This window comes from Gordonia sesuvii, from assembly GCF_036350415.1.
Taxonomy (GTDB): domain Bacteria; phylum Actinomycetota; class Actinomycetes; order Mycobacteriales; family Mycobacteriaceae; genus Gordonia; species Gordonia sesuvii.
Map to the genome: position 1 here is coordinate 115344 of NZ_JAZDUF010000005.1, position 114423 is coordinate 229766.

Consider the following 114423-nt stretch of genomic DNA (forward strand, 5'->3'; position numbering starts at 1 on the left):
ATGGCGCCGCCGTCACCGACCTCGAGTTGTTCGCCGACTGCCTCGTCGCCGGTTTCGGTGAGGTGCTCGCCCTCGCCGAACCAGACGGGGTGGCGGGGGTGTTGCGGCGGGTGGTGTGACGCGCGCGGGCTCGAGCCCGGGCCGTCGCAACGCGCTGCAGTCGGTCGCACGCGATCCTCCGGTCGGTGCAGCAGAATGGGGGTATGGACGAGGTGGAGTTGCTCGAACAGGTGCGGGAACGCTGGCAGCGCGGTGACCCACCGAAGGGAATCGCACGCGCGCTGGGCGTGCGACCGTCGGTAGTGGCGCCGTTGGTGAAACGAATCGCCGCCGAAACCCAAGCCTCCCAGGGATTGGGAAAGGTGCTCGGATGCTGGGTCAATCGTGGCTGGAGTGTTGGTCTTGGACTCGAGCGGCATCCGGAGTGGGCGGAACTGGACGCCCCCGCAGGTGAGGTCGAAGGCATGGCTCAGGTGCTGGTGGCTCGAGAATCACGGCGTGGTCGGGCAACCCTGCGAGGCTACTTGGCAGACGTGCACTGCTTGGGGGTGAAGAACGCCCGTGACCTCGAAACCATGGACGCCGGTCATCTCCCCGGCGCGGTCCGCACATTCTACGCGGCGTTCGACCTTCCTCCGCTGGAGATACCGATCGAACTCGGCCGCGAACTGATTCTGGGGGCGGTGCACTATGCGCGGGAGCTTGGTTTCGAGCCGGCGAGCGCGTTCGATGGTGATGCAGCCGCGTTCCTGGGTGACTGGGACGGGCCGGGACAGATCGAGTTCGGTCGAGACGGTCAACCGTCGTACCTCAGTGGGCCCTACGACAATCCGGATGCCGTGCTGCGGACCCTCCCGCGGTCCGTGGGCGCGGGGAACTTTCAGTTCTCCGTGGCTGCGGGACCGATCTGATCGCACCGATCACACCCCCACCACCGCAGCATGATGTCTGCCTCGATCAAGCGGTAGACGGCGGAGCAGCAGGACGGGTGTTCGGGCGGACTGACATACGACGTGGACTGGTCGTCTCACCTGGGTGGCGAGCGACAGCTATATCTAACCCCGCGCCATATCCACGAACTTCGACAAGTGAAGCTGGTGTGCCACAGTGATTGTCGCGGTCGGACCGTTGCGGTGTTTACCCAAGATGATGTCGGCTTCACCGGCGCGCGGGTCGTCGCGCTCGAAGGCATCGGGGCGGTGGAGCAGGATGACCATGTCCGCATCCTGTTCCAGAGATCCGGATTCGCGCAGGTCAGAGACTTGCGGCTTCTTGTCCGTCCGCTGTTCCGGCCCGCGGTTGAGCTGACTGATCGCGACCACCGGAACCTCGAGTTCCTTTGCCAGCAGCTTCAATTGGCGGGAGAACTCAGAGACCTCCTGCTGACGGGACTCGACCTTCTTGCCCGAGGTCATCAGCTGCATGTAGTCCACGACGACGAGCCGCAGGTCGTGGCGCTGCTTGAGGCGACGTGCCTTGGCGCGAATCTCCATCATCGTCAGGTTCGGCGAATCGTCGATGAACAGCGGTGATTCGGAGATCTCGCCCATGCGGCGGGCCAGGCGGGTCCAGTCGTCGTCGCTCATCTTGCCGCCACGCATGTCGCCGAGTTTGACCTTCGCCTCCGCCGACAGCAGGCGCATGACGATCTCGGTCTTGCTCATCTCCAGCGAGAACATCGCACTGGTCAGCCCGTTGGAGATGGAGCACGACCGCAGGAAGTCCATCGCCAACGTCGAATTGTGCGTGGGCACCATGGCCTCGCCGGCCAGGTACATGTGGTCGTCATTGTCCACCTCGACGCACCGCACTGGCACGCTGTCGATGGCGCGCACCGCGATCAGCCGTCGCACGCCGGCGCGGCGACGGAGTTCCTTGTGCCGAATCGCCTTGTGGTGCACGGTGAACACGTCGTCGTCGGCGTCCACGCGCAACCATCCGGTGGCCGACCGCTTGTAGTTGTAACCGAGACCGGCGACCAGGTCGGCGACGACGGCGGTCATGTGCCGCGTGGCAGCAGGCACGGTGATCCAGCCGTCGTCGTCGACCGTGGCGCGAGCGTCGAGCAACCCCGCGAGTAGTGCCCGACGCTGCGCGATCGACCCCCGAAGATATTCGAACGGGATACGGCCGCCGAGGTCGGCCATCAACGTCATCACGTCGACCGGGCCCTCGGCGTCGATACGCATGCTGATCTCGGGATCGTCGAAGGCCATCCCGGCCAGCGCCGCGACCGTGTACGGGCCGTACGCGAAGCGTTTGCGCGGCAGGTCCAGCGGCTCGGTGTTGCGCACCACCGCACACCCGACATGGGCGCGCAGTGCGCCCGTGTTGACGGTCTGCCGCTTGCCGTCGATGTCGGCGACCCACTGATGCTGCTCGTCGGCGATCAGAACCGTGCCGTCGTTGAATTCGACCTCATAGCACGGTCGTTCGGTCATCACGTCGGTGGCCGCGACGACCCGGGTAGGCCGGCCGCGGGCATCGAGAAGCTGCTCACCGACGGTGACGTTGCCCATCGTGGTCCACCCGGTGGGCGTGGGCAGCGGGGTATCGAGGGCGAGTGCCTTGCCGACACCGGGTCGTGCGGCGACGATGATCATCTGCCCGGGATGCAGGCCGTTGGTGATCTGGTCGAGATCCACGAAGCCGGTGGGCACGCCCAGCGACAGTCCGCCACGCGACGCGATCGAGTCGATCTCGTCCATCGTCGGCTGGAGCAGTTCCTCCAGCGGCACGTAGTCCTCGGCGGTGCGGCGCTCGGTGACCTCATAGACCTCGGCCTGGGCACGGTCGACGACCTCGGCGACGTCCTGGCCGTCGGCACCGGCGTAGCCGAACTGCACGATGCGGGTCCCTGCGGCCACCAGGCGCCGCAGAATGGCCTTCTCCGCAACGATCTCGGCGTAGTAGCCGGCATTGGCCGCAGTGGGCACGGTGGAGATCAGCGTGTGCAGGTAGGGCGCCCCGCCGACCCGGCGGAGCTCCCCGGCACGTTCGAGCTCGGCGGACACGGTCACCGCGTCGGCCGGCTCACCTTTGCCGTACAGCTCCAGGATCGCGTCGTAGACCGCTTGATGCGCGGGTCGGTAGAAGTCGGCCGACCGGAGTTTCTCCACGACGTCGGCGATGGCGTCCTTGGACAGCAGCATGCCGCCGAGCACGGACTGCTCGGCCGCCATGTCCTGCGGCGGCTGGCGCCCGAAGTCCTCGGCAGGAACCCCGTCGTCACCGCGTCCCGACCGTCCGCCGGGCACCGGCTCCAATCGACCCGGGTCATGCCCGCGGTCATCGACTACTGCCACGCGTGTCAAACCTCTCGCAGTACTTGCACCACTCACACTTCGAGTGGGTCCGACTCTGTGGCGTCGGCGGCACACACCACCGACGTCGGTCGTGCTGCCTCCGTGGTACTCAGCAGCTCCGACAGATTGTCCAAGCCGGGCCCTGAGCGCTCACGCAGAAGCACTGACGGAGCACATTAGATCCCGCATCCGGCGGCACTCAAACGCAGATGTGCACAACCTTGTCAGCAAACTGTGGACCGTCTGTGGACCCACTCGGGAGCGTTGTGAACCCCCTGTGCACAACATGGGGAAATGTTTGCGCAGGGCGTAAGTTCCCGCAGGTCAACGTGTTGCGGGTTCATGCACAGGGACAGTCTGAATTCTCTTCGGCGTGTCATGCCGGAACGCGTGATCGGCGTGTTGCGTCCCAAGGTTCAACCACGGGTAGTAAACAACTCGGTAAACTTCCGATGTGACCTGGGTAACAGCTGGTCAGCGCGACTGCGCCGGCGCGACCCGACTGGGTCGGTTGTCCACAGTTCGAACGGTTCGGCGTCACGCGCGTTGATCCTGTGCTGCAATGGTCGGCGTGGGGAGGCAGCAGAGCGCGCGGCACGCGCACACGAGCGTCACTCGGCGGTCACGGTTGCGGACCCGCTACGTGACAGCCCTGATCGCATCGGCGCTCGCCGTCTGCGCGCTGGGGGCGAGTCCGTCCGCCGAGGTGGCAGCAGCGCCGCCCGGACCCACACTTCCGGTCGAGTTCGACCTCTCGCGCTACCAGCCCGTCGATCCCGAGCGGTACCGGTCCCTCGCCTACGCGGACAACGGCCGGGGATTCCTCCGCGTCGGCCGGTGGATGTGCCAGATCGGACCGGTCTACCGCTATGTCGGCTGTCAGGGTCACCCGGCCACCGCGCCTCCGCAGGTGCGTGGCGCCGCGATCTCCGGCGATCAGCAGGGACCCTGGTGGGTGCCGCCCGGCACCACCTACCGATTCGGCGCACCGACGGGTTTCCGCCCGCCGACGCTGTCGGTGGGCAGTCGGGTCACGCTCTACGGCGTCACCTGCACCGCACCCCGACGCGACACGGTGGCCTGCCGGACCGGTTCGCGCGCACTGATTTTCACGCCGGGCTGGCACAAGTTCTTCTTCCCCAGCGGGGACTCCGCGCATAGCCCCAACCCGGCACCGCGCTACCTGCCGCCCCGGCTGCAGTACTGGAATCAGCTACCGCTCAACCCACCTCCGCCGCGCTGATCCGCGCCGGTCGACGTCAGATGAACGACCGTAGCTGCGTCGCGAAGTCGAACACCCATGCGCGCGAACGAGGTTGCGCCTCGCGGGCGGTCCGCTGCGCCTCCTCGGCCGTCGCGGCCCGGGCAGTTGCCCTGGCCTGCTGACGCGCCAGTCGTCGTCGCGTCCGGTCACGCGTGGCGATTGCCTGACGCTGCTCGTAGCGGGCGAAGTCGATCGATGGTTGATACAGAAACGCCAGAACGGCGACGATGGCGCCGACGATGACGAAGGTGATGATGAGCATGGCGAACGTCTCCTGGATGTGACTGCGGTCGGTTGTGCACGAGTCCTGGACGTTCGCCTCGGTGCGTCCATCCGGTTCCCCCCGGAGTGACGAACTCGTATCGAGGACGCTACGGACGGACCGGCCAACCGGAACGGGTACCGGACTACCCGACTTCACCCGGGCAGGTCCCTGCGTGTGCGGCCACTACGCAGTCGACGGCTCTGAGGAGATCCGAGCATCTTCTGCGGCCGGCGCCGTGTCGCCGCAGCCGGCACGGCGGTCGACGCCGGAACAACGTGGGCGACACCAAGAGCGACGCTTCGAGGCAATGGGTAGAGTTCTGTTCACGTTGAACAAGCAGCGACCCGGCATTGCCGTGCGATCGCTTGCCGGGTCATGAGCCGGTGAGGGGTCCACACCTTTGAATTCCGACAGTGTCGACACTGCTCGACTCCAACTTCAGATCGCAGATCTGATGCAGCGGGTCCAGCGGTACGCCGACACCGACGTCCCGCTGGCGCTCGACGAGATCACCGCGGGCGCGGCCCGCCTGATTCCCGGTGCGCAGTACGCGGCGGTGACGGTGACGACCGACAAGGGCACGGTGGACACGGCCGCGTCGACCCATCGCTATCCCGCGATTCTCGACGACGTCCAGCACAACCTGCAGGAGGGTCCGTACTTCCAGACGGCAGCCGATCAGAATCCGATCCGGATCGACGCCCTCGGGCGTGAGTCCCGGTGGCCGCGCTACCGCGACGTCGCACTCCGGCGCACCCCGATCCGGGCCGTCATGACGTTCGGGTTGCTCAGTTCCACGCACTTCCTCGGAACGCTCAACGTGTACTCCGACACCCCGGACGCGTACGACGACGAGGCCTTCGACATCGCCCAGGCCTACGCCACACATGCCTCACTGGCGTGGGACGCGCTGCGCCGCAAGGAACAGTTCGCCACCGCACTGGCCACCCGCGACATCATCGGACAGGCCAAGGGCATCATCATGGAGCGCTACCGCTGCGGCGCCGACCACGCATTCGGGTTGCTCACCAAGCTCTCGCAGGAGACGAACAGGCCGTTGCGCGACATCGCCCGGCAGCTCGTGGATGCCGACCGTCCGATACCGGATGTCGACGACGCGGGCGCGAATGTGTGAGGAGCAGAGACAACGACGCCGGCCGAACCCCCGTGGGGATTCGGCCGGCGTCGTTTCTGGCTGGTGACTCGCGTCAGTTCGCGACAGCGTCAGTTCGCGACGACGGCGACGTCGACGGTGGCCCGCACGTCAGGGTGCAGGTTCACCACGACCGGGTAGCTGCCGGTGGCCTTGATGTGACCCTTCGGCAGTTCCACGGTGCGCTTGTCGACGGCGGGGCCGCCGGCCGACTTGATCGCACCCGCGACGTCGGCGGCGGTGACCGAGCCGAACAGCTTGCCCGAGTCGTGGGTCTTCACACCCAGCGACACGGCGCTGAGCGCCTCGAGTGCCTGCTTCAGCTCGTTCGCGTGCTCCAGGCCGCGGACCTCGCGAGCGGCCTGGACACGACGGATGTCCTCGACCTGCTTCTGCGCGCCACGGGTGGCCTTGATGGCCAGTCCGCGCGGCAGGAGGTAGTTGCGGCCGTAGCCGTCCTTGACCTCCACGGTGTCGCCGGCCTCGCCGAGGTTCTCCACGGCGGCGGTGAGGATGAGTTTCATATCAGATCCCTTCCCGCTCAGCGTCCGGTCGAGGTGAACGGCAGCAGCGCCACCTCACGCGAATTCTTCACGGCCACAGCGACATCGCGCTGATGCTGCACGCAGTTGCCGGTCACGCGACGCGACCGGATCTTGCCGCGATCGGACAGGAAACGGCGCAGCAGCGCGGTGTCCTTGTAGTCGATGTCGGCCTTCTTGTCCTTGCAGAAGCTGCACGCCTTGGTCTTGGTGACCTTCTCGACGCGAGGCTTCCGGCTGCTCTTTGCCTTTGCCATTGGTACTCCAGTGTGTTTCTAGAAAGGTGGTTCGTCGTCCCCGCCACCGAACGATCCGCTGCTCGCGGGCGCGCTGCCCCAGGGATCGTCGGCGACCTGCTGACCTCCCCCACCGCTGCGGCTACCGCCGCCGCCGGAGGAGAATCCGCCGCCGCCACCGCCACGCGAGGCCTTGTTGACCTTGGCGGTGGCGTACCGCAGCGAGGGACCGATCTCATCGACCTCGAGTTCCACCACTGTGCGCTTCTCGCCTTCGCGGGTCTCGAAAGACCGCTGCTTGAGGCGACCCTGCACAACGACGCGGGTTCCCTTGGACAGGCTCTCGGTCACGTTCTCCGCCGCGTCGCGCCAGATGTTGCAGCGGAGGAACAGCGCTTCGCCGTCCTTCCACTCATTGGTCTGACGGTCGAACGTGCGCGGCGTGGAGGCCACCGTGAAGTTGGCCACCGCGGCTCCCGACGGCGTGAACCGGAGTTCCGGATCTGCGGTCAGGTTGCCCACAACGGTGATGACCGTGTCGCCTGCCATGTGTCTCCCCTTAGGTCGTGGATGGGCACTCGTTGATCGACTGCACCGGGTTCGTCGGGTTCAACCCTAGAGCCCGGCACCGACTGCTTACGTGTCGATCAAGGAACTGTGGATTACTTCCGCAGAACCTTGGTGCGCAGAACCGACTCGTTCAGCTTCAGCTGACGGTCGAGTTCGGTGACCGTCTGGGGTTCCGCGTCGAGATCGATGACGGCGTAGATGCCCTCATTGTGCTTGGCGATCTCGTAGGCGAGGCGGCGCTTGCCCCAGATGTCGACACCATCCACCTTGCCGCCGTCGTTGCGGACAACGTTGAGGAAGGTATCCAGTGAGGGGGCGACGGTGCGCTCGTCCAGATTCGGATCGAGAATGACCATCAATTCGTAGTGACGCATAAGACCACATCACCTCCTATGGGCTAGTCGGCCACGGACTGTCCGTGGCAGGAGGGTCGCCTGCGTCGGCAACCGGTCCAAGATACATGACGAACCCCTGACCTGCGAAATCGTGGTCCACCGTCACGGCCTCCCGATTCCGAATTCTCGCTCGAGGCGCGACCACTTACGCTGTTGCCCATGTCCGACGCCCCCACTTTGCGAGCCGACCGGGCGTCGCGTCTGTCCTCCGCGTTCGCCGGCCGCGGCAACACGACGCTGGTCCTCATCGTGTCGTTGCTGGCCACCTGCGTGACGATGTGGTGGAGCTACCAGGCGAAACTCAAATGCGGCGGCCCGCCGTTCCTGGAAGAGGGCCGCAGCTCACACTGGCCCGTCGGCGATCCGGATGCCGTCATCCCCTGCTACTCGGACCTGATGTACCTGTGGATCGGCCGTGACATCAACAACCACGTGTTCCCGTTCATCAACGGGGGCATCACCCCGGACGGAACCCTGTTCGGCGGGGTCGTCGAGTATCCGGTGCTGTCGGGGATGCTGATGTGGCTGGGTGCGATCGGCGCCGACACCGACACCGAGTTCTTCCAGCATTCGGTGCTGCTGCTCATCCCGTTCGGGCTGGCCGTGACGGTGATGCTGGCGCTGATGACCCGCTGGTGGGTGCTGTTGTGGGCCGCCACACCGCCGATGGTGCTCTACGCCTTCCACAACTGGGAACTGCCGGTGGTCGCGACCACCGTCGGCGCCGTAGCCGTCATGGCCTGGGGATCGACCATCAATCCGCGCACCGGTGATCGTCGGCTCTCCGTCCGGACGGCCGCGATCCTGGCCGCGATCCTGCTCGCGGTCGGATTCTGCCTGAAGCTCTATCCCGGCTTCTTCGTGTTGCCGCTGGCCATCTACGTCTTCACCTACGGCACGTCGCCGGGCGCCGACGGCCGGACACCGGCGCGCCGCACGCTCGACTGGGTGGGCGCGGTGTGGGTTGCCGCAGCCGCGACGATCACCGTCCTCGCGATCCAGCTGCCGTTCATCCTGCTCGGCTTCGAAGGCTGGAAGGCCGCGCTCTCGTTCCAGGGCAAACGCAAGGCCGACGTCGACACCAACTCCATCTGGTACTGGGGTCTCCGGCATTTCACCGGCGGCCAGAACGACACCTACAACTCGCTGGTCGGGGTGCTCTCGCCGCTGCTGATCGTCGCCGCGTTCGCCGTGTCGGTCTACCTGGGCTGGCGGGTCTATCAACGCACCGGCCTGTATCCGTGGATCGGGGTCGCCGCGTCGATGCTGGCCGGGTTCATGTTGTTCCACAAGGTGCATTCGCCGCAGTACACGCTGTGGATTCTGCCGTTCTTCGTGCTGCTGCAGATCCGGTGGCCGGTCATCGTCGGCTATCTGGTCGCCGACTTCATCCTCGACACCACCATCTTCCGTCTGTTCGGGATCTACACGTCTGGCTCGCCGATGCAGTGGTGGGTGATCGGCGGAGTGAACCTGGGTGTGTGGGTGCACGCGGTGCTGCTGGCCTACCTGATCGTCGCGTTCGTCCGGGCTCCGCTGCGGGAACCGCTGGCGTCGTTCGGCCGTCGGCCCAGGCCGACCGAACCGGACCTCGTGCCGGCGCGGTCGTGAGCGGCTGGCTGGGCAGCGGCCCGCTCTCGCTCGGGCGGGTGACGCTGCGACCACTCGTCGCCGATGATGCCGAGGCGCTGTCGCGCGTCGTCGGCGAGCCCGAGCGATTCCGGTGGGTTCCGGGCGTCCCGTCGGACCTCGAGTCGAGTCTCCGGTGGATCGAGAACGCACGCACGACCACGGATCGCGTGGCTTTTGCGGTCATCGACAACTCCGACTCGCGGTTGATCGGGTCGACGAGCTACTACGAGATCGACCACGGAAACCGTGCTGCGGCAATCGGTTACACCTTCTACTCCGAGGGCGTGCAAGGCACCGCGATCAACCCCACCGCGAAGCTCCTGCTGATGCGGCACGCGTTCGAGGAGTGTGGCGCAGTGCGGCTGGTGTGGCATACACACGAGCACAATGCGCAGTCGCGGGCGGCGATTGCGAAGCTGGGCGCCACGTTCGAGGGACTGCTCCGCAAGCATCGCCGTTTCGGCGACGGCTGGCGCACCACCGCCCAGTACGCGATGACCGACGACGACTGGCCCGCTGCGAAGGCGGGGCTGCTGGAGCGGATCTCGACGTAGGCGGCGTTACGGCTTCTCCGTGTGATCGGGATGTCCGTGCGTGCGGCGCTGCTCCTTCATCCGCGCCTCGTGGAGATGCCGGACTCCGTCCATCAGCTCGTCGCGGGCGCGTTTCTCCGCCTCGCGGAACGGCGTCCAGTAGGTGTCGTCGAACTCCTCGACCACCTGGAAGGTCCACCGCCCGTCGATGACGTTGCGCCCGACGATCTCGGTGTCGAGCATGTCCGCGAGGTCGGTGTGGCCGTCGGCGCGGAGGGCGTCGACCGCCTCACCCAGGACCAGGTCGGCGTGACCGATCAGCTGATGAAAGCTGTAGAGATGCCCGCGGGCGCGTTCGACGTACTCGAGGGCCTCGGAGAGTTTCCCGACCGCATCGGCGGTGGCATCCGAGATGTGCTCGGCGCGATCTGCCATGAGTCCATCAGTACCCGGCTCAGGCCACGTCGAATCGGCCAATGCGCGAATCGCCGGTCACGAATCGGTCACCACTCGCCGGCGACGATCACCCGGGTCCGCCCGGTGACGCCGCCCGAGAGGATCGTCTTGATCGACGTCGGCAGGTCCGTCACCGACACGTCGGTGGTCACGTCGTCGAGGTGACGCGGCTTGAGTTCGCCTTCGAGTTTCGCCCACAGCGCGCGACGGTTGACGATGGGTAGCTGCACCGAGTCGATGCCGGCCAGGGTGACCCCGCGCAGGATGAACGGGTGCACCGTCGTCGGGAGGTCTGCGCTGCCGGCGAGCCCGGACGCGGCGACCACTCCGCCGTAGTTCTGCGTGCTCAACGCATACGCAAGGGTCGGACCGCCGACGCAGTCAACCGCCGCGGCCCACCGCGATTTGCCGAGCGCGCGGACCTTCTCGCCCTCCTCTGGCAGCCGGCCGATGACCTCGGTAGCGCCGAGGCTACGCAGCAGGTCAGCGGCCTCGGACTTACCCGTCGACGCGATGACCTCGTAGCCGGCGGCGGCGAGCAGGTCGACGCTGACGCTGCCCACGCCGCCAGTCGCACCCGTGACGAGCACCGGTCCATCCGACGGGGTGATGCCGTGCGTGATCAGTGCTTCGACGCTCATCGCCGCGGTGAAGCCGGCCGTGCCGATGGCCGCCGCTTCCTTCGCCGACAGTCCGGACAGCTTGACCACCATGTCGGCGGGCAGCCGTGCCGTGCCTGCGTAGCCGCCGTGGCGGCCGGTCCCGATGTCGTAGCCGTGTGCGACCACGACGTCGCCGACCGAGAACTCCGACGATGCGCTCGAGGTGACCGTGCCGGCCAGGTCGATCCCGGGGATCAACGGATACGACCGTGCCACACCGGCTTTCGGCGTGACAGCGAGCGCGTCCTTGAAATTGACGCCGGAGAACTCGACCGCGATCTCGACGTCGCCGTCGGGTAGGAAGCTCGTGTCGACGGTTTCGTGAACGAGGTCGATGTTGCCTTCGTCGTCCTGATGGGCCACCAGTGCCTGTACGTCAGCCATACCCGCACCCTACTGAAGTGCGTCCGACTCCTGTGGCGCGTCCGGGTTCTCCACGACGACGCGGGAGGCGCGGATACCGACCAGCCGCCGTAGGAACAGTTCCTCGTCCAAGCGTTTGCGCCGCATCCATGCGGTCACCTCGGTGTTGCACTTGCTGGCATTGCACGACCGACAGGCCGGCACGACGTTGAGCTCGGTGTAGCGACCGCCGATGGACAGCGGCTGGACGCAGTCGCGCTGCAGCGCGGTGTCCGTGCGACCGCAGTAGGCGCACCCACCCCACGCGGCCTTGATCTCGTCCCACTGTTCGCGACTCAGATCGTTGTCGGCCAGTCGCATCCGACGTTGCCGACGACGACCGGCCCGTGCGCGTCTCGAGTTCGGGGACCCCACCCGATGATCGTAGGCCGATGGGCACCGGAGGTCGCGGAAGGGCACCGCGGTGGCGCGGCCGAGATGCTGTCGGCGTAAACCCGGGTGCTGTCGGCGCGAAACCGGGTTCTGTCGGCGGTGATCAGGGTGCTGTCGGCGCGAGATCCGGTTCTGTCGGCGGGGGCTGCGTCGGGGCAGCCGCCGGGCGAGGACGCAAGGTGAGCCGATCGGGCGCACCGTCGAGGACTCCGCCGGCCGGGTCGTCGAGAAGTTGATCGGGGTCGGGTCCAGTGCCGCGGTCGTCGCGTCGTGGACGACGCATCAGATCGTCGTCGGGGTGCCAGATCTGCCAGATCACCACGGCGCACAGCGCGATCACCATCACCGCCCGCACGACGACGGCGGCGGTGAACCATTCCTCGGGTAACCAACGGCGGTCCGCGTCGAGGTACAGCGACATCCGCGGCACCCACACCAGTGCGTCGACGACCATCCACGCGAACAGCAGCCGGGTGTGCGGGATGGCCAGGACGGCGAGCGGCACGAGCCACAGTGAGTACTGCGGACTCCACACCTTGTTCACCAGCAGGAAGCCGGCCACCATCAGGAAGGCCAGTTGCGCCACCCGCGGCCGCTGCGGTGCGGTGAGGGCCACGACGCCGATGCCGACCGCGACGAGCACCAGCAATCCGAGTGAGAGTGCGTTGAGAACGGTGACGTCCCAATTGAATCCGGCGGCCCGGCTCACGACGCGATACAGGCTGTCACTCTCGGCCGCGCGTTCGGAGTTGAACCGGAAGAACTCCCACCAGCCCCGCGGATACATGACGAGGATCGGGAGGTTGACCGCGATCCACACCAACACCGCCGCCGCCGCGGTCTGGAGGAACTCCCGGAGTCGCCCGGCCCGCAGACACAGCACGAGCAGCACCCCGAGCAGCAGCACCGGATACAGTTTGGCGGCGGCGCCGAGACCGATGAAAACGCCTGCCAGCCAGGGCTTCCGACGCGCCCACGACAGCAGCGCCAACGCCACCATCGCCGTCGCGATCGTGTCGAAATTGGTGAATGCGTGCACCACCACCAGCGGCGAGAGCGCCGCCATCCACGCTGCCCAGATCCTTGCCCGGGCGGTGAGCGCCGTCGCCCAGATCGTCACCAGCCAGAACAGCGCGAGGCCGAGCGCGGCCAGATTGAAGAACAGCACCACGTCGAGCGCCGCGGGCACGCCCCAGTCCTCATGCGCCGACTCCCACGCCCGCGCGACGGTGGCGACGCCGTACATGTACATGCCGGTGATGACCGGATATTCCATGTACCGCTTGATCTGTTGCCCGTCGGGGCCGTCCTCGAACCAGAACGTGCGGTACGGGAATGCGCCTTCGTCAAGGCGTTCGGCACCGAACAGTCCGATGATGTCGGCGTAGCAGAGATTGGTGTACTGGCGCTGATCGTCCCAGTCGAGCCGCAGTTCGGTACCCGTCGGCGAGTTCGCGTCGGCCGGGGCCTGCTGCAGGCAGCTCGCCTTGCCGAACCAGCTCAGCGCGAGACCGCAGAGGGCGAGCAGGAACAACACCCGGATGGGCGTCCAGGCCCGGCTCCGCCCGATCGCCGCGTGCCGACCGACCGGACCGCCGATGACGCTCGACGCCTCCCGTGCGACGACATCCGTGCGGCTCGGGAGCACGCGGGTGTCGTCGACACGCGTGTCGTCGGAGAGGACCGCCGCGGATTCCCAGGCGGGGTCGGCCGCGCCGCCTACGCGTGCATCCGGACCCGCATCACCGGGGGAGCCCGGTGTCGTCGAGTTCTCCTCTGCCACGGTCTAGTGTCCCGCGCCGGAAATTCGTTTCATGAGTTTGGCGCTCCAGGTGGATGCATCGCGAGGCGGCGGAGGAGCAGGTACTGGATGTACCTGCGACGACGCCAACGAAGCGAGGCGCCGCCTGGACGTCGAAATCATCAACGAATTTCCGGTGCGGGACACTAGGACGGCTCAGTTGAATCCGGGTGGCTCCGGGACATCGCCCCCGAAGTCGCCCCCGCCACCGGTGTCGCCGCCGGTTCCGCCGTCGCCGGTTCCGCCGCCGCCGAAGTCGCCGCCACCCGTGTCACCACCGCCGGTGTCGCCACCGCCGCCGCCGGGGTTGCCGCCTCCGCCACCGGAGTTGCCGCCGCCGGAGTTGCCGCCGCCGCCCTGTTCGGCGTTGCCCGGCAGCGGGATCGTCACACCGGGTGCCAGGGTGAGGTTGCCGTCTCCGTTGCGGTCGCCCGGGAATCGGCCGTTCGGGCTCTGGTTCTGGCCACCGTTCGGGGACTGGGTTCCCGGCGAGTCGTAGTCGTCGTCATAGGTGACCGGCGGCTCGTAGGGCACGCCCGCCTGTCCGCCGACCGAGTCCGGCTCGGGGAACTGCTGGATGGGCCGGCCGTCCAACGCGTCGTTCATGGCTTCCTGCCAGATGTCGGAGGGCAGGCCGCTGCCGTAGATCGACGATCCGGCGTAGTTCGTGATGGCGCTGCCGCCGTCGGTACCGACCCACACCGCGGTCGAGAGCTGCGGCGTGTAGCCGACCATCCAGGCGTCCTTGTTCTGCCCGGTGTCGCCGAGCTGGGCCGTGCCGGTCTTGGACGCCGACGGGCGCGAGCCGAGCGACGGATCGGAGAGGCCATGTCCGTTCGAGTACGAGGCGATCGGTTCCAGTGCGGCGCTCACGTTGTCGGCGACCTTGGCCTCGAACCTGCGCTCCCCCTGGTTGGGCTGACGATCGAACAGCACCTCACCGTCGGAGGTCTCGACCTTCTGGACGAAGTACGGCTCGCGGTACACACCGGAAGCCGCGAGGGTCGCGTACGCGGAGGCCATGTCGAGCACCCGCGACGGGTACTGGCCGAGCACGACGCCGCCCTCGACGCCGCCGTTGGCCTCCTGCAGGGTGTGTTCGATGTTGCCGAAGCTCTCCGCGACACCGGCCTTGTGGGCGGCGTCGGCCACAGCCTGCGCCTGGCCGTCGAGGTCCATCATCAGGCGGTAGTAGACGGTGTTGAGCGACATCTTCATCGCGGTCGCGAGGTTGCAGGACCCGCAGCTCATGCCCTCGGAGTTCTCGACCGTGAGGCCACCGGGAGCCGAGTAGGGAGCGGAGCTGTAGACCTGCGACAGCGGGATGTCCTGCTCGAGGGCCGCGACGAGGGCGAACACCTTGAACGACGATCCGGTCTGCAGTCCGGCCTGCGCGTAGTCCCAGCCGTTGGCGTCGTTGCCGCCGAAGTAGCCCTTGATCCCGCCGGTACGCGGGTCCACGGCGACCGCGGAGGTCCGCAGCTTGTCCGGTTCGCCCTCGAGTTTGCCGTTGGCGGCCTGGACGACGGAACGCTGGACCTGCGGATCGATGGACGTGGTGATCTTCAGTCCCTCGGTGCGGACCTGTTGTTCGGAGATGTTGAGGCGACCGAGCTCGGCAAGAACCTGCCGCTTGATCAGGCCGTTCGCACCGGGCGTGTCGTCACCCTGTGGTCGGGCTTCGGGCACGTTCGGATACTGCATGTCGGCACGGTCACTGGCGGCCAGCGCGCCGGTGGCGACCATGCCGTCGAGGACGTAGTTCCAGCGGGCCTCGGACGCCTCCGGGTTGATCTCCGGGTCGTAGTACGAGGGCGACCGGATCGCCGCAGCGAGCACCGCGGCCTCCTCGGTGGTGATCTTGCTCAGGTCCTTGCGGAAGTAGGCCTGTGACGCCGCGGACACGCCGTAGGCGCCACGCCCGAAGTAGATGGTGTTGAGGTAGGCGGCCATGATGTCGTCCTTGGACCATTCATTCGACATCTTGGTCGCGATCGCGAGTTCCTTGAACTTGCGCTCGTAGCTGCGTTCGTCACCGACCAGCGCGTTCTTGACGTACTGCTGCGTGATCGTCGATCCGCCGCCGGCCTGTCCGCCGTTACCGGTGACCTGGCCGATTGCCGCGCGGGACAGACCGCGGATGGAGAAGCCGGAGTTGCTGCGGAACTGACGGTCCTCGGCGGCGATCACCGCTTCTTGCACCGAGACCGGGATGTCCTCGATCTGGACGTCGGTGCGGTTGCCCTCCTCGGGCACCACACGCGCGAGCGGGCTGCCGGTGGAGGTCACGATGGTGGCGACCTGGTTCTGTTTGATGTCACCGGGAGCCGGTACCGACGCCGTCGCATAGGTGACGACGAACGCGAGGATGCCCAGCAATGCGATGCCCGGGATGATGGCGCCGATGACGCCGAGACCGATGGCCAGCCGCTTCTGCTTCTTGCGGGCCGGGTCGTCGGCAGGCGTACGGCTCCTCCGGGGTGCCGACGACGTACCGCGGGGGCTACTCATCGTTCCACCATCCGATCCGTGCGCACGACCACGTCAGCGCTACTCACAATCCATCTCCGTCGTTCAGCTCGTTACCCCACTGTGACCTACGAAGGGGTGTCCGGGCAAAGTCTTGCGCCGGGAAGACGACGTGCACCCAGCCGTCGTCGGCGCCGAGCACCTCCCGCGCTCCGCACCTGGGTCTTACTTGGCGACCCGCCGAGAGCGCGTGGAACGTGGCGGCAAACCCGCAACGTATGACTGCACCAGATGGTTCCAACTGCAGGTCCGGCACACCTCGACGACGTGGACCGAGAACTCCTCGGCAGTGGTGGCCAGCCGCGAGATCTCGTCGTTGGTCCGAGCCGATCCCGACACCTGGCCGAGCTTCTCGCCGAACACCCAAGAAACCAGGGTGACCTGCTCTTTCCGGCAGATCGGGCACAGCGTCGACGATGGGCGTCCGTGGAACTTCGCGGCCCGCAGCAGATACGGACTCGCGTCGCAGACATCGGCCACGGCGGTCCGGCCCGAATGGACCTCGGACAGCCGCGACCTGCGCTGCAGGGCGTAGTCGACGATCTGGCGTTGCACGGGTTCAAGCGTACGTGGTCGCCACCCGCGCTGTCGGTGTGACCGTCATCCCGATCGGCACGTGTCGTGAGTCCCCCCGCCTGCGCGGCATCCCGCCGCAAGCTCTACCCCCCGCCGCCTGAGGAGCCTGCGAGGAACGAGCGGGCGTCGCGAAGGCGCCCTTCGTGACATCCCTCCACAAGCTCCGGGATTCCTCAGGGAACCAAGTGGGGACATTCCCCCGCTGTAGACCGCAGTTATATCGGTGCGATACATTGGTGAACACATCGCGGCGAGATGTCGGTGCGTCAGGTTGCCGACCAATTGTCACGCGGTGGCGAATGCCAGACGGGTCAGGTCATCAATCGGGAGGAGTGGGCACCATGTTGGAGCTCGCGGTTCTCGGATTGCTCCTGGAATCCCCGATGCACGGCTACGAGCTGCGCAAGCGACTGACCGGACTGCTCGGCGCATTCCGCGCCTTCTCCTACGGCTCTCTGTATCCGACGCTTCGCCGGATGCAGGCCGACGGATTGATCGACGAGGCCACCGCGCCGACCGCGGTCAAGGTGCGTCGCGGCCGCCGTGTGTACCAGCTCACGGACAAGGGCCGGGAACGGTTCAGCGAACTGGTCGCCGACACCGGGCCGCAGAACTACACCGACGACGGGTTCGGGGTGCACCTCGCGTTCTTCAGCCGGACACCGGCGGTCGCGAGAATGCGCATCCTGGAGGGTCGTCGCCGGCAGGTCGAGGAACGTCGCGAGGGCCTGCGCGAGATTGTCGGCCGCTCCAACCGGGCGGTTGACCGCTACACCCGTCAGCTGCACCAGCTCAGCCTCGAATCCAGTGAGCGTGAGGTGCGCTGGCTCAACGAACTGATCGCCGCCGAGGCCTCCGGCGATCACGACGACGAGGTCGACGACACGGATCTGCGACGCGATCCGCTGGTCGACACCGCCGACAGAGACTTCCGTGTCGCGAACTCAGAGGAGAGCCGCGACGCGGGGCGAGAAGAAACCGAAGAGAAAACACCGGTGGCGCAGCGATCTGCGATGCCCCGATCTGAAGGAGAACCCGACCATGGGTGAGCACAATAAGGTGCGCGTGGCCATTGTGGGCGTAGGAAACTGCGCTTCATCCTTGGTCCAAGGCGTGCAGTACTACAAGGACGCCGACGAGAACGCGACCGTTCCCGGCCTGATGCACGTGAAGTTCGGCGAGTACCACATCCGCGACGTCGAGTTCGTCGCCGCGTTCGACGTCGACGCCAAGAAGGTCGGCTTCGACCTGTCCGACGCGATCTTCGCGAGCGAGAACAACACCATCAAGATCGCAGACGTTCCGCCGACCGGCGTCACCGTCCAGCGCGGTCAGACCCTCGACGGTCTCGGCAAGTACTACCGCGAGACCATCACCGAGGCCGACGGCGACGGCGTCGACGTGGTCCAGGCACTGAAGGACGCCGAGGTCGACGTTCTCGTGTCCTACCTGCCCGTCGGTTCGGATCAGGCCGACAAGTTCTACGCCCAGTGCGCGATCGACGCGAACGTCGCGTTCGTCAACGCCCTGCCCGTGTTCATCGCTTCCGACCCGGTGTGGGCCCAGAAGTTCATCGACGCCGGTGTCCCGATCGTCGGCGACGACATCAAGAGCCAGGTCGGCGCGACCATCACCCACCGCGTGATGGCGAAGCTGTTCGAGGACCGCGGCGTCACCCTCGACCGCACCTACCAGCTCAATGTCGGCGGCAACATGGACTTCAAGAACATGCTCGAGCGTGAGCGTCTGGAGTCCAAGAAGGTCTCCAAGACCCAGGCCGTGACGTCGAACCTGACCGGTTCGCTGGCCGGCAAGGTCGAGGACAAGAACGTTCACATCGGCCCGTCCGACCACGTCGAGTGGCTCGATGACCGCAAGTGGGCCTACGTCCGCCTCGAGGGTCGCGCCTTCGGCGACGTGCCGCTGAACCTGGAGTACAAGCTCGAGGTCTGGGACTCCCCCAACTCGGCCGGCATCATCATCGACGCCGTGCGTGCCGCCAAGATCGCCAAGGACCGCGGCATCGGCGGCCCGATCCTGCCGGCATCGTCCTACCTGATGAAGTCCCCGCCGCAGCAGCTCGCCGACGACGTCGCGCGTGCGCAGCTCGAGGAGTTCATCGCCGGAGCCTGACTCACTGACCGGAGTCGATGACTGACATCGTCCCCGTGACGGACGACCGAGGGGCACATCCCCTCGGTGACACGTCACGGGGACGATTGTCGTCACCACCGAGTTCGTCGACGTTGTGTGCAAAGGTTGTGCTTCCGAGAACATCACGGAGAGGACAGGGTCCTGCACAACCCGGCGGAGTACACCGCGCCCACATCCCCACCGGACGAGGCGCAGCCACAACGCAACCCCCACACGATCATTCGCTGGCTGGTGATCTGCGTCGTCGCGGCGGCGGTCGGCGTGGCCGGCTACGTGCTGGCGGTGCGGACGGTGACCGGCCAACGAATCGAGAACGCTGCGCTGCGCGGAGCCGATCAGGCCGGACGGGCGATGACGGCCCCCGCCGACTCGGTGCTCGGCACCATCACGATCACATCGATGGTGATCGCCATGCTCGCACTTCTGGTCGTCGCGGTGCTGCGCCGCCAACCCTGGGTCGGTCTGGCCGCGCTCGTCATCATCGTCGGCGGGCAGGCGATCGTCCAGGTACTCAAGAGCTATGTCCTCCCTCGGCCCGAACTGATCGACGCATCGCCTCAGTACGTGCAGAACAGCCTGCCGAGCGGCCACACCGCCGCGGCGATGACGATCCTGCTGGCCGTCCTGCTGGTGACGCCGTTCCGGCTGCGCGGACTGACCGTGCTGGTGGTGCTGCCGTGGGTGATCGGAGTCGGCGCCTACACCATCACCGCCAAATGGCACCGCTTCTCCGACACCCTCACCGCCGACGCGATCGCATTGGTCGTCGCGTGCGTGGTCTGCGTCGTCGGCGTACGCACCAAGTATCTGACGATCACCGAAGCCGGGCCTCCGAGCCATATCATCGGTCGCCGCGTCATCGTCTGGTTCTGGGTCGTCCTGTTCGTGATCGCGACCGGTATCGGTCTCGCGCTCTGGGCGCTCACATGGCGAAACGGCCAGATGGACGACGCTGCCGAGTACAACTACTTCCTCGGCGCACAGCTCCTCTCCGCAGCAGGAGCGATCGCGTCGGGCCTGGTTTTCTGGTGGACCTTGCAGCGGGTCTCGATCGGCGACGGCCCTGCGGCTCGCGACGACAGTTCAGTGGGGTAGCTCTCCCAACACATCCGAATGCCCGTGTCGCCGACACCAGCTCACGATGTACCGGGCGTGCAGACCGCACCAGCGGTACACCGTGGCCTGCGTGAGCGGCAGCCGGTCGTCGTGCTCGCGACGCTGGGTGATGATCGGTCCGAGGTAGTGGCTGGTGAGTTTGTTCGCGGTGTTCGGGGACACCTTCGCGGCGGCTGCGAGCGACGCGCTGTCGGCCGCATTGCCGGAGGCGATCGCGCCCGCCAGCCGGGCCGCGGTATGGCCGCGACGCCCGACGAACAACTCGTAGAGCGGAGGGCGTCGCATGCTCAACTGCTCGGTCGCGGTCAGCCGCTGACCGAGCGCGACGGTGCGGATCGCGCTCATCAACGACATCATGCCGTCGGACTTGGCGATGACCCCGGACACCTCCGGCCGCAGCCGCGCCTCCTCGAGATGGTCACGCTCCATGCTGTGTCCCTGCGTTGCCAGCAGGACGGGTGCCAGTCGATCCGCGTGACGCAAGGCGTCGATGACGTCGAGCCCGTCGAAAGTCCACTCCATCGACGGCCGGTTCCAGATGAGGTCTGCGGTCACCACGTCGAACCGAACGCGTCCGGCGATCCCGCGCACGAACTCGTCCTGGTCGGTGGCAACCTCGACCATCACATCGTCGTACGCGGCCTCCAGCGGCTTAGCGATGACCTCGCCCAGGGGCGACGCGATGAGGATGCGTATCCGATGTCCCACATGCGTAATCTTGCCCCGATTCGATTGGTCATGCGCGATCTGACATCAGATCCAACCGTTCGGGTGACACCCGGGCCCAAACGTCGCAGAACTGGTCACAAGAACTGCTGAACCTGTCGGTGCAATGAACGAAGCTTTAGTTCACTTATCCGATCTCCAATCCAGGGGAACCCATGACCAGCCAGATCGACCGCGAGCTCCACGTGCCGCTGTACCCGCTACCCAGCCCGACGACGGTCGCCATCGTCGCCGAGCGCGACATCAGCGATGCCGCACTCGTCGCTCTCGTGGAGAGCCTCGGGTACCACGTCGTGCTCATCGACCTGGACACGCACCCGGAACCGCTCCCTCCGGCCATCGCCATCGTGCGCTCGTCGGACAAGCTGGCCCGCTTCCGCGCCCTTCGCGGGATGCGCAACTGCCTGATCGCCGCCATCGGCGTGGACCTGCGGGACGCCCCTGGGGTCGCGATCGCGGATTCGCCGCTCGCTGCGCGACAGCTCGAGCGGCTCCTCGAACAAGCGGCGCGCCGTAGGCCCCAGCTGCGCAGCCGGGTGAACGTCACCGAGCGTGAACTCGAGATCCTCACCACCTACGCTCTCGGCGCGACCCTGCGCGAGACCGCGCAGACGCACTACGTCGCGGAGAGCACCGTGCGGGCACACTACCGCCGGGTGTCGCAGCGATACTGCGACGCCGGTCGCCAGGTGGGCAACAAGGCGCAGTTGCTGTTGCAGTTCATGGCCGACGGGTGGGTGCTGCCCGAGCAGTTGGCGGTCTGACGGGCCAACCGTTGATCGGGTCGCCCAACCGCTGATCGGGTCGCCCAACAACCGTTGATCGAGTAGCGGGCACCCCAACCGTTGATCGAGTAGTCCGAGGCGCTAGCCGAGGGCGTATCGAGATCCCCGCAGCATACGAGATCTCGATACGGCTCCTCGCTGCCGCTCGTCACCTACTCGATCAGCGGTTGGGGGGGACTCCTCGATCAGCGGTCGGGGGACTCCTCGATCAGCGGTTGGAGCCGCGATCCGTAGCCTGGCACCATGCGGACACATCGCTGGGTGGCCACCGGGTATTCCGGACTCGACGACTTCGCGTTCGTCGAGGAAGAGCTGTCGGCGCCGGGTCCCGGCGAGGTCACCATCGAGGTCCGGGCGGCCGGGGTGAACCCGGCCGATCTCAAGCACGCACAGCGGGGCGGCGATCCCGCGGAGCTGCCGCTGCCGATCGGGTACGAGGTGGCCGGCACTATCGTCGACATCGGTCCCGACACCGAGATCGCCTCGGGTGCAGCAGCTGTCGGCGATGCTGTGCTCGCGTTCCGGGTACGCGGGGGATACGCGACCGCCCTCACAGTGCCCGCCGACAAGGTGTTCGCCAAGCCCGACACGATCGACTACCCGGAGGCCGCCAACCTGCTGCTGGCCGGGTGCACTGCAGCCGACATGCTCCGGGCGGCACGGGTCGAACGCGGCGAGACCGTCCTGCTGCACGCGGCGTCGGGTGCCGTTGGCGTCGCGGTTCTGCAGATGGCGCGGCTGCGCGGAATCTCGGTGCTCGGCACCTGCGGACCGAACAGCGTCGAACGGGTCCGCGAATTCGGTGGTCTGCCGATCGAATACGGCCCGGGTCTGGTCGACCGGGTTCGCGCCGCGGCCCCCGACGGTGTCGTTGCCGCGCTCGACGCCGTCGGCACCGACGAGGCCATCGACACCTCGCTGGAACTCGTCGACGACCGTTCGCGGGTGGTCACCATCGTCGCACCCCAGCGCGCCGAGGCCGAGGGGTTCGTCGCCCTCGGCGGGTCACGCCCGGAGAGTCTGATGTTCCGGGATACGGTGCGCGCAAGTCTGATTCGCCTCGCCCGCAATGGACATCTGGTGGTGCCGATGGCCCGCACCTATCCCCTGGCCGACGCTCCGACGGCACTTCGGCTGGTCGCCGGCGGTCATCCGGGCGGAAAGGTCGCGCTCATCCCGTGAGTCAGGTCAGATCGTCTTCCAAGGCCTTGTTCGCGGCCTCGACGTCGAAGGCGGTGGGGTCGAACGGCGCCGTTGGTGAGAGTCCGGCCCAGTCCCGGAGTTCGGCGTGTTGTTCGTGGGTCGGATCGGTCACCGCTGCGACGAACACCTCCCAGCCGCCGGCGCCACCGACATCGTCGAACGGCGCCGTGCCGGTCCCGTCAACGACCGAGAGCAGGTAGTTGTCGTCGTCACCGACCGGCGGCCTCGCCGCCTCCAAGGTGACGAGAACTTCCCAGCCATCTCCGAAGTCGTACTCGTAGAGCAACTGCGCACCGGGTTCTTCCAGGATGACGCCGATCGGCATCCCGTCCTCGGGGATCGCTTCCGAGCGCCCTACCAGGCCGTCGTCGATGGCAGCCTGGGGCATGAACGGGCGTGAGTCTCCCTCGCGCGGGTACACGCTGAAGCGGTGGAGGTGGCTGTCGTTCCACGACATGAGCGATTGGATCAGGTCGTGTAAGCCCTTGAGTGACAGCAGGCCGGTCACCTCGACCCGGCGCGAAACAGGCGGTTCGATGCCGGGCATCTCCAACTTCAGGGTGACCACCGGTACCGGGTCGAGTTTGTTCGACAGAACGGCGACAGCATTGCTCACGACCAGTCGCAGAGCCGACGGAACCACGTAACCGCCGTCGTCGGCGAGGTGCAGCCACCCCTCGGCCCGTAGGTCCTCTGCGAGATAGGCCATGATCTCGAGGGCCAGTCGTGTGTCCGGGACGGTGTCATCGTCCGCCCGCAAGTCCTCCTCGTGCAGCGGCAGTCTGGTGAGCCCACGCTGGAGGATCGTCACCGCCAGTTCCTGCGCCGCCTCCGACACCCACGAGGCGACTTTCGACTCGAGCTCACGTTCCGCGGTTTCGCGTAGCAACATCAACCTCGGTCCGGAGCGCCAATCATTGGCATTCTTGCCCGGTTCGGCACTCCCCGACCTCACGGAGATGAGGCCGACGACTTCGGCCAGTGTCCACAGTTCAGCCAGTGTGGCATGGTCGTCCATCGTCTCGACCTCGTCGGGCATCCCGATGTCCATCGCGTCCGATGCACCCTGCAGCAGGGTCGGGTCGAGCGATCCGTCCTCGGTGACCGGGCGACCGCTGCCGAGCCAGGTCAACAGGGCATCGAGGCGCCGAGTCACCTCCAGCCCCGACAACGCTGCTTCCTCCTCGGCGGGGTCTATGTCCTCGACGTCGAGGTCCTGTTTGGTCAGGTAGCGCACGAGCGCATCGTCGACGACGTCCATGACGACATCACAGAGGTCTTCCGGCCCGGCCCATCGGCCGGTCTCCCGGAGGAAGTCGAGGAACGCACGCAGCGCGAAGACCGGCAGCGCCGCGCTGGGCGCGTCGGGGTCGAGATCCTCCAGTTCCTCGGCGAAGCCGATCGCCGCGTCGACGTCGGAGACCGTCCAGCAGTCGGGCTGGAAATCCGACCTCCGCTCGTACGCCGCGGTGCCCATCGCCTCCGCTGCGGCGGCGAGTACCGCGGGGTCGGCGTCATTCTCGTAGAAGTCCGTCTCGACCAGCCATGTCTGGAAGAAGCGGACCAGGCTGTTGAGATCGGTGCCGCGGAGAAACCCCACGACCTTGTTCTCGTGATCATGCGACTGTCGCTTGCGGGATTTGGCGGCACGTTTGGCGCGCCGCGCACGCTTGTCGGAGCTCATTGCGGACGAGTCTAACCAGTTCGGCTCAGCAACAGTCGGGAGTCAACACTTGTCGCAGCGCTTCCATCGCGTCGCGTCGTGCGCGGTGGAAGACGTTCATGCCTTGCCTGTGCGACACCACCATCCCGGCCTTGCGCAGTTGCGTCAGATGGTGACTGACGGTGGCCTCGGACAACCCGACGGCCGCCGCCAGGTCGCAGGTACACACCTCGCCGACGTCGCTGGTGAGCAGAATCGACATCAGTCGCAGTCGCGCCGGATCGGCGAGCGCCTTGAGCCGCAGCGCCACCTCGAGCGCCGCGTCCGCTCCCATCGGTTCCGCCGACACGGGTGCGCAGCAGACCGGGGAAGTCACATCGATGACGGGCAGGGTCTTCGGCATCTGACCATCATACCTCCAGGATCTTGACATATGTCGAATATGTGCCACCATCGAATTCGACATATGTCGAACTATCAATGGAGGCGATCACCATGGCACGAGTGCAACTGGCGCTCAACGTCGACGACCTGGACGCAGCGGTCGATTTCTATCGGAAGATGTTCGGCACCGAGCCGGCGAAGCGGAGGCCCGGATACGCCAACTTCGCGGTGGCCGATCCACCGTTGAAGCTGGTGCTGATGGAGAATCCCGGGCGAGGGGGATCGCTCAACCATCTCGGCGTCGAAGTGGCGACCACACAGGCAGTCCGCTCCGAGATCGAACGGCTGCGCAGCGAGGGATTGGCGACGGCCGAGGAGTTCGGTACCGCGTGTTGCTATGCGACACAGGACAAGACGTGGGTGACCGGCCCCGACGACGAGAGCTGGGAGTTCTACACCGTGCTGGGCGACGCCGACGTCCTCTGCAACGTGCCCGACGATGCCGAAGCCGAACGCGGTGCCTGCTGCTGAGTAACCCTGCTGGTGAAACCCGGTCAGTGCAGGCGGACCGCGAGATCGGCGATCCGGGAACGTAATTCATCGCGGATCAGCCGCATCCGGTCGATCCCGTCGATTCCCCGGGCCGACGGTTCGTCGACGTCCCACACCTCGACGGTGACGCCATCGGGTGGTGTCACCTCGGCGGTGCCGACGACCACCACCCGGTCGGCGGCACGCATCAGGTCGTCGGTGAGTTGCCGGGGCCGGTGGGCGGAAATGTCGACACCCACTTCGTCGAGTACCTGCGTCGACAGTTCATTCGGCGACGCACCGAGTTTCGCGCTCGTACCCGCCGAAGTGGCGTGCAGGCTGTCGGCGGCGTCGAGGCGTGCGAGCCCTTCGGCCATCACCGATTTGCCTCGATTGCTGACGCAGACGAACACCACGTCGGGAAGTCTTGTGCCGTCGTCAGGCATCGCGGATCGCCTCGCTCTCGGAATCGGGTTGTGGAGTCGAGCCGGTGAAGCGTTGTCGTAGCGCGAGTGAGACATACACCAGTCCGACGAGCACGGGAACCTCGATCAGCGGGCCGATGACCCCGGCGAGGGCCTGCCCGGACGACGCACCGTAGGTGGCGATCGCGACAGCGATCGCGAGTTCGAAGTTGTTGCCTGCAGCGGTGAATGCCAGTGTGGTCGTGCGTTCGTACCCGAGGCCGAGCGCGGCGCCGAGTGCGAACCCGCCGCCCCACATCACCGCGAAGTAGATCAGCAGGGGTATCGCGATCCGCACCACATCCCAGGGACGGCTGGTGATCTGGTCGCCCTGCAGTGCGAACAGGACGACGATGGTGAACAGCAGACCGTAGAGCGCCCAGGGCCCGATCCGGGGGAGGAACCGCTCCTCGTACCACGTGCGGCCCCGGGCGCGTTCCCCGATACGCCGCGACAGATAGCCGGCCAGCAGCGGGATGCCGAGGAAGATCACCACCGACATCGCGATCTGCCACGGCGAGGTGTCGATCGTCGTCTGTTCGAGGCCGAGCCAACCCGGCAGCACCGAGAGGTAGAACCAGCCGAGCAGGCCGAACATGATGACCTGGAACACCGAGTTGAGCGCGACGAGCACCGCCGCCGCCTCGCGGTCCCCGCAGGCGAGGTCGTTCCAGATGATCACCATGGCGATGCATCGGGCCAACCCGACGATGATGAGGCCGGTTCGGTACTCCGGGAGGTCCGGCAACAGCAGCCAGGCAAGCGCGAACATCAGCGCCGGGCCGACAACCCAGTTGAGGACGAGTGACGCGATCAGCATGCGCTTGTCGCCGGTGACGGAGTCCAGTCGGTCGTAGCGGACCTTCGCCAGCACCGGGTACATCATGATCAGCAGCCCGAGAGCGATGGGTACCGAGACGCCGTCGACCTCGACGGCGCCGAGGATGTCGCCCAGGCCGGGTATGGCACGGCCCAGCAGGAGCCCGGCGGCCATTGCCACGCCGATCCAGACGGGTAGGAACCGGTCCAGCGTCGAGAGGCGGCCGACCACCGCGGTATCGCCGCTCATCGACAGTCCTGCGCAGTGCCCGACACCTCGGCCATACTTGCCAGAAGGGCGGAAAGGGGTTGGAGCGCTTCGGGAATCACCCGGTAGTACACCCAGGTGCCGCGACGTTCACTGGCGACGAGACCAGCCTCGCGCAAGACCTTCAGGTGGTGCGACACCGTCGGCTGGGAGAGTTCGACGAGCCCGAGCAGGTCGCAGACACACGATTCGCCGCCCGGTCTCTGCGCCAACTCGTGAAGCAACCGCAGCCGAACGGGGTCGCCGAGCGCCCGCAGGGTGCCGGCCGCGACATCCAGACCGATTTCCTGTATCGACACCCGTCTATATTGACAGTCATCGATGCCACTCGGCAACCGGCCAGGTGAGAAGCCGAATGTGTGCCGAAAGACCCACGACAGGTTGCCCGAGGGCGAGCAGGATTGAGGGCATGAGGACCAGTGCAGCCATCATGGTCGGCGGGCTTGCCACTGCAACCGCGGCGGTCGTCTACCAGCGGTTTCTGCGCCGCCCGATACTGACGTGGGGCGCCACGCCCGACGAGGTGTCGGCGACCCTGCGCGGCGACGAACTGCTCCCCGGGGCCGACGGCGTGTCGACCCGGGCGATCACCGTTGCCGCGCAGCCCGAGCAGGTGTACCCGTGGCTCGTGCAGATGGGGCCCGCCCCGCGGGGAGGTGCCTACACCTACGACTGGGTGGAGAACCTGCTCGGGCTGCACATGCACAGCAGCGACGTGGTGCTCGACGAGTTCCAACACCCGACGATCGGCACCGAGATCGCCCTCGGACCTAATCGGATGATCATCGAGATCGCCGACCCCGGTGAAGCGTTCGCGATCCGCTCGGCGGACGGGAACTGGGTCTGGGCGTTCACGATCGCTGACGGCGCCGACGGCACGTGCCGGCTGATCAGCCGCAACCGTTATCGTCTACCTCGGCTGCGGGATCGGATCGGCATGGTACCGATGGAGGCGGGATCTCTGGTCATGGAGCGAAAGATGTTGCTGGGTATCCGACATCGGGCGGAGACCATGTCGGGCGGAGCAGCTCTCCGGCGAGTACGGTGATGGCCGTCAACTGATCTCGCCGCTGTCCTGCAGGACGGTTTCCTCGGCCCGGTGCTCGTCGGAATGCTCCTCGGCGGCCAGACGTGGGATCAACCCACCCGCGAGGACGTCGGCGACCTGACGGGGCGACAGCCGGTGCCGCACAGTGAATGTCCGATCCTTGGTGACGTTGCGAACGGTGAGGGTGTCCGTGTCGCCGAGCACATCCCGGACATCGTCGAGGCGCAGCACGTCGTCGCGGTCGATGCCGTCGTAGTCGGCGGGGTCATCGAATTCGACTGCGAGTACGCCGAAGTTGGCGAGGTTCTGCCAGTGGATGCGCGCAAACGACTTCGCGATGACGACCCGAAGACCCAGATGCCGGGGCGCGATGGCGGCGTGTTCGCGTGACGACCCCTGCCCGTAGTTGTCACCGCCGACGATGATGTGCCCGGCGTCCGCGGCGCGGGCGCGGTCCGGATAGGTGTCGTCGACCTGGGTGAAACTGAACTCCGCAAGCTTGGGGATGTTGGAGCGGAAGGGAAGTGCGCGTGCACCGGCCGGCGAGATCTCGTCGGTGGAGATGTTGTCACCGACCTTGAGCAGGACCGGCGCCTCGATCTCGTCGGGCAGCGCGTCCAACTCGGGGAGGCTCGAGATGTTGGGGCCCTTCACCGGTTCGACCTCGGCTGCCTCCGCCGCGGACGGCGGCTCGACGAGCATCGCCGTGTTGATCGAATGCTGTTGCGGGAAATCCAGATCCGGGTATGCCACGCCGACGTCACCGGCCCAGTCGCGGGGGTCGGTGATCACGCCGGTCAGCGCCGAGGCTGCTGCGGTCTCCGGCGAGCACAACCACACCGAATCCTCTTTGGTGCCCGAGCGGCCGGGGAAGTTGCGTGGCATGGTGCGCAGCGAGTTGCGACCGGTGGCCGGCGCCTGTCCCATCCCGATGCAGCCCATGCAGCCGGCCTGATGGATGCGCGCACCGCCGATGACGAGGCTGGTGGTGGCCCCCATCTTGGTGAGGTCGGTGAGGATCTCCCGCGAGGTGGGGTTGACGTCGAAGCTCACTTCCGGCGACGTCTGGCGCCCGTCGACCATGGCTGCGGCGATCGCGAAGTCGCGCAGTCCGGGGTTCGCACTGGACCCGATCACCACCTGCGAGATGTCCTCCCCGGCCACCCCACGTACCGGCACCACGTTGCCGGGCGACGACGGCTTCGCGATCAGCGGTTCGATCTCGCTGAGGTCGATGGTCTCGTCGCTGTCGTAGGTCGCGCCGTCGTCGGCGACGAGTTCGATCCAGTCGTCCTCGCGGCCCTCCGCCCGCAGGAAGTGCCGGACCTCGTCGTCGCTGGGGAAGACCGTGGTGGTGGCGCCGAGTTCGGCTCCCATGTTGGCGATGACGTGACGGTCCATCGCGGTGAGTGTGTCCAGGCCGGGGCCGTGATATTCGATGATCCGGTTCACGCCGCCCTTGACGTCGTGGCGCCGGAGCATCTCCAGGATCACGTCCTTGGCCGAGCACCAGTCCGGCAGCCTGCCTTCCAGCCGCACACCCCAGATCTCCGGCATGCGGATGTTCAGCGGTCGGCCGGCGATGGCGAGGGCCACCTCGAGTCCACCCACGCCGATGGCGAGCATCCCCAGCGATCCGGCCGCCGGTGTGTGCGAATCCGATCCGACCATCGTCTTGCCCGGTATGCCGAAGCGCTGCATGTGCGTCGGATGGGAGACACCGTTGCCAGGTTTGGAGAACCAGAGGCCGAAGCGCTGGCACGCCGTGCGCAGATACTCATGGTCCTCGGCGTTCTTCTCGTCGGTCTGCAGCAGATTGTGGTCGACGTACTGGACGCTGACCTCGGTCCGTCCACGGTCGAGGCCGAGGGACTCGAGTTCCTGCATGACGAGGGTTCCGGTGGCGTCCTGGGTGAGGGTCTGGTCGATCCGGATGGCGATCTCCTCGCCCGGGGCCATCTCCCCAGATTCCAGATGCGCACCGATCAGTTTGCGTGCGACGTTCTCGGGCATCGTGCACTCCTCCGCGACACGTTGGCGTTCTCGCTCGGGCTGGTTCCGTGTGACGAGTACCCAGTACAACCCGCGGCTACACGGCCATAGGTTGCATTCGCGGAATCTGGATTCCCTGAGGCTCAATCCGGCGGCGGCCACGCGACGATCGGAGTGGCCTTATCGACTAGTCCGGGTCGCCGTCCACACTGTTGGTCGAGTCGAGCCGCACCTTGATTCGTTGGTCGAGTAGTCCGAGCCACACCCCACCCGTCGGTCGCGTAGCCCGAGCCGCACCCCCCACCGTTGGTCGAGTAGTCCGAGCCGCACCCCCACCGTTGGTCGAGTAGTCCGAGCCGCTAGGCGAGGACGTATCGAGACCTCGGACACCGACTAAACCCACTGCACCACAGTGCTTGTCACACCCGACCGATATCCTAAACGCAATCAGATAACGCAGACTCAACGCTATCCACAGTCTCCGGCCCAGCAACCAAGATTGTCAGACCCACCCGATACTCTGATCTCAGTCCCATTCCCACACAGCACCTCCCACTCACGAAAGGCCTGGCGTGTTCACCTACACCGATCCCGGCACACCGCTCAACCGTTAATCGAGTGGTCCGAGCCGCCCCCACCCGCTGGTCGAGTAGTCCGAGCCGCGCCCCACCCGTTGGTCGAGTAGTCCGAGCCGCACCTCTCACCCGTTGGTCGAGTAGTCCGAGCCGCTAGGCGAGGACGTAATCGAGACCTCCGGAACCATCGAAACCTACTGCACCACCGAACTTGTCACACCCACCCGATATCCTGAACCCCAATCGGAAACCGCAGCAGAACCACTATCCACAGGCTCCGGATCAGCACCCGGAATTGTCAGACCCACCCGATACTCTGATATCAGTCCCATTCCCGCACAGCACCTCCCACTCACGAAAGGCCCGGCGTGTTCACCTACACCGATCCCGCAGCCGACGACAACCTGTTGTCGTCGGTCGGTGCTGAGGGGTTGGGGGCGTTCGCGCGCGACGCGCTGCGGCTGAGCCGACAAGCCGAAGCACGCGCACTATTGATGGCCTACCACATCGGCGAAAGCGCATACAACGAGCGACTGTTCGGAGCCGACGGCCGCCACCGCATGATCTTCGGCCAAACCGCCCGCAACACCGCGGTCGGCGAAATCTCCCTGGCATTACGGATCAACAAAACCAAAGCCGGCGAATGGTACTCACTCGGCGCCTCCCTGCAGGAGTACCCCAAGATTCGGATGGCGTATCTGGCCGGCGAATTCAGCACCCACCGCATGTCGGTGATGGTGCACGCCGCCGACATCGCCCCCAAAGGCGACCTCCGCGACCAACTCCCCAACCCCGACGACATCACCGATGATGCGGCTGACAAGCCGACCGACCCGACCCTCGACGACCTCCTCGACAACGACGACGAGGCCGACGACACCGATCCGGATGCCGAGGTGCAGCCAGAACCGCAACCCGACCAGGACGGGCCGGTCAGCTTCGAAGACCTCGCCCTGGAGTTGGGGAACCGGGCCTCCACCGACACCGCGTTGCGCGATGACCTGGCCGACGCCGTGATCAGCCTGGATCCGGACGGGGCGGCCGAATCCCGGGATGCGATCGCCGAAGCGTTCGAGAACATCACCTTCAGCAACGAAGCCGGCGGGCACATGAACCTCGACGCCTGCATGCCCGCCGAGCACGGCGTGCATCTGCGTGACCGCATCACCAAGCTCGTCGCGGCACGCGTGTGTAAGAACGATCCACGCACCCTCGGCCGACAACGCATCCTCGCGTTCGGGGAGATCGTCGGTATCCCTGGCGCCACCCTGGCCTGTGAATGCGGCGAGGACACCTGCACCGCAGGACAAGCCCGCACCAAGCGCGGGAAGCGGACGGCGCCGCCCACCACCGGCGGCAACGCTTCGAACCAGCCTCACCCAGAGACAGCCGAAACCACCGACACCACCGGCCATGAGATCGACCCGAGCGACGGTGACGACGAGACTGGTCAGTCGCCGAGCAGCGCGTCCATCACCGCGCCCACCGACGCCGCACCCACCGACGCCGAGCCGGCCGTATCCGCCGAGAACCATGACACCGCCGACACCACGGACGGCTCCGACAACCACGACGTCGCCGAGACCGGCAGCGAGCCCGACATCGCCAACGTCGACAGCACCGACGATGACGACACAACTGAGACCGACGCCGACACCGCTGACGACACCGACAACGCCGACGACGACAACGCCGACGACGACACCGACAGCACCGAACAGGCAGCCCCCAACCCAGCGCCCATCGACCTCCCGATCCCACCGGCCTGGACCCTGCTGCACGACCCCACCGGCATCGAACCCACCCGGCTGCAGGGCTACGGCGCCATCGACCCCGCCCACGCCGACAGACTCGCCCCTAAGGCGAAGATCATCACCGTCCCCACCCTGACCACCCCGAAACCGGCGAGCAGACTGATCGTCGTCGGCGACCGAGCCCTGGCGCCACCCATCGACCCCACCGGACACGGCGGATTCGACATACCACCACCCGGAGCGCTCATCTACCGACCACCCGACCGGATGCGTGCCGAAATCACCTATCTCGATCGGCGCTGCCGTTACCCGTACTGCAGCCGACCATCGCACGAGTGCGAACTCGACCACCTGGTGAAGTTCAACCATGCCGACCCACTGGCCGGCGGCTGGAGCGTGCCCTTCAACTTCGCACCACTCTGCCGACCCGACCACCACCGCAAACACGACGGCGGCTGGGTGCCGACCATGCACACCGACCGCACCATCACCTGGCGCAACCTACGCACCGGCGAAACCATCATCACCTACCCGCGGTGATGCCGTCGGAGGGTCAGTCCTCGATCCGGTTGCCCTTCTCATCCCAGTGGGCGGCAACCTTTTTGCTCGGCTGCACCCGTGGTGGCTCGCCGGGCATCTTGGGATAGCTCGGCGGGTACGGCATGTCGCCGAGACCGTTCGCGTCGTCGCGCTGCACCATTTCGAGGAGCGGCTCGATCCCGCGACGATGATCGGCGATGTCGGCCATCGGATCTCCGCGCCTGGCAACGAGATCCGGGACCGTGGCGATGGTGCAGTCGTCGGGATCGACGTCGGCGAGCTCGTCCCACGTCACCGGCGTCGAAACCCGCGCATTGGGGCTGCGCCGCGCAGAGTACGGCGATGCCATCGTGCGGTCGCGGGCGTTCTGGTTGTAGTCGATGAAAATGCGTTCGCCGCGTTCTTCTTTCCACCACGACGGCGTCACCCCGGCGGGGTCGCGACGCTCCATCTCACGCGCGATCGCGATCACCGCACGGCGGGTTGCGATGAAATCCCACTTCGGTTCGATGGGTACGAACACGTGAATACCGCGACCACCCGACGTCTTGGGAAAACCCCTGTAGCCCAGCTCCTCCAGCAGCGGCGCAAGCACATCGATCGCCACCCGCCGCACATCATCGAAGTCGGTCCCCGGCTGCGGGTCCAGGTCGATACGCAACTGATCGGGGTGCTCGTTGTCCGGGTCCACCGTGGGCCAACTGTGAAAGGTGAAGGTGCCGAGGTTCGCTCCCCACACCACGTCGGCCGGAATGGTCGGCTTGATCGCATCACCCGTGCGGCCAGACGGGAAGACGATGTGGGTCGACTGCACGTGATCGGGGCGCTTCTTGGCGATGTGCTTCTGATAGATCTCCTCGCCCTCGACGCCGTCCGGGAATCGTTGGAGGAAGGTCGGCCGATCGCGCAACGCCGTCATGATTGCCCCCTGCAGGGCCATCTCCCGGTAGTAGCCCACCAGATCCCTTTTGCGGCCGCCGTTCTCGCCGATCTCCGGGAAATAGATCTTGTCCGGGTTGCTGAGCCGCACGGCCACGCCCTCGACATCGAGCTCTTCAGCGGGAGAACGAGAAGGCATGTCAGGACGTCCCTTCCAGCACGTCGTGCAGATCATAGGTCAGTGGAACCTCGAGCTGCTCATACGTGCAGCTCTCCGGTTCCCGATCCGGCCGCCATCGCAAGAACTTCACCGTGTGCCGGAACCGATGGTTCTCCATCTGGTCGTAGGCGACCTCCACGACGAGATCCGGCTTGATGGGAATCCACTCCCCCGACTTCTCCGACCGCCACCGCGTCGGCTCACCGGAGGCCGGCTTGTCCGGGTCGAGACGCATCGGCTCGAACATCTGCTGCAACTCCACGCGTTTGGCGTCAGAGAACGCGCCGGCACCACCGACCATCCGCAGCTCGCCGTCGGCATAGAGGCCGAGCAACATCGACCCCAGCCCGGTCCCGCTCTTGTGGACGCGATACCCGAACACCACACAGTCGGCCGTGCGCTTGTGCTTGACCTTCACCATCTCGCGTTTGCCCTCGACGTACACGCCGTCGAGTCGCTTACCCACCACACCGTCGAGGCCTGCGCCTTCGAAAGCGGTGAACCAGTCGGTCGCCACCGCGGCATCGCTGGTCACGCGACTCACCCGCAGCCGTCGGTCACCCCCGCCGGACGGGTCGATCGCCCGCAGCAACGCCTCCCGCCGCACCGGGAACGGTTCGTCGACGACGCTCGCCTTGCCGAGCGCCAGTGCGTCGAAGCCGATGAAGATCGCCGGGGTCTTCTCGGCCAGCATGTTGATGCGGGACTCTGCGGGATGGATTCGCTGCGTCAGAGAATCCCAGTCGAGCCGGTGGGTGTCGCCGATCAGGGCCGGAACGCCGATCTCACCGTCGACCACCGCCTTGTCGGGCAGTTCGTCCTTCGCTGCGGCGACCAACTCCGGAAAATAGCGGGCCAGATCCTTACCGCCCCGCGACCCGATCGCCACCTCATCGCCGTCCCGAAAGATCAACGCCCGAAAGCCATCCCACTTCGGCTCGTACGACCAGACCGGGTCGCCACCGGGTTGGTCGGGCACGGTGGTCACGGCTTTGGCGAGCATCGGGGCGATCGGCGGCATAACCGGGAGGTCCACGCGTTCATGGTACGTGGCGGAGGGGTTTCGATACGCCGGCTCGCAAGCTCGCGCGGCTACTCAACCAACGAAAAAAGACCGCCCCGCAAGCTCGCGCGGCTACTCAACCAGCGGGTGGCCTCCTCGGTAAGGTGACCCGCGATGGACCTGGGAGAGATCGCGCCGCCGGCCGGACGGTACGCGCCGTCGCCGTCGGGTGACCTGCACGTCGGCAACCTGCGCACCGCGGTGCTGGCGTGGCTGTTCGCCCGCACCACCGAACGCACTTTCCTGATCCGCATGGAAGATCTGGACCGCACCGCCGTCGGGTCAGACCAGCAACAACTGGCCGACCTGGCCGCATTGGGCCTCGACTGGGACCCGCCGGTCGTCTACCAGACCACGCGACTCGCGTCCTACCAGTCGGTGATCGACGGGTTGCGTGACCAGGGACGCACTTTCGAATGCTTCTGCACGCGCCGGGAGATCCTCGACGCTCCGTCGGCGCCTCACGCACCACAGGGCGCCTACCCCGGCACCTGCCGCGACCTCGCCAAGACCGAACGCGCCGAACGCCGCGCGACGGGACGCGCCCCAGCCATCCGCATCCGCACGGACGTCGACCACTTCACCGTCCACGACCTGCTGCACGGGGACCACACCGCGGCGGTCGACGACTTCGTCATCCAACGCAACGACGGCACACCGGCCTACAACCTGGCAGTCGTCGTCGACGACGCCGCGCAGGGCGTCGACCAGGTGGTGCGCGGCGGCGACCTGCTGTCCTCGGCACCCCGCCAGGCCTACCTGGCGACCCTGCTCGGCCATCGGCCGCCCACCTACGCCCACGTTCCGATGGTGCTCAACGAGAAACGCATCCGGCTCAGCAAACGCGACGGTGCGGTCACCCTCGGCGACCTGGCGGAACACGGGGTGACCGCCGACCAGGTGCTGACCCACATCGCGCGGTCACTGCACTTGGCCGCCGACGGCGAGTCCGTGGACCTACCCACGCTGGCCGACCGATTCGATCCCGCCGCACTCCCGAAAGAGCCGTGGATCCTCACCGACGCCGAGTGGCGGTGACGCGGCGCCGGTGAGACACGCCGGTCAGGCCGTGGCAAGGAGCCGATCGAGGACGTCGTGCAGGGTCAGCACACCGGCCACCCGGTCGCCGTCGACGACGACCGCGACATGTCTGCGGGTTTCCCGCATGACCGCCAGCGCCTTGTAGACCGGTTCGTCCGCCGCGAAGGTCGGCACCGGCCGCATCAGGTCGGCCGCCGACATCCCGGCAGCCGCCGACAGGCTGTCCCGCACGTGCACCACACCGGTATAGATGCCAGTGGTGTTGTCCCGCACCAGCAGTCGCCGGTGACCGGTCGCCATCGACTTCTCGCGGACCTCCTCGGCGGTCGCGTCGCGGTCGACGGAACTCACCAGATCGTCGGACAGCACATCGGCGACGGTGAGTCGCTGCAACTCCAGCGCCCCGGTCAGATGCGCGTGATACCGCTCGTCCAGTGTGCCGACCGTGGCCGAATGCTCGACCAGATGGCGCAGCGCATCGGCGTCCTGCCCGGCCCCGACCTCGTCGACCGGCTGCACGCCGACCCGGTGCAGACACCAGTTCGCCAGCGCGTTCAGCCGAGTGATGAGCGGACGGGTCACCCACATGAACGCCCGCATCGGGATGGCCAGCAACGTCGCCGACCGCTCCGGGTGAGCGATCGCCCATGACTTCGGCGCCATCTCCCCGACGACCAGATGCAGGAACGTCACGATGATGAGCGCGAGGACGAAACCGGCGATGTCAGCGGTCCAGGTCGGCATGCCCCAGCCGGCGAACACCGGCGTGAGCCAGTGATGCACAGCCGGTTTGGTGACCGCACCGAGTGCAAGCGTGCACACGGTGATACCCAGCTGCGACCCGGCAAGCAGCACCGAGAGCTCCGACGCGCTGCGCAACGCCGCACGTGCGGAACGACTGTTGACGGCAGCGTCCTCGAGCCGGTGACGGCGGGCGGCGATCAGCGCGAACTCGACCGCCACGAAAAAGGCGCTCGCCGCGATCAATCCGACGGTCACGAGGGCCACGATCCACGGGTTGCTCATCGCGCACTCCCTTCGTCGGTATCGGCATGGGCGTCGGCGGGGATGGTCAACAACACCGACGACGGCACGTGCCGGGCCACCGACAGCACCCTGATCGTCGCCCGGGCCGCGACCACGTCGTCCTCGTCCAGCAGCGCCGGGTCGTCGGCCAGTTCCACCTCGACGGAGTCACCGACCTCCGGCAGCCCACCGAACTCGGCCATCACCAGGCCGGCGACGGTTTCGTGGTCACCTTCGGGCAGGTCTCGCCCGATCACGCGGGACACCTCGTCGAGGTGCGCGTCACCACGCACCCGCCAGCCGTCGTCGAGGCGCGCGACCGGGGTCGCGACATCGGTGTCGTGCTCGTCGTCGATCTCGCCGACGAGTTCCTCGGCGATGTCCTCGACCGTCACCACACCGGCGAAACCGCCGTACTCGTCGATCACGACCGCCATCTCGTCGGACGCGTCGTCGATCTGGGCGAGCACCTCGGGCAGCGGCAGTGAGATGGGCACGATGACCGCCTGCCGCGCGAGGTCGCCGGCGGTCGCCGAATCATCCGGCCCCTCCGACCACGTCAGCAGTTCGTGCAGGTGCACCACACCCGCGACATCGGCACGCTCGTCGACGACCGGATAGCGGGTGTGTCCGCTGCTCATCGCCTCGAGAACCGAGCCGGCCGGATCATCGACACGCACGGTGTCCACGCGGGTCCGCGGGATCATCGCGTGACCCGCGGTACGCGTCGGGAAATCGAGAACCCGGTCGAGCAGCGCCGACAGGTCGGCGGGGAGTTCGCCGGCGTCGCGGGACTCGGCGACGATGTGCTCGAGGTCGCGCGGAGTGGCCGAATGCTCGACGTCGTGCACGGGTTCGATCCGGAGTGCTTTGAGCAGCAGGTTCGATGCGGTGTCGAAAAGGCTGATCAGCCAGCCGAACACGGCCAGGTAGATGGTCGTCGATCGCGCCAGCCAGCGCGCCACCGGTTCGGGACGCGCGATAGCCAGGTTCTTGGGGAAGAGCTCACCGAACACCATCTGGACCACGGTGGAGAACAGGATGGCGATGACGGTGCCGATGGTCACCCCCAGGGCGACCGGGATGCCGACGTCGCCGAGCAGCTCACCCACCCCGCTACCGATGAGCGGTTCGGCGACGTAGCCGACGAGCAGGCCGGTGACGGTGATGCCGAGCTGGGCACCCGACAACATGAACGAGGTGCGGCGGGTGACCGACAGCGCACGCTCCGCGGCGGCATCACCCGCTTCGGCGCGCGCCTTGAGCGCGGACCGGTCCACGGCCATGAAGCCGAACTCCTGCGCGACGAAGTAGCCGGTCAGCGCGGTGATGAGGAAGACGACCAGGATGCCGGCGACTATTCCCAGGAGGGTCAGCACGTGGTCACCGCCACGGATGGCGCGTCAGGCTGAGCGCCGGGTCTTCGAGGTTTCTTGCGTTTCGGTCGGGGGCGCTGGGCGCGTCTCATCGGGTCTTTCTCGCTGGACTTCAGGAATGGTGGAAAGAGTACTTTCCCGAATCAGCAACGAAAGCGGAGGCCGGTGTGTTCCCGGGCCGAACTGACCCAGGGACGCACGCGTGGGACTCACTCCGCCTCGGCGTCGATCACCTGCCGCGCCACGTCGATCAGCGGGGTGTTGGTGTCCTGCGACAGCCGCCGCAACAGCTCGAAAGCCTGGACGGCGTCGATCTTGAAACGCTCCATGATCATGCCCTTCGCCTGCCCGATCAGGTCCCGGCTGGCCAGCGCGCTGCGGAAATCACCCTGCTGACGTGCCCGGAACAGCGCGAGGGACGCATGGGTCGCGTAGACGAGGCCGACTTCTTCGGCGTCACCGTCGAAGGCATTGACCTGATCCGAGAACAGGTTCAGCGCACCGATCGTGCCCTGATGGGAGAACAGATGGAAGGACATGCTCGACCGCGCCGGCGTCTCGGCGAGGGTGCGCGCCGACAGCTCCGGCCACCGCGGATCCGTGGCGATGTCGTCCACGCGCACCATGTGGTGCTCCCAGGCCGCCTCGACACACGGCCCCTGCTCGGTCTCCTTCTGCAGCAGATCGAGATGGATCATGATGTCGTCGGTGGGTGCGATCGTCTCGTACTCACGGGCTTTGGCGTCGACGACGAGCACGCCGGCGTGGTCGGTTCCCGGAACATGTTCGACGGCACCGAATGTGACCGCCTCGAACACCGAATCCGCTGCCGTCCGGTCGCTCTCCGGGATCGCATGCATCGACCGCGCAAGGTCGGCGATCGCCTGGTGAACACTCATTTCTCGTGGTCTCCTCTGTCGAGCGGCCCCACCCGAACGGCCGCACTCACCGCTGGTGAACCCCAATCCACCGTAGTCGGCGACGGCAGGCGCGGGGCCGTGTCCCCACAGAAGCGGTCCCCGGAGCTACAACGTCCGAACTCCGGGGACCTGGCCCTCGGCGAACTCCGCGGCACCCGCCCGGGCTTCGTGAGCGTCTACCCGCACCGCGAGCGACCGAAACACGGCGGGGTCAGAATCCTCCGGTCACGACGAGCTCAGCGCGGGGTCCCGGCGTAATAGCGCGCCAGGAACTCGTCGCGATACTCGGCGTAGCGGCCGTCCTCGATCGCCTGCCGCGCCCGGTCCACCATCGTGACGATGAACGAGACGTTGTGCAGCGTCGCCAGAGTGGCGGCCAGGCCTTCCTTCGCCTTGAAGAGATGGTGGAGATAGGCCCGGCTGTACTGGGCGGAATAGTTGTCGATCTCGGGGTCGAGCGGCCGGAAATCCCTGCGGTAGCGCGCATTGGTGACGTTGTAGCGGCCGTCGAGCGAATAGATCGCACCGTTGCGGGCCACCCTCGTCGGCGACACGCAGTCAAACGTGTCGGCACCGTTCTCGATGGCGGTGAAGATGTCGTCGGGTTCGCTGATGCCGAGCAGGTGTTTGGCGGAGTCCTCCGGCAGTTCCTGGTTGACCCACCCGACGATGGTGCCGAGGTCGTCCTTGGTGAGGGCGCCGCCGATGCCGTACCCACCGAAGCCGCGTCCGCCGTCGGCCTGGTCCATCTTGCTCATCGTGACGAGGTCGCGGGCCGCTTTGCGTCGCAGGTCCTCGTACTGTGCCCCCTGGATGACACCCCACAGCGACTGCTGCGGGCGATGCACACGTTCGCGCGACAGCCGGTTGTGCTCGGCGAGGCACCGGATCGCCCACAGACGTGTCCGTTCCAGCGAATTCTCCTGGTAGCCACGGGTGTTCATCAACGTCGTCAGCTCGTCGAACGCGAAGATGATGTCGGCGCCGAGTTGATGCTGGATCTGCATCGACACCTCGGGGGTGAAGCGATGCGCCGAGCCGTCCAGATGCGACTTGAAGGTGACGCCGTCGTCGTCGACGAGGGAGAGCCGTTCGCGGCCTTCCGCGGTGATCTCGTCGTTCTGCTCACCGGTGACATCCATCGAGATCACCTTCTTGAACCCTGCGCCCAGCGACATCACCTGGAAACCGCCGCTGTCGGTGTAGGTGGGTCCGGACCAGTTCATGAAGGCGCCGAGTCCGCCGGCCTCGTCGATGATCTCCGGGCCCGGCTGCAGGTACAGGTGGTAGGCGTTGGCGAGGACAGCCTGCGCGCCGAGGTCGCGGACCGACTCGGGCAGCACCGTCTTGACCGTCGCCTTGGTGCCGACGGGGACGAAGGCCGGGGTGTGGATGCGGCCGTGCGGGGTGTCGATGACCCCGGTGCGGCCCAGCGTCCCGGGGAGCGTGGTCCCGACGGTGAACGCGTGGTCGGGGGGTAGGGCGGCAGAACTCACCGGCGAATTCTCGCAGTTCGCCGGGGCCACACAAAACCAGGTCGGGAACTCGACGCCCCGGAGCTCGACGCCCAGAACTCGACACAACGGCCCGCTGACCGATGTTCGATACGGTGAAGCCATGTCGCAGCTCATCAAACGTCTGGCCATCGGAGTCCCCGCCGTTGCCCTGTTCACTCTCGCCGCCGCGTGCGGAAGCGAGGAGCAGGCGGTGGAGACCACCACCACGACGGTCACCGAGAATCCGTCGGCACCCGTGGTCGCGGGCCCGAGTCCCCGCCAGAACACGCAGGCCCCCGCCATGGAACCCGACGACCGGGAGTGTGGCACCACCTCCGGGCCCGACGGCGCGCTGCGGGTGCTGGTCACCGACGGCAACGTCACCTGCGACGAAGCGATGGCGGTGGCGGCGCAATACGGACCGCTGATCGCGACCGGCCAGGACCAGATGGTCGACGGCTGGGACTGCGGCCCGTCCGATGACGACGGGGTGCTGGCACAGTGCGAACGCGACAACAACGACGCGACCGACGACGACGATGACGAGATCGACTTCGCGCCCTGACTCCCCTTGACCCTGACGCAACGTGAGGCACCACAGTGGCCGATGTGAGCGAAACGGAACACGGGTACACGGTCGGCGACGTCGCCCGCCTCGTCGGGGTGAGCGTCCGCACGCTGCACCATTACGACCACGTCGGTCTGGTGGTGCCGTCGGAGCGCACGCCCACCGGCTATCGGGTCTACGACGCGGGCGATGTCGAACGCCTGCATCAGGTGCTGACCTACCGTGAACTCGGGTTCTCGCTGGAGCAGATCGCGACCCTGCTCGACGACCCGTCCGTGGATGCCTGGGCGCATCTACGCGATCAGCGTGAGTTGCTGACCGATCGGATCGATCGCTTGCACCGGATGGTCGCCGCTGTGGAGGACATGATGAACGCGAAGAAGAAGGGCATCCAGCTCACCGCCGAGGAGCAGGCCGAGATCTTCGGCCAGGACTGGCTCGGCGAGGAGTACGCCGCCGAGGCCGAGGATCGGTGGGGCGACACCGACGCCTGGCGGCAGAGCCAGGAACGCACCGCCCGGTTCTCGAAAGACGACTGGCGGGAGGTCAAGGCCGACACCGATGCGCTGGAGGCGCGTCTCGCCGATGCCTTGCGCGCCGGCGTGGCGGCGGGTTCACCGGAGGCCAATGCACTCGCCGAGGAGCATCGGGCGTCGATCAACCGGTTCTACGACTGCGGCCACGAGATGCAGGTGAACCTCGCCGAGATGTACGTCGCGGACCCCAGGTTCACCGCGCACTACGACGAGCGAGCCGAGGGCCTGGCGCAGTATCTGCACGACGTCATCGTCGCGAATGCCGAGCAGCGCAGGTGATCTCGGGGTTGAACCCACGCGACTCCTGAAGAGCGGGCATCACCCCGACCCCTGAGGAGCCTGCGTCACCCCCGACCCCTGAGGAGCATGCGACGAAGGAGCCTGCGTCACGAAGGGGCCCTTCGTGACGCACGCTCGCAAGCTCGCGGGCTCCTCAGGGACCAGGGGGGACGCACAAGCTCGCGGGCTCCTCAGGGACCAGGGGGGACGCGCAAGCTCGCGAGCTCCTCAGGGACCAGGGGACAGCAACGCCGCCGCCACCCGCTCGAGCGCGGCGACGCGGCTGGCCTTGACGAGTACGGCATCACCGGAGCGCAGGTCGGCGAGGTCTGCCACCGCGGCGTCGACGTCGGGTACGTGTCGCGCGGATTCGCCGTAATCGGGTGCGTCCACGGCGATCACCTCGATCCCGAGGTCGCGGGCCTGCTCCGCGATCGAGGCGTGCGCGGCAGCCGACCCCGCACCGAGTTCGCCCATCGTCCCGAGGACTGCGACCCGGCGACCGGCGTCGAGCGCGGCCAACGACCGCAAGGCCGCGGCCATCGACGTCGGGTTGGCGTTGTAGGCGTCGTTGAGGACGACGACCCCCGCCGCCGACGTCGCCAACTCCATGCGCAGGCCGGACAGCGCGGCGACGATCAGCCCCTGCGCCATCCGTTCCACGGGCACGCCGAGCCATCCGGCCGCCGCGACCGCGGCGAGAGCGTTGGGAACCTGATGCTCGCCGCGCGCGCCCAACGCGATGTCGGCATCGCCCCACGGGGTGTGCAGCCGGAACGACGCGCGCAGCTCGTCGTCGACGACGACGCCCGACGCCGACACGTCGGCCGACGACGTCAGCCCGAACGTGAGCACACCGGCATCGGTGCGCTCGGCCATCGCCGCCACACGCTCGTCGTCGGCGTTGAGCACGGCCAGACCGTCCACCGGCAGGGACTCCACCAGCTCACCCTTGGCGCGGGCCACCGACTCGATGTCGCCGAACAACTCGAGGTGCACACCTTCGACACGGGTGACGATCCCGACGGTGGGGCGGGCGATGGAACACAGCAGGTCGATGTGGCCGACACCGCGGGCACCCATCTCGACGACGACCGCCTCGGTGTCGTCGGGAGCGTTGACCAGCGTCAGCGGCAGACCGAGTTCGTTGTTGAACGACTTCTCGCTGGCGGTGGTGCGGAAGGTCGTGGCGAGAGCACCGGCGAGCAGATCCTTGGTGGACGTCTTGCCCACGGACCCGGTCACCCCGACCACACGGTCGGGCAGGCGGTCGCGGGCCGCGCCGCCGAGATCGGCGAGAGCGGCGGCGGTGTCGGTGACGGTGATCGCCGGGATCGATGCACCCGGCACCGAGCCCTCCGAGGACAGGTACGCAGTGGCGCCGGACGCCTGCGCCGACGACACGAACTCGTGACCGTCCCGGGCCGCGACAATGGGGACGAACAACTGGCCCGCCGCAACAGTGCGTGAGTCGATGCCGGCACCGTCGATGTCCACGTCGTCGCCGACCAGCCGCCCGGAGACGGCTACCGCGACCTGACTCGCCTTGAACTGCACACGCCCAACGCTACAAGGGGCGCGATTCCCGACGCCGGGCGCGCATGTGCGGCTGCGCCGGAGCCGTGGCCGTATCGTGTCAGCCATGGCTTCACCCCTGCTGCGTCTGGTCGTCCTCTACGGCGGTGTGTCCGCCGAACACGACGTCTCGTGTGTCACCGCCGCCCACGTGCTGGCCGCGGCCGACCGCAGCAAGTACGACCTCGTCCCCGTCGGCATCACCAAGTCCGGCGTCTGGCTCCGCAACGACAAGGCCATCGCCACGATCGTCGAGGGCGGCGAGCTGCCCGACAAACTGGAACCGGCCGGCACCGAAGTGGAACCGCTGACCGCGATCCGCGGCGACGGCGGCTCCCAGGCGGTCACCGTCGTCCTCCCGCTGCTGCACGGTCCGCACGGCGAGGACGGCACCATCCAGGGAATGCTCGAGCTGTTCAAGGTCCCCTACGTGGGTGCGGGTGTGTTGTCGTCGGCGGTGTGCATGGACAAGGCGATGGCGAAGATCGTCGCCGAGCAGTCGGGCATCCCACAGTGCCGGTGGGTCCAATTCCGCGACGGCATCGACGACCCGAACGAGATCGTGTCGCGCGTCGTCGACGAGCTCGGGCTGCCGGTGTTCGTGAAGCCCGCCAACCTCGGCTCGTCGGTCGGGATCACCAAGGCCCACGATGCCTCCGAGGTCGACAAGGCCATCGACGTCGCCCTGCGCTACGACGACATCGTGATCATCGAGGAAGCCGTCACAGCCCGCGAGGTCGAGGTGGCAGTACTCGGCAACACCGCCCCCGAGTCGTCGGTGCCGGGCGAGATCCTTCCGGGCAGCGAGTTCTACGACTACGAGGACAAGTACGTCACCGGTGCCGCGCAGCTGGTGATCCCGGCCGATCTCCCCGAGGACGCGACGCGCGACGTGCGTGAGCTGGCCGCCCGGGCGTTCACCGCCCTGCGTTGCGCCGGTATGGCCCGCGTCGACTTCTTCTACGAAGCCGACGGGCGCGGCTGGTTGCTGAACGAGATCAACACGATCCCCGGCTTCACCCCGGCGTCGATGTATCCCAAACTGTGGGAGGCGACGGGGATCAGCTATCCGGATCTCATCGATCAGCTGGTCGCGCTGGCGCTGGACGGCCATCGTCGACGGACCGGGTTCTCGACCGAGCACTGATCTCGATACGCGACTCACTCCGTTCGCCGCTACTCGATCCACGGAGGGTCGCGCTGATCTCGATACGCGACTCACTCCGTTCGCCGCTACTCGATCCACGGGGGGCCGGTTGAGGTCACGGAGGGTCGTCGCCATCCGCCGGTTGAGGTCACGGGGGGTCGTCGCCATCCGCCGGTTGAGTAGCGACGTGCGAGCCTGCGAGCCCGACGCGTATCGAAACCCCAGAAGCCCCCAGTCGACGCGAAAGCCGGATCGGCCGGGGTTTCGGGCACGGACCACGAAGCCGGGACGGTAATGTGCTCGACGTGACAGACCCCGACCGCGACGCGACGCCCTCGCTGCGCCGTCGGGACGGGGAGCCGGTCGTGGTGCTGCGCGTCCTGGTGTATTCCGATCATTCGGACACCCGCGCGGCGGTCATCGGGGCCCTGGGCCGCACCCCCGACCCGGCGCTTCCCGAACTCAGCTTCGTCGAGGTCGCCACCGCCCCGATGGTCTTCGCACAGCTCGACGCCGGAGCGATCGACGTGGCGATCCTCGACGGTGAGGCCGCCCCCGCCGGCGGGATGGGGCTGGCGAAGCAGATGAAGGACGAGATCGACCCGTGCCCGCCGACCCTCGTGCTCCTCGGCCGCGCCGATGACCGCTGGCTCGCCGACTGGTCCCTCGCCGACGCGACCGCGACACTGCCGATCGACCCGATCGCGTTGTCCACCACGCTGGTCGACCTGCTGCGAAACACGGAACTGTAGAAAACCTCGACAAGGGCCGCTCGCCCACTAGTAGTCTTGTGTCACAGATCACATGTGACTCCTACTGTGGGGAGGCCGTCACGATATGAACGCCTACGTCCCGATCATGGTTCTCGGGGCAATTGCTGTGGCGTTCGCGGTCTTTTCGGTCGGGGTGGCGATGCTGGTCGGCCCGAAACGGTACAACCGCGCCAAACTCGAGCCCTACGAGTGCGGCATCGAACCGCTGACCGAATCCCACTCCCTGGCAACTGCCGGCGGCGAGGCGGGGGGCGGAGTCCTCACCGCGTCGCGCATCACCGAACGCGCGGTGCAGCGCATCCCGGTGAAGTACTACCTCACCGCGATGCTGTTCATCATCTTCGACATCGAGATCGTCTTCCTCTATCCGTGGGCGGTCGCCTTCGACCTCCTCGGCTGGTTCGGTCTCGCCGCAATGACCCTGTTCATCGTCAATGTCTCGGTGGCCTACGCCTACGAATGGCGGCGCGGAGGGCTCAGCTGGGAATGATCTGGGCCCCGGCGTGTGCCCGACGACGGGCACGTGCCGGGACCGCCGCTACACGCAAGGAGGTTCGCGGATGGGACTCGAGGAGAAACTGCCCAGCGGATTCCTGCTGAGCACGGTCGAGGACCTGGCCGGGTTCATGCGGAAGGGCTCGTTGTGGCCGGCCACGTTCGGATTGGCGTGCTGCGCCATCGAGATGATGGCGACCACCTCCGGCCGCTACGACCTGGCCCGCTTCGGCATGGAGGCGTTCCGCGCCTCCCCTCGGCAGGCGGACCTGATGATCGTCGCCGGCCGCGTCAGCCAGAAGATGGCGCCGGTGCTCCGTCAGATCTACGACCAGATGACCGAGCCCAAATGGGTACTGGCGATGGGGGTTTGCGCATCCTCGGGCGGGATGTTCAACAACTACGCGATCGTGCAGGGTGTCGACCACGTGGTCCCGGTCGACATCTACCTGCCGGGCTGTCCGCCGAGGCCGGAGATGTTGTTGCACGCCATCCTCAAGCTGCACGAACAGATCCAGGAGATGCCGTTGGGTGTCAACCGGGAGCAGGCGATCTGGGCGGCCGAACAGGCTGCGCTGCAGGCCCGTCCGACCATCGAGATGAAGGGTCTGCTGCGATGAAGGGCTTGCTGCGATGACGGGCCCGGAGGTTCCCAAGACCGCGGGCGACATGAGCCGCGCGGAGCAGACCGGACCCGAACAGATCGGTGTGCGCAAAGGGTTGTTCGGTGTGCACGGCAGCGGTGACACCTCGGGATACGGCGGCCTCGTCCAAGCGGTCACACTACCCGGCAGCTCGAGTCGCCCGTTCGGCGGCTACTTCGACGAGATCGCCGACGAACTCGCCGCGGGCCTCACCGAGATCCCCCAGCCGCACAACGTCTCCTACGACGACGCGGTGGAGAAGGTGGTGATCTTCCGGGACGAGATGACCGTGCACGTCCGTCGCGAACATCTCCGGCCGGTGGCGCTCACCCTCCGTAATCGGGACTCGCTGCGATTCGAACTGTGCCTGGGCGTCAACGGCGTTCACTACCCCGACGATCGCGGCCGCGAACTGCACGCCGTGTACCCGCTGGCATCGATCACCCACAATCGTCGGGTGCGCCTCGAAGTGGCCGCCCCCGACACAGATCCCCACATCCCGTCCCTGACCGACATCTACCCCACCAACGACTGGCACGAACGGGAGACCTACGACTTCTTCGGCATCATCTTCGACGGCCATCGGTCCCTGACCCGCATCGAGATGCCCGACGACTGGCAGGGCCACCCGCAGCGCAAGGACTACCCTCTCGGCGGAGTCCCGGTGGAGTACAAGGGAACCCGCATAGCGCCGCCCGACCAGCGGAGGTCCTACAACTGATGACGACCACCGACAGCGACCCCAACGACGTGCACCCGACCCAGACCTACACCGTGTCCGGGCAGGACTGGGACGACATCGTCACCGCCGTGCGCGAACGTGCGGCCGCCCAACCGGGCGACGAGCGCATCGTCGTCAACATGGGGCCACAACATCCCTCCACACACGGCGTCCTGCGGCTGATCCTGGAGATCGAAGGTGAGACGGTCACCGAGGCGCGATGCGGAATCGGATACCTGCACACCGGAATCGAGAAGAACCTCGAGTACCGCACCTGGATGCAGGGCGTGACCTTCGTGACACGCATGGACTACCTGTCGCCGTTCTTCAACGAGACGGCGTATTGCCTCGGCGTCGAACGCCTACTCGGGATCACCGACGACGTCCCCGAGCGGGCCAGCGTGATCCGGGTGCTGCTGATGGAGCTGAACCGGATCTCCTCACACCTCGTCGCATTGGCCACCGGCGGAATGGAACTCGGCGCGGTCACGGCGATGTTCCTGGGCTTCCGGGAGCGGGAGATGATCCTCGACATCTTCGAGTACATCACCGGCCTGAGGATGAACCACGCCTACATCCGGCCTGGCGGGGTGTCCCAGGATCTGCCCGACGACGCCGTCGACAAGGTCTCCGACCTGCTCGATGTGCTGCCGAAACGGCTCGGTGAGCTCGAGGATCTCCTCAACGAGAACTACATCTGGAAGGCCCGCACCCAGGGCGTCGGTTACCTCGACCTCACCGGTTGCATGGCGCTGGGGATCACCGGGCCGGTGCTGCGTTCCACCGGGCTGCCGCACGACCTGCGCAAGTCCGAACCCTACTGCGGCTACGAGAACTACGAGTTCGACGTCATCACCGACACCACCTGCGATTCCTACGGCCGATACCTGATCCGGGTCAAGGAGATGCAGGAATCGGTACGCATCGCCCACCAATGCCTGGACCGGCTGGAGCCGGGCCCGGTGATGGTCGCCGACCGCAAGATAGCCTGGCCGGCCGACCTCGCTCTGGGCCCCGACGGACTGGGCAATTCACCCGAACACATCGCGAAGATCATGGGCACCTCGATGGAGGCGCTCATCCACCACTTCAAATTGGTCACCGAGGGTATGCGCGTGCCCGCCGGACAGTGTTATGTGGCGGTCGAGTCGCCGCGCGGCGAGCTCGGCGTGCACATGGTCTCCGACGGCGGCACGCGCCCCTACCGGGTGCACTACCGCGACCCGTCGTTCACGAATCTGCAAGCGGTGGCGGCGATGTGCGAAGGCGGCATGGTGGCCGACGTGATCACCGCGGTCGCCAGTATCGATCCGGTGATGGGAGGGGTGGACCGATGAGTGACCCCGTGTTCGTCGACCTGACCACACCCTCGACCGGTGGCGCGCCACCCGCCGAGGGGCTTCCGGTGGTGGCGCCGCAGCCGCATCCGACGGTCCGGTTCGACGGACCCGACAGCTACGCCGACGACGTTGCGGCGCGTCTGGCCGCCGATGCCGCCGGCATCCTCGACCGCTATCCGCAGCCGCGGTCGGCACTGCTGCCATTGCTGCACCTCGTCCAGGCCGAAGACGGACAGATCACCCGCGCAGGTGTGGATTTCTGTGCGGCACAACTGGATATCACCGCCGCCGAGGTGGCGGCGGTCGCCACCTTCTACTCGATGTATCGCCGGACGCCGACCGGTGAGTACCTGGTCGGGGTGTGCACCAACACGCTGTGCGCGGTGATGGGCGGCGACGAGATCCTGGCGGCCCTGCGTGAGCACCTGGGTATCGCGCCGGGCGACACGACCGCGGACGGGCGGATCACCCTCGAGCACGTCGAGTGCAACGCCGCCTGCGACTTCGCGCCGGTGGTGATGGTCAACTGGGAGTTCTTCGACAACCAGACCCCGGCGGGAACCATCGAACTCGTCGAGGATCTCCGTGCCGGCGTCCATGTCACACCGACCCGGGGCACCGGCGGTGTGTGCTCGTTCCGTCAGACGGCGCGCCTGCTCGCCGGACTGCCCGAGGACGGTGAGGACTCGTGACCGCCGTCGTCAAAGGTGCGGAGCCGGCCGAGCCACCCGTGCTGAGCCGCCACTGGGGCGAGCCCGAGTCGTGGACGCTGCACAGCTACGAGACGCACAACGGATACGCGGCGCTGCGCAACGCATTACAACAGTCCCCCGACGACATCATCGAGATGGTCAAGGCGTCGGGTCTGCGCGGGCGGGGCGGCGCGGGATTCCCGGTGGGCGTCAAGTGGTCGTTCATCCCGCAGACCGATCCGGCCGATCCCGATGCACCCGACCCGCGGCCGCATTACCTCGTGGTCAACGCTGACGAATCGGAACCCGGCACCTGCAAGGACATCCCGCTGATGTTCGCGTCGCCGCACTCGCTGATCGAGGGGGCGATCATCGCCGCGTACGCGATCCGCGCCGCGCACGCGTTCATCTACGTCCGCGGAGAGGTGGCCTCGGTGTTGCGCCGACTCCGCACAGCAGTCGAGGAGGCCTACACCGCAGGCTATCTCGGCTACGACATCCTCGGTTCGGGTTTCGATCTGGAACTGGTCGTGCACGCCGGTGCGGGCGCCTACATCTGCGGCGAGGAAACGGCGCTGCTCGACTCGTTGGAGGGAAGGCGCGGCCAGCCCCGGCTCCGCCCGCCCTTCCCCGCGGTCGCCGGCCTGTACGCCAGCCCGACCGTCGTCAACAACGTCGAGTCCATCGCCAGCGTGCCGCCGATCATCCGCAACGGCGTGGACTGGTTCCGGTCCATGGGAACCGAGAAGTCGCCGGGCTTCACGCTGTATTCGCTGTCGGGGCACGTCGCCCGGCCGGGCCAGTACGAGGCACCGCTGGGCGTCACCCTGCGGGAACTGCTCGACCGCGCGGGCGGTGTGCGGGCCGGCCACCGACTCAAGTTCTGGACCCCGGGCGGCTCGTCCACACCCATCCTCACCGGCGATCACCTCGACGCTCCACTCGACTACGAAGGCGTCGGAGACGCCGGTTCGATGCTGGGCACCAAGGCATTACAGATCTTCGACGAGACCACCTGTGTGGTGCGGGCGGTCCTGCGGTGGACCGAGTTCTACGCTCACGAGTCCTGCGGCAAATGCACGCCGTGCCGCGAGGGCACCTATTGGTTGGTGCAACTGCTGGCGCGGGTCGAGGCGGGGCAGGGAACCGAAGCCGATCTCGACATCATCACCGACGTCACCAACAGCATCGTCGGTAAGTCTTTCTGCGCACTCGGGGACGGTGCGGGCAGTCCGATCGTGTCGTCGCTGAAGTACTTCCGCGACGAGTACCTCGCCCACTTCGACGGCGGCTGCCCGTTCGATCCGCACGCCTCGACCCTGTTTTCTGACACCGACTCCGGAGGTGACCGATGACCGCGGTCGACGACCCCGCCACCACGGACCGACGCCCGGATCTGGTGTCGGTGACCATCGACGGCACCGAGATCGCCGTTCCCAAAGGGACCCTGGTCATCCGGGCCGCGGAGATGATCGGCACCCAGATCCCCCGGTTCTGCGACCATCCGCTGCTCGACCCCGTGGGGGCCTGCCGGCAATGCCTGGTGGAGGTGGAGGGCCAACGTAAGCCGCTCGCCTCGTGCACCACGGTGGTGACCGACGGGATGGTGGTGCACACCCAACGCACCTCGGATGTGGCCGAGAAGGCGCAGCGGGGTGTGATGGAGCTGCTGCTGATCAACCATCCGCTCGACTGCCCGGTGTGCGACAAGGGTGGGGAATGTCCACTGCAGAACCAGGCGATGTCGTCGGGCCGCGGCGATTCGCGCTTCACCGGCGTGAAACGCACGTTCACCAAACCCATCCCGCTGTCCTCGGAAGTGCTGCTCGATCGGGAACGGTGCGTGCTGTGCGCGCGGTGTACCCGGTTCTCGTCGCAGGTCGCCGGCGATCCGCTGATCGACTTCGCAGACCGCGGCGCGTTGCAGCAGGTCGCGATCTATCAGGACGAGCCGTTCGAGTCGTACTTCTCCGGCAACACCGTGCAGATCTGTCCGGTGGGAGCGCTGACCAGTACCGCCTACCGTTTCCGGGCGCGGCCCTTCGACCTCGTGTCGACGCCGAGTGTGTGTGAGCACTGCGCGAGCGGATGCGCCCAGCGCACCGATCATCGGCGCGGAAAGGTGTTGCGCCGTCTCGCCGGTGACGATCCGGACGTCAACCAGGAGTGGAACTGCGACAAGGGCCGGTTCGCGTTCGCCTACGCCACCGCCGCCGACCGCATCGCCGCTCCGACGATCCGGTCGGCCGACGGAACGCTGCGGGAGGTGTCCTGGGCTCACGCGCTGCGGCATGCGGCCGAGGGGTTGTCGTCCGCACGCGGCCGGGCCGGCGTCCTCACCGGCGGGCGCCTGACCGCGGAGGACGCCTACGCGTACGCACGGTTTGCCCGGGTGGCCCTGGATACCAACGACATCGACTTCCGCGCCCGCGGCCACAGCGCCGAAGAAGCCGACTTCCTCGCCGCGCATGTCGCGGCCCGGCCCGACGACGTCACCTACCACGACCTGACCGGTGCGCCTGCGGTGCTGCTGGTGGCGTTCGAGCCGGAAGAAGAGTCGCCGATCGTCTTCCTGCGCATGCGTCGCGCGGTCCGGACCTCCGGCCAGCGGGTGACGTCGATCGCCGCGCTCCGCAGCCGCGGACTCGGCAAACTGAACGGTCAGCTCCTCGCCGCGGTGCCGGGAGACGAAGCAGCCGTGCTGGATTCCGACGCGGCTGCCGACGCCGTGACCGCCGACGGTTCGGTGATCATCGTCGGCGAGAGGCTCGCCGGGGTTCCCGGCGGATTCAGCGCCGCCGCCCGACTGGCCGAACGGACCGGGGCACGACTGGCGTGGATACCGCGCCGCGCCGGGGAACGCGGCGCCCTGGAAGTCGGTGCGGCACCGAACCTGCTACCCGGCGGACGCCCGGTGGCCGATCTGACCGCCCGGACGGAGATGGCACTCGCGTGGCAGGTCGCCGACCTGCCCAGTGTGCCCGGCCGCGACACCACCGGGATACTGGATGCAGCGGCACGCCAGGAGATCTCGGCGCTGCTCGTCGGAGGCGTTGAGCTCGCCGATCTCCCGGACCCGCGAGCCGCCGAATCCGCTCTCGCCGATGCAGGATTCGTCGTCAGCCTCGAGATCCGTCGCAGCGCGGTGACCGATCGCGCCGACGTGGTGCTGCCGGTCGCCGCGGCCGCGGAGAAGTCCGGCATGTTCCTCGACTGGGAAGGACGGGCGCGGCCGTTCACGACAGCCCTCCCCGAGGCGGGAACCCTGCCCGACCACCGGGTGCTCGACGCGTTGGCCAGCCAGATGGGCATCGACCTGCGGTGTGCCGACACCGCGACCATCCGTGCCGACCTCGAACGCATCGGGCCGTGGCGCGGATTGCGACCACCGACGCCCGCCGTGACGGCCCCGCCCGCGCATCACGGCAACCCTGAGACCCGACGTGCGGTCCTCGCCACCTGGCGGTTGCTGCTCGACGACGGCCGCCTGCAGGACAACGAACCCGATCTCGCCGGTACCGCCCGCCCCGCGGTGGCCCGGATGTCCGCGGCCACCGCCGCCGGGATCGGCGCGTCCGACGGGACGCCGGTCGAGGTCGGCACCGAGCGGGGCGCGATCGTCCTGCCGCTCCAGCTCACCGACATGGTCGACGGGGTGGTCTGGGTGCCGATGAACTCACCGGGCTGCTCGGTCTCCACCGAGTTGCGCGCCCACGCAGGTGATGTCGTCGCCATCGCGACGGCCGGGGAGGCTCGATGAACTTCCCCGACCTTGCCGACTTCGGCCACGACCCGTGGTGGCTCATCGTGCTCAAGGCGCTGGCCGTGTTTGCGTTCCTGGTTGCCAACCCGCTCGCCGCGATCCTGATCGAACGAAAGATCATGGCGCGCATGCAGACCCGAATCGGACCCAACCGGGTTGGTCCGCGCGGACTCCTGCAGAGCCTGGCCGACGGGGTGAAACTGGCCCTCAAGGAGGGCATCGTCCCGAGCGGCGTCGACAAGCCGATCTACCTTCTCGCACCGATCATCGCCGTGGTGCCGGCGGTGATGGCCTTCGCGGTGATCCCGTTCGGTCCGATGGTGTCGGTGTTCGGCCAGCAGACGCCGTTACAGCTCACCGATCTACCCGTGGGCGTGCTCTACGTGCTCGCCATCACCTCGGTCGGTGTGTACGGCATCGTCCTCGCCGGTTGGTCGTCGGGTTCCACCTATCCGCTGCTCGGTGGTCTCCGTTCCACCGCGCAGGTGATCTCCTACGAGATCGCGATGGGACTGACGTTCGCGGCGGTGTTCCTCGACGCCGCGACCATGTCGACGTCGGGAATCGTGGCGGCACAGGAGCATCACTGGTATGTGCTGCTGTTGCTGCCGTCGTTCGTGATCTACGCGATCTCGATGGTCGGCGAGACCAACCGGGCGCCCTTCGACCTGCCCGAGGCGGAGGGCGAACTGGTCGGCGGCTTCCACACCGAGTACAGCTCACTGAAGTTCGCCATGTTCATGCTCGCCGAGTACATCAACATGGTCACCGTGTCCGCGCTGGCCACCACCCTGTTCCTCGGCGGGTGGCAGGCCCCGTGGCCGCTCAGCTTCTTCGACTGGGCCAACTCCGGCTGGTGGCCGATCCTCTGGTTCACGCTCAAGGTGTGGATCTTCCTGTTCGTCTTCATCTGGCTGCGCACCAGCCTTCCCCGCCTGCGCTACGACCAGTTCATGAACCTCGGCTGGAAGGTCCTCATCCCGATCTCGCTGACCTGGGTGATGGTGGTGGCCGTCATCCGCGTCGCCATCGGCGGCTCCGAGGACAACGACCTGGCCCGATCACTTGTGCTGGCGGCGGCCGGGATCGTGGTGACCGCGCTACTGCTGTACGCCGTGTGGCGGCTCGTACGGTTGCCGGTCGAGAAGACGTCGGGTCACCGGGTCTCGATACGCGGCTCCTCCGTCGCCACTACTCCGCCGGATCGAGTAGCCGGCGAGCGAAGCGAGTCGGCGTATCGAGATCGACCAGCGGATGGTGAATCGGACGGGGAGCCGGAACCCTTCGACCCCATGGCCGGCGGCTTCCCGGTGCCGCCGCTACCCGGCCAGGTATTACCGCGGCGTGCCGTGCCACCACCCGATCCTACGAAGGAGACGACCGATGCCTGACTTCATCAAGCCGATAAGCGGGTTCGGCGTCACGTTCTCGTCGATGTTCTCGCCCACCATCACCGAGCAGTACCCGGAGGAGAAGACCCCGACCGCGCCGCGCTATCACGGCCGCCACCAACTCAATCGGCACCCGGATGGGCTGGAGAAGTGTATCGGCTGCGAACTGTGCGCGTGGGCGTGCCCGGCCGACGCCATCTACGTCGAGGGCGCCGACAACACCGAGGACGAACGGTACTCGCCGGGCGAACGGTACGGCCGCGTCTACCAGATCAACTACCTGCGATGCATCGGGTGCGGACTGTGCATCGAGGCCTGTCCCACACGGGCGTTGACCATGACCAACGACTACGAGATGGCCGACGACAACCGAGCCGATCTCATCTACGAGAAGGACCGCCTACTCGCCCCGCTCGAACCGGGCGTCACGCCGCCACCGCACGACATGGCTCCCGGTTCCACCGAGGAGAGCTACTACCAAGGTGAGGTGTCGAAGGACGGCCGCGTCGTCGGAAGGGACGATTCGTGACCACTACAGTGCTCGCTTCGCTCCCGGCGACCAGCACTGGCGAGGCCGTGCAGTTCTGGGTTCTCGGTGTGGTCGCGGTGCTCGGCGCGCTCGGGGTCGTGTTCGCCACCAAGGCGGTGTACTCGGCGATCTTCCTGGCGACCACGATGATCATCCTCGCGATCTTCTACGTCGCGCAGGGTGCGCTGTTCCTCGGCGTGGTGCAGGTGGTGGTCTACACCGGCGCGGTGATGATGTTGTTCCTGTTCGTGCTGATGCTGATCGGGGTCGACTCGTCGGACTCGCTGGTGGAAACGCTACGGGGGCAACGGGTCGCGGCTGTGCTGATCGGTCTCGGGTTCGGAATACTGCTGATCGCCGGCATCGGCTCCGCATCGCTGGCGGTGTTCGTCGGCGCTCCGGTGGCAGGCGCGCCCGGCGCCCCGGCCACCGCCGGTGACGGCAATGTGGAAGCACTCGCGGAGCTGATCTTCGTGCAGTACCTGTGGGCGTTCGAACTGACCGGTGCCCTGCTCATCGCCGCCACACTCGGCGCGATGGTGCTGGCGCACCGGGAGCGGTTCGGACCACGGCGTAGTCAGCGCGAACTGTCGACCGAACGGTTCCTCCACGGCGTCGACATGACGCCACTGCCGAGCCCCGGTGTCTACGCACGCCACAACGCCGTCGACGTACCGGCGTTGCTACCGGACGGGACGCCGTCGGAACTCTCCGTCAACGCGACGCTGCGGCCGCGGCCTTCGGTGACCCCGCCGACCTCTGAACCCGACAGCATCCGCCGACAACTCGGCGAGGGTCGGCCGGGAGGCGGCACATGAACCCGGAGAACTACCTCTACCTCGCGGCGCTGCTGTTCACCATCGGTGCCGCCGGGGTGCTGTTGCGGCGCAACGCCATCGTCGTGTTCATGTGCATCGAGTTGATGCTGAACGCGACGAACCTGGCGTTCGTCACGTTCGCGCGGATGCACGGATCGTTCGACGGTCAGGTCATCGCGTTCTTCGTCATGGTCGTGGCGGCAGCCGAAGTCGTCGTCGGCCTGGCGATCATCATGACCATCTTCCGGGCTCGTCGGTCGGCCTCGGTCGACGGCGCGGATCTGCTGAAGCGGTAGGAGGCACCGGTGAGCACCCAGACGACCGCCGACCTGCTCTGGCTGGTGCCCGCGCTGCCGCTGTTGGGCGCGTTGGTGCTGCTCCTGGGCGGGCGCCGTACCGACAGGTGGGGGCATCTGCTCGGCACCGGGCTGGCGCTCGCGTCCTTCGTCGTGGGGCTGGTGATGTTCCTCGGCATGGTCGACCGGGGCGCCGACGACCGTGCCGTGCATCAGATCCTGTTCAGCTGGATTCCGGTCGGCGAACTGCAGGTCGACTTCGGGCTACAGCTCGATCAATTGTCGATGTGCTTCGTGCTGCTGATCACGGGCGTCGGGTCGTTGATCCACATCTACTCCATCGGCTACATGGCCGACGACCCCGACCGGCGACGATTCTTCGCCTACCTCAACCTCTTTCTCGCCGCCATGCTGTTGCTGGTGTTGGCCGACAACTATCTCGGCCTCTACGTGGGCTGGGAAGGGGTTGGGCTCGCCTCGTATCTGCTGATCGGGTTCTGGCAGTACAAACCGACCGCAGCCACCGCCGCGAAGAAGGCGTTCGTGGTGAACCGGGTGGGCGACATCGGCCTCGCCGTCGCGCTGATGATCATGTTCGCGTCATTCGGGTCGGTGTCGTTCGAGGCGGTGTTCGCCGGGTCGGGTGAGGCCGGCGAGAACGTCCTCACCGCACTGGGATTCATGCTGCTGCTGGCCGCGTGCGGCAAGTCGGCGCAGGTGCCGCTGCAGTCCTGGCTCGGGGACGCGATGGAGGGCCCCACCCCGGTGTCGGCGCTCATCCACGCCGCGACGATGGTGACCGCGGGTGTCTACCTGATCGCGCGGTCCAACCCGATCTTCGACCTCGCGCCGGCCGCGCAGGCCGGGGTGGCGGTCGTCGGCGCGGTCACGCTGCTGTTCGGCGCGATCATCGGCTGCGCCAAGGACGACATCAAGAAGGCACTCGCCGCGTCCACGATGAGCCAGATCGGATACATGGTGCTGGCCACCGGACTCGGGCCCGCCGGCTACGCCTTCGCGATCATGCATCTACTCACCCACGGGTTCTTCAAAGCCGGCCTGTTCCTGGGTGCCGGATCGGTGATGCACGGCATGAACGACGAGACCGACATGCGGCGGTTCGGTGGACTGCGGACCGTCATGCCGATCACCTTCGTCACGTTCGGTCTCGGCTATCTCGCGATCATCGGGGTGCCGCCGTTCTCCGGTTACTTCTCCAAGGACCCGATCATCGAGTCGGCGTTCGCCGAAGGCGGCGTGGGCGGCTGGCTGCTCGGTGGGGCCGCGCTGTTGGGTGCCGGTATCACCGCGTTCTACATGACACGGGTGATGCTGTTGACGTTCTTCGGTGAGCGGCGGTGGAACCACGATCCGTCGCCGCATCCCCACGAGTCGCCGGGCGTGATGACCGCGCCGATGATCCTGATCGCCATCGGCTCGGTGGCGTCGGGTGCTGTACTGGCGTGGGGCGACTCGCTGGTGCACTGGCTGGAACCCGTCGTCGGCGAGGAACATCACGAGCTGGCCGTACCGGCGTGGGTGATCACGGTGACGATCCTCGCGGTGGTGGCGATCGGCATCGGACTGGCGTGGCGGCAGTACGCCACCCGCCCGGTTCCGGAGACCGCCCCCGACGACGTGTCCGCGCTCACCGTCGCCGCACGCCGTGACCTGTACGGCGACAAGGTCAACGAGAACCTGCTGATGCGCCCGGGCCAGCAGGTCACCCGCGGTCTCGTGGCCGTGGAGCACGACGGTGTCGACGGCCTCACCACCGGTGTCGGCGCGGCGATCGGTGCGGCGTCGCACCGAATACGGCGGTGGCAGAACGGCTATGTGCGGTCCTACGCGTTGTCGATGTTCGCCGGCGCGGTGCTGATCGTCGCGATGGTGATGGTGGTGAATGTACTGTGAGCGCACCCTGGCTGACCATCCTGTGGCTGGCGCCCGCCGTCGGCGCGCTTGCGGTGCTGGCGGTACCGAACACCCGCCCCGATGTCGCGAAATGGCTGGCGCTGGTGGTGTCGCTGGTGGTGTTCGGGCTGTCGCTGGGGCTGGCGGTGGGCTTCGACGCCGACGGTGCGCGGTATCAGTTCGTCGAGGATCTCAGCTGGATTCCGGCGCTCGGCACCCGATATGCGTTGGGGCTCGACGGGATCGGGCTCGTCCTGGTGCTGCTGACCGCCGTTTTGCTGCCGATCCTCATCCTGGCGGGCTGGGGCGACGCCGACCATTCCGGATCGTTGGATCACGCGGGCGGCCGGCGGCAGAAGGGCCCACACATCTACCTCGCGCTGATGTTGTCGGTCGAGGCGATGGTGCTGATGAGCTTCGTCGCCCTCGACATCCTGCTGTTCTACATCTTCTTCGAGGCCATGCTGATCCCGATGTACTTCCTGATCGGCGGCTTCGGCCGGCAGCAGGGGGTGGACCGGTCCCGGGCCGCGGTGAAATTCCTGCTGTACAACCTGTTCGGCGGCTTGATCATGCTGGCCGCGGTCATCGGCCTCTACGTGGTGACGGCGCGGTCGGAGCTCGGCGAGAACGGGGCCGGCACCTTCGACCTGCGGGCGATCGTCGACGCCGTGTCCGCGGGCGAGCTCGATGCCGGCAGCGGGCTGATCCGGATGTTGTTCCTCGGCTTCATGTTCGCGTTCGCGGTGAAGGCTCCGCTGTGGCCCTTCCACTCGTGGCTGCCGGATGCGGCGGTGTCGGCGACACCGGCCAGTGCGGTGCTGATGATGGCAGTGGTCGACAAGGTCGGCACCTTCGCCATGCTTCGGTACTGTCTGCAGTTGTTCCCGGATGCGTCACGCTATTTCGCCCCGCTGATCGCGACATTGGCGGTGATCGGCATCGTCTACGGCGCGATCCTGGCGATCGGCCAGACCGATGTGATGCGGTTGATCGCGTACACGTCGATCTCACACTTCGGGTTCATCATCCTCGGGATCTTCGCGCTGACCAGTCAGGGACAGACCGGTTCGACCTTGTACATGGTCAACCACGGGATCTCCACTGCTGCACTGTTCCTGGTGGCCGGTTTCCTGGTGTCGCGGCGGGGCAGTCGACTGATCGCCGACTACGGCGGGGTGCAGAAGATCGCCCCCCTGCTGGCCGGCACCTTCCTGATCGCCGGCCTCGCGACGTTGTCGTTGCCCGGTCTGGCGCCGTTCATCAGCGAATTCCTGGTTCTGATCGGCACGTTCACGCGCTATCCGGTGGCGGCGATCGCCGCCGCGTCCGCGCTGGTCCTGTCGGCAATCTACATCCTGTGGACGTACCAGCGAATGATGGGTGGCCCTCCGCGGCCGGTCGGCGAGGGGCCCGGCGCGGCCGCGCGCCCGATGCGCGATCTCCATGGCCGCGAGCTCGCGGTGGTGGCGCCCCTCGTCGCGTTGCTGGTGGTGTTCGGCGTCTATCCCAAGCCGTTGCTCGACGTGATCGATCCCGCTGTGGGACACACGATGAGCACGATCGACGAGCGTGACCCGGCGCCCACGGTGCCGTTGCCGGACGGAGGCCCGCCATGACCGTGGAGCAACTGACCGTGGAGAACCTGACCGTCGACCACATGGCTGCCATCGAGGCACCCAGCGTCGAGTACGGTGCGCTGTCGCCGATGCTGATCGTCTTCGGTGTCGCCGTGGTCGGCGTGCTGGTGGAGGCATTCGCACCCCGGCGGCTGCGGTATCCGACCCATCTGGTGCTGTCACTCGGCGGGCTTGTCGCCGCGTTCGTGGCCGTCGTCGCGGTGGCGGTGGCGCAGACGTCCGACGGGGGGCTCGGCGAGTTCGCGATGTCCGGGGCGGTGGTCATCGATCGGCCCACCCTGTTCTTGCAGGGGCTGCTCGTGCTGATCGCGATCGCGTCGGTGGCGTTCATGGCCGAGCGGCGTCTCGAGCGTGTCGTCGCGGTGCCGCCGTCGGGTCGACGGATCAGCGACGGCCCCGGAGCCGCGGCGCAGGCCTCGCTCACATCGGTCGAGGCGGACATGTTCACCCCATCCGGGGCGTCGGTGCCGAACACCGACGCCGAGTTCGAGGCGACCCGCGCGGGCGGTCTCACCACCGAGGTGTTCCCGCTGACGCTGCTCGCCGTCGGCGGCATGATGCTATTCCCCGCCTGCGGTGACCTTCTCACGATGTTCATCGCGCTCGAGGTGTTCTCGCTGCCGCTGTATCTGCTGTGCGGGCTGGCACGACGCCGTCGTCTCATCTCCCAGGAGGCGTCCCTCAAGTACTTTCTGCTGGGGTCGTTCTCGTCGGCGTTCTTCCTGTTCGGCGCCGCGTTCGCCTACGGCGCAACCGGTTCCCTGCAACTCGGCGCGATCGGCGAGGCTGTGGGCGAGGCCGTCGACGCACCCGGCGGCGACACGGTTCTGCCGCTGATCGCGCTCGGATTGTTGTCGGTCGGTCTGCTGTTCAAGGTCGGTGCGGTGCCGTTCCACGCGTGGATTCCCGACGTGTACCAGGGTGCACCCACCCCGGTCACCGCGTTCATGGCCGCTGCCACCAAGATCGCCGCGTTCGGCGCCCTGCTCCGGGTGTTCTACGTCGCGTTCGACGACCTGCAGGCCGACTGGGAGCCGATCGTCTGGGCGGTCGCGATCGCCACGATGCTGATCGGCGCGGTGATGGCGGTGACGCAGACCGACATCAAACGGATGCTGGCGTATTCGTCGATCACCCATGCGGGATTCATCCTGCTGGGTCTGGTCGCCTTCGACGAGGCAGGTATTGCCGCGACCATGTTCTATCTTGCGGCGTACGGCTTCTCGACATTCGGAGCGTTCGCCACCGTCGCGGTGGTGCGGGAACCCGACCGGCAGTCGGGACCGCACCTGTCCGGCCGTGAGGCCACCGACATCCGACAGTGGGCCGGGCTGGGTCGACGCTATCCGCTTGTCGGAGCGATGTTCTCGATGTTCCTGCTCGCCTTCGCCGGCATCCCGTTGACAAGCGGTTTCATCGCCAAGTTCGACGTGTTCGCGGCAGCGGCGGGTGCGGGTGCCGGCGTGCTGGTGGTGGTCGGCGTGATCAGCAGCGCGATCGCCGCGTACTTCTACATCCGGATCATCGTGGCGATGTTCTTCGCCGACGTACCCGTCGACGCCCCGCACATCGTGAAGCCGAGTGTGCTGACGACGGCGTCGATCGCGGTGTGCACCGTGGTGACGATTGGGCTGGGTGTGTTCCCGCAGCCGTTGCTGGATTTGGCGCAGGAAGCGGCGGTGTTCCTCGGCTGAGTGCGGTGTCGGGTCGAAGACGCGCAGGAACCTGACGTCCGCGCACCTTGCAATCCGCGCGGATGTCAGCAACCTGAGCGTCGTCCCCGACTCCTGCGAATACAGTTCGAGAGTGTGTTCTCTCCCTCGTCGGGCCATCCTGGCGACGACCGTCGTCTGTGTCGCGGTCGCTACCGGCGCGTGCGGCGACGACGACGGCACACCGATCCCGGCGACGCGTTCCGTCCAGACCACCTCGATGCCGATCTCTGAGCCCAACGGTGCGGCATCGCCACAGTCATCTGCCCCGCTGACCACCGCCTACCAACCTGCGCTCGTGCACGTCAACGGCCATCGGGGGTCGACTCGGTTCGACGCGGATCTACCGCAGGTACGCGGGGGTGTGGACGATGTCCGCGACCGCTTCAACGCCGGTATGCGGATCGCGTTCGACGACATCATCAGCAGTTACGTCGCCACCACCGTCGGCGACGGATCGCTGGTCGACGACGAGCGCAGCCGGGTCACCACCATCACCGACGGTGTGGTCGCCGGTGTGCTGATCCTGAACACCTACTCCGACGGTGCGGCGCACCCGAACAACCACGTCGCGACGATCACCATCGACGCCCAGGACGCCCGGCCCATCCGACTGACCGACGTGTTCACCGATCCGGCGGCGGCCGCGGCCGACCTCGCTGAGATGGTCACCCGCATCGATCCACGAGTCGATTACGTCGCGCCCGAGGTCAACACCTTCCTGAACTGGGTACCGCTGCCCGAGGGCTTCCGCACCTACGTGCCCGTCGCGCACGCGCTGGGTGATTGGCTGCCGATCACCGTGCCGTGGGACGACATCACCGATCTGCTGCGGCCGGGGATGGCGGACCGGCTGGGCGGATGATGGTGCCCATGGCGGCGGACCCGAGAGCAGAACTGGCACGTCGACTCGACGTGCTGTACACCGACGCGGGGTCCCCGCCGTTGAAAGCGGTGAGTGCCAGGGCAACTCGCGAACTCCGTGCCCGCGACCCGCGAGGCCGTGACATCGCGGCACAACGCATCTCCGACTGGCGACGCGGCCGCAGCGTGCCCGCGAAGTTCGACGGATTGGCCTCGGTTCTGAGCGTCCTGATCGTCGCGGCCCGGCGCAACAATCCGGAACCCTCTGAGCCCGGGCTGTATTCGGCAACGGAATGGCGAAAGCTGTGGGAGCGGGCGCAACACGACCGGGCCGGCGCCACCCGCACGGAACCCGAGGTGTGCCCCTACCCGGGCCTCGCACCGCTGACCATCGGCGACAGCGAGTTCTTCGCCGGTCGGCACGGACAGGTCGACACCATGCTGACCTGGTTCGGTCAGACCAGTGCCGCCGGAGAGTTACTGGTGCTGGTCGGCGCGTCCGGGTCGGGCAAGTCGTCGCTGCTGCAAGCGGGGTTCGCGGCACGCATCCGCGACGACGTCGACGTTCTGCTGGTCACCCCCACCGCCGTCCCGGCCGACGGCCTCGAGGCGTGGGTGCGCGACCGGGCTTCGGCATCGAAGCCATTCGTGCTGGCCGTCGACCAGCTCGAAGAACTGTTCGTCGCACCGTTCGACGACACGGCAGCCTCGTCATACCTCGACGTGCTCGTGGCACTCTCCGCCCCCGGGGAGGCCGGACCGGGCGAGTGTTCCGGCGTCGTCGCCGCGCTGCGCGCCGATTTCTACCCGGCGGCCGCAGAACACCCGCCACTGGCACATGCGTTGCAGCACAACCAGATGCTTCTTGGGCCGCCGACCGTCGACGAACTCACCGCGGCGATCGTCGAACCCGCGCGGTCGCAAGGCCTCACCGTCGGTGACGGCCTCGTCGAACTGATCCTGGCCGATCTCGGGGTGCGCGCCGACACCGCGTCCGAGCCGGTGCGGGTGGGTACGTTCCCGCTCCTCGCCCACGCCATGCGCAGCACCTGGCAGTTCCGTGAGGGCAAGGTGCTCAGCGTGCGCGCCTACGAGAAGGCCGGCGGGGTCCGTGGCGCGATCGCCGCGAGCGCGGAGGAATGCTGGGACACATTCAGCACTGAGGAGCGAGAAGTCGCCCGAACCATCCTGCTGGAACTGGTGACGCCGGTGCCGGACGGATCGGCGGTCGGCCGGCGAGTGGATCGTGACGACCTGTACCACCGCAGCCCGGATCGGGCCGCCGCCGACACCGTGCTCGAAGCGCTGGCAGGGGCCCGGATCATCACCCACGACGCCCACGGCACCTCGCTGTCGCACGACGCGGTGATCGCGGCCTGGCCACGACTGGCCGACTGGGTCGAAGAGGACCGTGAGGATGCGTTCACCCGCTTGCGAATTCAAGGCGACGCCGACGAATGGGTGGCGTCGGAGAAGGACCGTTCGCTGCTCTATCGCGGCAGCCGGCTGGCCGTGGCCGACGACCTGGCGGCGCGCTCTCCCGCCACCCTGTCCCCGGCGGCCGCCGACTTTCTCTCCTCCGCACAGCTCGTCAGACGCCGCCAGACCAACATCCGCCGGGCGATCGCGGTGCTGCTCGTCGTCGGCGTGGTGGTGACCTCGGTGCTGGCGGTCGTGTCGATGCGGCAGAGTCAGCGAGCCGAACGCGAACGCGCCGACGCGCAGTACGCCGCGCTGATCGCATCCGGTCTCCGCGACCAGTCGGCGAACCCCACCGAATCCGCGCAGCTCGCGCTCGCGGCGAATGTCGAACGCCCCGACGACCCCGCCGCGAGGGGACTGCTGCTGGCGTCACAGTCCTCGCCGTTGGCGGCCACCTACGCGGGTCACCGCGGGGCCATCTACGGCACCGCGCAGTCGTCGACCGGTCTCATCGCGTCGGGCGGCTACGACAATTCGGTGCGCTTGTGGCGCCACGACACCGAGCAGGGGCTGCTCGCGATCGGCGAGCCGCTGTCGACGTCGTCGTGGGTGACGGCGGTCGCGTTCTCCCCCGACGGTGGGGTGCTGTTCGCGACCGGGGCGACCGGAACGATCGCGCGGTGGGACGTCACCGATCCCGCGCGTCCGGTACCCCTCGACGAGATCGACGTCGGGCACACGGGCACCGCGTACGCCGTCGCGATGCGACCGGACGGCCGGTGGATCGCCACCGCCGGCGACGACCGGTCGGTGCGCCTGTATGACCTCGTCACCGGTGAGGTCCGTGTCCTCACCGGTCACACCGCCCCGGTCCGCACGGTCGCCTTCAGCCCGGACGGGCGCCTTCTCGTCAGCGGGAGCGACGACCGCACTGCGCGGGTCTGGGACACTGCCGATCCGGCGCGCCCCGGTCAGATCGGCGCACCGCTGACCGGTCAGACCCTGACCATCCATTCGGTGGCGTTCAGTCCCGACGGGACGACACTGGCCACCGGCAGCGACGACCAGAGTTTTCGGCTGTGGTCGGTGCGCGGCCGCGGCGAGGTGGTCCCGCTCGGTGGTCCGGTCGACGCACATTCGGCGGCGGTGTGGTCGGTGGCGTTCTCACCGGACGGCACCGCACTGGCGACGGCCGCCTGGGACGGCACCGCCGCCCTGTGGAGTCTGGCCGACCCCGCGCACCCGATCCCCCTCGGGCAACCGATGAACGGCAGCCGAGGCGGCCTCACCACGGTGTCGTTCCTCGACGGGCCACGCGTCCTCACCGGCGGTCAGGACGGTCAGTTGCGGGTCTGGACACTGTCACCGGCCACCATCTCGGGTCACACCCGCCGCGTGCAGTCGCCGGCTTTCGATGCCGCCGGGCGACTCATGGCCACCGGCTCGTGGGACGGGCAGGTGTTGTTGTGGGACGTGTCCGGCGAACGGCCGGCGCGTATCTCCGCGGTGCCGCTCGCCGGCGATGCGCGTGTGGAGAACGTCGCGTTGGCGCCGGACGGAAGCATGTTGGCGATGACGTCGCTCGACACCGGTGACGTCGAGCTCTACGACACCACCGACCCGGCTCGCCCCGGGCCTCTGGCTGTGCTGTCCAACCCGGCCGCGCGGTACACACATGAGTTGGCGTTCTCACCGGATTCGTCGACGCTGGCCACCGCGTCCGACGACTCGAGTGTTCAACTATGGGATCTGGCGGATCCCACGCGTCCGACCCGTCGGGGCGAACCGCTGACCGGGCCCGACGGCTGGATCACCGCGGTCGAGTTCACCCCGGACGGCTCCCGGCTCTTCGGCGCGTCCGCCGACCAGCGGCTGCACGAGTGGGACGTGGCGGCAGGCGCCTCGGCGAGTCAGGTGGTGGCCGCGCAGGACGGTCCGATCAACGCGCTGTCGATCGACGCAGACGGATCACTGCTCGCTGCTGCGGGCGACGATCAGATCATCCGGATCATGAGCATCGACGATGACACGAATGGTGACCTAATCGACGAGGTGACACGGCTGTATGGCCACGACTCCACGATCCGGTCGGTGAGCTTCGACCCCACCTCGGATCTGCTGGCCTCGGGCGCCGACGACCAGACCGTCCGGCTCTGGTCCCTCGAGGATCTGGATGCGCCACAGCCGATCGGCCGCTCTCTCGCGCCGCCGGGCACGGTTCGGTGGCAGGTGGAGTTCGGCCCGCGGGGCCAGCTCAGCGCGGGCGGTGAGAACGGCGCCTTGCGATGGTGGAGCACCGACGAGACGCACATCGCCGACCGGGTGTGCGCGGCGACCGTGGGAACCGAACTCGGCAACGATCAGGATCTGTGGGCCGACGAGCTCGCCAACGCGTGCGGCTGACCCACTCGACGGTCGTGCGCGGATGGGCCCGAACGCGAAGCAGCCCGCATGATGGTCCCCCGATCGTTACCACCATGCGGGCTGCCGCCCAGACTTCGGGTCAGGCGCCGAGGCTGATGCCGATGTTCAGCAGGTCGCCGCCGAAGAACACGAGGTCGTTGAAGAACTGGGTGAGGCCGGTGAGCATTGGTTGCCCTTTCGTTGATTCATCTTGATGCGCCGCGTTTCGAGCGCTTCACCACGTTCGCACTCCACGGGAACGTCGCGCACCGCGCCGGACAGCATCCGCGCTGGTCAGCGTGCATAAATGAGTCGTCCGTTCCGGACAGAACCGGCGTCCGGAACGGAACCGGACACGTCCGGGACACCTCCGGAAAGCACAAAAACGGCCCCCTACCGGATTCGGTAAGGGGCCGTTCGCTGCGGTGGCGGAGGGATTTGAACCCTCGGTACGGGGTTACCGCACACAGCATTTCGAGTGCTGCACCTTCGGCCGCTCGGACACGCCACCGCGGAAGACTGTACCGCAGTCGGCGTCTGTGCCTAAATTGGCCGGTCAGGGGCCGAAAGTGAGGCCTCGTGGGCGAGGCTAGTTGTTGCCCGTGATCTTGTTCTTCACGTCGTCGACCTTGCCCTTGACGGCGTCGGCCGCGTCGGCGATCTTCTGCTTGCCCTGGGCCTCGCCCTGATCGGCCTTGCCCTCGTTCTTGAGGTCCTCGTTGTCGGTGAGGGAGCCGGCAGCTTCTTTACCGCGCCCCTTCATTTCCTCGGCCTTGTTCTTGGCGTCGTCCTCGATACCCATGAACTGCCTCCTCCTGAGAGTGCCCGAGACCCGATGTCCCGGCTGCGAGAGCACTTACCACGTTGCCACGGTGGTTCAAACCTCTCCAGAGCCGCAGGTCACCGCGCGTCGTGGCCGCCGAGGCGGTCACGGAACTCGCCCGCCTTCTCCTTTGCGGTGGCCATCGCCTCCTGGACCTTCTCGTTCTCGGTGAACTCGGTGAACTTCTCCTTGGCCGTGTCCACCGCGTTGTGAACGGTGTCACTCTCGGCGAACTCGTTGATCTTGTCCCGCGCGCTCGCCACTGCGCCCTGGACGGAGTCGCTGGAGGCGAACTCCTCGATCTTGTCGCGGACGGTGTCGACGACCTCGTTGATCTTGGCTGTCGTGTCGGACATGCTGGCTCCTCGGTTCGGTGGGTGGCACACACTGCGCCGTGCGCGCCCATGGCTCCAATCTGCCAGAGGAATCGCGGCCACGGACCCTGAGATTCACCCTGAAATCGCACTTCAGGGACCCTTCGTGACACCCGCAAGCGCCTCGTTCCTCAGGGATCGGGAGGAGACCCTCGCTCGCAAGCTCGCTCCTCAGGGATCGGAGGGGGACGCACCACCTGGCCCCTGAGGAAGCCCGGAGCCTGCGAAGGGCTGTCACGAAGGGGGCGACTCCCGCCGCGCACCGAAGAAGTCCAGCATCAGGTCCCGGCACTCCGACTCCAGCACCCCGCCGACCACCTCGGGCCGGTGGGTCAGGCGTGGGTCGCGGACGACGTCCCACAACGATCCGACCGCACCCGTCTTCGGTTCCCAGGCCCCGAACACGAGCGTCCCGATCCGGGCGAGGGTGAGCGCGCCGGCGCACATCGTGCACGGTTCGACGGTCACGACAAGGGTGCATCCCGGCAACCGCCACCCGTCGCCGAAGCGTCGGGCCGCCGCGCGCAACGCGACGATCTCGGCATGCGCGGTGGGGTCGCCATCGGCTTCTCGACGGTTGGCCGCGCGCGCCAGTTCGATACCCGCCGGGTCGAACACCACGGCACCGATGGGGACGTCGTCGTCGGGTGCATCTCTCGCGGCGGCGAGTGCGTCGCGCATCATGGTCTCCCACTCCGCGTGCCGTGCACCGCCGCCGGTCGGGCTCAATGCCCCAGCTTGTCGAGCACCTTGGACAGTTCGTCGGCGAACCCGAGGCGAGCCGCGATCATGCCCACCTGTTCGTCGGCGTACAGGTCGGTGTCGCCGACGATGACACTCATCACCGCGTCGGGCAGTCCGAGATCGGCCAGGATCGCCAGGTCCCCTTCCTCCCACGGGTCGACGTCGTCGAGTTCGTCGGGATCGAGGTCGGGGATGTCGATGTTCATCGCGTCCAGAGCGTCGGCGGCGACGTCGTAGTCGATGCCGGCGGTCGCGTCGGAGACCAGCAGACGTGGCCCCTGCGGAGCCGGACGGAGAACGATGAAGAACTCGTCGTCGACGTCGAGGAGACCGAACACCGCGCCGGTGGCGCGCAACTCACGGAGCTGCTTCTCCGCGTCACCGAGATCCGTGAGTGCGGAGGGCGTCAGCGCGCTGACCTTCCAGGCACCTTCCTCGCGGACGACCGCGACCGCGAACCCCTCGATCTCGTCGTTCACACCCTGTTTGTTGGGACCACCCGATACACCCGCGCCGGCACCTGCCATGCAGGTCACCGTAGCCGTTAACCGCGGGCCACCCAAGTCCCCGCCGGTGGCCGACGCCGGAAAGAGAATGTGGGAATGTGATGGTGTGACTGCCGCGTCTGCCTCCCCGCGCCCGGCCTCCGGACCGATCTGCGTGCTCGGTCTCGGACTGATCGGCGGCTCCCTGATCCGAGCCCTGGATGGCGGGGACCATCCGGTCTTCGGCTACAACCGCTCGGCCGAGACCGTCGAGGCGGCCGCCGCCGCGGGCCACGACGCCTCCACCGACCTCGTGTCAACACTCGAACGCGCCGCGGCCGACGACGCCCTCGTGGTGCTCGCCACGCCCGCCACCACCCTCGACGATCTGCTGCCCGAGATCGCCGCGCACGCACCCAATTGTCTTCTCACCGACGTCATCAGCGTCAAACAAGCTGTCGCCGCGGCTGTTTCGCGGCACGCCCCGGGTCTGCGCTATGTCGGTGGACACCCGATGGCCGGGACCAGCCAGTCCGGGTGGGCGGCCACCGACCCCGACCTGTTCCGGTCGGCGATGTGGATGGTGTCGACCGAGGACGACACCGACCCCACCGACTGGTCGGTCGTCGCGGCGATGGCTCGGTCGGTCGGTGCGTTCGTGGTGCCCGCCGCCGCGGATGCGCACGACCGGGCGGTGGCCGCGATCTCCCACCTTCCGCATCTCACCGCGGCGGCGACCGCTGCCGTGGGCGCCGGCGAGAGTGACCTCGCCCTGCGACTGGCCGCAGGCAGCTTCCGCGACGGCACCCGCGTGGCCGGCACCGCGCCGACGCTGCAGCGGGCCATGTTGGAGGCCAACGGGATCGCACTGCTCAATGTGCTCAGCGAGACCATCGACCGGTTGCTCGCGGCCCGCGACGAACTACGCGAACACGGCACCGTCGAGATCCTCGTCGACGACGGTCATCGTTCCCGGCTGGCCTACGAGAAGATCGCCGACGCCGATCCCGCGCCGATCACCGGGGTGCGCATCGGCGATCCCGGTTGGGCGCAGGAACTCCGACGGCAGGCACACCAGGGACGGGTGTGGCTGGACTGATCAGACTGGACTGATCAGACCCTGGTTGCCAGGCCCGCGTAATCGATGACGAAACCGTTCTCGTCGACCGTCAGCGACGACGTCGCGACCGGGGACACCACGTCGACGCCGGCCTCGGTCGGCGTGTAGTGCAGCGTCGCAGGTTCGACCCGCCCGTCGGGCAGATAGAGGTAGACGACGGGGATGTCGACCTCGTCGCCACCCCGATGCATCTGGAGACGACGGATCGGTAGCGCGTTGAACATCGGCGACAGAGCCAGGTCGACGTCCGCGGCGCCGTTGAAGTCGCCGCGCACGGTTCCGTCCGCGCTCTGCACCAACCAGTTGTGCTCACCGTCACGGGTGATGGCCAGCTGTGTTTCTCCGCTCGCACGCAGCAGATGGATCGACAGACGTTTGGTCACCCCGATGTCGTTGGTGACGAGTTCGTAGGATGCCGAGAACGCCTCGTGGGTGTCTGTGGCGGCGGCGATGATGCGTCCATAGGCCTTGAGCCGGGCGCCGTTGACGTGCAGACGGACCTGTTCGAGCCGGTCGGAGCGCTCACCGCGCCACGTGACGATCGTCTTGACGTCGGGGGCGGACGACGAGCCGCCTGCCCCAGCGGTGTTCTCTGGTGCTGTCTGAGAAGAACTCACGAACCTACGGTAGCGACCCGAGCACCGACGTACACAGTTGATGCGGAGCCCGGACCGCGAAAGCTGTGACCGGGCCCACTCAGGCGCGGCAGGACACGGTCCGCCGCGGCGACTCGGCGGAGATCCGGTCCGTGGCGACGACCCGTCCGTCGACGGTGATCGAGCAGGTGGCCTCGCCGTCGCCGGCCAGGACGAGCACCCGCAGCGGGTTTGCGGAACCGGTGAAGGAGATCGTCCATGACGTCGACGACCCGATCGTGGTGCGCAGGCCGACATCGTCGACGTAGAGGATCGTCGCGGGTGACGTCGCGGCCACCTCGTAGACCACCTCCCGCCCCGCGGGCTGTGCAGGATTCCCCGGCACCGCGGGGTTCCCGGGTGCGGTCGGCTCCTGCGCCGGGGTACGGGGTGGGGTCGGCAGCTCCGAGATGACCATCGGCAAGGTCGGTTGGGTGACCGGATCGTCGCCGCGCAGCGCCGCCCGACCGACGGTGAGGGCCAGCAGGCCCAGAGCGGCGACCGCGACCAGCGCGACGATTCCCACGAGCCGACGGTCGGATGGCGATCGCTGCAGCCCGCCGTCGGGCTCCTCATCCGAGTCCGGGGCAGGCGAACCATCCGGCAGTTGCGGTGCTGCGGTGTCGGTCGGCCGGCCCGGATCAGCCGGCTGACCGGGGACGAAGACCGGCGAGCCGTCAGGCGCGTAGCCCAGTGGCGGATACAGCTGCGGGTACAGCGGGGTGCGGTAGAGGTCGTCGGGCGGCTGCCCGGTGGGATGTCCCATCGTCGGCCTCCCGTCGCGTGTCGTCGGGTCCGGCGCTCCCGCCGGCTCGCGGGCACCTCTGCCCGCCCTTCGACACTACGTCGACCACAGACGCCGGCGGCGTCCGGTCAGCGCACCTGCGCCGATACCCGACGACCCGCGTTCACGACGACGTTGTCGCGCCGATCTTGAGCTTCCCGTCCTCGAACAGCAGCGGGTACAGGAGGCCGCCGATGAGTCCACCGATCAACGGTGCCACCCAGAACATCCACAACTGGCCCGGCGCCCCGTCCCCGTTGAAGAATGCGACGGCGGTGGACCGCGCCGGGTTCACCGACGTGTTGCTGATCGGGATCGAGATGAGGTGGATCAGGGTCAGACACAGGCCGATGGCCAGCGGCGCGAAGGTGGAGGGGGCTTTGCCGCCGGTGGTGCCGAGCACCACGAGCAGGAAGAACGCAGTGAGCAGGATCTCCGCGATCAGCACCGCGACCAACGAGTATCCGTCGGGAGAATTGTCGCCGTAACCGTTGGCGGCCATACCCCCGATCCGCTCGAAACCGTCTTTACCGCTCGCGATGATGAGCAACAGCAGTCCGGCGAGAAGGCCGCCGACGACCTGGGCGATCCAATAGCCCGGCAGTTCTTTCCAGGACATTCGGCCACCGATGACCGCACCCAAGGTGATCGCCGGATTGAAATGGCCACCCGAGATGTGTCCGACCGCGTACGCCATCGTGACCACGGTCAATCCGAAAGCCAGTGCGACGCCGAGGTATCCGATGCCGACCTGATAATTGTCGCCACCGTCGGTGGCCATGGCGATCTGTTTGGCGGCGAAAATCGCCGAACCGCAGCCGCCGAATACGAGCCAGAATGTACCGAACAACTCCGCTGCCAGTTTTGCCACGGGCGAGGAAGAGTTCATGACTGAAACCTTTCTGGATTGCGCGTCGATGATTCCCCGCGGATCACGGTAACCGACATCTCCGCGATATCGGTGAATCCTGGGAAAACTCTGACGGATCGCCTTTTACGTGTCCGCGGCGGTCAGGACCGGGATCACGTGATCGACGAGCAGCGGCGCGAGGTCGCCGGGGAGGGGACGCACATCCACGTCGAGCCAGCGGATCTCGGCGATCTCAGCGGCCGGGACGATGTCGTCGACGACTCCGTCGTAGCCGAAAAGCGTTGCTTCGAGCGCGTATCCGTCCTCGTTGGCCGCGGCACTGCGGAACCGTCCCCAGGGGCGTAGTCGGTCCGGCGCGACTCGCAGCCCGATCTCCTCGGCGCACTCACGCGCCGCGGCATCGGCCGCCGTTTCCGAGGGTTCGGGTTTGCCGCCGGGAAGCATGAAACGCGCCGTCGCGCGCTTGCGGACCGTGAGCAGCCGACCGTGACGATCACGCACGATCACGCCGCTGACGACGATCACCCCGGTGTTCGACACCGGGCGATCGTACCCGTGCCGGCTTCCCACACCCGCGGCGAAGTTGTCCAAAGGATCTACTCACATGTGTGTAATTCGCTCGATCCGTCTCGTGTCCCGCGAGTGCGGGTGCTCCGAACCGCCGAAAGCACGACACCCCGCACCTGAAACAGGTGCGGGGTGTCGTGTTGCTGTGCGCCCGTAGGGATTCGAACCCCAAACCTTCTGATCCGTAGTCAGATGCTCTATCCGTTGAGCTACGGGCGCGTGCTCTTCAATTGTTCCCCGCTTGCGGCGAGGTCGGCGGAGGCGAGAGGATTTGAACCTCCGGTCCCGTGTTAGCGAGACAACTCATTAGCAGTGAGTCCCATTCGGCCGCTCTGGCACGCCTCCTTGGCGGAGTCCTTTCGAACTGCCGAAGCGAAAGGTTACACACAGTGTGCGGGGCGAAGCAAACCACGGGGATGGCCGGGCGGCCTTGGTCGCGTTCCGGCCGCACAACTACATTTGACGGGTGCCTCTGCGTATCCGTCCCGACCTCGACGACCTGCCCGTCTACGTGCCCGGCAAGACCTTCCCCGGCGCGGTGAAGCTGGCCAGCAACGAGGTCACCGAGGGCCCACTGCCCAGTGTGCGCGAGGCGATCGGTGCGGCCGCGGCCAGCGTCAACCGCTACCCCGACAACGGGATGGTCGAGCTCACCGCCACCCTGGCGAAGAAGTTGGGTGTCACCGAGAACGAGATCCAGGTCGGCTGCGGGTCGGTGATCCTGTGTCAGAACCTGATCACGGTGACCAGCGGTCCGGGTGACGAGGTCGTGTTCGGCTGGCGGTCGTTCGAGACCTATCCGCTGGCGACTCGGGTGGCCGGCGCGACGCCCGTCCAGGTGCCGCTCGACGCCGACCTCACCTACGACCTCCCCGCGATGGCTGCCGCGATCACCGACCGGACGCGGCTCGTGTTCATCTGCAACCCGAACAACCCCACCGGGACCGTGGTGGAGGCCGCCGCCCTACGGCAGTTCCTGCAGACGGTCCCGTCCGACGTCATCGTCGTGCTCGACGAGGCGTACTTCGAATATCTCCGGCTCGACGACACACACGCCTACGACGCCCTGGAGCTGCGGCGCGAGTTCCGCAACCTGGTCGTGCTGCGGACCTTCTCCAAGGCCTACGGGCTCGCGGGCCTGCGCGTCGGGTACGCACTCGCCGATCCCGAGGTGATCGTCGCGCTCGGCAAGGCGCACGTCCCGTTCTCCGTCAACAGCCTGGCCCAGCATGCGGCGTTGGCCAGTCTGGCCGCCGAAGACGAACTCCTGGCCCGCACCGACGCGGTCGTGGCCGAACGGACCCGCGTCTCCGGCCGACTGCGTGATCTCGGGTATCGGGTGCCCGACTCACAGGCGAACTTCGTGTGGGTGCACCTCGGTGAGGCGACGATGGATTTCGCGCAGGCATGTGTCGAGGCGGGGGTGGTGGTACGGCCGTTCGCCGGCGACGGCGTGCGCGTCACGGTGACCCACCCGGCCGAGACAGATCTGTTCCTGCGGTTCGCCGAGCAGTGGGCGGCTGACCGAGGTTAGAGACCTCGCGAGATCGTCGGCCACGCCTCCGGCAGATCGCGTTCCCAGTACACCCAGTTGTGGGTGCCGATGAGCCGGAAGCCGTCGGTGAAGGGCACGTTGTTGGCCCGCAGGGTCGCCGCGAACTCCAGTGAGCAGCGCCATGCGCCGATTTCGAGGGCCGAGCCGGCGGCGGTGACCGCCGACCGCGGGCCGTCGGCCGGGTCGTGGGGTGCCGTCAGGTCGAGCGGCCCGACCGCGCCGGACCCCGCGGCGATGAAGATGTCCTTGCCGCGCAGCTTGTCCAGGTGCCGGCTCGGGTCGTGGGCGTCCCAGGTGGCCGACCCGAACGGACCCCACATGTTGGTGGCGTCGCCGCCGCTCTTGGCGACCGTGGTCCGGACGTAGCTCTCGTTGACCGGCCCCGAGACCGGCGGGCACCCGCTCAGCGATGCGATCCCGCTGTAGAGGCTGGGGTGGCGCACGGCGAGCGTGAATGCCGACTGTCCGCCCATGGACAGACCGATGACGGCGTTTCGGCCGGTTCCGTCGAACCTGTCGTCGATCAGGGGCGGCAACTCCTTGGCGAGGAAGGTCTCCCACTGCGGTTTGCCCATCGCCGCGTCGCGCTGTTGCCAGTTCGTGTAGAAGCTGCCGGCACCGCCGGTCGGCAGGACGACGTTGACGTTCTTGTCGGCGAAGAACTTTCCGGCTCTGCCCTTGGTGATCCAGTCGCTGACGTCTTCGCCGGCGTCGGCGCCGTCGAGCAGGTAGACCGTCGACCGCGGCCCGGACGAGTTCTGTGGGGTGAGGACGGAGACCTTGACCTTGCCACCCATGGAGGGCGATTTCACCCAGATGTCGGTGCGCAGCGGGCTGAGCTTGGTCGTCTTGGAGATCTGGGCGACCTTGTTGTCGGCGTGCACCACCGCGGGTGACGCCAGCACCCCGATCGCGACGGCGGCACAGACGGCCAACCACCGATTCAACATCCGCATGTTCTACCTCACCACGACGTGACGCGCCGCCCACCGACATCGTCGTCGAGGGCGTCCGAAGACCGGTCGAATGCGGCATCTCCCCTGAACCGCTTATCCCCGATCAGGGTACTGAGTGGTCACCGGGTTTCGGAACCCCTCACATTATGCTGCAGTTCGCCGGCGCGCACGCCGGGCGACGACACGAAGGAGGCGACAGATGCTCTCGCCAGGCGACACGGGTACGGGCGGCGGCCTCGACGCGGACGGGTTCGCGTTCGTCGCGCGGGTGCCGGTGCGGTGGTCGGACATGGACGCCTTCGGCCACATCAACCACGCCCGCATGGTCACACTGATGGAAGAGGCGCGGATCGAGTGGCTCGCCTCGGGCAGGCCGGAGCATCGCCCCGACGACTACGCCTCGCTGATCATGAGCGCGATGATCGTGCACGTCGAGATCCGCTACCAGCGCCAGCTGCGCCACGACGACACCCCGCTGCAGGTCGGGATGTGGATCACCGGGCACCGGTCGGTCGACTTCACCATCGGCTACGAGATCCGGGCGGCCGACGACCTGCCCGGCGTGAAGGCGGCATGTGTGGCGACCACCCAGATGGCGGTCGTCGACGTCGAGGCGCACACGCTGCGGCGGATCACGCCGGAGGAGAAGACATACCTGCGGTCGTGGATGCGGCCTCAGGACGGTTCGTAGCGCGCCGGGAGTTCCCGCGCGGCGGCCGGCGAGATCCGGGCGATGTTGCCCTGGAGCACGTCCCGATAGACCCGCAGCTGCTCTTCGCCGCTGCGCACCTGCTCGGTGAGCCGTTTGGCGTTGTCCACCGAGATCTCCCGATCCCCCGAACGTGCGATGAGCGCATCGATGCGGTCGTCGATGGTGGTGGTCCGGTTGTACTCGGCCAGCACCCGCAGCTCGATGGCCGCCGACTCGACGACCGAGGCGACGTCGCCGAGTGCCTGCACCCGATCGATCAGCTCGGTCCACACCGGTCGCAACGTCTTCTCCCGCTGGTCGATGTGCTCGGCGAACGACCGATCGAACCCGCCGTTGCGTTTCGCGCGATCGAGGTCGATGCGGACCGCGCGCAGGGCGATGACGTCGGCGGCGATCTCGGCGAGCTCGGCGTGCAGGTTGACCTGGGTGCGTTGCACCTCGAAGTGGTCCGACAACCAGGCGGGGTTGCTGACGATGCGGTCGTAGAAGTGCCCGGCGATGAAGAGCAGGGTCTCGTAGCCGTCGACGAACGTCGACGAACCGGTCGCCGCGGACGTCGTCGGCGCCTCCTCGTCACGTTCGGGTGTGAGGATCTGACTGGCCCATTCCCCGGCCTGCGGATATCCCGACCGGGTCGCGACCTGTCCGACGACGCCCGCCAGTCGGTCGAACGCGGCGGTACCCGCGCGCCGCACGTAACCGGAGTTGTTCAGGTTGGGTGTGGGGGTGCAGAGCAGACCCGCGAACAGTCGCTCGCGTTCCTCGATCTCGAGGTAGACGTTCTCGCGCCGTTCCCGGCGGATCGCGCGGGTCCCGCCGGCGAAGACCCCCTTGGCGGTGACCAGTTGTTTGCGCGCGTCGTCGCGGCGGCGATGTAGGCCGTTGAGGCGGTTGCGCATGACGGCGGCCACCACCCCGGGGAGCACCGGGTTGTCGAGTTGGTGTTCGGCCTGCGCGATGGCCCGTTGCAGGCGGCGCAGATCACCGAATCCGCCGGGCAGCACCGGGACCGGCAGACCGGTCGAGATCCTGCGGACGACGATGGCCCGCCCGGCCGGGGTGAGGAAGCCCGACGAGATCAGCACGGCCGCGGTGTCGGAGAGTTCGGGCCTGTCGCCGGGGACCCGCGACTGGTCGCACCACGCGCGAATCTCGTCGCCGGTGGTGGACCCGGCCGGAAGCTCGGGACGCCGGTTGTCGACCATTGGAGATAACCCTCGATTCCTACCCGGACCTGCCGTGCATCACCTCCGATGCTACCTGCGCCGGGTGAGCACCTCGGGGGTGTGAGCATGCGTGACCGGACGCGTGACCCGGTGCAGCAGCCACGCGATCGGCACACTTGCCGCGGCCGTCAGCACGAATGCCACCGTCATCGACCCGGAGAACACCTGCCAGTTCATCAGGTCCATCACCACCTCGAGCACGATCACGTGGACCAGGAAGAACTCGTAGGAGATCTCGCCGAGCCACACCATCGGCCGGCTGCCGCACACCCTCGACCACCAGTCGTCGTCGGACGATCCACGAATCGCGAGTGGGCCGATGAGACAGACCGCGACGATCACGTAGAGCAGGTGTTTGACGATGGTCGCCGATGCGGAGGTCGGGGTGATCGTCGGCTCACCCGCGATCGCGGTGCCCGACAGCACGAATGCCCCGACGGCCACGACGACGGAGAGGGTCGGGTCCCACCGCCGGATCAGGTGCCGGCAGACCGCCAGGATCATGCCCGCGACGAACCACCCGAAGAACGCCGGCGCCCACAGCCGCGCGGTGGGGCTGATCCCGGTGCTGCCGGCGACCACCACCGACCAGATCGGCGACACCAGCATCAGGGCACCCAGGCCGACGAGGAGCAGGTCCGGACGCCAGCGCCGTCGGCAGATCAGCACCGCGAGCAGCCATGCGAGCGGCGGCAGCAGGAGATAGAAGACGACCTCGGCGGCCAGACTCCACATCTGGGTCAGGCCAGAATGCAGATAGCCCGCCCCGTACACCTGCGTGAGGGTCATGTTGCGCAGGAAGCCCGACCAGCCGGTCCCGGTCGGTACGGCGTCGGGGGGTTCGTAGACGAGATAGAGCACGTACACGGCGATCACGGTCAGCCAGTACGCGGGCAGCACACGCCGGGCACGATGCCAGAGGTAGCGGCCCACCGACGGCAGACCACGCTCGCCCGTGAGCGTGTCGACCCACGGGGAGAAGAGCAGGAACCCGGAGAGCACGAAGAAGATCGCGACGCCGATCTCGAAGCGCGCCATCAGCCGGCCGACGAAATCGTCGGTGTAGTGCCCGGTCCAGAAGGCGGCGTGGGTGAGGCAGACGGTGAGTGCGGCGATGGCCCGGATGCCGGTGAGAGACGGAACCCGCGAGCGCATGGTGCGATCCTGCCATCCCGGTGTGCGGTGGCAGGATGTGCACATGGGAGAACGTGTCCGGGGCCAGATCTGGCGGGACGGCGAGAAGGTCGACGGCTTCGAGCTGAGCGAGATCTCCGAGCTGATCGGCCAGGACGGCGTTCTGGTGTGGGCGGACCTGGAATGCCCGACGCACGAGACGATGGAAGCCCTCGCTGCGGAACTCGATCTGGATTCGTTCGCGGTCGAGGACACCACCGCCTCGGCGGAGCGGGTGAAGTCGGTCGCCTACGAGCACCACACCTTCGTGATGGTCTATGCGGTCACCGACACCGAATCCGAGGGCACCTCGCTGGACGTCGAACATCCCGCGGAGCGATCGGAAGCGTTTGAACTCCATCGCATCTCGATCTTCCTCAAGGAGAACGCACTGATCACCGTCCGGCTGTCCGAGGGATTCGACATCGATGAGGTGGTCGAGCGCTGGGACGAGATGGGGGTCGAGCGTTACGGCATCGGCGCCCTGCTGCACGGGCTGCTCGACGTGGTCGTCGACGAACACTTCGAAGCGCTCCAACGGCTCGACGACGCGGTCGAATCCCTCGAGGCGCTCCTGTTCGACGAACGGATGCGAGCGCGCACGCTGCAGCGCCAAACCTATGACCTGCGCAAGGATCTCGTCCGGCTGCGCCGCGTGATCATCCCGATGCGTGAGGTGATCGGCAGCATCCAGCGTCAACGCCTGGAGAACGAGGCGCCCCGCGAACTGGACCCACATTTCTCCGATCTCCACGACCACGCGATGCGGGCCGCCGAGTGGACGGATTCGTTGCGCGACATGATCGCCACCGTCTTCGAGACCAGCCTGTCGCTCGCCGACGCCCGGTTGAACTCGGTGATGAAGAAGCTGACCGGATGGGCGGCGATCATCGCGGTGCCCACCGCCATCACCGGTTTCTACGGACAGAACGTGCCCTACCCCGGCTACGAGAAGACGTCGGGTCTCATCGTCAGCACTGTGCTGATCGTCGTGATCGTGGGTGCGCTGTATGTGGGATTCCGCCGCCGCGGATGGCTCTGATCGGCGCGCGTGCGCTCAGGCAGGCCGGGGCACCGCCGCGGTTGAGCTCTGCCCGATCCAGCTCGGGATCTCGCGGCGCACCTCGGTGGGCGCGGTGATCGTGATCAGCTGCTCGGCCAACGCGTTCTGCCAGTCGATGTCTCCGCGCCACACCTCGGTGAGCGTGCGCAGGTCGGTCGCCACGGTGGCGTCGACGCCGTAGCCCGGGTCGAAGTCACACACCTGAGGCACACCGTCGCTGACGACGAGCCACCAGGACCTCGCCTTGCCGACGACGTCGGAGAACCCGAACTCGACCACCGCTCGACGGCGTGGCCATCGTTCGATCGGCATGGACCGGTGGATGTCCCACATGAGCAGATGCGGGTCGAGGTCGGCGTCGCCGAGTTCGCCGATCCATCGGATTCCCCAGGCGCTCAACGCCGTCACGATCTCCTCGAGTTCCTCACCTTTCTCGGTGAGGGTGTACACCGATCGACCGCCGACGTCGGACCGTCGAATGACACCGGCCCGTTCCAGGGTCCGCAGCCGCTTCGTCAACAACGCCGGCGACATCTTGGGCACCCCGCGCCGGAGCTCGTTGAAGTGTCGACTTCCCAAAAGCAGTTCGCGCACAACGAGAATCGTCCAGCGCTCGTCGAGCAGTTCCATCGCCTTGGCGACCGGACAGAACTGTCCGTATGTGGTCATCGCGCACCGTCCTCGGATCTACCGCGTTCAAGTACACACCCACCAGGGGCAGTTGACCAGTACAGATTGTGAACCACCGGTGGTTCAGATGTTGATCTGGAATCGCCGTGGCCGTCCGCGGGATGGTGTCGATGGCCACCAAGGGCCGCCCGACCACTCACCAAGGAGACCTTTCATGTCCGTGAACACCATCGCCACCGACGCCGCGATCAAGCAACGCCACCGTGCCATGTGGGCATCCGGCGACTATCCGGCGGTCGCCGATGTCATCGCCGCCCTGGGCCCCCGACTGGTCGCGGCCACCGGGATCGGCGCCGACGACAAGGTCGTCGACGTCGCGGCCGGCGCCGGCAATGTGGCGATCCCCGCCGCCCGAACCGGTGCGCACGTCGTGGCCACCGATCTCACCCCGGAACTCCTCACGGTCGGCGAGAGCCGAGAATCCGACCTCGGAATCATCTGGCGGACAGCCGATGCCGAAGATCTACCGTTCGACGACGACACCTTCGACGTCGCGGTGTCGTGCGTGGGTGTGATGTTCGCGCCGCATCACCAGCCGTGCGCCGACGAACTCACCCGGGTTGTTCGGACCGGCGGCAGGGTCGGGCTGATCAACTGGACGCCGGCGGGTTTCATCGGCCAGCTGTTCAAGGTGATGAAACCGTACGTACCGACGCCGCCTCCCGGCGCGCAGCCCGGGGTGCTGTGGGGCGACGCCGACCACGTGCGGGGGCTCCTCGGTGATCGCGTACGCGACCTGACCGCCACCGCCGAGCAGCTCGAGGTGACGGCGTTTGCGGACGGTACGGCGTTCCGCGAGTTCTTCAAGGCCTGCTACGGCCCGACCATCGCCGCATACAAGAACATCGGCGACGACGCCGAGCGGGCTGCCCAACTCGACCGTGAAATCGCCGAGCTCGCCGACCGATTCATCGTCGACGGTGTCATGCAGTGGGAGTACCTGCTGGTGACGGCGACCGTTGCGGGCTGAGCAGCACACCGGCCGGGCCTGGGCGGCGTATCCTCGGCGGGATGGTCGCCACCGCACTCCATCTCCCCGATCTCTCCTCCCAGGCCCGCCGACTCATCGAGCTGGGCCTCCTCGACCTCGGGGTCGGCGCACTCTCCGAGTCGGAGATCGCCTCCGCCGTCGCAGGTGTCGACTGTCCGGAGGGCTCACTACTCGTGCCGGGCCCGAATCTGGTGGCGCCGTCGAAGCTCGCCCCGCTGCTGAGCCGGGCCGGGAAACCCGGCTTCGTCGTCGTGGACATGACCGATCTCGACGACTTCGCACCGATCGCCGGCGTCGATGTTCCTGATGCGCCTTTCTATGTGGTGTCCGGGCTCGAACGCGGGGACGAGATGGCGAACTGGAGTCCGGACGAGGCCCTGCCCGCCATCACCGGGGCGGGCCGCACTCCGATGACCATCGGCGAGGGCATCGCGTGGCTGCTGCAGCAACCCGAGCAGCTCGAGCCCAACCACTGCTTCATGACGATCGGCTCGCGCCTTCGCAAGGCGAACGGGAAACTCGACGCCCGCACCCCGGCGATCTGGATCTCCGGCGGCACCGGTCGCGACGGCCGCGAGCGCAAAGGCGCACCGAAGGTCGGCTGGTGTTGGGCCGGCAACCGGCACACGTGGCTCGGGTTCGGTTCGGTCGCACGGCGGTTCGCGTTGGCCGCGCCGTAGCGACTGGGCACCATGTGGGCAGCCATCTCCAACACTTTGACCTCAGGCTCCAGTTGGTGCCCGACACAACTGCAAACTAAGTTCACGCGTCACCAAAACATGTAAAAATTTCTCCTCATACTTTACATATTGAAGTGTGTCGTGAGAGGGTCAGCCGCATGACCTGGGAGCCTGACAAGCCATACAACGCATTACCACCGCCACCTGAGGTGGATGTACTGGAGACCAAGTCTGTACTCAAAGCAGCCATCGGCGCGAGTACTGCTCTTGCCAAGCTTGACCAGGCCGCGGTCTCAATGCCCAACCCGGCTGTCCTAATCAACTCGATCCCCGTCCTGGAGGCACAGGCCAGTTCCGAGATTGAGAACATCGTCACCACGACAGACGAGCTGTTTCGCCACATCGACGACGACGAGGCTTCAGCCGACGCAGCCACTCGCGAGACCCTGCGTTACCGCACGGCCCTACGCAGGGGGTTCTCCCTGACCCAGGAACGGGGATTGACGGCCTCAACTGCGTCGGCAGTGTGCAGCATCATTAAGGCCCGCGAGATGAACGTACGAGCCGTCCCTGGGACGAGAATCGCAAACCCTAGCACCGGTGAGGTCATGTACAGCCCGCCCGAGGGGCGCGACTTGATCGTGGAGAAGATGAACGCGTGGGAGCACTTCATTCATGCCGAAGACGGGCTTAACCCCCTGGTCCGCATGGCTACCGCCCACTACCAGTTCGAAGCGATTCATCCGTTCTCGGACGGCAACGGACGAACCGGACGAATATTGAACGTCCTGATGCTGGTTGAAGCAGGACTTCTACGGATGCCAGTTCTGTACCTGTCTCGCTACATCATCGACACCAAGAACAACTACTACCGACTCCTTCTCGCCGTCACATCGGAAGGTGCATGGGAAGAGTGGGTGCTCTACATCCTCGCCGGGATCGAGTGCACGTCGTTGATGACGCTCCGCAAGATCGACGCCATACACGATCTCCAGGAAAGCGTCGGAGAGCGTTCGCGTGCAGTCAACAAGGGCACCGCACACTCCGAGTTTCAGTCGCTCCTGTTCGAGCAGCCCTACTGCCGCATCAACACAGTGGTAGAGCGTTGCGATGTGTCACGTCCGACGGCTACGAGCTGGCTCAGTTCTCTCGCCGAAGCCGGGCTACTTCAGGACATCAAAGTTGGGCGCGACCGCCTGTTCATCAACCGCGAGTTCCTGCGCGTGCTGGCTCGTCCTGAGCCCCTGGTCGCGAAATAGAAAAAGTACTTACATGGCTCGGAAAAGTACGAAAAACAGCGAATGAAGTTTGCAGTTTCTGGTGCTCCGGTCGGCGGCTACACGTGAAAGCCCCACTCGGCCACGTGCGAGGCCCGCCGCCATCTCAGACCCTCCCAGCTGGAGCACGGCACTGGGCCGCAAAGACGCGTGGGCGAATCGTGGGCAAGCCCTGCAGACGTACCCGCCGGAACGGTACGAAAACCCCCATCTGTACGGACAAGCGGGGAGTCTCGGCGGAAGCGGAGGGATTTGAACCCCCGGTGGTTTTACCCACGCTCGCTTTCAAGGCGAGTGCATTCGGCCGCTCTGCCACGCTTCCCTGCCGAGAAGGCTACTGGAGTCAGCAGGTGACTAGCATCGGCAGGGTGCGTGCCATAGCCGGATCCGACCAGCTGTCCGTCGTCACCCTCCCCGATCCCGAACCCGGCTCCGACGAGGTCGTCATCGACGTCGCGGCAGCGGGGGTCAACCGGGCCGACCTCCTGCAACGCAAAGGCCTGTATCCACCGCCTCCCGGCGCGGTCGACACGCTGGGCCTCGAGGTGTCCGGTCGGGTCTCCGCCGTCGGCGACCACGTATCGGCGTGGCACGTCGGCGACGAGGTGTGTGCGCTACTCGCCGGCGGCGGGTACGCGGAGAAGGTCGCGGTACCCGCGGTCCAGGTGTTGCCGAAGCCGGCGGCGGTGGACTTGGTCTCCGCCGCTGCGCTCCCCGAGGTGGCGTGCACCGTCGCGTCGAACGTGTTCGACGTCGGGCATCTGCAGCCCGGTGAGTTGCTGCTGGTCCACGGCGGCTCGTCGGGGATCGGCACGCATGCCATCCAGCTGGCCCATGCCGTGGGCGCACGGGTCGCGGTGACCGCCCGCAACTCGACCAAGTTGGAGCGGTGCCGTGAGCTCGGCGCCGACATCCTGATCGACTACACGTCCGACGACTTCGTCGAGGTGATCCGGGAAAGCGGCGGCGCCGACGTCGTCCTCGACATCATGGGGGCCAAGTACCTCGAGCAGAACGTGAAGGCGTTGAACACCGGCGGACGGCTGGTGATCATCGGCATGCAGGGCGGCGTCAAGGCCGAACTGTCGATCGGTGCCCTGATGACCAAACGTGCGTCGGTGTTCGGCACCACCCTGCGCGCCCGACCGGTGACCGGCACAGGTTCGAAAGCCGAAGTGGTCGAGACGACGCGCCGGCTCACCTGGCCGAGAATCGACGCGGGCGAGGTCTCACCGGTCATCGACTCGACGTTCCCGCTCGCCGAGGCCGGCGCCGCCCACGAGCGGCTCGACAGCGGCGACGCCATCGGCAAGGTGCTGCTCACCCTCGACTGAACCGGCCACGGCCGACACCGCTCCGCCCGGTGCGTCAGACCACCCCTCGTCGCGACAGATTCGCGCCGATCTTGCCGAACACATGTCCCAGCATCGCGAACTCGTCGGGGGTCAGTTGCTCGATCACGAGCCGCCGGATGAGGTCGTCGCGGACCAGGACGTGTTCGGTGAGGATTTCGCGTCCACGGTCGGTGATCCGCACGAAGCGGTGCCGGCCGTCGGTCCCCCGCTGGACCCGCTCCACCGATCCCTCGTCCACGAGCCGGCTGATCTGCCGCGACACGGTACTGACCGTCATGTGGACCTGGGCGGCGAGCTCTGAGATCCCTCGCTCACAAGAGTCCTGGAGCGCCTCCAACACCCGCAGATCCGCCTGCGACATCCCCCGCGCCGACATGGTCGAGTTGATCTCGGCCAACAGCCCCCACCCGCCGCTCACGAAGGTCCGCCAGACCTCCCGCTCGCTGGACGTGAGCTCCCGACCCGACTCGTCGTGACTGACGACCATCACCTCCCCGACAGCCCGATGACAACCTTCATTGTCGTAAACCTAATGGCCGCGATGACGGATGGCGAGTCGCGATGTCCGAATTCTCAGACGATTGACCAAGTTTGTCGGTCAACCGAGTGACCCGAGCGCACGCACGAGGTGATCCACCTCATACGGCGTCGAGTACGGGCCGAGGCCCACGGTCACGGCGCCACCGAAATCCGGTGCGCCCATGCGGACCAACGCGCGGCTCGGTACATCGGCCAGCGCGCAGATGCCGTTGTCGGCGAGTCGTCGCACCACCTTGTCGGCACCGACACCGTCGAAGGTGAAGCTGACCGCCGGGATGCGGTCGTCGGCGGTCCCGATCAGGTTGACCTGGTTCAGGTGCTGCACGGTGGTCATCAGGTAGACCGTCAGGCGCTGCATGTATTCGGCGACGCCGCCGAGAGCGGTAACCAAGCGTGCTCGACGACGCCCGATGGCCGACTCGTCGAGCGATGCCAGATGCTCGACCGACGCCACCAGTCCGGCGAGCAGCCCACCCTGCAGCGGCTCCGGTTCCAGCCGCGCCGGGCCCTCGGCGCGCGGATTCATCGACAGGGTGCGCAGCGGGCGCATCGCCGTCGGGTCGCGGAACGCCATCGCCGCGACGCGCGGACCACCCCACCGTTCGGCGGAGACGAGCAGCACGTCGGCACCCAGTTCGGCGATGTCGAGCGGCAGGTACGGGGCGGCGCTGGTGGCGTCGACGACGACGAGCGCGCCCGCCTGCCGCGCCTGGGTGGCGATCGCGCTGACGTCGGTGACCGCGCCCATCGTCGACGAGGCGAGGGTGACCGCGACCACCGCGGTGCGTTCGTCGATCAGCTCGCGGTACTGCCAGCTCGGCAACGACCCGGTCTCCACGTCGACCTCGGCCCACCGCGTCTGGGCGCCGTGGATGTCGGCGACCCGCAGCCACGGCACGATGTTCGGCTCGTCGTCCTGACGGCTGAGCACGACGTTGGCGCCGAACCACGTCGACACCGGCAGCGCCTCGGTGAGCCCGGCGACCAATGCCGAGCGCGACGACCCCAGGATGACCCCGGCCGGGTCCCCGCCCACCAGGTCGGCCACGGCACGCCGCGCCTGGTCGACCGTGTCGGCAGCGGCGCGCGCCGCGGGATACTCACCACCGGGTGCGGTCGAGAGATTCCGGAACCCGGTCGACACCGCGGTGGCCACCGAATCCGGGATCAGCATGCCGACCTGCGGATCGAGGTGAATCCAGCCGTCACCGAGCGAGGGGAACAATCCCCGCACGTGCGCGACGTCGAAGGCCATACGAGACACCATAGACATGGGGGTCCGCCCACCATGCCCGTACGGCCTTCGCGCAGCCGCACGGCCTTCGGCACAATGGGAGCCATGTCTTCTGGACCGACTCCCGGACCGTTCCCCGGCGGCGACCACACCCCCGGCGACGAATCGGACAACGTCATCGTCGTGGGTGCGCAATCGGCGGCCGGCAAGGACGACGACGGTCAAAGCGTCGCCGACATGGTGGAGCAGCCGGCGAAGGTCATGCGGATCGGCACCATGATCAAGCAGCTCCTCGAGGAGGTGCGGGCCGCTCCCCTCGACGAGGCCAGCCGCAACCGGCTGCGCGAGATCCACGAGTCGTCGATCCGCGAGCTCGAGGACGGCCTGGCGCCCGAGCTGCGTGAGGAACTCGAACGGCTTGCGTTGCCGTTCACCGACGACGCCACGCCGTCGGATGCGGAGCTGCGGATCGCGCAGGCCCAGCTCGTCGGCTGGTTGGAAGGCCTCTTCCACGGCATCCAGACGGCGCTGTTCGCCCAGCAGATGGCTGCCCGGGCACAGCTGGAGCAGATGCGTCAGGGTCAGCTGCCGCCCGGTGTCATGAGCGGCGGCGGCCCGCACGGACCCAGCACCGGCCAGTACCTGTAGTCGGCGCTTGTAAGCTGTGTCCTCGTGTCATCCGTAGTCAGCGACGAGGTCCCCGCAGCACCGCAGGTGTCGGACTCCCGCACCATGCGTCGCGCGGTCAAGGATCTCTCCGAGGGGCTGCGCACATCCGAGCTGTGGCTTCACCTGGGCTGGCAGGACATCAAGCAGCGCTACCGCCGGTCGGTCCTCGGTCCGCTGTGGATCACCGTCGCGACCGGCGTCACCGCGGTCGCGATGGGATTGCTGTACGGCGAGCTGTTCGGCATGGACATCAAGGTGTTCCTGCCGTACGTGGCGCTCGGCTTCATCTTCTGGAACTTCATCCAGAGCTCGATCCTCGAGGGATCGGCGGTCTTCTCCTCCAACGAGGGCCTGATCAAGCAGTTGCCGGCACCGGTGAGTGTGCACGTCTACCGGGTCGTGTGGCGGCAGCTGATCATCTTCGCGCACAACATCGTGATCATCGCGATCATCTTCGCGATCTTCCCGCCGCCGCTGAGCTGGACGGTGCTGCTGGTGATCCCCGGTATCTGTCTGTTCGTGCTCAACGCGCTGTGGGTGTCCATCGTGTTCGGCATCCTGTCCACCCGCTTCCGGGACATCGGACAGCTGTTGACCACCGTCGTCCAACTGGTGTTCTTCATGACGCCGATCATCTGGAGCACCCAGAGCCTCACCAGCGCGACCGGGGAGGAGTCCTCGCGCCTCAAGATCGTCGAGCTCAACCCGATGTTCCACTATCTGGAGATCACCCGCGGACCGCTCCTCGGGGAGTCGGTGCAGTTCTACCACTGGGCCATCGTCATCGGATGTACCGTCGTCGGCTGGGTGATGGCGATGCTCGTGATGCGTAACTATCGAGCCCGCGTGGCGTACTGGGTTTAGGACGGACGGCATGGCATCTGCGAACGAGGTCCGCGTCGACACCTGGGGCGCGTGTGTTGATTTCCCGATCTTCGACGCCAAGACCAGGTCGCTGAAGAAGTCGGTGATGGGGGCGGCCGGTGGCGTCATCGGGTCGACGTCGTCGAATGTGGTGGTCGTCGAGGCACTGAAGAACATCGACCTGCACCTGCAGCACGGCGACCGGATCGGACTGGTGGGTCACAACGGCGCCGGCAAGTCGACGCTGCTGCGTCTGCTCTCCGGCATCTACGAACCCACACGCGGCTCCTGCCGCATCCGGGGACGCGTGGCACCGGTCTTCGACCTCGGCGTCGGTATGGATCCGGAGATCTCCGGCTACGAGAACATCATCATCCGCGGCATGTTCCTCGGCATGACCCGCAAGCAGATGCTGAAGAAGATCGACGACATCGCCGAGTTCACCGAACTCGGCGACTACCTGCAGATGCCGTTGCGCACCTATTCGACCGGCATGCGCGTACGTGTCGCCCTCGGCGTGGTCACCAGCATCGACCCGGAGATCCTGATTCTCGACGAGGGCATCGGCGCCGTCGACGCCGACTTCATGCGCAAGGCCCGCACACGGCTGCAGGCGCTGGTCGAACGCTCCGGCATCCTGGTGTTCGCCAGCCACTCCAACGAGTTCCTCGCCCAGCTGTGCGACCGGGCGTTGTGGATCGACCACGGGCAGATCCGCATGGAGGGCGGGATCGAGGACGTCGTCGAGGCGTATGAGGGCCCGAAGGCCGCCGCGCACGTGCGGAAGGTGCTCGCCAACCTCGAGGACAAGACGCCGTGACCGACAAGGTGATCGCGGTGGTGGTCACCCACCGGCGGGTGGAGCTGCTCGAAGGGTCGCTCGCGGTGATCGCCACCCAGGACCGCCCGGTCGATCACCTGATCGTCGTCGACAACGCCACCGAACCCGAGGTGGCCGAACTTGTTGCTCGGCAGCCGATTCCGACGACATATCTCGGATCTCAGCGCAACCTCGGCGGCGCCGGCGGCTTCGCGCTCGGGATGCTGCACGCGTTGGCGCTCGGCGCGGACTGGATCTGGTGCGCCGACGACGACGGCCGCCCTGACGGCCCGACCGTGCTGAGCACGCTGGTGGATTGCGCGGATCGACACCGGCTCGACGAGGTGTCGCCGGTGGTCGCCAACATCGACGACCCGGACACGCTCGCTTTTCCTCTGCGACGTGGCATGGTGTGGCGCCGCAAGCGTTCCGAACTCTTCGAGGACGACGCGTCGGATTTTCTACCTGGCATCGCGTCGCTGTTCAACGGGGCGTTGTTCTCCGCCCGGGCCATCGAAGAGGTCGGGGTGCCGGATCTTCGGTTGTTCTTCCGCGGCGACGAGGTGGAGATCCACCGCCGGCTGCAGCGTTCCGGGCTGGCGTTCGGAACCTGCTTGACCGCAGGCTATCTGCACCCGGACGGTTCCGAGGAGTTCCGGCCGATCCTCGGCGGCCGCATGCACACCCAGTACCCCGACAACCCCATCAAGCGTTACTACACCTACCGCAACCGTGGCTATCTGATGAGTCAGCCCGGGCTGCGTAAGTTGATCCCCCAGGAGTACGCCCGTTTCGGCTGGTACTTCCTTGTGCAGCAGCGTGATCCGAAAGGGTTCGCGGAGTGGGTGCGGCTGCGGCGGCTCGGTCGTCGGGAGCGGTTCACGCGGCCGTGAGGGGTTGCGAAACCGAGCGCAACCGCCTTCCAACCGCTGGTTGAGTAGCCCGGAGCGCTAGCGGAGGGCGTATCGAAACCCGGCTACCTCACACCCGGGAAGGAACGGTCAGGTCGCCGGAGTTCGCGGCGTCATCCCCAACGCCGCAACGGCCCCCAGCACCGCGACACCACCGAGCACCCACCACGCCTGCACGAACACGTGGTGCGCGGCGTCGTATCCGACCGGGCTGCCCAGGATGGCGACGAGAACACTCACTCCGAGTGCCATGCCGATCTGGCGACTCATGTTGACAACCGCGCTGCCGGTTGCGGATTGGTGCGCCGGCAAGTCCGCGGTCGCCGACGACAGGATCGCCGGCAGGGCCAGGCCGACGCCGACACCACCGATCAGCCATCCCGGCAGCACCTCGGTCGCGTAGTTCGGCGTCGCATCGACCGACATCGCGATCAGCACACCACCGAAGCCGAACAGGAGGCATCCCGCACTCACGATCCACCCCACCGGATAGCGCGCGGTCAGTCGGTGCGCCACCGCGGCGAAGATCGGGACCATCAGCGGCCCCGTCGATACCGCGAAGCCGGTCTTGATCGCGGAGTATCCCCAGACCTGTTGCAGCCAGAGGATGTTGGCGAGCAGAGCGCCGGCAAAGGGCACCGCGAACAAGACCGCGGTCAGATTGGCGAATGAGAAGGCCCGCACCCTCAACAGTGCCGGGTCGATCACCGGGACCGCATGACGGATCGAGCTGAGCACGAACCCCGCGAGCGCGATCGCCGCGACCACCCACGCGACGACGATACGCGGATCCGTCCATCCCCATTCCGCCCCCTCGACGAGTCCGAGCGTGACCGCACCGATCGCGAGGGCGAGCAGCACCGCTCCGAGAACGTCCGGCAACTGGCTGCCGGACTCGTTGGGAGACTTCGCGATCACCAATGCACCGGCAACGAGTGCGATCAGCCCGACCGGGACGTTCACCAGGAACACCCACCGCCAGGACAACTCCACGAGTAGACCGCCGACCGCAGGGCCGAGCGCCGCGGCGAGGGCGCCGGTCGCCGCCCAGATCCGGACCGATCGCGCACGCACCGCCGGGGGCATGGTCGTCACGACGAGTCCGAGGCTCGCCGGGGTCAGGATCGCCGCGCCGACGGCCTGCACGACACGGAACGCGACGAGCCACCAGATCCCCTCGGCCAGAGCACATGCCACGCTCGCCAGCGTGAACAGCGCGAGGCCGGCGAGAAATGCGCCTTTGCGTCCGTACCGGTCGGCCAGTCGTCCGGCGGGCACCAGGAGGGCCGCGTAGATGATCGTGTACGCGTTCAGCACCCAGGACAACTGCGAGAGCGATACCCCGTCGAACTCCGCGCCGATGTCGTCGAACGCCACGTTGACGATGAACACGTCGAGGCTGGCCATGAATGCGGCGATCGACAGTACGGCGAGGACCAGGCCCGACGGGGCGGAGCGTGCCGTTGCAGCCGGATTCTGCCGTAGCGCACCGATACTCATCACCGGTCCGTCCATCCGACGACGCGTCGACTCTGTCGTGCCGCGGCGAGCAATCGTCCGCGCTCGTCGCGCAGAGTGGTGTCATCGACCGACCATCCGCCCGACGTCGAGATGTTGTGGGTCTGCACCAGGATCGGCGCCGGGCTCGAATTCTCCGGCGGCGCAGCGACATGCATCGAGAGCGACACCGTCGGCACCGCCACCGGAGCAGTCAGTGTCGGAAAGAGGGCCGGCGGCAGACAATCGGCAAGGAGCGCCAGGTACGCGGCATCGACGGTCATCGGCCGCAGCGTGGTGATCCAGGCCCGCATCCTGGGTTCGGCAGCACCGGTCAGCGGCAGCGGGCCGTCAACAGGTCGCAGATCCAAGTGCCCACCCATCGGCACGATCTCCGGCGGGATCATGAACGGCGCGCAATCCTCCGGCCGCGGAACGACATCCGAACCGATGTCGACGATGTCGGTTGCGGCGGACGGTTCGACGCGCCCCATCGTGATCGATGCGGTGGCGATGGCGCGGCCCTGTTGGCCGACGACGACATCCACCACTCGCGTGCTTCGGCCCACCGGCGTGACCGTCGGCGTGAGCACCAGCTCGCCGTCGTCGGGACGGCCGACGAATCGGAGGTCGAGGGCTCGCACGGTGGCGTCCGGAGCGGTCTGGCCGGCCACGTGAACAGCCAGTGCAGCGATCACCCCGCCATGCGGACCCGACCACCCCCACCACGACGGATCGATCTCGGCCGACCACGTGCCGTCATCGCCGACCTGCGCCGAGAACTCCTCGCCGAGGGCGTACCTGCTGAGTTGTTTCACGCAACTGAGCAAAGCACGTTGAGTTGCGTCACGCAACCCGCTATCGTTGGCACATGCGCCGCGCACGCTTCACCGACATGAACTGCTCCGTCGCCCAAACCCTCGAGATCGTCGGCGAGTGGTGGACACTGCTCATCATTCGAGACGCCTTGTTCGGCGTGACCCGCTTCGACGACTTCTCCACCCGGCTCGGCATCGCGCGCAATGTGCTGACCCAGCGCCTCGACACCCTCGTCGAGCACGGCGTGCTGACCAAGGAGCCGTACCAGGACAAGCCGATTCGGTACGACTATCGATTGACCGAGAAGGGACGCGGACTGTGGACCGTGGTGGCGGCCCTGCGCCAGTGGGGCGACAAATGGGCCATCGACGGTGATCCTCCCGTCGTCACCGAACACCCTGGCTGCGGGCACATCATGACCGTCGAACCGGTGTGTTCTGAGTGCGGCACCCACGTGACGCGATCCGACCTGCGGGTCCTCCGTGGCCCCGGTGCCGACGACCGCAGTCCGTTACCTGCCCCGAGGCACTGATACCCGAGGCACTGACAAGAGCCGCGCCGGGCAAACCTCAGAAGCTGAACCGCCGAACCTTCTCCGGGTGGATCACGACCCGAACCTGCTCGTCGGCCAAGATCTCCTCGAGCTGGCGCGCGCGGACCGGATCGTCGAGATCCCAGTACCGGGCGGCCAGTCGCGCCACGAGTTCATGCGCACCGTCCGATTCCACCGTCGTCGACCCGGCCACGGACACCCACCGCTCAGGCTCGCCGACCGGCGCGGCGACGACGATCGAGGCGCGCGGATCGCGGCCGAGCCTGCGTACCTTCAGTGCATCCGGCTCGGTGAACAATTGGATCGCGCCGGCGTCGGTGACCTCGAACCAGACCGGCCGCGGCTGTGCCGGCACCGGCCCCGCCGCCACGGACAGGAATCCGTACAGCGGTCGCCGTAGCAACTCGAGATCGTCGGGTGTCAGGGACTGGGCGTCACTCGTGTCGTCGGTCATCTCCACGATCAACGTCGGCGATACGACGATCTCTTCCCAGCCAAACTAGAACGTGTTCTACTCTGGGGAGACCACCGTCACGTCCCGAGGAGCACGATGCGCTTCACCTTCGCCGAGGCCATGACCGACCCGAGCTACTACGCGCCGCTAGCGCAGGCCGCCGAACAGGCCGGGTACTCCGGATTCACCATCCCCGATTCCCTGGCCTACCCGGAGGAGTCGGATGCGACATATCCGTACACGCCTGACGGCGATCGTGAATTCCTCGACGGCAAGGCGTTCATCGAGACGTTCATCCAGGCCGCCGCACTCGGCGCGGTCACCGAGACCATCCGCTTCACCCCGTTCGTCGTCAAGCTTCCGGTGCGTCCGCCGGCACTGGTCGCCAAGCAGGCGAGTTCTGTCGCATACCTGACGAACAATCGGTTCGCGCTCGGCGTCGGCACCAGCCCGTGGCCGGAGGACTACGACATCATGGGCGTCGACTTCAAGCGTCGCGGAAAGCGTATGGACGAGTGCATGGACATCATCCGCGGGCTGACGACCGGCGACTACTTCGAGTTCCACGGCGAGTTCTACGACATCCCGAAGATCAAGATGACCCCGGCGCCGACCCAGCCGATCCCGCTCCTCGTCGGCGGACACGCCGACCTCGCCCTCAAGCGAGCGGTCGTCCGCGGCGACGGCTGGATGCACGGCGGCGGTCCGGCGGAGGAACTCGACGAACTGCTGGACAAGATCGCCGACATCCGCAAGGCCGAGGGAAAGACCAACGATCCGTTCGAGATCCACGTCATCTCGATGGACGCCTATAGTGTCGACGGATGTAAACGACTGGAGGACAAAGGGATCACCGACGTCATCGTCGGGTTCCGGATGCCGTACGTCCGGGGCGCGGACACCGAGCCCCTGGAGAAGAAGATCGAACATCTGAACTGGTACGCGGAGAACGTCATCGCCAAGGTCAACGGCTGAGATGACGCAGCGCGGCATGTGCGGCGCGGTATCCGCACATGCCGTGCACTCCCCCACCCGGCGGTGTCGCCGACGAACAGAGGAACACCCCCGGCGCACCGGTCGCGTACGGATTCGGTGAGAGCCGCGGCCGGGCGATGAGATGACGGAGATCGTTTCGGCCGCCACCGATGTCGCCGCCGACGATGTTGGGGTTACGCAGTTCCAGTTCGGCCGGTGACGTGCTGACCGAGTCGATGATCCGGTCGCGGAAGCCCGGCGCGAAACGCTCGATCTGGGCGGTGACCGCCTCGGTCGCGTCACCGTTGAACCCGTGTGGCACATGTGCGTACGCCCACAGCGGCTTCGCCGATCCGGGGGCACGCGTCGGGTCGGCCAACCACTGCTGGGCGATCAGCGTGAACGGGCGCGACGGCATCCGGCCGGCCACGGACGCGGCCTCCGCAGCGGCGATCTCGTCGACGGTTCCACCGAGGTGGACGGTGCCCGCACGTCGGCACGCCTCGTCGGTCCAGCCCACCTCGCCGTCGATCAGGTAGTCCACCTTGAACGCGGCCGGGCCATGCCGATACCGGGCGAACTTCCGAGACCTGCTCTCGGACAGGCGTTTCCCGAGCATTCTCGCCGCCGCCCCGGGCATGACGTCCAGCAGGACCACATCGGCGGGCTCGACCTCGTCCACGGACTCGATGCGCACACCGGTGGTCACCGTGCCGCCGGCGTCGATCAGCGCTGCGGCGAGCGCGTTCACGATCGCCGACGACCCGCCCTCCGCGACGGGCCACCCGTAGCGGTGACCTGCACCGAGCATCATCAGCCCGGTCGCCGCCGTTCCTGCCCGGTCCAGCCGCGTGAACGAATGCGCGGCGACACCCGCGAACAGCGCCCGCGCCTGAGCGTGTGAAAACACCCGCGACATCGACGTCGCCGGATATATGGCGTGATGGCCGAACTCGGCCAGACGAATCGGATGGCGCGGAACCGACACGAGGGGGCCGAGAACGTCGTCGGCGAGCTCGTCGAAATCGTCGGCGACGCCTCCGATCACGTCCTTCCAGGTCTGGCCATCGGGCCCGAGGCCTGCCGCCGTCTCGTCCACCGAGCGGTACAGCACCGCTGCCGGTTCGTCGTCGAGGGGATGCGCACAGTCCACCTCGGGCCATCGCCACCGTAGCCCGGACTCCTCGAGCCGCAGTTCCCGGAAGGCCGGCGACGCCGCGCCGAACGGATGCACGGCCGAACAGGTGTCGTGCAGGATGTCGGAGCGCAGCAGGGGCTCGGTGCGGGCACCGCCGCCGATCCGTTCGGCCGCCTCGACCACCCGGACCGTCAGACCGGCCCGGGCCAGCACGACCGCCGCGGTCAGACCGTTGGGCCCGCTTCCGACGACGACCGCTGTGGTCACCGTCAGCGGATCCGGAAGATGACGAGGCGTTGCACCACGAAGTTGATCACGGTGGCGGTGCCCTGGGCGATCACATAGGCGATGAAGCTGTACAGCAGGGTCTCCGGCCACAGGTGGGAGAGCCATGTGTACAGACCGACGTTGACGAAGAACGTGACGCCGTAGAGAAGTGCCACCGCGACGAATCGCAGCGCACTGGGTTCGGCCTGGAACGTCCAGCGTCGGTTGAGCAGGTAGGCGGTGGTGGTCCCGAGGATGAAGCCGAGGGATTTGGCGAGCGCGAACGGTGCCCCGAACACGTACTGGAGCAGCACGGTGAGGCCGAAGTCCAAGACGCCCGATCCGGCGCCGGTGATGGTGAACCGGACGATCTGGGTCTTCAGATCGGCGTTGGTGGACAACTCGCCGTCGTTGAGCGGCAACTCCAGCGGCACCGCCGGGTGCGGAGACGTGAAATCCGTGTGATGCGGCTGCGGGTCGGCCGCGTCGGATTCAGGTCGGGACACGCCTCAAACCCTAGACCACTCCGGGGGTGTCTCCGTATGCAGCCGACGGGCGATCTCGTCGAGCAGTTCGTCGACTTCTGCCCCCTCGCTGCCGGGGTAGTCGGCGACGAATCGCCGCAGCCGCGTGCGCTGCGCCTCCAGTAGTCGCTCGGCTTCGGCCGAACCCTCGGCCGTGATGGCGACAACCCCGTGGTCGATGGTCACCATCCCGCGTCGGGCCAACGACTCGGCCGTCGCCTCCACCGTCGACCTGGGGGTTTCCGATGCCGCCACCATGGCGGAGATCTCCCGCGTGGACTCTTCGGCGACTCGGCTGACCATCCATGCCTCACCGCGTGACAGCGAACTCTCCGCCGTCTCGACCACGAGTTCCCACGCCCGGAGCCGGTCGTCGCGGGCAAGGGTCTCCCACACCTTCAGTCGCAGTTCCTCCAGCGATGTCCGATCCGACGGCATACCGAAGCTCTCCCCGGGGTCGGGGGTTTTGGTCACGGTGCGCAGCGGGACCTCCGGCAACAACCAACTGAGCCCGAAGGCGATCAGCCCGATCGGAACCGCCACCAGGAAGACCATCTGGAAGGAGCCGGTGAAGCCGTCGAGGAACCACATCTGGACGTCCGGCGGACACGACGGAAGGGTCAGCGTGGACGCCTCGAGTACCTCCGCCGAGCACGGCCCGACCGCCCCCGGCGGCGGTGCCTGCGAGAGATGGTCGTCGAGGCGCGTGTTGAAGACCGCGCCGAACGCGGCGACGCCGACCGAGGCGCCGATCGTGCGGAAGAACGTCGCGCCGCTGGTGCCCGCGCCGAGGTCGCGGTATTCGACGGAGTTCTGCACGGCCAGGACCAGCACCTGCATCACCATGCCGAGGCCGAGCCCGAGAATGAACAGATAGGTGCTGGTCAGCGCCGTCGACGTGTTCTGGTCCATCGTGGACAGCAGGTACAGCGCGACGGTGAAGATCGCGGTGCCGAGGATCGGGTAGAACTTGTAGCGGCCGGTCCGGCTGATGAGCTGGCCGCTGCCGATCGAGGTGAGGAGCAGGCCTGCCATCATCGGGATCATCCGCAGCCCAGACGAAGTGGCGGTGGCACCCTGGACCGCCTGTAGGAACAGCGGCAGGAACGTGATGGCACCGAACATCGCGAAACCGACGACGAATCCGACCGACGCCGCGATCACGAAGACCCGGTCGGTCAGCAGTCGCACCGGCATCACCGGTTCGGGCGCACGCCGTTCCTGGAAGATGAACGCGACCGCCGCCAGCACCGACAACGCGGCCAGGCCCAGCACCCGCCCGGACGACCAACCCCAGAGTGCACCGAAGCTGGTGACGAGCACGATGCCGGTCGCGGCCGTCATCAGCAGCAGGATGCCGAGATAGTCGATCGACGGTTTTGTCTGCGCGACGGTCTTCGGCAGCACCGCGATCACCACGACGAGGGCGACGATCCCGATGGGCAGGTTGATGTAGAAGACCCACCGCCAGCTGAGGTTGTCGACGAAGAATCCGCCGAGCAACGGCCCCACCACGCTGGCGAAACCGAAGACCGCACCGAAGATGCCCTGGTAGCGACCGCGTTCCCGCGGTGGGACGACGTCGCCGATGATGGCCTGAGACAACACCATCAACCCGCCGGCGCCGACGCCCTGCAACGCGCGGTACGCGATCAGCGTCGTCATCGAGTTCGCGGTGCCGCAGAGCCCGGACCCGACGAGGAAGATCACGACGCACGCGAGGAACAGGTTGCGTCTGCCGTAGAGGTCGCCGAGTTTGCCCCACAGCGGGGTGGTCGCCGTGGTGGCGAGCATGTAGGCGGTGACGACCCAGGTCAGGTGGTCGGCTCCGCCGAGGTCGTTGACGATCGTCGGCAACGCGGTGGCGACGATGGTCTGGTCGAGCGCGGCCAGCAGCATCGCCAGCATCAGGCCTGCGAAAATGGACCAGATCTTGCGTTGGTCGAGTTCGCCTGCCGGGGCTTCGGGGGAGGTCGGGGTGGCGCGGCCATCCGTCATGGGCTGAGACTACGTCCGGGTGGTGGTGTGCCGCGTGGGTTCAGAACTCCTCTTCGACGTCCGAGTCTCGCGCGGCCCTCTCCCCGCGGTCGAGAGCGACGAGCGCAGCCAGGTCGTCGGCGTCGAAGTCGAAGTCGAACAGGTCGGCGTTCTCGCGTTGCCGACCGAGGTGCGACGACTTGGGCACCACGCTCACACCCTGCTGCACCGCCCACCGCAGCGCGATCTGGGTAGGCGATTTGCCGTATTTGCGGGCCAGCCGAATCACCGCCGCCTCCCCCAGCATCCCTTCCTTGCGACCGGTGGGATGCCACGCCTGCGCGTGAATGCCCTTGTCGTCCATGAACTCCCGGATCTCGGATCGGGCCAGGGCGGGCGAGCACTGGATCTGGTTGATCGCCGGCCAGCGCCCGGTCTCGTCGTAAAGCATCTGCAGGTGATGCTGCTTGAAATTCGATACACCCGCGGTGCGGATGAAGCCCTCGTCGGCCAAGGTCAGCAGCGCTTTCCACGAGTCGACGGTGCGACCGAGACTCGGGCACGGCCAGTGGATCAGGTAGACGTCGATGTGGTCGACCCCGAGGCGACGGGCGCTGTCCTTGGCCGCGTTGATGGCCTCGTCGAATCCCTGGTCGCCGCCACCGAGTTTGGTCTGTACCACGACGTCGTCGCGCGCCACCCCCGACTCGCGCAGTCCCAGACCGACACTGCGTTCGTTGCTGTACCGGGACGCGGTGTCGAGCATCCGATACCCGGCGCGCAACGCGCCGGCGACGGCCGCCACGCCGGGCCGCCCCAGCATCCCGAACGTGCCCAGGCCGACCATCGGGATCGAATAGCCGTTGTTCAGCTTCACTGACGGAATGTCCACGACCTCAGAATAGGTCCAATGCGACATCTGGGCGTGCCGGTCGAGGGCGGACGCTAGCCTCGATGACCATGATGTCTCGACGGCTGCGGCTCATCGCCATGGTGACATTCACCGCCCTCTCGACTGCGGTTGCGGTCGTCGTCGCCCAGCCGAGCGCGGCGGCCGACCCGACGTCCACCCCGCCGCCCAACTGGTCGGGCATGGACGTTCGCGACTACTCCGGACCGGCGCCGGCGCGAGCCGGCACTCTCATCGAGCAGGTTCCGCTGGCCGCCGATCTCAGCATCCCCGGGGCCGCACGCGCCTACCGAATCCATTACGCAACACCGGATCAGCACGGCCGACCGGCGACCAGCACCGGTGCGATCTTCCTGCCACCCGGCACGCCACCCCCGGGTGGCTGGCCGGTTCTGGCGTGGGCGCACGGCACCACCGGGCTGGGTGACGACTGCACCCCGTCCGCACAGCCGCGCAGTGACCGGGACTCCGCATACCTGTCCCACTGGCTGGGCGAGGGGTACGCCATCGTGTCCACCGATTATGTCGGTCTCGGCACACCCGGCTTGATGAGCTACCTCAACGGCGACTCCGAGGCACATTCGATCGTCGACTCGGTCAAGGCGGCGCGGCAGACGGGCCTCCCGCTGAGCAGCCGCTGGGCGATCGTCGGGCAATCGCAGGGGGCCGGCGCGGCGCTCAACGGCGCCCACCAGGCGACCGCGCTGTCGCGAGGGTCCGGGTTGGACTACCGCGGCGTAGTGGCCACGGGCACACCCGCCAACATCGAGCAGGTCATCGCGTTGGGCGGTCCGGACTTCCCACCGGTGACCCTGCCGGCCGGCCTGAACACCTACGCTGCCTACATTCTGGCCGGGTTCATCGAAGCGCGGCCCGATCTCGGTGTGCGGTCGGCGCTCACGCCCCGCGGTGCGGAACTCGTCGCCGCGGCGCGCACCCTCTGCTACGCCGAGATGGCGGATCTGATGACCGGCGTCGACCTGCGCACCCTGTTCCGCCGGCCACTTGCCGGCATCCCCGGTGTGCGTGAAGGTCTCGCTGAGTACATGGGCACGCCGTACTCCGGCTACGACCGCCCGATCTTCCTCGGACAGGGTCTCCTGGACACGGATGTGCCCGCACCGTCGGCGCTGTCGCTGTACGCGCAGATGACCGCGGCGGGTCAGCCCGTGGAACTTCACGTCTATCCCGCCGAAGACCACTCGGGGACGGTTCTCGCATCCATCCGGGATTCGACCCCGTTCCTGCAACGCATAATGAGGTGAATCCGACGTGCCTGCCACCCATTACGACGATGTCATCATCGGCGCCGGTCACAACGGCCTGACCGCCGCGACCTATCTCGCCGACGCGGGCCGCTCCGTACTGGTGGTGGAGAAGGCCGATCACGTCGGCGGTGCCGCGGTGTCGGCGATGCCGTTCGCCGGCCTTCCTGCGCAGCTGTCGCGCTACTCGTATCTGGTTTCGCTGATGCCGCGTGCGATCATCGCCGACCTCGGACTCGACATCCGGCTCATCCGACGCCGGTACTCGTCGTACACACCGTTGCCGGCAGATCCGGCCACCGGCATCCTCGTCGACAACGACGATCCCGAATCCACCGCCGAATCCTTCCGCAAGGCAACGGGTTCCGATACGGTGCACACCGCCTGGCAGTCGTTCTACACGCGACTGGGGACCATCGCCGAACGAGTCTTCCCGACCATGCTCGAACCACTTCGTTCGGCCGGTGAGATGCACGATCTGGTCACCGGAACGGATTCCAGTGAGGCCGAGTTCTGGGAGACGCTCACGACCCGCCCGCTCGGCACTCTGCTCGAGCAGTACTTCGACGACGACGTGGTACGTGGGATCGCCGCCACCGACGGCCTGATCGGCACCTTCGCCGACCTCGACGCCCCCTCGCTGCGACAGAACATCTGCTTCCTGTATCACGTCATCGGCGGCGGTACCGGCGACTGGGACGTCCCCGTCGGCGGCATGGGCGCGGTGTCCGGCGCGCTGTATCAGGCAGCCGCCGCCGCCGGCGCCGAGATCCGCACCGGTGTAGAGGTAGTCGGCATCGACCCCGCCGACGGAACCGTCGAACTCGCCGACCGCACGGTATCGGCGACGATGCTGTACGCCGCCTGCGCGCCGGCGGTGCTCAACGATCTCCTCGACGATCCCATCGAGACCGAGACCGAGCCGCGCGGCGCGCAACTCAAGGTCAACCTACTGCTCGACCGCCTACCCCGCCTGCGCGACGACTCCGTGTCGCCGGCCGCCGCATTCTCCGGCACGTTCCACATCAACGAGAGCGCCCAGCAACTGCGCACCGCATACCGACAGGCCGCCCGCGGACAGGTCCCCGAACTACCGCCATGTGAGATCTATTGCCACACACTGTCGGATCGGTCGATCCTGGGACCCGAACTCGACGGGAAACACACGCTGACGCTGTTCGGCCTGCACACCCCACCGGATGTGTTCGATTCGCCCGGCGCCGTCGAGCACGCGGTCGGCGCCACCCTGGCATCGCTCAATTCCGTTCTGGCCGAACCTGTCCAGAACGTGATCACGCACGATGCCGCCGGCGATCCGTGTATCGAGGTGAAGACCCCGCAGGATCTCGAGGAGACCCTGGGACTCCCCGGTGGCAACATCTTCCACCGCAGCCTCCAGTGGCCGTGGGCGGAGTCCGAGCACGAGGTCGGCACCTGGGGCGTGGAGACGCACCACCCCAGGCTGCTGCTGTGCGGCGCCGGCGCACGGCGAGGTGGTGGCGTAAGTGGGATTCCAGGACGCAACGCAGCACGGAAAGTGCTGGGTGACTAGCGCATGCGGATGAGGTTGACGCGGCTCCGGGACGTGTTCTGGTTCCTCCCGCTGGTCATGGCACTTTCGGCGATCGTGCTCGCGCAGGTGCTCGTCGAGGTCGACCGCGCGCTGGCCGACACGACACCTGGCTGGGAGGGCGGCTTCTTCGTCCGGGTCGGTGCCAGCGGCGGTCGCGATCTGCTCGGCGCGATCGGCGGGTCGATGCTGGCCGTCGCGGCCACCTCGTTCTCGATCACGATCTCGGTGCTCGCGACAGCCAGTTCCACCTACGGTCCCCGCCTGGTCCGCAACTTCATGAACGATCGCGGAAACCAGTTCGTGCTCGGCATGTTCGGCGCCACCTTCCTCTATGCGCTGATGGTGTTGCGCGCCATCACCGCCGGCCCGACCGTCGACACCACCTTCGTGCCCGACATCGCGGTCAACGTGGCGGTCGGGTTGGCTGTCGTCGACGTCCTGGTCCTCGTGTACTTCATCAACCACATCGCGTCGTCCATCCAGGTGTCGACGTTGTCGGCGCGCGTCCGGTCCGAACTCGATGCCGTGGTCGCGGAGCTCTATCCCGATCCCGCACCCGACAACGCGGTCGCCGCCCCCACTCCGGGCGGCGGGACACCGGTCACCGCAACGGGTTCGGGATTCGTCATCGGGATCGACGAGACCGCGCTACTGCGTACCGCACGCGAGCAGGGCTGCCTCATCGCGATCGAGGTCCGACCAGGCGATCACCTGGTCGACGGCGAGGTGCTCGCCCGCATCCACGGCATCGACGGTGACGACGAGGCGACCTCGGGAGCGACCGACGCGATCCGTGACGGCATCGAGCTCGGCGAGACGCGGACGCCGTACCAGGACATCCAGTTCGCGGTGCAGCAGCTCACCGAGATGGCCGTCCGCGCCCTCTCCCCGGGCACGAACGATCCCTACACCGCGCACAACGCACTCAACGAACTCGCCGCCGGGCTGGTCCCCCTGGCGCGCCGCCGCGCACCCGACCTGGGGCGCACCGACGACGACGGCACCGTGCGGCTGATCGTGACCCGCCTACCCATGCAGGAACTCCTCGACGACGTGTTCGGGGCGGTCCGCACCTACGCACTCGACGCGCCGATCGCGATGACCGCGGCGATCATGCTCGCGCGCCGGATCGGGGTGGCGGCTGTCGACGCCGATGTCCGCGACCATGTCACGCTGCACCTCGACCGGATCGACGACGCACTGGACCGGGCGTCCGATCCCGTCAACGCGGAGTTCTGTCGCGGCGAGATCGCGCAGGCGCGGTCCTCGATCGGGATCACGCACCAGCAGGTCGATCGAGAAGGGACCGTGTGATGGGTGATCAGAACGGCCACCCCGCACCGGCGACCGGGCTCGACGAGGTGACCGCGCGACGGCACCTGACGACGGATGCGGCGCGGCCGGAGAAGGTCGCCCGCCGTCACGCCGCCGGACGTCGCACCGCACGGGAGAACGTCGCCGACCTGATCGATGCCGGATCGCTGATCGAGTACGGCCAATTCGCCACGGCCGCACAGGAACAACGTCGCGACCTGATGGACCTGGTGCTCGACACGCCGGCCGACGGGTTGATCGGCGGCACCGCCACGGTCGACGGTCGCGCCTGTGTGGTGCTGAGCTACGACTGGATGGTGCAGGCCGGCACCCAGGGCATGCGCGGGCATCACAAGACCGACCGGCTGATCGACGTCGCCACCCGCCTGGAGTTGCCGGCGGTGTTCTTCACCGAGGGCGGCGGCGGGCGGCCCGGCGACACCGACTATCCGGTGGTGTCGGCGCTCGACGTTGGTTCGTTCCGGATGTGGGGCGCGCTCGGCGAGGTGGCGCCGCGGATCGCGGTGGTGTCCGGCCGCTGTTTCGCGGGCAACGCGGTCCTGGCCGGGTCGGCGGACATCCGGGTCGCCACCCCGGACGCCAATCTCGGGATGGCCGGTCCGGCGATGATCGCCGGCGGTGGACTCGGGCAGGTGGCCGCCGAGGACATCGGGCCTGCGGAGGAACAGGCCGCCAACGGGGTGATCGACGTCCTGGTCGACGACGAAGCCGAGGCCGTCGCGGTCGTGCGGCAGTTGCTCGGCATGGTCGCACCGGCCGGCCCGGTCGAGATCGTCGCCGACGATCAGACGGTGCTGCGTGACGCCCTGCCCGCCAACGATCGTGAGGCCTTCGACGTCCGCCCGATCGTCGAGACCGTCGTCGACATGGGGACGGCGCTCTGGCTGCGCGAGCGGTGGGCGCCGGAACTGGTCACTGCTCTCGCCCGGATCGACGGGATGCCGGTCGGGGTGATGGCGAATCAGTCCGGCCACCTGGCGGGTGCGCTCACCTCCGATGCCGCGACCAAGGCCGCCGACTTCCTCGAACTGTGCGAGCGGTGGGGCATCCCGATCCTCAGCCTCGTCGACACGCCCGGATTCATGGTCGGGCCCGAGGCCGAACGCACCGGTCTGGTGCGTACCGCGTCTCGGATGGTCAACGTCGGTTCACAGTTCACCCAGCCGTTGATCGGCGTCGTGCTGCGACGCGGCTACGGCCTCGGCGCCCAGGCGATGCTCGGCGGTGACACGCACCGCCCAGTCCTCACCGTGGCCTGGCCGCAGGCCCATCTCGGCCCGATGGGACTCGAGGGGGCGGTACGACTCTCGATGGCCAAGCAGTTGGCGGCGCTGCCGGAGGACGAACGCGAGGAGCTCGTCCGCACGAGCACCGATGCAATGCGCGAGCACGCCAAGGCACTCAACGCCGCGCGGGTGTTCGAGATCGACGATGTGATCGATCCGGCGGATACGCGCCGCATCGTCGCGGGGATGTTGCGCCGGGCGCGGTGAGATCGCTTCTTCGACTCCGCGACCAGGTGTTTCTCATCGCGATCCGACTGCCCGAGCGGACAGGTACCCTCATGTGCGATGTCTACTCACGAGTTGTTGCCGATCGAGACCCGCAAGCTGGTGGGGTGGTCGCGGACCACCCCGACCGTCGGGCACGTGCTCTCGACGCCATACCCCGAGGTCATCGCGGAAGCGGTCGCTCGCGTCGCCGACGACAATGCGGACAAACCGGACTATCTCAAGCGCGGTGTCATCGCTCGCGGGCTCGGTCGTTCCTATAACGAGTCCGGCCAGAACAGCGGTGGCCTGACCGTCGACATGACGCCGCTGACGCGGATCTACTCGATCGACCCGGACACCGCGATCGCCGACGTCGACGCCGGGGTGTCCCTCGACGCCCTCATGGCCGCGGCTCTGCCGTTCGGCCTCTGGGTTCCCGTGCTGCCGGGCACCCGGCAGGTCACCGTCGGTGGCGCGATCGCCCACGATATCCACGGCAAGAACCACCACAGCGCGGGCAGCTTCGGCAACCATGTCGTCGAGATGCATCTGCTCGTCGCCGACGGCCGGGTGCTGATCCTCACCCCCGACGGCTCCTCCGACGACCCGGATGGCGAACTGTTCTGGGCGACGGTGGCCGGCATCGGCCTCACCGGCATCATCCTGCGCGCCAAGATCGCGATGAAGCGCACCGAGAGCGCCCTGTTCCTCGCGGACACGTTCACCACCAACACCCTTGACGAGACAATCGACCTGCACCTCGAGCAGCGCTACGAGGACGGCTTCGAGTACGCGTCGGGATGGTTCGACACCATCAGCGGGCCACCAAAACTCGGCCGCGGGTCGTTCAGCCGCGGAAACCTCGCGACCCTCGACGATCTGCCGGCGAAGTACCGCAAGGATCCGTTGGCGTTCAACAGCAAACCGCTGATCTCGCTGCCCGATGTGTTCCCGCGCGGGCTGGCCAACAAGTTCGACTTCGCGCTGGTGGGTGAGGCCTACTACCGGATGGGCTCGAACAAGATGGGCCAGATCAAGAATTTGGCGCAGTTCTATCACATGCTCGATGTCGTCGGGAACTGGAACAACGCCTACGGCCGCGGTGGTGGGTTCACGCAGTACCAGTTCATCGTGCCGACCGGCAACGAGAAGGACTTCAAGCAACTCATCGTCGACATCCAGGCCTCCGGCCACGTCAGCTTCCTCAACGTCATCAAGCTGTTCGGCGAGGGAAACAAGGCGCCGCTGAGCTTCCCGTTCAAGGGATGGAACGTCTGCCTCGACTTCCCGGTCAAGAAGGGGCTCGCGGAGTTCCTCAACGACCTGGACCGTCGTGTGATGGAGATGGGTGGCCGCCTCTACACCGCCAAGGACTCGCGGACGTCCGCGCAGAACTTCCACGCGATGTACCCACGGATCGACGAGTGGACTGCGGTGCGCCGTCGGATCGACCCGACCGGTGTGTTCATGTCCGACATGGGCCGCCGGCTCGAACTCTCCTGACCACCAACCGAATCCACCACATTCAACGTCCCCTGCACGACCCCGACCCTGCACGACACCGAAAGGGCACCATGATCAACGCCGTCGGCGCACCCCAATCCATCCTGATCCTGGGCGGCAGTTCCGAGATCGGGCTGGCGATCGCCGAGGAGTACCTCAAGAAGGGGCCCGCCCGCCTGGTGCTGGCCACCGTCCCGGGCGATCCCACAGCCGATGCCGCGGCCGAGAAGATGAAGACCGCGGGTGCCACCGACGTCGAGCAGATCGACTTCGACGCCCTCGCCCCCGACACCCATCCCGCGGTGATCGACAAGGCCTTCGCCGGCGGCGACATCGACGTCGCGATCGTCGCCTTCGGCGTGCAGTTCGACGACGAGAAGGTGTGGCAGGACCACAAGGGCGCGGTCACCGAGGTCGGCATCAATTACACCGCGGCGGTCTCGGTCGGTGTGCTGCTCGGCGAGAAGTTGCGGGCGCAGGGCTCCGGCCAGATCATCGCGATGAGCTCCGTGGCCGGAGAGCGTGTGCGGCGCAGCAACTTCGTCTACGGCTCCACCAAGGCCGGACTCGACGGCTTCTACCTCGGCCTTGGTGATGCGTTGCGACCGTTCGGTCCTCGTGTGCTGGTCGTCCGGCCCGGTCAGGTGCGCACCCGGCTGTCCGCCCACGTCGACGAAGCGCCGATGACGGTGAACAAGGAGGACGTCGGCCGGATGGTGGTCGCGGCCGCCGACAAGGGCAAGGAGATCGTCTGGGCTCCGGCGCCGTTCCGGTTCGTCATGATGATCCTGCGGCACATCCCGCGTCCGATCTTCCGTCGGCTGCCCATCTGATCGTGACCACTGCCGTCCGCCGCGCCCGCGACGTCGGCGAGCTCGTCGCCGCGCTCGTCTTCGGTGCGCTCATCGCCTTCGTCGGGTTGAAGGTCGTCGCTGCCGTCGACTGGCCCGCGTTCAACTCGTCCAACGTGACACGAGCGCTGACCACGGTCGGCCAGGTGTTCGCGGTCGCGGTGCTTGTCGTCGCGGTTCTGCTCGACCGCTACGGGAAACCACGCTGGCTCACTGCGGTACTCGCGGCCGCGGGGTCGGCGGGCATGGTGACCGTGACGCTCGGCATGCCGTTGGGCGCCACCAAGCTGTATCTGTTCGGGCTCTCGGTCGATCAGGAGTTCCGCACCGAGTACCTGACGCGGATGACGAGCAGCCCGCGCCTGGCGGACATGACCTATCTCGACCTGCCGCCGTTCTATCCGGCCGGCTGGTTCTGGTGGGGTGGTCGCTTCGCCAACTTCGAGGGCCTGCCGGGTTGGGAAGCGTACAAGCCGTGGGCCATCATCTCGATCGCCGCGGCCGCCGCAGTGTCCGTCCTGTTGTGGACGCGGATGATCGGTGCGCTGCGCGGCATCCCGATCTCGCTCGTCATCACGCTCATCACGCTGACGTACGCGTCGCCGGAACCGTATGCGGCGGTGCTCGTCCTGCTCGGACTCCCGATGACGATCCCGATGCTGTACGGGCTGCGCGGACAGTCGCGCATCGCCGACGGCCCGGTCGGCGGTCTCCGCTCGGGGACGAGCTGGCCCGCGGTGATCGGCACCGGCGTGTTCCTCGGCATCAGCGCCACCTGCTACACGCTCTACACCGGGCTGTTCGCGTTGACCGCGGTGATCATGGCGCTCTACCTCTGTGTCATCGCGTGGCTCCGCGCATCGAACAAGGCGGTCCCCGACGCCACCGTGTCCGGTCGGCGCCGAGGAATGATCGGCGCGATCATCGGACGGCTCGTCGCCATGGGTGTCATCTCCGGGCTGATCGCGCTGGTGGCGTGGGCGCCCTACCTGTGGGCGCGGGCGCAGAACGAACCGACCAGCGGCGGGACCGCCGAACACTATCTGCCCGACCGCGGAGCGGTGCTGCCGCTACCGTTCTTCGACTTCAGCATCGTCGGCGTGCTCACGCTGGTCGGCCTCGTCTGGCTACTGCTCCGGTTCCAACGCCGAACCGTCGCGCTCGCCCTGTTCATCGTCGTGGTGACGATCTATCTGTTCTGCCTGCTGTCGATGCTGCGTACCGCGAGCGGCAGCACACTGCTGTCGTTCCGCCTCAATCCGCTGCTCTACGGCGCGCTCGCCGCGGCCGGCGTCCTCGGTGTCGCCGACCTCTCGAAATGGGCGATCGGCAAGTTCGGCGACGTCCGGTTTGCCATCGGCGCGCTCGCGGCGGTGTCCGCGATAGCGCTCGCGCAAGGCATTCCGGGGCACCTGTCCTCGGAGATCACCACCGCGTACACCGACACCGATGGCCGCGGTGAACGCGCCGACCAGCGGCCACCCGGGGCCGAGTCCTACTATCCGGAGATCCATCGGCTCATCCGGCAGCAGACCGGTCGGCCTGCCACCGAGAACGTGGTGCTGACGGCGGACTACGGCTTCTTGTCCATCTACCCGTACTGGGGTTTCCAGGGACTGACCGCGCATTACGCGAACCCGTTGGCCGAGTTCGACAAACGCGCAGAAACCATCGAACGGTGGGCCGAGGCCACCACCCCGGATCAACTCGTCCGACGCCTCGATCGCGCACCGTGGACGCCACCCAACGTGTTCCTGTTCCGTTATGCCGCCGACGGTTACACGTTGCGACTGGCGGAGGATGTGTATCCCAACGATCCGAACATCAAGCGCTACACGGTCACCTTCGACCCTGCGGTGTTCGCCGATCCGCGATTCATCGTGACCGAGGTGGGGCCCTTCGTGGTGGTGGTGCGCCGATGATCAAGCCGAAGAGTTCGTTTCGGATCAGTCGGGTCGACGCCGGGTCGTCGACGGCGTTCCTGGTCAGCACCGACGTGGTGAACTGGGTACTGCTGCAAGAGGGTTCAGACATCACACTGATCGACGGCGGCTATCCGGGACATGCGTCGGCGGTGGTGGAATCGATCCGCCAGATCGGCGGTCGGCCGGAGGACATCCGCGCCGCGCTGCTCACCCACGCCCACGTCGACCACCTCGGTGGCTTGGTGTCGCTGCGCGAACGTTACGAGTTCGACGTCTACGTGGATCCGGTGGAGGTGTCGCATGCGCGCCGCGACTATCTCCAGCAGGCCGGCCCGGCCGACATCGTTCCTCTGGCCTATCAGCCGCGCGTGCTGCGTTGGCTGTCCAAGGTCACCCCACTCGGGGTGTTGAGCCGCAAGGGTATCGCCGACGCCAAGCCGTTCCCCGAAGCACTCGACCTGCCCGGCCGCCCGGTACCGGTCGCATCGCACGGGCACACCGACGGACACAGCGCCTACCTTGTCGCCGATTCGTCGGTGCTGGTTTCCGGAGACGCGCTGGTCAGCGGACACCCGATTTCGAAGATCGCGGGGCCGCAGTGCATCTCGCCCGCGTTTCAGCATGACGAGGTCGCCGCGCGGCACGCCGTCGAGTCCTTCACCGAACTCGACGCGACGACGCTGTTCCCCGGACACGGCCCGCGCCACGACGGTTCGGTCGCCGACGCCGCCCGCCGGGCGCTCGAGGTGAGTTGACCCTTCGTGACGCACACTCACTTCGTTCGCGTGCTCCTCAGGGATCGGTTGGGGGATAGCGTCACGAAGGGTCGCCCACGTCTTCGGCCAGCGCGCGAATCCGTTCGAGTCGACGGTCCCAGCCCCGGGCGATGGCATCGAGCTGCCGCGCCACCTGACTGAGCCGAGCACCCACGGGCTCGTAACGCACCTCGCGGCCGGACTTGGTCGCGTCGACGAGTCCGGCGTCGGTCAGCACCCGTAGGTGTTTGGCGATGGCCTGGCGGGTGATCGGGAGACGACCTGCCAGCGCGGACGCAGAGGCCGGGGACCGGGACAGTTCGACGAGGATCTGCCATCGACTGTCGTCGGCAAGTGCCGCGAACAGTTCGACCGGCGCCCCATCCTCGACAGCCCCGACCTCCGCGATGTCGCCGTCAGGCACCGGCAGCCACCCCGGTGAGGTGCTTGCGAGCGATCTCGAGCTCCTGGGGCCATCCGTCGAAGTGGTCGTCGAATCGCGATCGACGATCGGCCTCCGGCTCGTCGAGGGAGGCGAACCCGCTCTCGGCGACCTTGAGCAGCACGCCGGATTCGGTTGGCGTCAGCCAGAACTCGACCAGCGTCGATGAGCTGTCCAGATTCTCGGTGTCGATGTGCCAGCGGAACGCCGCATAGTTGGGTTCGTCGAGTTGCACGGTGCGAAACGCGAAGGTGCCGTACTTGGGGTCGGTCACGTAGCTGACGTCGCCGTCGCGCCGGACCTCGTGCTCGACCATCCGGTCGTCGTTGATGTACCAACCGGGTTCGGCCACGAGCGCCCAGACACGCTCGGTCGGTGCGTCGATGGTGATCTCGCGTTCGATGCGATCGAATTCGGTGTCCATTGTGGTTCCTTCCCTAGAAGATGTGCAACTCCACAGTTGCACACCTACTCGGCTTGCGCAACCCCTCGGTTGCACTAGTTCTCGAGCGCACTTCATGGAACCTCTCGGTTTCCTGGCCGTGACGCGCCAGAACCGGCTGAGCGCCGACACACGCGTCGCCGCGACGAGTTCGGATAGGCTGGGCCGCCAGGCACGATCACCGTTGTGGAATGGGACGCTGGAACTCCGCGTGAAGGGGCCGCTCTCGCGAGGAGCCGACGAGGGGATATGCAAGGAAGATGTTGATGGTCGCAGCTATCGGTTTCGTAGTCGCTTTCAGCGTCGGCATCGCCGGCAACATGCGCCGTCGGAAGCAGATTGGCCTTCCGAAATGAAGTCATTGGCCAATACCGAGCTCCGACAAGTCGCCGTATTCTTCGTAATCTTCTTCACGCTGAGCGTGAGCACTGGCAGCGCGAACGTATGGATGGCGCTGGTCGGCGCCGCGATCGGCGCGGTCCTGTGGGTGCTCATCACTCGCGGCCTCGACTATCTCCAGACCAAGGTCACGCACCGACGTGAGCGGGTGGACGGTCCAGGTTTCGTGGAGTAGTTGGACACGTCATCGCGACTCTGGCGGCGACGAATTCATGACCCGGTGCACAAACGCGCCGCGTAAATTCGCGCCACACCACCGGCAACACTGCCGCAACACCGGATCACTAGCCTCAGGTCTTCCCGATCTGAGAGGTATCTCTTGACTGACGACTTCGGCCGTAATGCAAGCAAGATGATCATCAAAGGGATAGGCCGTCGCGACTTCTTCCGCGCCGCAGCCGCTTTGGGCGCAGGCGCGGGGGTCGCCGGGTTGACGACCGCGTGTGGCGGCGATGGTGGTGGTGCGCCCGCGACCACCACATCAAGCGGTGTCAGTACCTTCGCCGGTGTCCTGCAGCCGAATCAGGGCGATCGGCCGGGCGATCACTACCTGCCGTCGAGCCCCGACGACGTGCGTTGGGGCTATGTGCCGAGCGTCCATGCCGATCCGGTGATGCGGATGCAGTCCGAGCAGACGGTCACCATCGACACCGTCTCCCACGAGGGAATCCTGGAGGATCAGGGCCGCGACCCCGTCGAGTTCTTCGGCCGCTACGACGTCGCCCAAGGCGACGTCCTCGAGGACGCAATCGCCATCGCCGCCGGCTATGACCGCACCGAACGCGACTTCGATTCCGACGGACCGCATATCGTGACCGGGCCTATCCACGTCGACGGCGCCGAACCCGGCGACGTCCTCAAGATCGAGAGCCTGTCTGTCGTTCCGCGGGTGCCCTATGGGGTGGTGTCCAACCGGCACGCCCGGGGCGCACTCGCCCTAACCTCCGACGGCGAGGCGCCCGAGGGCATCAGCCTGGAGGAGGTCATGCCGCCGGTCGAGACCGACGGACGTCCCACCGGGAATCCCGAGGATTACGGCAACGTCTCCACCTTCACCCCGATCGACGGCAGTGACGGGGTGATGACCTACGGCGACAACGCCCGTGTGCGTTTCCCGTTGCAGCCGTTCATGGGAATGATGGGGGTGGCCTTCGCCGATGACACCGATCTGACCGCCGACAGCCTCCACTCGGTGCCACCGACGATCGGCGGTGGCAACATCGACATCCGGCTACTGGGTGAGGGTTCGACCTTCTACCTGCCCGTCTTCGCCCCCGGCGCGTTGTTCTATGTGGGCGATCCGCACATGGCTCAGGGCGATGGCGAGGTGGCATTGACCGCGATGGAGGGCTCCGTGCGGTCGACGTTCCGTCTCACGGTGTGCAAACCCGGTTCCGGTGACGCCCCGTCGGTCGCCTACACATATCCCTTCGCCGAGGATGCCGAGCGATGGATACCCATCGGCTTGTCGGACCCCGACGGCTCGATCGGCGGTCAGGACACCAGTCTGGGCGTCGCCATGCGTCGTGCCGTGGTCAATGCGCTGGACTTTCTCGAGCAGGACCGCGGCATGGATCGCGCCACCGCGTATGCCTACCTTTCGGCGGCCGCGGACTTCTCGGTGTCCCAGGTGGTCGACCGGACAGTCGGTGTGCACGGCCAGATCTACAAGGCGCATTTCGAAGACTGATCCCGGGCGCCCGGCATTGACATCGAGTCCACTTGAAGTTCGATGCTGATGCGCATGACTGATCACCTGCACCGCATCGACAAGTTCGCCGTACCCGAGCGCTCGCGCGACGAGTTCCTCCGGCAGGTCCACCACACGCACGCGATCCTCGGCGCCCAGCCGGGCATCCTCCGCAACGACGTCCTCACGCTGATCGGCGGGGACAGCACGTTCAATGTCGTCACGGTCGTCTCGTGGGAGTCTGCCGATGCGCTGCGCAACGCCGGCCGCGCGGTTGCCGCCGACGTCGCCGACACCGGATTCGACCGCGACACATTCCTGGAGCGCCTCGGGGTGACCGGGGACTTCGGGACCTACGCCGCGTGAGGACTCAGCCGACGAGTTCGACGAGTCGCCGGATCGCGAACTCGTAACCGCGGATCCCGTATCCGGCGATCACACCGGCGGCGAGGGGCGACACGTAGGAGTGATGCCGGAAGGCCTCCCGCTTGTGCACGTTGCTGATGTGCACCTCCATGATCGGCACGTCGGGGATCACCAGGGCATCCGCGAGCGCCACCGAGGTGTGCGTCCAAGCTGCCGGGTTGATGACGATGCCGCTGATCTGGCCGCGCGCCTCGTGCAGCCAGTCGATCATCTGCCCCTCGTGGTTGGTCTGCGCCGCCCGCAGCCCGAATCCCAGCTCGCCGGCCGTGCGCTCGGCGAGGTCGACGACGTCGTCGAGGGTCGCCGCGCCGTAGACCTCGGGCTGCCGGACCCCGAGCGTGTTCAGATTCGGCCCGTTGAGCAGCAGGATCGGGAGCGGCTCGGTGCCGGCGGCGGTGTCAGACATGGATCAACCATAGTTCTCCCGCCATTCGGCCGAACGGAGCCCGCGAGGCCAACCGTTACCATCTCTCTTTGTGCCATCGCAGACGGTAAGACGCGCCAGGGTCGTCGCCATCATCACCGGACTGCTCGGATTCCTCATGGCAATCGCGACCCCGCTGATGCCGGTCCATCAGACGACCGCCCAGATCTCCTGGCCACAGGGTGAGCAGATCGAATCGGTGGCCGCCCCTCTGACCAGCTACGTCCCGATCGACCTCGACGCGCACATCCCGTGCAGCGCGGTCGAACAACTCGGCGACGGCGAGTCGGTGCTGCTCTCGACCACCCCCAAAGAGGCGGAGAAATCCGGCGAGCGCGGCCTGTTCGTCCGCAAGACGGGCCAGCCGGGCGACCCTGCCGACCGGCAGACCGTCGAGGTCGTCATCCGCAACGTTCCCCTGGTGTCGGCGACGCTGGAACAGATCCGCACCCAGGACTGTCGTGAGATCTCCGTGCGCGCCGACTCCGAAGCGGTGTCCGCCGAATTCGTCGGCATGCGCAACGACGACGGGGACGCCCTCGACGGCACCACCGCCGGCCGCGAATCCGACACCTACGACGCCGACCAGCGCCCGCAGGTCACCGGACTGTTCACCGACCTCGACGGGCCGGCCGCCACGCTTCCGGGCCTGGACGCGCATGTCACCATCGACTCGCGCTACTCCACCGCGCCGACCATCCTGAAATGGGCCGTCCTGGTCATCGGGATCATCGCGACACTGCTCTCCCTGGCCGCGTTGGCGGTGCTCGACTCCACCGACGGCCGCCGGCACCGCCGCATCCTGCCCGCCCGATGGTGGCGCCTGAACGCACGCGACTACGTTGTCATCGGCGCACTGATCGTCTGGCATCTCATCGGACCGAACACCTCCGACGACGGCTACCTCCTCACCATGTCGCGGGTCGCCCAGGACGCCGACTACACCGCGAACTACTTCCGCTGGTTCGGTGCCCCCGAGGCGCCGTTCGGCTGGTACTACCAGGTGTTCGGCTGGCTCAGTCATGTCAGCGTCGCCAGCCCGTGGATGCGCATCCCCGCTCTGCTCTGCGGGATCGGTGTGTGGCTGATCGTCAGTCACGAGGTGCTGCCGCGGCTCGGCCGGGCCGCCATCACCCGCCCGTCGGTGGGCTGGACGGCCGCGTTCGTCTTCCTCATCTCGTGGTTCCCATTCAACAACGGACTGCGGCCGGAACCGATCATCTGCCTCGGCGCCCTGCTGACCTGGTGTTCGGTCGAACGGGCCATCGCCACCGGCCGCATGCTGCCCGCTGCGGTGGCCTGCCTCATCGGTGCCTTCAGTCTGGCGGCCGGCCCGACCGGCCTGCTGGCCGTGGCCGCGCTGATCGCCGGGGCGCGCCCGATGATCC

The 114423-nt window shown here is 67.2% G+C and carries 109 protein-coding genes, 4 tRNA genes and 1 pseudogene (2 of these 114 running past the window's edge); 60 read left to right on the forward strand and 54 right to left on the reverse strand.

The annotated features are described in order from the left end of the window. Both VZC37_RS17325 and VZC37_RS17330 read left to right on the forward strand, forming a co-directional pair. A protein-coding gene (locus tag VZC37_RS17325) for a wax ester/triacylglycerol synthase domain-containing protein (protein WP_330434004.1) crosses the window boundary here: on the forward strand, positions 1–119 show its final stretch. The gene continues 1333 nt to the left of window position 1, outside the view; only the last 119 of its 1452 coding nucleotides appear in the window; its start codon lies beyond the left edge, outside the window; its stop codon occupies positions 117–119. 84 nt (positions 120–203) lie between these two features. Next, entirely contained in the window at positions 204–911 is a 708-nt protein-coding gene (locus tag VZC37_RS17330) for a hypothetical protein (RefSeq protein ID WP_330434006.1), read from the forward strand. A 144-nt stretch (positions 912–1055) separates the two neighbouring features. Here the strand turns inward: VZC37_RS17330 and dnaB are convergent, their stop codons facing one another. After that, positions 1056–3305 (reverse strand): replicative DNA helicase, encoded by a 2250-nt coding sequence (gene dnaB, locus VZC37_RS17335; protein ID WP_330434008.1) that lies wholly within the window; start codon positions 3303–3305, stop codon positions 1056–1058. Positions 3306–3867: 562 nt separating this feature from the next. On the opposite strand from dnaB, the gene VZC37_RS17340 reads away from it, so the two are divergent. Continuing rightward, complete coding sequence (locus VZC37_RS17340) at positions 3868–4548, forward strand: hypothetical protein (RefSeq protein WP_431309434.1); 681 nt, start codon at positions 3868–3870, stop codon at positions 4546–4548. Between the two features lie 16 nt (positions 4549–4564). On the opposite strand, the gene VZC37_RS17345 is transcribed toward VZC37_RS17340, so the two are convergent. Next, positions 4565–4831: a hypothetical protein gene (locus VZC37_RS17345; RefSeq protein ID WP_330434011.1), complete on the reverse strand. Its 267-nt coding sequence runs from the start codon at positions 4829–4831 to the stop codon at positions 4565–4567. Positions 4832–5288: 457 nt separating this feature from the next. On the opposite strand from VZC37_RS17345, the gene VZC37_RS17350 reads away from it, so the two are divergent. After that, the gene (locus VZC37_RS17350; protein ID WP_330434013.1) at positions 5289–5969 is read left to right on the forward strand and encodes a GAF and ANTAR domain-containing protein; all 681 of its coding nucleotides are present in this window, start codon (positions 5289–5291) and stop codon (positions 5967–5969) included. 89 nt (positions 5970–6058) lie between these two features. Here the strand turns inward: VZC37_RS17350 and rplI are convergent, their stop codons facing one another. The 4 genes from rplI to rpsF all read right to left on the reverse strand — a co-directional run bounded on the left by rplI (position 6059) and on the right by rpsF (position 7709). Next, positions 6059–6511 (reverse strand): 50S ribosomal protein L9, encoded by a 453-nt coding sequence (rplI, locus tag VZC37_RS17355; RefSeq protein ID WP_330434014.1) that lies wholly within the window; start codon positions 6509–6511, stop codon positions 6059–6061. 17 nt (positions 6512–6528) lie between these two features. Continuing rightward, entirely contained in the window at positions 6529–6786 is a 258-nt protein-coding gene (gene rpsR / locus VZC37_RS17360; protein ID WP_330434015.1) for a 30S ribosomal protein S18, read from the reverse strand. Positions 6787–6804: 18 nt separating this feature from the next. Then, positions 6805–7314 (reverse strand): single-stranded DNA-binding protein, encoded by a 510-nt coding sequence (locus VZC37_RS17365; protein WP_330434017.1) that lies wholly within the window; start codon positions 7312–7314, stop codon positions 6805–6807. Positions 7315–7427: 113 nt separating this feature from the next. Next, a complete protein-coding gene (gene rpsF / locus VZC37_RS17370) occupies positions 7428–7709 on the reverse strand; it encodes a 30S ribosomal protein S6 (RefSeq protein WP_330434019.1) in 282 nt (93 codons plus the stop codon). A 180-nt stretch (positions 7710–7889) separates the two neighbouring features. Here rpsF and VZC37_RS17375 point away from each other — a divergent pair, with 180 nt between their 5' ends. Both VZC37_RS17375 and VZC37_RS17380 read left to right on the forward strand, forming a co-directional pair. After that, positions 7890–9341, forward strand: a complete 1452-nt coding sequence (locus VZC37_RS17375; protein ID WP_330434020.1) for a hypothetical protein — start codon at positions 7890–7892, stop codon at positions 9339–9341. Further along, entirely contained in the window at positions 9338–9916 is a 579-nt protein-coding gene (locus tag VZC37_RS17380) for a GNAT family N-acetyltransferase (RefSeq protein WP_330434022.1), read from the forward strand. The genes VZC37_RS17375 and VZC37_RS17380 overlap by 4 nt, the downstream gene beginning before the upstream one ends. Positions 9917–9922: 6 nt before the next feature. On the opposite strand, the gene VZC37_RS17385 is transcribed toward VZC37_RS17380, so the two are convergent. The 6 genes from VZC37_RS17385 to VZC37_RS17410 all read right to left on the reverse strand — a co-directional run bounded on the left by VZC37_RS17385 (position 9923) and on the right by VZC37_RS17410 (position 16693). Beyond that, a complete protein-coding gene (locus tag VZC37_RS17385; protein WP_330434023.1) occupies positions 9923–10330 on the reverse strand; it encodes a hypothetical protein in 408 nt (135 codons plus the stop codon). Positions 10331–10398: 68 nt separating this feature from the next. Further along, positions 10399–11397 (reverse strand): acrylyl-CoA reductase family protein, encoded by a 999-nt coding sequence (locus VZC37_RS17390; RefSeq protein ID WP_330434024.1) that lies wholly within the window; start codon positions 11395–11397, stop codon positions 10399–10401. 9 nt (positions 11398–11406) lie between these two features. Further along, on the reverse strand, positions 11407–11736 hold the full coding sequence (locus VZC37_RS17395; RefSeq protein WP_330434439.1) for an HNH endonuclease: 330 nt from the start codon (positions 11734–11736) through the stop codon (positions 11407–11409). A 175-nt stretch (positions 11737–11911) separates the two neighbouring features. Further along, entirely contained in the window at positions 11912–13591 is a 1680-nt protein-coding gene (locus VZC37_RS17400; protein WP_431309435.1) for a glycosyltransferase family 87 protein, read from the reverse strand. Positions 13592–13765: 174 nt separating this feature from the next. Beyond that, entirely contained in the window at positions 13766–16120 is a 2355-nt protein-coding gene (locus VZC37_RS17405; protein WP_330434025.1) for a transglycosylase domain-containing protein, read from the reverse strand. 183 nt (positions 16121–16303) lie between these two features. Next, positions 16304–16693, reverse strand: a complete 390-nt coding sequence (locus tag VZC37_RS17410) for a DUF5318 family protein (protein WP_330434027.1) — start codon at positions 16691–16693, stop codon at positions 16304–16306. 362 nt (positions 16694–17055) lie between these two features. On the opposite strand from VZC37_RS17410, the gene VZC37_RS17415 reads away from it, so the two are divergent. The 3 genes from VZC37_RS17415 to VZC37_RS17425 all read left to right on the forward strand — a co-directional run bounded on the left by VZC37_RS17415 (position 17056) and on the right by VZC37_RS17425 (position 19963). After that, on the forward strand, positions 17056–17763 hold the full coding sequence (locus tag VZC37_RS17415) for a PadR family transcriptional regulator (protein ID WP_330434029.1): 708 nt from the start codon (positions 17056–17058) through the stop codon (positions 17761–17763). Beyond that, on the forward strand, positions 17756–18847 hold the full coding sequence (locus VZC37_RS17420; protein ID WP_330434031.1) for an inositol-3-phosphate synthase: 1092 nt from the start codon (positions 17756–17758) through the stop codon (positions 18845–18847). The genes VZC37_RS17415 and VZC37_RS17420 overlap by 8 nt, the downstream gene beginning before the upstream one ends. A gap of 126 nt (positions 18848–18973) precedes the next feature. Next, the gene (locus VZC37_RS17425; RefSeq protein WP_330434032.1) at positions 18974–19963 is read left to right on the forward strand and encodes a phosphatase PAP2 family protein; all 990 of its coding nucleotides are present in this window, start codon (positions 18974–18976) and stop codon (positions 19961–19963) included. On the opposite strand, the gene VZC37_RS17430 is transcribed toward VZC37_RS17425, so the two are convergent. Further along, positions 19952–20692: an MSMEG_1198 family transcriptional regulator gene (locus VZC37_RS17430; protein WP_330434034.1), complete on the reverse strand. Its 741-nt coding sequence runs from the start codon at positions 20690–20692 to the stop codon at positions 19952–19954. The genes VZC37_RS17425 and VZC37_RS17430 overlap by 12 nt on opposite strands. A gap of 173 nt (positions 20693–20865) precedes the next feature. Between VZC37_RS17430 and VZC37_RS17435 the strand changes: the two genes are divergently transcribed. Together VZC37_RS17435 and VZC37_RS17440 are read left to right on the forward strand one after the other, a co-directional pair. Further along, the gene (locus VZC37_RS17435; protein WP_330434035.1) at positions 20866–21474 is read left to right on the forward strand and encodes a helix-turn-helix transcriptional regulator; all 609 of its coding nucleotides are present in this window, start codon (positions 20866–20868) and stop codon (positions 21472–21474) included. 264 nt (positions 21475–21738) lie between these two features. Then, complete coding sequence (locus VZC37_RS17440; RefSeq protein ID WP_330434036.1) at positions 21739–22677, forward strand: NADP-dependent oxidoreductase; 939 nt, start codon at positions 21739–21741, stop codon at positions 22675–22677. A 1-nt stretch (position 22678) separates the two neighbouring features. Here VZC37_RS17440 and VZC37_RS17445 read toward each other — a convergent pair whose 3' ends face one another. Then, the gene (locus VZC37_RS17445; protein ID WP_330434037.1) at positions 22679–24382 is read right to left on the reverse strand and encodes a plasmid pRiA4b ORF-3 family protein; all 1704 of its coding nucleotides are present in this window, start codon (positions 24380–24382) and stop codon (positions 22679–22681) included. 25 nt (positions 24383–24407) lie between these two features. Further along, positions 24408–24764, reverse strand: coding sequence for an Rv2640c family ArsR-like transcriptional regulator (locus tag VZC37_RS17450; protein WP_330434038.1), 357 nt, complete (start codon positions 24762–24764; stop codon positions 24408–24410). Between the two features lie 92 nt (positions 24765–24856). Here VZC37_RS17450 and VZC37_RS17455 point away from each other — a divergent pair, with 92 nt between their 5' ends. Beyond that, positions 24857–25276: an ArsI/CadI family heavy metal resistance metalloenzyme gene (locus tag VZC37_RS17455; RefSeq protein ID WP_330434039.1), complete on the forward strand. Its 420-nt coding sequence runs from the start codon at positions 24857–24859 to the stop codon at positions 25274–25276. Between the two features lie 23 nt (positions 25277–25299). On the opposite strand, the gene VZC37_RS17460 is transcribed toward VZC37_RS17455, so the two are convergent. The 3 genes from VZC37_RS17460 to VZC37_RS17470 are packed head-to-tail and all read right to left on the reverse strand — an operon-like array spanning position 25300 to position 27126. Then, positions 25300–25722: an arsenate-mycothiol transferase ArsC gene (locus tag VZC37_RS17460; RefSeq protein ID WP_330434040.1), complete on the reverse strand. Its 423-nt coding sequence runs from the start codon at positions 25720–25722 to the stop codon at positions 25300–25302. Continuing rightward, on the reverse strand, positions 25715–26809 hold the full coding sequence (gene arsB, locus VZC37_RS17465; RefSeq protein WP_330434041.1) for an ACR3 family arsenite efflux transporter: 1095 nt from the start codon (positions 26807–26809) through the stop codon (positions 25715–25717). The genes VZC37_RS17460 and arsB overlap by 8 nt, the downstream gene beginning before the upstream one ends. After that, positions 26806–27126, reverse strand: coding sequence for an ArsR/SmtB family transcription factor (locus VZC37_RS17470; protein ID WP_330434043.1), 321 nt, complete (start codon positions 27124–27126; stop codon positions 26806–26808). Before VZC37_RS17470 ends, arsB begins: the two co-directional genes overlap by 4 nt. A 110-nt stretch (positions 27127–27236) precedes the next feature. On the opposite strand from VZC37_RS17470, the gene VZC37_RS17475 reads away from it, so the two are divergent. After that, positions 27237–27875, forward strand: a complete 639-nt coding sequence (locus VZC37_RS17475; RefSeq protein WP_330434045.1) for an SRPBCC family protein — start codon at positions 27237–27239, stop codon at positions 27873–27875. Positions 27876–27881: 6 nt separating this feature from the next. On the opposite strand, the gene VZC37_RS17480 is transcribed toward VZC37_RS17475, so the two are convergent. After that, complete coding sequence (locus tag VZC37_RS17480) at positions 27882–29888, reverse strand: aconitate hydratase (RefSeq protein ID WP_330434048.1); 2007 nt, start codon at positions 29886–29888, stop codon at positions 27882–27884. A 922-nt stretch (positions 29889–30810) separates the two neighbouring features. Between VZC37_RS17480 and VZC37_RS17485 the strand changes: the two genes are divergently transcribed. Then, positions 30811–32736: an HNH endonuclease signature motif containing protein gene (locus VZC37_RS17485; protein WP_330434050.1), complete on the forward strand. Its 1926-nt coding sequence runs from the start codon at positions 30811–30813 to the stop codon at positions 32734–32736. 13 nt (positions 32737–32749) lie between these two features. Here VZC37_RS17485 and VZC37_RS17490 read toward each other — a convergent pair whose 3' ends face one another. Together VZC37_RS17490 and VZC37_RS17495 are read right to left on the reverse strand one after the other, a co-directional pair. Further along, positions 32750–33814: a DNA polymerase domain-containing protein gene (locus VZC37_RS17490; protein ID WP_330434052.1), complete on the reverse strand. Its 1065-nt coding sequence runs from the start codon at positions 33812–33814 to the stop codon at positions 32750–32752. 1 nt (position 33815) lies between these two features. Then, entirely contained in the window at positions 33816–34871 is a 1056-nt protein-coding gene (locus tag VZC37_RS17495; protein WP_330434053.1) for an ATP-dependent DNA ligase, read from the reverse strand. Positions 34872–35012: 141 nt separating this feature from the next. Here VZC37_RS17495 and gluQRS point away from each other — a divergent pair, with 141 nt between their 5' ends. Beyond that, positions 35013–35936, forward strand: a complete 924-nt coding sequence (gene gluQRS, locus VZC37_RS17500) for a tRNA glutamyl-Q(34) synthetase GluQRS (RefSeq protein ID WP_330434055.1) — start codon at positions 35013–35015, stop codon at positions 35934–35936. Positions 35937–35960: 24 nt separating this feature from the next. Here the strand turns inward: gluQRS and VZC37_RS17505 are convergent, their stop codons facing one another. The 4 genes from VZC37_RS17505 to tgt form a co-directional block, all read right to left on the reverse strand. Further along, positions 35961–36965, reverse strand: a complete 1005-nt coding sequence (locus VZC37_RS17505; protein WP_330434056.1) for a hemolysin family protein — start codon at positions 36963–36965, stop codon at positions 35961–35963. Further along, entirely contained in the window at positions 36962–38344 is a 1383-nt protein-coding gene (locus VZC37_RS17510; RefSeq protein ID WP_330434058.1) for a hemolysin family protein, read from the reverse strand. Before VZC37_RS17510 ends, VZC37_RS17505 begins: the two co-directional genes overlap by 4 nt. Before the next feature lie 206 nt (positions 38345–38550). After that, positions 38551–39240, reverse strand: coding sequence for a GAF and ANTAR domain-containing protein (locus VZC37_RS17515; RefSeq protein WP_330434060.1), 690 nt, complete (start codon positions 39238–39240; stop codon positions 38551–38553). A 257-nt stretch (positions 39241–39497) separates the two neighbouring features. Continuing rightward, positions 39498–40757 (reverse strand): tRNA guanosine(34) transglycosylase Tgt, encoded by a 1260-nt coding sequence (gene tgt / locus VZC37_RS17520; protein WP_330434063.1) that lies wholly within the window; start codon positions 40755–40757, stop codon positions 39498–39500. Positions 40758–40878: 121 nt separating this feature from the next. Here tgt and VZC37_RS17525 point away from each other — a divergent pair, with 121 nt between their 5' ends. Both VZC37_RS17525 and VZC37_RS17530 read left to right on the forward strand, forming a co-directional pair. Further along, on the forward strand, positions 40879–41322 hold the full coding sequence (locus VZC37_RS17525) for a hypothetical protein (RefSeq protein WP_330434065.1): 444 nt from the start codon (positions 40879–40881) through the stop codon (positions 41320–41322). A gap of 44 nt (positions 41323–41366) precedes the next feature. Continuing rightward, the gene (locus tag VZC37_RS17530) at positions 41367–42140 is read left to right on the forward strand and encodes a MerR family transcriptional regulator (RefSeq protein WP_330434067.1); all 774 of its coding nucleotides are present in this window, start codon (positions 41367–41369) and stop codon (positions 42138–42140) included. A gap of 228 nt (positions 42141–42368) precedes the next feature. Here VZC37_RS17530 and VZC37_RS17535 read toward each other — a convergent pair whose 3' ends face one another. Continuing rightward, entirely contained in the window at positions 42369–43697 is a 1329-nt protein-coding gene (locus VZC37_RS17535) for a UDP-N-acetylmuramoyl-tripeptide--D-alanyl-D-alanine ligase (RefSeq protein WP_330434068.1), read from the reverse strand. An 85-nt stretch (positions 43698–43782) separates the two neighbouring features. Here VZC37_RS17535 and VZC37_RS17540 point away from each other — a divergent pair, with 85 nt between their 5' ends. From VZC37_RS17540 to VZC37_RS17625, 17 genes and pseudogenes are all read left to right on the forward strand, one after another. Beyond that, the gene (locus VZC37_RS17540) at positions 43783–44862 is read left to right on the forward strand and encodes a D-alanine--D-alanine ligase family protein (protein ID WP_330434071.1); all 1080 of its coding nucleotides are present in this window, start codon (positions 43783–43785) and stop codon (positions 44860–44862) included. A 365-nt stretch (positions 44863–45227) separates the two neighbouring features. Continuing rightward, a complete protein-coding gene (locus VZC37_RS17545) occupies positions 45228–45614 on the forward strand; it encodes a hypothetical protein (RefSeq protein WP_330434443.1) in 387 nt (128 codons plus the stop codon). Positions 45615–45699: 85 nt separating this feature from the next. Continuing rightward, the gene (locus VZC37_RS17550) at positions 45700–46125 is read left to right on the forward strand and encodes an NADH-quinone oxidoreductase subunit A (protein WP_330434073.1); all 426 of its coding nucleotides are present in this window, start codon (positions 45700–45702) and stop codon (positions 46123–46125) included. A 70-nt stretch (positions 46126–46195) separates the two neighbouring features. Further along, entirely contained in the window at positions 46196–46750 is a 555-nt protein-coding gene (locus VZC37_RS17555) for a NuoB/complex I 20 kDa subunit family protein (RefSeq protein ID WP_330434075.1), read from the forward strand. Between the two features lie 49 nt (positions 46751–46799). After that, the gene (locus VZC37_RS17560) at positions 46800–47495 is read left to right on the forward strand and encodes an NADH-quinone oxidoreductase subunit C (protein ID WP_431309441.1); all 696 of its coding nucleotides are present in this window, start codon (positions 46800–46802) and stop codon (positions 47493–47495) included. Further along, positions 47495–48832 (forward strand): NADH dehydrogenase (quinone) subunit D, encoded by a 1338-nt coding sequence (gene nuoD, locus VZC37_RS17565; RefSeq protein ID WP_330434079.1) that lies wholly within the window; start codon positions 47495–47497, stop codon positions 48830–48832. Before VZC37_RS17560 ends, nuoD begins: the two co-directional genes overlap by 1 nt. Next, a pseudogene (nuoF, locus tag VZC37_RS17575) lies at positions 48829–50882 on the forward strand (NADH-quinone oxidoreductase subunit NuoF). The gene nuoD and the pseudogene nuoF overlap by 4 nt, the downstream one beginning before the upstream one ends. Then, the gene (locus VZC37_RS17580; RefSeq protein ID WP_330434083.1) at positions 50879–53287 is read left to right on the forward strand and encodes an NADH-quinone oxidoreductase subunit G; all 2409 of its coding nucleotides are present in this window, start codon (positions 50879–50881) and stop codon (positions 53285–53287) included. The pseudogene nuoF and the gene VZC37_RS17580 overlap by 4 nt, the downstream one beginning before the upstream one ends. After that, positions 53284–54681 carry an NADH-quinone oxidoreductase subunit NuoH gene (nuoH, locus tag VZC37_RS17585; RefSeq protein WP_330434085.1) on the forward strand — a complete coding sequence of 466 codons (1398 nt, stop codon included), beginning with the start codon at positions 53284–53286 and terminating at the stop codon, positions 54679–54681. Before VZC37_RS17580 ends, nuoH begins: the two co-directional genes overlap by 4 nt. Continuing rightward, positions 54674–55210: an NADH-quinone oxidoreductase subunit NuoI gene (gene nuoI / locus VZC37_RS17590; RefSeq protein ID WP_330434087.1), complete on the forward strand. Its 537-nt coding sequence runs from the start codon at positions 54674–54676 to the stop codon at positions 55208–55210. The genes nuoH and nuoI overlap by 8 nt, the downstream gene beginning before the upstream one ends. Then, entirely contained in the window at positions 55207–56028 is an 822-nt protein-coding gene (locus VZC37_RS17595; RefSeq protein WP_330434089.1) for an NADH-quinone oxidoreductase subunit J, read from the forward strand. The genes nuoI and VZC37_RS17595 overlap by 4 nt, the downstream gene beginning before the upstream one ends. Next, positions 56025–56324, forward strand: coding sequence for an NADH-quinone oxidoreductase subunit NuoK (gene nuoK, locus VZC37_RS17600; RefSeq protein WP_330434090.1), 300 nt, complete (start codon positions 56025–56027; stop codon positions 56322–56324). Before VZC37_RS17595 ends, nuoK begins: the two co-directional genes overlap by 4 nt. A 9-nt stretch (positions 56325–56333) precedes the next feature. After that, positions 56334–58238 carry an NADH-quinone oxidoreductase subunit L gene (nuoL, locus tag VZC37_RS17605; RefSeq protein WP_330434092.1) on the forward strand — a complete coding sequence of 635 codons (1905 nt, stop codon included), beginning with the start codon at positions 56334–56336 and terminating at the stop codon, positions 58236–58238. Then, positions 58235–59857, forward strand: coding sequence for an NADH-quinone oxidoreductase subunit M (locus VZC37_RS17610; RefSeq protein ID WP_330434094.1), 1623 nt, complete (start codon positions 58235–58237; stop codon positions 59855–59857). Before nuoL ends, VZC37_RS17610 begins: the two co-directional genes overlap by 4 nt. Continuing rightward, a complete protein-coding gene (nuoN, locus tag VZC37_RS17615) occupies positions 59854–61572 on the forward strand; it encodes an NADH-quinone oxidoreductase subunit NuoN (RefSeq protein WP_330434096.1) in 1719 nt (572 codons plus the stop codon). Before VZC37_RS17610 ends, nuoN begins: the two co-directional genes overlap by 4 nt. 112 nt (positions 61573–61684) lie before the next feature. Beyond that, positions 61685–62455, forward strand: a complete 771-nt coding sequence (locus tag VZC37_RS17620; RefSeq protein WP_330434097.1) for a hypothetical protein — start codon at positions 61685–61687, stop codon at positions 62453–62455. Between the two features lie 8 nt (positions 62456–62463). After that, on the forward strand, positions 62464–66279 hold the full coding sequence (locus VZC37_RS17625; protein WP_330434099.1) for an nSTAND1 domain-containing NTPase: 3816 nt from the start codon (positions 62464–62466) through the stop codon (positions 66277–66279). A gap of 423 nt (positions 66280–66702) precedes the next feature. On the opposite strand, the gene VZC37_RS17630 is transcribed toward VZC37_RS17625, so the two are convergent. The 5 genes from VZC37_RS17630 to VZC37_RS17650 all read right to left on the reverse strand — a co-directional run bounded on the left by VZC37_RS17630 (position 66703) and on the right by VZC37_RS17650 (position 68747). Continuing rightward, positions 66703–66790 (reverse strand) — tRNA-Ser (locus VZC37_RS17630). A 78-nt stretch (positions 66791–66868) separates the two neighbouring features. After that, positions 66869–67081 (reverse strand): CsbD family protein, encoded by a 213-nt coding sequence (locus VZC37_RS17635; protein WP_330434100.1) that lies wholly within the window; start codon positions 67079–67081, stop codon positions 66869–66871. A 98-nt stretch (positions 67082–67179) separates the two neighbouring features. Continuing rightward, entirely contained in the window at positions 67180–67458 is a 279-nt protein-coding gene (locus VZC37_RS17640; protein ID WP_330434102.1) for a hypothetical protein, read from the reverse strand. Between the two features lie 252 nt (positions 67459–67710). Next, complete coding sequence (locus VZC37_RS17645) at positions 67711–68160, reverse strand: nucleoside deaminase (RefSeq protein WP_330434445.1); 450 nt, start codon at positions 68158–68160, stop codon at positions 67711–67713. Between the two features lie 41 nt (positions 68161–68201). Beyond that, positions 68202–68747: a tRNA adenosine deaminase-associated protein gene (locus tag VZC37_RS17650; protein ID WP_330434105.1), complete on the reverse strand. Its 546-nt coding sequence runs from the start codon at positions 68745–68747 to the stop codon at positions 68202–68204. Positions 68748–68832: 85 nt separating this feature from the next. Between VZC37_RS17650 and VZC37_RS17655 the strand changes: the two genes are divergently transcribed. Beyond that, positions 68833–69804, forward strand: a complete 972-nt coding sequence (locus VZC37_RS17655) for a prephenate dehydrogenase (protein ID WP_330434106.1) — start codon at positions 68833–68835, stop codon at positions 69802–69804. Positions 69805–69818: 14 nt separating this feature from the next. Here VZC37_RS17655 and VZC37_RS17660 read toward each other — a convergent pair whose 3' ends face one another. The 6 genes from VZC37_RS17660 to VZC37_RS17685 form a co-directional block, all read right to left on the reverse strand. Beyond that, positions 69819–70442 carry a putative glycolipid-binding domain-containing protein gene (locus VZC37_RS17660; protein WP_330434108.1) on the reverse strand — a complete coding sequence of 208 codons (624 nt, stop codon included), beginning with the start codon at positions 70440–70442 and terminating at the stop codon, positions 69819–69821. 79 nt (positions 70443–70521) lie between these two features. Beyond that, positions 70522–71226 carry an MmpS family transport accessory protein gene (locus tag VZC37_RS17665; protein WP_330434109.1) on the reverse strand — a complete coding sequence of 235 codons (705 nt, stop codon included), beginning with the start codon at positions 71224–71226 and terminating at the stop codon, positions 70522–70524. Positions 71227–71368: 142 nt separating this feature from the next. Then, positions 71369–72133 carry an aquaporin Z gene (gene aqpZ / locus VZC37_RS17670; protein WP_330434112.1) on the reverse strand — a complete coding sequence of 255 codons (765 nt, stop codon included), beginning with the start codon at positions 72131–72133 and terminating at the stop codon, positions 71369–71371. 105 nt (positions 72134–72238) lie between these two features. Beyond that, positions 72239–72655, reverse strand: coding sequence for an NUDIX hydrolase (locus tag VZC37_RS17675; RefSeq protein WP_330434113.1), 417 nt, complete (start codon positions 72653–72655; stop codon positions 72239–72241). 173 nt (positions 72656–72828) lie between these two features. Further along, positions 72829–72901: transfer RNA gene (locus VZC37_RS17680), tRNA-Arg, on the reverse strand. 37 nt (positions 72902–72938) lie between these two features. Then, a tRNA-Ser gene (locus VZC37_RS17685) sits at positions 72939–73027 on the reverse strand. A gap of 121 nt (positions 73028–73148) precedes the next feature. On the opposite strand from VZC37_RS17685, the gene hisC reads away from it, so the two are divergent. Then, positions 73149–74216, forward strand: a complete 1068-nt coding sequence (hisC, locus tag VZC37_RS17690; RefSeq protein ID WP_330434115.1) for a histidinol-phosphate transaminase — start codon at positions 73149–73151, stop codon at positions 74214–74216. Here hisC and VZC37_RS17695 read toward each other — a convergent pair. Then, entirely contained in the window at positions 74213–75187 is a 975-nt protein-coding gene (locus tag VZC37_RS17695) for an alpha/beta hydrolase (RefSeq protein WP_330434447.1), read from the reverse strand. The two genes, hisC and VZC37_RS17695, sit on opposite strands and share 4 nt — an antisense overlap. A 205-nt stretch (positions 75188–75392) precedes the next feature. Here VZC37_RS17695 and VZC37_RS17700 point away from each other — a divergent pair, with 205 nt between their 5' ends. After that, on the forward strand, positions 75393–75884 hold the full coding sequence (locus tag VZC37_RS17700) for an acyl-CoA thioesterase (protein WP_330434117.1): 492 nt from the start codon (positions 75393–75395) through the stop codon (positions 75882–75884). On the opposite strand, the gene VZC37_RS17705 is transcribed toward VZC37_RS17700, so the two are convergent. Both VZC37_RS17705 and VZC37_RS17710 read right to left on the reverse strand, forming a co-directional pair. Further along, entirely contained in the window at positions 75869–77110 is a 1242-nt protein-coding gene (locus tag VZC37_RS17705) for a hypothetical protein (RefSeq protein WP_330434119.1), read from the reverse strand. The two genes, VZC37_RS17700 and VZC37_RS17705, sit on opposite strands and share 16 nt — an antisense overlap. 51 nt (positions 77111–77161) lie before the next feature. Then, positions 77162–78286: an acyltransferase family protein gene (locus VZC37_RS17710; RefSeq protein ID WP_330434121.1), complete on the reverse strand. Its 1125-nt coding sequence runs from the start codon at positions 78284–78286 to the stop codon at positions 77162–77164. Between the two features lie 43 nt (positions 78287–78329). Here VZC37_RS17710 and VZC37_RS17715 point away from each other — a divergent pair, with 43 nt between their 5' ends. After that, positions 78330–79346 carry a magnesium transporter CorA family protein gene (locus tag VZC37_RS17715; protein ID WP_330434123.1) on the forward strand — a complete coding sequence of 339 codons (1017 nt, stop codon included), beginning with the start codon at positions 78330–78332 and terminating at the stop codon, positions 79344–79346. 15 nt (positions 79347–79361) lie between these two features. Here VZC37_RS17715 and VZC37_RS17720 read toward each other — a convergent pair whose 3' ends face one another. After that, positions 79362–80036: a winged helix-turn-helix transcriptional regulator gene (locus VZC37_RS17720; RefSeq protein WP_330434126.1), complete on the reverse strand. Its 675-nt coding sequence runs from the start codon at positions 80034–80036 to the stop codon at positions 79362–79364. 175 nt (positions 80037–80211) lie between these two features. Here VZC37_RS17720 and VZC37_RS17725 point away from each other — a divergent pair, with 175 nt between their 5' ends. From VZC37_RS17725 to VZC37_RS17735, 3 genes are all read left to right on the forward strand, one after another. Beyond that, positions 80212–81027, forward strand: a complete 816-nt coding sequence (locus tag VZC37_RS17725) for a class I SAM-dependent methyltransferase (RefSeq protein ID WP_330434127.1) — start codon at positions 80212–80214, stop codon at positions 81025–81027. 41 nt (positions 81028–81068) lie between these two features. Beyond that, complete coding sequence (locus VZC37_RS17730) at positions 81069–81728, forward strand: DUF5701 family protein (protein WP_330434131.1); 660 nt, start codon at positions 81069–81071, stop codon at positions 81726–81728. 158 nt (positions 81729–81886) lie between these two features. After that, on the forward strand, positions 81887–82987 hold the full coding sequence (locus VZC37_RS17735; protein ID WP_330434132.1) for a Fic family protein: 1101 nt from the start codon (positions 81887–81889) through the stop codon (positions 82985–82987). A 255-nt stretch (positions 82988–83242) separates the two neighbouring features. Here the strand turns inward: VZC37_RS17735 and VZC37_RS17740 are convergent. Beyond that, positions 83243–83327 (reverse strand) — tRNA-Ser (locus VZC37_RS17740). Between the two features lie 46 nt (positions 83328–83373). Between VZC37_RS17740 and VZC37_RS17745 the strand changes: the two genes are divergently transcribed. Then, the gene (locus tag VZC37_RS17745) at positions 83374–84339 is read left to right on the forward strand and encodes an NAD(P)H-quinone oxidoreductase (RefSeq protein WP_330434135.1); all 966 of its coding nucleotides are present in this window, start codon (positions 83374–83376) and stop codon (positions 84337–84339) included. Between the two features lie 34 nt (positions 84340–84373). Here the strand turns inward: VZC37_RS17745 and VZC37_RS17750 are convergent, their stop codons facing one another. Both VZC37_RS17750 and VZC37_RS17755 read right to left on the reverse strand, forming a co-directional pair. Further along, positions 84374–84847 (reverse strand): MarR family winged helix-turn-helix transcriptional regulator, encoded by a 474-nt coding sequence (locus tag VZC37_RS17750; RefSeq protein ID WP_330434137.1) that lies wholly within the window; start codon positions 84845–84847, stop codon positions 84374–84376. Between the two features lie 111 nt (positions 84848–84958). Continuing rightward, positions 84959–86155 (reverse strand): cysteine desulfurase-like protein, encoded by a 1197-nt coding sequence (locus tag VZC37_RS17755; RefSeq protein ID WP_330434139.1) that lies wholly within the window; start codon positions 86153–86155, stop codon positions 84959–84961. 84 nt (positions 86156–86239) lie between these two features. Between VZC37_RS17755 and VZC37_RS17760 the strand changes: the two genes are divergently transcribed. Genes VZC37_RS17760 through glfT1 form a run of 4 tightly spaced genes read left to right on the forward strand, consistent with a single transcriptional unit; the run spans position 86240 to position 89380 of the window. Next, positions 86240–86782: a bacterial proteasome activator family protein gene (locus VZC37_RS17760; protein ID WP_330434141.1), complete on the forward strand. Its 543-nt coding sequence runs from the start codon at positions 86240–86242 to the stop codon at positions 86780–86782. 24 nt (positions 86783–86806) lie between these two features. After that, positions 86807–87667 (forward strand): galactan export ABC transporter permease subunit Wzm/RfbD, encoded by an 861-nt coding sequence (gene wzm, locus VZC37_RS17765; protein WP_330434142.1) that lies wholly within the window; start codon positions 86807–86809, stop codon positions 87665–87667. Between the two features lie 10 nt (positions 87668–87677). Next, entirely contained in the window at positions 87678–88487 is an 810-nt protein-coding gene (gene wzt, locus VZC37_RS17770) for a galactan export ABC transporter ATP-binding subunit Wzt/RfbE (protein WP_330434143.1), read from the forward strand. Continuing rightward, on the forward strand, positions 88484–89380 hold the full coding sequence (glfT1, locus tag VZC37_RS17775) for a galactofuranosyltransferase GlfT1 (protein WP_330434145.1): 897 nt from the start codon (positions 88484–88486) through the stop codon (positions 89378–89380). Before wzt ends, glfT1 begins: the two co-directional genes overlap by 4 nt. Before the next feature lie 108 nt (positions 89381–89488). Here glfT1 and VZC37_RS17780 read toward each other — a convergent pair whose 3' ends face one another. Both VZC37_RS17780 and VZC37_RS17785 read right to left on the reverse strand, forming a co-directional pair. After that, the gene (locus tag VZC37_RS17780; protein WP_330434147.1) at positions 89489–90898 is read right to left on the reverse strand and encodes a DHA2 family efflux MFS transporter permease subunit; all 1410 of its coding nucleotides are present in this window, start codon (positions 90896–90898) and stop codon (positions 89489–89491) included. Next, positions 90898–91713: an acyl-CoA thioesterase gene (locus VZC37_RS17785; RefSeq protein WP_330434149.1), complete on the reverse strand. Its 816-nt coding sequence runs from the start codon at positions 91711–91713 to the stop codon at positions 90898–90900. The genes VZC37_RS17780 and VZC37_RS17785 overlap by 1 nt, the downstream gene beginning before the upstream one ends. Before the next feature lie 53 nt (positions 91714–91766). Here VZC37_RS17785 and VZC37_RS17790 point away from each other — a divergent pair, with 53 nt between their 5' ends. After that, on the forward strand, positions 91767–92246 hold the full coding sequence (locus VZC37_RS17790; protein WP_330434151.1) for a winged helix-turn-helix transcriptional regulator: 480 nt from the start codon (positions 91767–91769) through the stop codon (positions 92244–92246). Positions 92247–92283: 37 nt separating this feature from the next. Here the strand turns inward: VZC37_RS17790 and VZC37_RS17795 are convergent, their stop codons facing one another. Further along, positions 92284–92721, reverse strand: coding sequence for a pyridoxamine 5'-phosphate oxidase family protein (locus VZC37_RS17795; protein ID WP_330434153.1), 438 nt, complete (start codon positions 92719–92721; stop codon positions 92284–92286). 96 nt (positions 92722–92817) lie between these two features. Here VZC37_RS17795 and VZC37_RS17800 point away from each other — a divergent pair, with 96 nt between their 5' ends. Beyond that, a complete protein-coding gene (locus VZC37_RS17800) occupies positions 92818–93696 on the forward strand; it encodes a TIGR03619 family F420-dependent LLM class oxidoreductase (RefSeq protein WP_330434155.1) in 879 nt (292 codons plus the stop codon). On the opposite strand, the gene VZC37_RS17805 is transcribed toward VZC37_RS17800, so the two are convergent. Genes VZC37_RS17805 through VZC37_RS17820 form a run of 4 tightly spaced genes read right to left on the reverse strand, consistent with a single transcriptional unit; the run spans position 93686 to position 98494 of the window. Beyond that, entirely contained in the window at positions 93686–95101 is a 1416-nt protein-coding gene (locus VZC37_RS17805; RefSeq protein WP_330434156.1) for a phytoene desaturase family protein, read from the reverse strand. The two genes, VZC37_RS17800 and VZC37_RS17805, sit on opposite strands and share 11 nt — an antisense overlap. A 2-nt stretch (positions 95102–95103) precedes the next feature. Then, the gene (locus tag VZC37_RS17810) at positions 95104–95607 is read right to left on the reverse strand and encodes a GtrA family protein (protein ID WP_330434158.1); all 504 of its coding nucleotides are present in this window, start codon (positions 95605–95607) and stop codon (positions 95104–95106) included. Between the two features lie 3 nt (positions 95608–95610). Further along, positions 95611–97623: an MDR family MFS transporter gene (locus VZC37_RS17815; protein ID WP_330434160.1), complete on the reverse strand. Its 2013-nt coding sequence runs from the start codon at positions 97621–97623 to the stop codon at positions 95611–95613. Positions 97624–97663: 40 nt separating this feature from the next. Then, complete coding sequence (locus VZC37_RS17820; protein WP_330434162.1) at positions 97664–98494, reverse strand: aldo/keto reductase; 831 nt, start codon at positions 98492–98494, stop codon at positions 97664–97666. Between the two features lie 71 nt (positions 98495–98565). Here VZC37_RS17820 and VZC37_RS17825 point away from each other — a divergent pair, with 71 nt between their 5' ends. The 8 genes from VZC37_RS17825 (at position 98566) to VZC37_RS17860 (ending at position 109212) form a co-directional block, all read left to right on the forward strand. Beyond that, positions 98566–99777 (forward strand): lipase family protein, encoded by a 1212-nt coding sequence (locus VZC37_RS17825; protein ID WP_431309442.1) that lies wholly within the window; start codon positions 98566–98568, stop codon positions 99775–99777. A gap of 7 nt (positions 99778–99784) precedes the next feature. Beyond that, positions 99785–101329 carry a phytoene desaturase family protein gene (locus VZC37_RS17830; protein ID WP_330434166.1) on the forward strand — a complete coding sequence of 515 codons (1545 nt, stop codon included), beginning with the start codon at positions 99785–99787 and terminating at the stop codon, positions 101327–101329. A 9-nt stretch (positions 101330–101338) separates the two neighbouring features. Continuing rightward, on the forward strand, positions 101339–102664 hold the full coding sequence (locus VZC37_RS17835; RefSeq protein WP_330434167.1) for a DUF2254 domain-containing protein: 1326 nt from the start codon (positions 101339–101341) through the stop codon (positions 102662–102664). After that, entirely contained in the window at positions 102664–104178 is a 1515-nt protein-coding gene (locus VZC37_RS17840; protein WP_330434169.1) for an acyl-CoA carboxylase subunit beta, read from the forward strand. Before VZC37_RS17835 ends, VZC37_RS17840 begins: the two co-directional genes overlap by 1 nt. Positions 104179–104256: 78 nt before the next feature. Continuing rightward, on the forward strand, positions 104257–105681 hold the full coding sequence (gene dprE1, locus VZC37_RS17845) for a decaprenylphosphoryl-beta-D-ribose oxidase (RefSeq protein WP_330434171.1): 1425 nt from the start codon (positions 104257–104259) through the stop codon (positions 105679–105681). Between the two features lie 71 nt (positions 105682–105752). Next, positions 105753–106514, forward strand: coding sequence for a decaprenylphospho-beta-D-erythro-pentofuranosid-2-ulose 2-reductase (gene dprE2 / locus VZC37_RS17850; RefSeq protein WP_330434173.1), 762 nt, complete (start codon positions 105753–105755; stop codon positions 106512–106514). Between the two features lie 2 nt (positions 106515–106516). Beyond that, on the forward strand, positions 106517–108454 hold the full coding sequence (locus VZC37_RS17855; RefSeq protein WP_330434175.1) for a galactan 5-O-arabinofuranosyltransferase: 1938 nt from the start codon (positions 106517–106519) through the stop codon (positions 108452–108454). Continuing rightward, a complete protein-coding gene (locus tag VZC37_RS17860) occupies positions 108451–109212 on the forward strand; it encodes an MBL fold metallo-hydrolase (protein ID WP_330434179.1) in 762 nt (253 codons plus the stop codon). The genes VZC37_RS17855 and VZC37_RS17860 overlap by 4 nt, the downstream gene beginning before the upstream one ends. 61 nt (positions 109213–109273) lie before the next feature. On the opposite strand, the gene VZC37_RS17865 is transcribed toward VZC37_RS17860, so the two are convergent. Together VZC37_RS17865 and VZC37_RS17870 are read right to left on the reverse strand one after the other, a co-directional pair. Beyond that, entirely contained in the window at positions 109274–109636 is a 363-nt protein-coding gene (locus VZC37_RS17865; RefSeq protein ID WP_330434181.1) for an ArsR/SmtB family transcription factor, read from the reverse strand. Beyond that, entirely contained in the window at positions 109629–110078 is a 450-nt protein-coding gene (locus VZC37_RS17870; RefSeq protein WP_330434184.1) for an SRPBCC domain-containing protein, read from the reverse strand. Before VZC37_RS17870 ends, VZC37_RS17865 begins: the two co-directional genes overlap by 8 nt. 94 nt (positions 110079–110172) lie before the next feature. Here VZC37_RS17870 and VZC37_RS17875 point away from each other — a divergent pair, with 94 nt between their 5' ends. The 3 genes from VZC37_RS17875 to VZC37_RS17885 all read left to right on the forward strand — a co-directional run bounded on the left by VZC37_RS17875 (position 110173) and on the right by VZC37_RS17885 (position 112551). Next, complete coding sequence (locus VZC37_RS17875; protein ID WP_330434186.1) at positions 110173–110670, forward strand: hypothetical protein; 498 nt, start codon at positions 110173–110175, stop codon at positions 110668–110670. Positions 110671–110847: 177 nt separating this feature from the next. Continuing rightward, positions 110848–112185, forward strand: a complete 1338-nt coding sequence (locus VZC37_RS17880; protein ID WP_330434188.1) for an acetamidase/formamidase family protein — start codon at positions 110848–110850, stop codon at positions 112183–112185. A 54-nt stretch (positions 112186–112239) separates the two neighbouring features. Further along, positions 112240–112551: an antibiotic biosynthesis monooxygenase gene (locus VZC37_RS17885; RefSeq protein WP_330434190.1), complete on the forward strand. Its 312-nt coding sequence runs from the start codon at positions 112240–112242 to the stop codon at positions 112549–112551. A gap of 4 nt (positions 112552–112555) precedes the next feature. On the opposite strand, the gene aroQ is transcribed toward VZC37_RS17885, so the two are convergent. Then, on the reverse strand, positions 112556–113017 hold the full coding sequence (gene aroQ / locus VZC37_RS17890) for a type II 3-dehydroquinate dehydratase (RefSeq protein ID WP_330434192.1): 462 nt from the start codon (positions 113015–113017) through the stop codon (positions 112556–112558). A 70-nt stretch (positions 113018–113087) separates the two neighbouring features. On the opposite strand from aroQ, the gene VZC37_RS17895 reads away from it, so the two are divergent. Continuing rightward, positions 113088–114423: the 5' end (the start) of an arabinosyltransferase domain-containing protein gene (locus tag VZC37_RS17895; RefSeq protein ID WP_330434193.1), read on the forward strand. 1991 nt of this gene lie beyond the right edge of the window; 1336 of the gene's 3327 nt are visible here — the first part of the coding sequence; the start codon lies at positions 113088–113090; its stop codon lies beyond the right edge, outside the window.

Coding starts and splice junctions, on each gene's coding strand:
- VZC37_RS17330 (WP_330434006.1), top strand. CDS start 204: ATGGACGAGGTGGAGTTGCTCGAACAGGTGCGGGAACGCTGGCAGCGC.
- VZC37_RS17340 (WP_431309434.1), top strand. CDS start 3,868: ATGGTCGGCGTGGGGAGGCAGCAGAGCGCGCGGCACGCGCACACGAGC.
- VZC37_RS17345 (WP_330434011.1), bottom strand. CDS start 4,831: ATGCTCATCATCACCTTCGTCATCGTCGGCGCCATCGTCGCCGTTCTG.
- VZC37_RS17350 (WP_330434013.1), top strand. CDS start 5,289: ATGCAGCGGGTCCAGCGGTACGCCGACACCGACGTCCCGCTGGCGCTC.
- rplI (WP_330434014.1), bottom strand. CDS start 6,511: ATGAAACTCATCCTCACCGCCGCCGTGGAGAACCTCGGCGAGGCCGGC.
- rpsR (WP_330434015.1), bottom strand. CDS start 6,786: ATGGCAAAGGCAAAGAGCAGCCGGAAGCCTCGCGTCGAGAAGGTCACC.
- VZC37_RS17365 (WP_330434017.1), bottom strand. CDS start 7,314: ATGGCAGGCGACACGGTCATCACCGTTGTGGGCAACCTGACCGCAGAT.
- rpsF (WP_330434019.1), bottom strand. CDS start 7,709: ATGCGTCACTACGAATTGATGGTCATTCTCGATCCGAATCTGGACGAG.
- VZC37_RS17375 (WP_330434020.1), top strand. CDS start 7,890: ATGTCCGACGCCCCCACTTTGCGAGCCGACCGGGCGTCGCGTCTGTCC.
- VZC37_RS17385 (WP_330434023.1), bottom strand. CDS start 10,330: ATGGCAGATCGCGCCGAGCACATCTCGGATGCCACCGCCGATGCGGTC.
- VZC37_RS17390 (WP_330434024.1), bottom strand. CDS start 11,397: ATGGCTGACGTACAGGCACTGGTGGCCCATCAGGACGACGAAGGCAAC.
- VZC37_RS17395 (WP_330434439.1), bottom strand. CDS start 11,736: ATGCGACTGGCCGACAACGATCTGAGTCGCGAACAGTGGGACGAGATC.
- VZC37_RS17405 (WP_330434025.1), bottom strand. CDS start 16,120: ATGAGTAGCCCCCGCGGTACGTCGTCGGCACCCCGGAGGAGCCGTACG.
- VZC37_RS17415 (WP_330434029.1), top strand. CDS start 17,056: ATGTTGGAGCTCGCGGTTCTCGGATTGCTCCTGGAATCCCCGATGCAC.
- VZC37_RS17420 (WP_330434031.1), top strand. CDS start 17,756: ATGGGTGAGCACAATAAGGTGCGCGTGGCCATTGTGGGCGTAGGAAAC.
- VZC37_RS17435 (WP_330434035.1), top strand. CDS start 20,866: ATGACCAGCCAGATCGACCGCGAGCTCCACGTGCCGCTGTACCCGCTA.
- VZC37_RS17440 (WP_330434036.1), top strand. CDS start 21,739: ATGCGGACACATCGCTGGGTGGCCACCGGGTATTCCGGACTCGACGAC.
- VZC37_RS17445 (WP_330434037.1), bottom strand. CDS start 24,382: ATGAGCTCCGACAAGCGTGCGCGGCGCGCCAAACGTGCCGCCAAATCC.
- VZC37_RS17450 (WP_330434038.1), bottom strand. CDS start 24,764: ATGCCGAAGACCCTGCCCGTCATCGATGTGACTTCCCCGGTCTGCTGC.
- VZC37_RS17455 (WP_330434039.1), top strand. CDS start 24,857: ATGGCACGAGTGCAACTGGCGCTCAACGTCGACGACCTGGACGCAGCG.
- VZC37_RS17460 (WP_330434040.1), bottom strand. CDS start 25,722: ATGCCTGACGACGGCACAAGACTTCCCGACGTGGTGTTCGTCTGCGTC.
- arsB (WP_330434041.1), bottom strand. CDS start 26,809: ATGAGCGGCGATACCGCGGTGGTCGGCCGCCTCTCGACGCTGGACCGG.
- VZC37_RS17475 (WP_330434045.1), top strand. CDS start 27,237: ATGAGGACCAGTGCAGCCATCATGGTCGGCGGGCTTGCCACTGCAACC.
- VZC37_RS17480 (WP_330434048.1), bottom strand. CDS start 29,888: ATGCCCGAGAACGTCGCACGCAAACTGATCGGTGCGCATCTGGAATCT.
- VZC37_RS17490 (WP_330434052.1), bottom strand. CDS start 33,814: ATGCCTTCTCGTTCTCCCGCTGAAGAGCTCGATGTCGAGGGCGTGGCC.
- gluQRS (WP_330434055.1), top strand. CDS start 35,013: ATGGACCTGGGAGAGATCGCGCCGCCGGCCGGACGGTACGCGCCGTCG.
- VZC37_RS17505 (WP_330434056.1), bottom strand. CDS start 36,965: ATGAGCAACCCGTGGATCGTGGCCCTCGTGACCGTCGGATTGATCGCG.
- VZC37_RS17515 (WP_330434060.1), bottom strand. CDS start 39,240: ATGAGTGTTCACCAGGCGATCGCCGACCTTGCGCGGTCGATGCATGCG.
- VZC37_RS17525 (WP_330434065.1), top strand. CDS start 40,879: ATGTCGCAGCTCATCAAACGTCTGGCCATCGGAGTCCCCGCCGTTGCC.
- VZC37_RS17540 (WP_330434071.1), top strand. CDS start 43,783: ATGGCTTCACCCCTGCTGCGTCTGGTCGTCCTCTACGGCGGTGTGTCC.
- VZC37_RS17550 (WP_330434073.1), top strand. CDS start 45,700: ATGAACGCCTACGTCCCGATCATGGTTCTCGGGGCAATTGCTGTGGCG.
- VZC37_RS17555 (WP_330434075.1), top strand. CDS start 46,196: ATGGGACTCGAGGAGAAACTGCCCAGCGGATTCCTGCTGAGCACGGTC.
- VZC37_RS17560 (WP_431309441.1), top strand. CDS start 46,800: ATGAGCCGCGCGGAGCAGACCGGACCCGAACAGATCGGTGTGCGCAAA.
- nuoD (WP_330434079.1), top strand. CDS start 47,495: ATGACGACCACCGACAGCGACCCCAACGACGTGCACCCGACCCAGACC.
- VZC37_RS17580 (WP_330434083.1), top strand. CDS start 50,879: ATGACCGCGGTCGACGACCCCGCCACCACGGACCGACGCCCGGATCTG.
- nuoH (WP_330434085.1), top strand. CDS start 53,284: ATGAACTTCCCCGACCTTGCCGACTTCGGCCACGACCCGTGGTGGCTC.
- nuoI (WP_330434087.1), top strand. CDS start 54,674: ATGCCTGACTTCATCAAGCCGATAAGCGGGTTCGGCGTCACGTTCTCG.
- nuoK (WP_330434090.1), top strand. CDS start 56,025: ATGAACCCGGAGAACTACCTCTACCTCGCGGCGCTGCTGTTCACCATC.
- nuoN (WP_330434096.1), top strand. CDS start 59,854: ATGACCGTGGAGCAACTGACCGTGGAGAACCTGACCGTCGACCACATG.
- VZC37_RS17625 (WP_330434099.1), top strand. CDS start 62,464: ATGGCGGCGGACCCGAGAGCAGAACTGGCACGTCGACTCGACGTGCTG.
- VZC37_RS17635 (WP_330434100.1), bottom strand. CDS start 67,081: ATGGGTATCGAGGACGACGCCAAGAACAAGGCCGAGGAAATGAAGGGG.
- VZC37_RS17640 (WP_330434102.1), bottom strand. CDS start 67,458: ATGTCCGACACGACAGCCAAGATCAACGAGGTCGTCGACACCGTCCGC.
- VZC37_RS17645 (WP_330434445.1), bottom strand. CDS start 68,160: ATGATGCGCGACGCACTCGCCGCCGCGAGAGATGCACCCGACGACGAC.
- VZC37_RS17650 (WP_330434105.1), bottom strand. CDS start 68,747: ATGGCAGGTGCCGGCGCGGGTGTATCGGGTGGTCCCAACAAACAGGGT.
- VZC37_RS17665 (WP_330434109.1), bottom strand. CDS start 71,226: ATGGGACATCCCACCGGGCAGCCGCCCGACGACCTCTACCGCACCCCG.
- aqpZ (WP_330434112.1), bottom strand. CDS start 72,133: ATGAACTCTTCCTCGCCCGTGGCAAAACTGGCAGCGGAGTTGTTCGGT.
- VZC37_RS17695 (WP_330434447.1), bottom strand. CDS start 75,187: ATGTTGAATCGGTGGTTGGCCGTCTGTGCCGCCGTCGCGATCGGGGTG.
- VZC37_RS17700 (WP_330434117.1), top strand. CDS start 75,393: ATGCTCTCGCCAGGCGACACGGGTACGGGCGGCGGCCTCGACGCGGAC.
- VZC37_RS17705 (WP_330434119.1), bottom strand. CDS start 77,110: ATGGTCGACAACCGGCGTCCCGAGCTTCCGGCCGGGTCCACCACCGGC.
- VZC37_RS17710 (WP_330434121.1), bottom strand. CDS start 78,286: ATGCGCTCGCGGGTTCCGTCTCTCACCGGCATCCGGGCCATCGCCGCA.
- VZC37_RS17715 (WP_330434123.1), top strand. CDS start 78,330: ATGGGAGAACGTGTCCGGGGCCAGATCTGGCGGGACGGCGAGAAGGTC.
- VZC37_RS17720 (WP_330434126.1), bottom strand. CDS start 80,036: ATGACCACATACGGACAGTTCTGTCCGGTCGCCAAGGCGATGGAACTG.
- VZC37_RS17725 (WP_330434127.1), top strand. CDS start 80,212: ATGTCCGTGAACACCATCGCCACCGACGCCGCGATCAAGCAACGCCAC.
- VZC37_RS17730 (WP_330434131.1), top strand. CDS start 81,069: ATGGTCGCCACCGCACTCCATCTCCCCGATCTCTCCTCCCAGGCCCGC.
- VZC37_RS17735 (WP_330434132.1), top strand. CDS start 81,887: ATGACCTGGGAGCCTGACAAGCCATACAACGCATTACCACCGCCACCT.
- VZC37_RS17750 (WP_330434137.1), bottom strand. CDS start 84,847: ATGGTCGTCAGTCACGACGAGTCGGGTCGGGAGCTCACGTCCAGCGAG.
- VZC37_RS17755 (WP_330434139.1), bottom strand. CDS start 86,155: ATGGCCTTCGACGTCGCGCACGTGCGGGGATTGTTCCCCTCGCTCGGT.
- VZC37_RS17760 (WP_330434141.1), top strand. CDS start 86,240: ATGTCTTCTGGACCGACTCCCGGACCGTTCCCCGGCGGCGACCACACC.
- wzt (WP_330434143.1), top strand. CDS start 87,678: ATGGCATCTGCGAACGAGGTCCGCGTCGACACCTGGGGCGCGTGTGTT.
- VZC37_RS17780 (WP_330434147.1), bottom strand. CDS start 90,898: ATGAGTATCGGTGCGCTACGGCAGAATCCGGCTGCAACGGCACGCTCC.
- VZC37_RS17790 (WP_330434151.1), top strand. CDS start 91,767: ATGCGCCGCGCACGCTTCACCGACATGAACTGCTCCGTCGCCCAAACC.
- VZC37_RS17795 (WP_330434153.1), bottom strand. CDS start 92,721: ATGACCGACGACACGAGTGACGCCCAGTCCCTGACACCCGACGATCTC.
- VZC37_RS17800 (WP_330434155.1), top strand. CDS start 92,818: ATGCGCTTCACCTTCGCCGAGGCCATGACCGACCCGAGCTACTACGCG.
- VZC37_RS17815 (WP_330434160.1), bottom strand. CDS start 97,623: ATGACGGATGGCCGCGCCACCCCGACCTCCCCCGAAGCCCCGGCAGGC.
- VZC37_RS17825 (WP_431309442.1), top strand. CDS start 98,566: ATGTCTCGACGGCTGCGGCTCATCGCCATGGTGACATTCACCGCCCTC.
- VZC37_RS17835 (WP_330434167.1), top strand. CDS start 101,339: ATGAGGTTGACGCGGCTCCGGGACGTGTTCTGGTTCCTCCCGCTGGTC.
- VZC37_RS17840 (WP_330434169.1), top strand. CDS start 102,664: ATGGGTGATCAGAACGGCCACCCCGCACCGGCGACCGGGCTCGACGAG.
- dprE1 (WP_330434171.1), top strand. CDS start 104,257: ATGTCTACTCACGAGTTGTTGCCGATCGAGACCCGCAAGCTGGTGGGG.
- dprE2 (WP_330434173.1), top strand. CDS start 105,753: ATGATCAACGCCGTCGGCGCACCCCAATCCATCCTGATCCTGGGCGGC.
- VZC37_RS17860 (WP_330434179.1), top strand. CDS start 108,451: ATGATCAAGCCGAAGAGTTCGTTTCGGATCAGTCGGGTCGACGCCGGG.
- VZC37_RS17870 (WP_330434184.1), bottom strand. CDS start 110,078: ATGGACACCGAATTCGATCGCATCGAACGCGAGATCACCATCGACGCA.
- VZC37_RS17875 (WP_330434186.1), top strand. CDS start 110,173: ATGGAACCTCTCGGTTTCCTGGCCGTGACGCGCCAGAACCGGCTGAGC.
- VZC37_RS17880 (WP_330434188.1), top strand. CDS start 110,848: ATGATCATCAAAGGGATAGGCCGTCGCGACTTCTTCCGCGCCGCAGCC.
- VZC37_RS17885 (WP_330434190.1), top strand. CDS start 112,240: ATGACTGATCACCTGCACCGCATCGACAAGTTCGCCGTACCCGAGCGC.
- aroQ (WP_330434192.1), bottom strand. CDS start 113,017: ATGTCTGACACCGCCGCCGGCACCGAGCCGCTCCCGATCCTGCTGCTC.